A 115343-nucleotide genomic window follows, 5' to 3' on the forward strand; every position below is an offset into this window, starting at 1 on the left:
TGGCGGCAATTATCCTCGAGCCGATTCAGGGCGAAGGCGGTTTTAACGTCGCGCCAGCGGAGTTTATGCAGGCGCTGCGTACGCTGTGCGATACCCACGGCATCCTGCTGATTGCCGATGAAGTGCAGACCGGTTTTGCCCGCACCGGCAAGCTGTTTGCTATGCAGCATTACGATGTGAAGCCGGACCTGATGACGATGGCGAAAAGCCTTGCCGGCGGTTTCCCGCTGTCAGGCGTAGTGGGGCGCGCCGAGGTGATGGATGCGCCGGCGCCGGGCGGACTGGGCGGCACCTATGCCGGTAACCCGCTGGCGGTCGCCGCGGCTCATGCGGTCCTTGACGTCATTGAAGAAGAGCAGCTGTGTCAACGTGCGGAACAGCTTGGCAGCCACCTGAAAGAGGTGCTGAATCAGGCGCGCGAGTATTGTCCGGCGATTGTTGATGTTCGCGGCCAGGGCTCAATGGTTGCCGTGGAATTTAACGATCCGCAGACCGGCGCGCCGTCACCGGAGTTCACCCGCCACATTCAGCAAAAGGCTCAGGAAAATGGTCTGCTGCTGCTGAGCTGCGGCGTCTATGGCAACGTTATCCGTTTCCTGTATCCGTTAACTATCCCCGATGCGCAGTTTACAAAAGCGCTGGATATTCTGGCGCGCGTCCTGAAGGGATGATGTGCCCGACTCCTGTGCGGCGGCAGGGAAGCCAGATAAAACAGGATGCCGCACACGAGTTTTCATACTCAGCGTGAGTGGTTTATCACCCTGATATCACCTTTTTTTCGGCGGCGCCTGTCGCCGGAATAAAACGGAAAATATTATGTCTGAACATTCCACCTTTTCCTCGGTTCTCACGAGCCGGGAGCGTACCGCTGTACCTGCAAAATCCCTTAGCTTCGTGGAAGGGGTCTCGATGATCGTCGGCACCAATATCGGTGCCGGGGTTCTGTCTATCGCCTATGCGTCCAGCAAGGCCGGCTTTTTACCGCTGTTGTTCTGGCTGGTGGTGGTCGGCAGCCTGACGACGGTCACCATGCTGTATGTCGCAGAATCGACGCTGCGCACCCGTAAGCATTTACAGCTGAGCGGGCTGTCGCATCGCTATGTCGGGCGCTTCGGGGCGCTGATGATGTTCCTGTCGGTTTGCGTGAACAGCATCGGCGCGCTGACGGCCTATATGACCGGAAGCGGTAAGCTGCTGCATTCGCTGTTCGGTATCTCTCCGGCGCTGGGGAGCGCGCTCTTTTTTATCCCGGCGGCAGGCGTGCTTTATCTCGGGCTGAAGGCCATCGGGCGAGGTGAAAAATTCATCAGTATCGGCATGGTGGTCATGATCGCCGTGCTGGTGGCGGCGACGCTGCTCAAAGAGACGACCCAGGTCCGCTATCTGCTCGACGGCAACTGGCTGTATATGGTGCCGGTGTTCAACGTGGTCGCATTCTGTTTCTCGGCGCAGTATATCGTTCCGGAAATGGCCCGCGGGTTTGCGGATAAGCCGGAGAAATTGCCGAAAGCCATTATGGTGGGAATGGGGCTGACTTTCTGCCTGCTGGCGCTGGTCCCGCTGTCGGTGATCGCCCTGAGCGGGCTGGATAATATTTCCGACGTGGCGACGATCTCCTGGGGCAGGGCGCTCGGTGAGTGGGCCTTTTTCTCCGCTAACCTGTTTGCCCTGTGTGCGATGCTGACTTCTTACTGGGGTCTGGGGGGAAGTTTCCTGACGAATATTTTCGATCAGTTCCGCCTCGGCAACGATGAGCAACCGCGCAAGCGCCTGATGGTGCTGACTATCGTGGCCATCCCGCCATTTATTCTGGCATACAGCGGCATGGTGTCGTTTGTGAATGCACTCTATTTTGCCGGCGTCTTTAGCGGCGTGATTTTATCCATCATGCCGATTCTGATGCTCAAAGGCGCCCGGCAGCGCGGTGATATCACGCCAGGCTGGAGCTGTCCGCCGCTGATAACCCATCCGCTGATCCAGACCTTCATTGTGTTGCTTTACCTGTGTAGCGCCGTTTACGCGATAGCTTCCGCATTGGGCTACCTGCCCGCCGGTTGGTAATCTGGCGCCTGACTCCACCGCGTCCGGTTCATCCTGACGCGGTTTTTTATTTGTCACTTATCTGTTACATAACCCGCAATTTTGTCATTTCAAATTCTCCTGAATGGCGGTATGTTTAGCATAGTGTGCTGCAAAAGCGCAGGCGGCAGACCTAAAAGTAGATGTCATATGCTTTATTTATGACTTAAATTAGAATAATGCGCTAACAAACAACATCACAACAAATGCAAAAAACCATAATAATGGGGAGCCTCAGGATGAACATGAAGGGTAAAGCGCTACTGGCAGGATGTATCGCCTTAATTATGAGCAATGCCGCGCTGGCGGAAGATATCAAAATTGCCGTGGTTGGCGCGATGTCTGGCCCGGTGGCACAGTACGGTGACCAGGAGTTTACCGGTGCTGAGCAGGCGGTTGCCGATATTAACGCGAAGGGTGGGATCAAAGGCAATAAGCTGCAGATCGTGAAATATGATGATGCCTGCGACCCGAAACAGGCGGTGGCCGTCGCCAACAAGGTGGTTAACGATGGCATTAAGTACGTTATCGGCCATTTGTGCTCGTCCTCTACCCAGCCGGCGTCCGATATCTATGAAGACGAAGGCATTCTGATGATCACCCCGGCTGCGACAGCGCCGGAGCTGACCGCCCGCGGCTATAAAATGATTCTGCGTACCACCGGTCTCGATTCTGACCAGGGGCCGACGGCGGCGAAATACATTATTGAGAAGGTTAAACCTCAGCGCATCGCTATCGTGCATGACAAACAGCAATATGGTGAAGGTCTGGCGCGTGCGGTGCAGGATGGTCTGAAGAAGGGCGGCGCTAACGTGGTGTTCTTTGACGGCATCACCGCCGGGGAGAAAGATTTCTCTACCCTGGTTGCGCGCCTGAAGAAAGAAAACATCGACTTCGTCTATTACGGCGGCTACCACCCGGAAATGGGGCAGATTCTGCGTCAGTCCCGCGCGGCAGGTCTGAAAACGCAGTTTATGGGACCGGAGGGCGTCGCCAACGTCTCCCTGTCTAACATTGCCGGTCAGTCTGCGGAAGGCATGCTGGTCACGAAACCGAAGAACTATGACCAGGTCCCGGCGAACAAACCGATTGTTGACGCGATCAAAGCGAAGAAACAGGATCCGAGCGGCGCCTTCGTCTGGACAACCTACGCGGCAATTCAGTCGCTGCAGGCGGGCCTGAATCAGTCCGAAGACCCGGCGGCGATCGCGAAATACCTGAAGGCCAACTCTGTCGATACCGTTATGGGGCCGCTCTCCTGGGATCAGAAAGGCGACCTGAAAGGCTTCGAGTTCGGCGTGTTTACCTGGCATGCCGATGGCACGGCGACCGACGCCAAATAATTTAACCTTCGCCTTTCACGCTACAGGTGCGTTGGCTACGCTCCTCAACCCCGGTCGCTTACTCATGTAAGCTCCCGGGGATTTCACAGCTTGCCGCCTGCCTGTAGCGCGAAATTCTCGGTTAAATCAATGGCCGCTTTGTTGCCATGAAACGCGGGGATTCCCGGTTAAATCAATGGCCGCTTAGTTGCCATGAAAAACGGAGATCCCCGGTTAAATCAATGGCCGCTTAGTTGCCATGAAACGCGGGGATTCCCGGTTAAATCAATGGCCGCTTTGTTGCCATGAAACGCGGGGATTCCCGGTTAAATCAATGGCTGCTTTGTTGCCATGAAACGCGGGGATTCCCGGTTAAATCAATGGCTGCTTTGTTGCCATGAAAAACGGAGATTCCCGGTTAAATCAATGACCGCTTTGTTTTTAATGCTTTTCCCAACCGCCGTCCCGGGCGCTGAAGCCTAGCGCTTGCATAAACGCTGACATGACGCGGTGGTCTTCAATTCCGGTATCGGCCATCCGCCAGCGACCGATTTCTGGATTTCTTTGCAGCACTTCTTCCACCAGATACTGCCCGACGCCGCGCCGACGAGTGACTTCGCGTACGCACAGCGCGCTGAGCTCGCCTTCATTGCCACGTAGCGTGACGCGCACGGCACCCAGCAGACGCTCGTTAAAGCGGGCGGCGTAAATTCGGTGACGATCGTCCAGAGGGATATCGTCGGGATCCTGCGACGGCCAGATTTTCCCTAAGTCAATGCGATCCTGATCGCTGAAAAGTGGTAATCGAATAATGGTCAGTTTCATGCGCGACAAGTCCAGTCAAAACGGATGGGGCAGTGTACCCAAATTTGCTGTCGGAAGGGGCGCTGTTTTTTATCCATTCATTAGGGGATTCGTTCTTCTGGCGAGTGCAGATTAGAGCAATCCGTCATGGATCGAAAAATAAGCAGAATTTTAACCTAATGTGCAGCGTTTTATTCCGCCTTATGTATCGTTATTTTATGCTGTGAAGAGGACTTTTTTTTGTTTATCTTCGCTTTAATACAGAATATTATCTTTGCTTAATCGCCTGAAAAATAGAGATTTTAATCTCAATTCAGGCAAAAAACATCGCTAAACCATTAAAGATAATGGTAAAAGTAGCGTTGTTTAATAAAAGCACAGAATGCTTTTTAACCATAAAAATACAAAATATTTACACCACATCACGAACGGGGTTCTGAAGCATGAAAAGGAACGCAAAAACCATTATTGCGGGATTCGTTGCACTGACGATGTCTCACGCGGTCATGGCTAAGGATATTAAAGTTGCCGTGGTCGGTGCGATGTCCGGCCCGGTAGCTCAGTGGGGCGACATGGAGTTCAACGGCGCGCGGCAGGCCATTAAAGACATTAACGCGCAGGGCGGAATTAAAGGCGATAAGCTGGTTGGCGTTGAGTTCGACGATGCCTGCGACCCGAAACAGGCCGTGGCGGTAGCGAACAAAATTGTTAATGAAGGCATCAAGTACGTTATCGGCCATCTGTGTTCCTCTTCTACCCAGCCGGCGTCCGATATCTATGAAGATGAAGGTATTCTGATGATTTCTCCGGGCGCGACGAACCCGGAACTGACCCAACGCGGCTATCAGTACATCATGCGTACCGCTGGCCTGGACTCCGCACAAGGGCCGACCGCCGCCAAATACATCCTGGAAAAAGTGAAACCGCAGCGTATCGCCATCATCCATGACAAACAGCAGTATGGCGAAGGTCTGGCGCGATCCGTACAGGAGAGCCTGAAGAAAGGCAAGGCGAATATCGTCTTCTTTGATGGCATCACCGCCGGAGAGAAAGATTTCTCCGCGCTGCTGGCACGCCTGAAAAAAGAAAATATCGACTTCGTTTATTACGGCGGCTACTACCCTGAAATGGGGCAAATGCTGCGTCAGGCTCGCTCCGTGGGGCTGAAAACCGTCTTTATGGGACCCGAAGGTGTCGGCAACGCGTCGCTGTCAAATATTGCCGGCGCAGCCGCGGAAGGCATGCTGGTAACAATGCCGAAACGCTATGACCAGGATCCGGCGAACAGCGCTATCGTTGAGGCGCTGAAAACAGAGAAGAAAGATCCGAGCGGTCCGTATGTCTGGATCACCTATGCTGCCGTGCAGTCATTGGCGCAGGCGATGGACAGGAGCAGCAGCCAGGAGCCGCTGGACTTAATCAAAGATCTGAAAGCTCACGGGGCGAAAACCGTGATTGGGCCGCTGAATTGGGACGAAAAAGGCGATTTGAAGGGATTTGAGTTTGGTGTCTTCCAGTGGCATGCGGATGGATCATCCTCTGTCGCAAAATAAGATGCGTTATCCCACCGCCCGTGTGAAGCGGGCGGCATGAAAAAGGTTACCTTATGTCCGAGCAGTTTCTCTACTTTCTGCAGCAGATGTTTAACGGCGTCACGCTGGGCAGTACCTATGCGCTGATCGCCATCGGCTATACGATGGTGTACGGCATTATCGGCATGATTAACTTCGCCCATGGCGAGGTATACATGATTGGCAGCTACGTCTCCTTCATGATCATCGCCGCCCTCATGATGATGGGGATTGATACCAGCTGGCTGCTGGTGGCCGCCGGGTTTATCGGGGCGATTATTATCGCCAGCGCCTACGGCTGGAGCATTGAACGCGTGGCCTACCGACCGGTGCGCAGCTCCAAGCGCCTGATTGCGCTGATTTCCGCCATCGGGATGTCGATCTTCCTGCAAAACTACGTCAGCCTGACGGAAGGTTCGCGCGATATCGCGCTGCCGAGCCTGTTTAACGGCCAGTGGATTATCGGGAGCAGCGAAAACTTCGCCGCCACCGTCACCACGATGCAGCTGGTGATTTGGGTCGTGACTTTTGTTGCGATGCTGGCACTGACGCTGTTTATCCGCTATTCACGCATGGGCCGCGCCTGCCGCGCCTGTGCAGAAGACCTCAAAATGGCGAGCCTGCTCGGTATCAATACCGACCGGGTGATTGCGTTGACGTTTGTTATCGGCGCGGCAATGGCGGCGGTCGCGGGCGTACTGCTGGGCCAGTTCTACGGCGTTATCAACCCGTATATCGGCTTTATGGCCGGGATGAAAGCCTTTACCGCTGCGGTACTGGGCGGCATCGGCAGCATTCCTGGCGCGATGATCGGTGGCCTGATTCTGGGCATCGCCGAAGCGCTCTCGTCTGCCTACCTCAGTACGGAATATAAAGACGTCGTCTCCTTTGCCCTGTTGATTCTGGTGCTGTTGGTGATGCCTACCGGCATTCTGGGTCGTCCGGAGGTCGAGAAAGTATGAAACCGATGCATATTGCTATGTCGCTGCTGTCCGCGGCGATGTTCTTTGTCCTCGCCGGCGTGTTTATGGGTGTGCAGCTGGAGCTGGACGGCACCAAACTGGTGGTGGATACCGCAGCCGATATCCGTTGGCAGTGGATCTTCATCGGCACCGCGGTGGTCTTCTTCTTCCAGCTGATGCGTCCGCTGTTCCAGAAAACCCTGAAAAACGTCTCCGGGCCGAAGTTTATTATGCCGGCCATCGACGGTTCGACGGTCAAGCAGAAGCTGTTCCTGCTCGCACTGCTGGTTATCGCCGTGGCGTGGCCGTTTATGGTGTCGCGCGGGACGGTGGATATCGCCACGCTGACCATGATCTATATCATTCTCGGTCTCGGGCTTAACGTGGTGGTGGGGCTGTCCGGTCTGCTGGTGCTGGGTTATGGCGGCTTCTATGCCATCGGTGCCTACACCTTTGCGCTGCTGAACCACTATTACGGTCTTGGCTTCTGGACCTGTCTGCCGCTGGCAGGGCTGGTATCCGCAGCCGCGGGCTTCCTGCTGGGGTTCCCGGTACTGCGTCTGCGCGGCGACTATCTGGCGATCGTCACGCTTGGCTTCGGCGAAATCGTCCGTATTTTGCTGCTTAATAACACCGAAATCACCGGTGGCCCCAACGGCATCAGCCAGATTCCAAAACCGACGCTGTTTGGCCTTGAGTTTAGCCGCAGCGCCCGCGAAGGCGGCTGGGATACTTTCAGTAACTTCTTTGGCCTGAAGTACGACCCGGGCGATCGGGTGATTTTCCTCTACCTGGTGGCGCTGCTGCTGGTCGTGCTGTCGCTGTTTGTGATCAACCGCCTGCTGCGTATGCCGCTGGGACGCGCATGGGAAGCGTTGCGTGAAGACGAAATTGCCTGCCGCTCGCTGGGCCTTAGCCCTACGCGCATCAAGCTGACCGCCTTTACCATCAGCGCCGCGTTTGCCGGCTTTGCCGGTACGCTCTTCGCCGCGCGCCAGGGCTTTGTCAGTCCGGAATCCTTCACCTTTGCCGAGTCGGCTTTCGTGCTGGCGATTGTGGTTCTGGGTGGAATGGGCTCGCAGTTTGCGGTGATTCTCGCCGCGGTGCTGCTGGTGGTATCGCGCGAGCTGATGCGTGATTTCAACGAATACAGCATGCTGATGCTGGGTGGGTTGATGGTACTGATGATGATCTGGCGTCCGCAGGGTCTGCTGCCGATGACGCGTCCGCAGCTGAAGCTGAAAAAAGGTCAGGCGAAAGGAGAGCAGGCATGAGTCAGCCATTATTATCCGTCAGCGGCCTGATGATGCGCTTTGGCGGCCTGCTGGCGGTCAACAACGTGTCGCTGGAGCTGCACCCACAGGAGATCGTGTCGCTGATCGGTCCTAACGGCGCCGGGAAAACCACGGTCTTCAACTGCCTGACCGGTTTTTATAAGCCGACCGGCGGGACCATCATGTTGCGCGATCAGCACCTGGAAGGGTTGCCGGGTCAGCAAATCGCCCGGATGGGCGTTGTTCGTACCTTCCAGCACGTGCGTCTGTTCCGCGAAATGACGGTGATTGAAAACCTGCTGGTGGCGCAACATCAGCAGCTGAAAACCGGGGTCTTCTCCGGGTTGTTGAAAACCCCGGCCTTTCGTCGCGCGCAGAGCGAAGCCCTGGATCGTGCCGCTACCTGGCTTGAGCGTATCGGCCTGCTGGAACATGCGAACCGTCAGGCGAGCAATCTGGCCTACGGTGACCAGCGGCGTCTGGAGATTGCCCGCTGCATGGTCACCCAGCCGGAAATCCTGATGCTGGATGAACCCGCTGCGGGTCTGAACCCGAAAGAGACCAAAGAGCTGGACGAGCTGATCGCCGAGCTGCGCAGTCATCACAACACCACCATCCTGCTGATTGAGCACGATATGAAGCTGGTGATGGGCATTTCCGATCGTATTTATGTGGTAAACCAGGGCACGCCGCTGGCTAACGGTACGCCGGAAGAGATCCGCAATAACCCGGACGTGATCCGCGCATACCTTGGTGAGGCATAAGTATGGAAAAAGTGATGTTATCTTTTGACAACGTAAGCGCCCACTACGGCAAGATTCAGGCGCTGCATAACGTCAGTCTGCATATTAATCAGGGGGAAATCGTGACCCTGATTGGCGCCAACGGCGCGGGGAAAACCACGCTGCTGGGTACCCTGTGCGGCGACCCGCGCGCCAGCAGCGGGAAGGTGGTGTTTGACGGTAAGGATATTACCGACTGGCAGACCGCGAAAATCATGCGCGAAGCGGTGGCGATTGTCCCGGAAGGGCGGCGCGTCTTCTCGCGTATGACCGTTGAGGAGAATCTGGCGATGGGCGGTTTTTTTGCCGACCGTGACCAGTTCCAGACCCGCATCAAATGGGTCTATGAACTGTTCCCGCGCCTGCTTGAGCGCCGTATTCAACGTGCGGGCACCATGTCCGGCGGCGAGCAGCAGATGCTGGCGATTGGTCGGGCGCTGATGAGCCAGCCGCGCCTGCTGCTGCTTGATGAGCCCTCTCTGGGACTGGCGCCGATCATCATCCAGCAGATTTTCAACACCATCGAACAGCTGCGCGAGCAGGGGATGACCATCTTCCTTGTCGAGCAGAACGCCAACCAGGCGCTGAAACTGGCTGACCGCGGCTATGTGCTGGAAAACGGCCACGTCGTGCTGGAAGACACCGGCGATGCGCTGTTGGCTAACGAGGCGGTGCGTAGCGCCTATCTGGGCGGATAGTGAAGATAAAACGCCCGGCATCTGCCGGGCGTTTTACTTGGCTCCTACAGCTCCAGAGAGCGTTTCCACAGCATAAAATCATATTGTTCGAGCGCATCCGCTTTGGTACGCCAGCTTCCGCTGGCGGTGGCGATGATTTTCTCGAACAGGCCGTCAGCGATATCCGCCAGCGGCGTACCTTCGATAATCGGCCCGCAGTCATAATCGATAATATCCGGCATCTTTTTTGCCAGCGCGGTGTTGGTTGAAACTTTGAGAACCGGAACGATAGGGTTCCCTGTCGGCGTACCTAACCCGGTTGAGAAGATCACCACGTTGCACCCGGCCGCGACCAGGCCCGTTACCGCGTCCACATCGTTGCCCGGCGTGCAGACCAGCGAAAGGCCGCTTTCTCCCATCGGTTCGGCATAGTCGCATACCGCGCTAACCGGCGCTCTGCCGCCTTTTTTCGCCGCGCCGGCGGATTTTATCGCGTCAGTGATCAGCCCATCGGCAATGTTTCCCGGGCTGGGGTTATCGGCGATGGTGGTGCCGAAGAAGTTCGCGACATGCTCATAGTTTTTCATCAGCGACAGAAACTTCTCTTTCAGTTCGCGGGTCGCGCAACGTTGAACGATATCCCCTTCCGCGCCGCACAGCTCGGGGAATTCCGCCAGCCCCGACGCGCCGCCGAGGGCGACAAGGCGGTCTGACACTTCGCCCATCGCCGGGTTTGCGCTGATCCCCGAGAACCCGTCAGAAGCGCCGCACTTGACGCCGATTTTCAGATGGGAGAGCGGGACGTCCTGCCGCTCGGCGACGGGGGCTTCGCGGATCGCGTTATAGGTTTCGGTCAACGCATCCTGCATCATTTTTTCTTCGCTACTCCAGTCCTGCTGCCTGAAGTAAATAATCGGTTTGCTGAAGTTTGGGTTACGCTTCGCCAGCGCGGCGTTGAAATCAACAATTCGCGCTTTTTCACAGCCGAGAGCAAAAACCGTCACGCCAAGAACGTTGGGATGATCGGAATAGGCGGCCAGCACGTCGCACATCGTCATGCTGTCCGAGGTGGCGCCGCCGCAGCCGGAATTAACGGTAATACAGCGAATACCGTCAAGATGCGGAAAGGGCAGATGCCGGGTATCGTTTAAAGCCCCTGCCGATGTCACCTGGCGAGCAAAATTTTTCAGGCCGTTATTGGCGTAGCCAAGGGCGTCGTTCAACGCATCGGTGACGCGCTGAACGTTGCGGTTTTCACAGAATACCAGCGGAATGACCAGCCAGTAGTTCGCGGTGGCGACCCGGCCATCTTCACGCACGATTCCCTTAAACGTCCGCTTTTGCCAGGCGGAAACATCCGGCTGCTGCCAGTCATAGGGGGCGACATCGTCAAGCGTAACCGGGGCCGCGTAGTGTTTGATATTCTCCGTTGTGATGGCTTCGCCCCGGGTGATGGGGCGCGTCGCTTTACCGACCGGTACGCCGTACAGTGAAACGATATCGCCGGGCGCAATATCCTCGGTGGCAAATTTATGTTTGGCTTTGACATCGCTACGCAGAACGTAGGCCTCATCGTTCCAGTGAACCCGCTGTTCTTTGCGTAAGTCCTGCAGCGCAACGATTAAGTTATCAGTAGGGTCAATCTTTAAGATGGTCTGCATGTTATTTATCCTTTGTTATAGGCGCATCAGGACTTAGTGATGAGTGACCGCAACGCCGTTTGTCGCTTTTCTGCCGGCAAGAGCGGCAATAAGCAGCGCACAGCAGATGGTAATCAGCGACAGTGCGACCAGGCCCGCCGAATCGTTGCCGAAGAAGGTATCGACCTCAACGCGAATGAGCGGCGCCAGGAAGCTACAAAACGCGCCCATGGTGGTGCAAAAGCCGATACTGGCGGCCAGCGCCGAGCCTGACACAATCTGCGCCGGGAAAGTCCAGAAAATGGGTTGCACGGAGAGAAAGCCGATGGCTGACAGCGACAGCGCGGCAATGGCGAGCACCGGGCCGGACCAGGCAGAAACAAACAGCCCCAGCGCCGCAGCCAGCATACAGATGACCGAAATCAGTACCCGGCGAGCCGGCATTTTGTCCGCCAGACGCGGAATGTAATAGACGCCGACGGCGGAGCAGGCCCATGGAATGGCGGCGACCAGCGACTCTTTAAAGCCGAGCGTGGAACCCATTAGCGAGGCGACTTGCGAAGGCAGGAAGAACATCAGTCCGTACACGCTGATCTGGATGGTGCCGTAGATCAGCGCCAGGTGCCAGACTTTAAGGCTTTTCAGCGCGGTACCGACGCTGCTGGTTTCCGTCTGCCTCTGCTCCTGCTGTAGCTGGGCAGTCAGCGCCTTTTTCTCTTCTTCGTTCAGGAAGCGCGCTTTGGCCGGCGTATCGTCGAGCCAGAACCAGGCGAAGATCCCCATGATGACCGCCGGAATGCCTTCAATGAAGAACATCCAGAACCAGCCGGGTTTACCGAGGAAGCCGTGCATTTCCAGAAGCGCGCCGGAGATGGGCGAGCCTAAGGTCAGCGCCAGCGGTACGCCGAGTACGAAGATACCGACTACGGATGCGCGAACTTTATTGGGAAAGTAGATGGAGGCCAGCAGCAGAATACCGGGATAAAAACCGGCTTCGCCTAATCCCAGTAAAAAGCGCAGGACAATAAACTGGGTTTCCGTCTGTACCAGTCCGGTGAGGGCAGAGAGGACGCCCCACAGAACGGTGGTGATACTTAACCATTTTTGCGCGCCAATTTTATTCAGAATCAGGTTCGCAGGAATGCCAAACAGCGCATAGGCGGCGAAAAAGATCCCCGCCCCGAGGGCGAAGGCGGAATTGGAGAGCCCAATATCCACCTGCATCGCCTCTTTGGCGAATCCCACGTTCACCCTGTCGATAAAGGCGATGAAGTACAAAATAAACATCAGTGGCACCAGGCGCTTCCATGATTTGGTAATCGCGGAATTGAGGGCCGGATTGTCGTAAGCTGTGATGGTTTTCATAATACCTCCGCGTGGGGGTCAGGCATTAATTTCAATACCAGCGCGGGAAAGTATCCGCAGAATACTTTCGGTCTGGCAGGTGGCGAGCGAGCTAAACGGTGCCGTGCAGCGGTCGGACTGAATAATTCCGCGCAGCTGTAGCGCTTTTTTAAATGTTGGAATGAACGGATCGTTAACCGCGTAAATATCCATTAACCCATCCACTTTTTGCTGATACCGCGAAATTTTCTGCAAATCGTTATCGCTAAATGCCTGCATCCAGTCGCGGAATATTTCAGGGCAAATATTGGATAACCCGCCGATACATCCATCGCCCCCCGCCAGGACATTGTGCGCGAAGTTATTGTCATAACCGGCATAGACTTCAAAATACGGTAGTTCAGATTTTACCTGGCGAATCACCTGCGACGTATGATTGGTGTCCGGAATGGTGTCTTTAAGACCGACAATGTTTGGGAACTCTCTGGCGAGTCGTAAACAGACCTCTGGCGAGACGCAATAGCCGGTACGTTCCGGGAAGTTATAAATAAATATTTTGGCGGCGGTGCGGCGAGCTATCTGGCTATAAAATGTATAAATGCCTTCATCAGTCAGGCGGAAGTACCACGGGCTGATAATCATGACGCCATCCAGTCCGCACTCATCTGCATAGTTTGCCAGCTCTACGCACTCGTCAATATCCATGCGGCTGGTACCTGCATAGGCCTTTATTCCCTCGCGCGGGAACTCTGCCGCCATTTGAATGACCTGACGGGATGTTTTCATATCCAGCGAGAAAAACTCACCGGTACTACCCATGACGACAAATCCCGATACGCTGCTTTTAATGAAATCGTACAGGCGAAAGTTGCCTTCAGGATCCAGCCTGCCCTGCTCATCAAAAACCGTTATTGCCGGGGTGATGTAACGACTTTGCATATTAAACCTCTTTGTTGTTCGTATATACAAACAGCGTCTGTATTTGCGATTAAGCATAAGTAAACACGCCATCGACGTGAAGTCAAATGGCGCCAAAGTCGTGCGGATAATTGATTAACTCAATGAATAGATGGGGAATTATGCAGAATAGTCGGGCGCCACGGTGGATCATTAAATATCGGCATTGTGTGGGTAATCACAATTCCGAAGGCGCCGTTGGCAAATAAATCAGTAATTTTTAATATCAGGCAGCTTATTCAGCACGCTTTCGATACGACCCTTGGCCTCTTTTAGCGCATGAATAACCTGCTGCGTTTTTTCATCGCTGGCGCGGAAAGAAGGCAATGAGACGCTGATCGCCGCCAGAATAATGCCTTTCTGCTGCAGGGGGACGGCGAAGCAGATGGTATCGTCGTTGATTTCCCGATCGTCCATGGCATAACCGTTGGCGGCGACCATATCCAGCTGCTGACGAAGCTGGGCCATATTCGTTACGCTGCGGGCGGTAACGCAAGGAAAACCCTGCGGAAAGAGCTCCAGTATCTCTTCGTCACGATGTTTATGCAGCAGCGCCTTGCCCAGGGCGGAACAGATCGCCGGAAGGCGAGTTCCTACCTTAGAGACCAGCTGCACGGTTTGATCGCCCTGGACTTTATCAACATAAAGTACCCAGGCGTCATCCAGAATGCCGAGCTGGCAAACTTCGTTGCATTCATTGACCACCGCGTGCATTTCGCTATTGATCGTTTTCAGCCAGAACTCTTTTTCCACCGTTGAGCTGGCCAGAACCGCGCAGGAGATCCCCAGAGTGTAAATCCCGTTGCGAGCGTCGTGACTGATATATTTGCGATACTGCAGTGATTTGAGGATCGGGAAAATGGTTCCCTTGGCGATATCCGTTTTGAGCGATAGCTCGGAAAGCGTCATTCCATCCGCGTTGGCTAAGGTTTCCAGAATGAGCAAAACGCGCTCGGTAGGTTTATGAAGCGTCTTCATATTTTTTCCTTTTGACGGCTCGCCGTAGAGTGCTCTTTAACGCACTCTATTTAACTACAGATCCCCCTTTATCTGTAGTCTGCGCCGCCTCTCTTTTTCCCTTGCCATTTCCCTGCCACTTTTTTTTCACCGTTTCATCATGTTTTTGCCAATTTATTGTAATATTTTTGTAATGCAATAGTTATTTTTCTGTCATTCGAGCATGTCATGTTACCCCCGCGAACATAAAACGCGTGAAATCGCGCATCTGGAACAACAAGAGAGATAACCGATGATATCGTTACGACATACAGCTTTAGGACTGGCGCTCAGCCTGGCATGTGCCGGTCAGGCGCTGGCAGTGACCAATATTCCGTTCTGGCATTCCATGGAAGGGGAGTTGGGTAAAGAAGTTGATTCTCTGGCGCAACGTTTCAACGCGGCCAATCCGGATTATAAAATTACACCGGTGTACAAAGGTAACTATGAACAGAGCCTGAGTGCCGGCATTGCGGCATTCCGTACCGGTAATGCGCCGGCGATCCTTCAGGTTTATGAAGTAGGTACTGCGACGATGATGGCTTCGAAGGCCATTAAGCCGGTATATCAGGTGTTCAGCGATGCGGGTATTAAGTTTGATGAATCGCAGTTCGTCCCGACCGTTTCCGGTTACTACACCGATTCCAAAAGCGGCCATCTGCTCTCCCAGCCGTTTAACAGCTCCACACCGGTGCTGTACTACAACAAAGACGCCTTCAAAAAAGCCGGTTTAGACCCGGAGCAGCCGCCGAAAACCTGGCAGGAGCTGGCAGCCTATACCGATAAGCTGAAAGCCGCCGGGATGAAGTGCGGTTACGCCAGCGGCTGGCAGGGCTGGATTCAGATTGAAAACTTCAGCGCCTGGCATGGCCTGCCGGTGGCGACCAAAAACAACGGCTTTGACGGTACCGATGCGGTACTGGAGTTCAACAAGCCGGAGCAGGTCAAGCATATCGCCATGCTGGAAGCGATGAACAAGAAGGGCGATTTCAGCTACTTCGGGCGTAAAGATGAGTCCACCGAGAAGTTCTATAACGGGGACTGCGCGATAACCACCGCCTCTTCCGGTTCGCTGGCCGATATTCGCCAGTACGCGAAGTTCAACTACGGCGTGGGGATGATGCCGTACGACGCCGACGTGAAGGGCGCGCCGCAGAACGCCATTATCGGCGGGGCCAGCCTGTGGGTGATGCAGGGTAAAGATAAAGAGACTTACACCGGGGTGGCGAAATTCCTGGAATTCCTCGCTAAACCGGAAATCGCTGCGGAATGGCATCAGAAAACCGGCTACCTGCCGATTACCACCGCCGCTTATGACCTGACCCGCCAGCAGGGCTTCTACGATAAGAATCCAGGCGCGGATATTGCCACTCGTCAGATGTTGAACAAGCCACCGTTGCCGTTCACCAAAGGGCTGCGTCTGGGCAACATGCCGCAGATCCGCACCATTGTGGATGAGGAGCTGGAAAGCGTGTGGACCGGGAAGAAAACGCCACAACAGGCGCTGGATTCAGCGGTACAACGTGGTAACCAGCTGCTGCGCCGCTTCGAGCAAGCAACCAAATCGTAATCTGTAACTTGCCCGGTGGCGCTGCGCTTACCGGGCCTACGATGTGCCCTATGTAGGCCGGGTAAGGCGTAGCCGCCACCCGGCATTGTTCAGGAACCCAATCTCAATGTCATCATCCCGTCCGGTATTCCGCTCGCGCTGGCTGCCTTATGTGCTGGTCGCGCCGCAGCTGATTATCACCATTATTTTCTTTATCTGGCCCGCGGGCGAAGCGCTGTGGTACTCACTCCAGAGCGTCGATCCGTTTGGTCTTTCCAGCCAGTTCGTTGGCCTGGACAACTTCGTGACCCTGTTCCACGACCCGTACTATCTGGACTCGTTCTGGACCACCATTAAGTTCAGTAGCCTGGTGACCTTCAGCGGGCTGATGATTTCTCTGTTCTTTGCTGCGCTGGTGGATTATGTCGTGCGCGGCAGCCGCTTTTATCAAACCCTGATGCTGCTGCCCTATGCCGTGGCGCCAGCGGTGGCGGCGGTATTATGGATTTTCCTCTTTAACCCCGGCCGTGGACTGATAACCCATTTCCTCGGCGAGATGGGCTATGACTGGAACCATGCGCAGAACAGCGGCCAGGCAATGTTCCTGGTGGTCTTTGCCTCGGTATGGAAGCAGATCAGCTATAACTTTTTGTTTTTCTTCGCTGCATTGCAGTCGATCCCGCGCTCGCTGGTTGAGGCTGCCGCCATTGACGGCGCCGGGCCGATTCGCCGCTTCTTTAAACTGGCGCTGCCGTTGATTGCGCCGGTCAGCTTTTTCCTGCTGGTGGTCAACCTGGTCTACGCCTTCTTCGATACCTTCCCGGTGATCGATGCTGCCACCGCCGGCGGCCCGGTACAGGCGACCACTACGTTGATTTATAAGATCTATCGCGAAGGTTTCGCCGGGCTCGACCTGTCGGCGTCCGCCGCCCAGTCGGTGGTTCTGATGTTCCTGGTGATTGTGCTGACGGTCGTTCAGTTCCGCTACGTTGAAAGTAAGGTGCGCTACCAATGATTGAGAACCGTCGCGGGCTGACGATTTTCAGCCACACCATGCTGATTGCGGGGATCGCCGTCATCCTGTTCCCGCTGTATGTCGCGTTTGTTGCCGCGACGCTGGATAACAAAGCCGTTTTTGAGACGCCGATGACGCTGATTCCCGGCGGACATCTGCTGGAAAATATGGCGACCATCTGGACCCAGGGCGTTGGCGTGAACAGCGCGCCATTCTGGCTGATGATGCTCAACAGCTTCATCATGGCCTTCGGTATCACGGTCGGGAAAATCGTGGTCTCAATGCTCTCCGCGTTCGCCATCGTCTGGTTCCGCTTTCCGCTGCGTAACCTCTTCTTCTGGATGATTTTTATTACCCTGATGCTGCCGGTTGAGGTACGTATCTTTCCCACCGTGGAAGTGATCGCCAATCTGAAGATGCTCGACAGCTATGCCGGGTTGACGCTGCCGCTGATGGCCTCCGCGACCGCCACCTTCCTGTTCCGCCAGTTCTTTATGACCCTGCCGGACGAGCTGATCGAAGCGGCGCGTATCGACGGCGCCTCACCGATGCGCTTTTTCCGCGACATCGTGCTGCCGCTCTCGAAAACCAATCTCGCGGCCCTGTTTGTTATCACCTTTATCTACGGCTGGAACCAGTATCTGTGGCCGCTGTTGATTATTCAGGACGTGAATCTTGGCACCGCAGTGGCGGGTATCAAAGGCATGATCGCCACCGGAGAAGGCACCACCCAGTGGAACCAGGTGATGGCGGCGATGCTGCTGACGCTGATTCCCCCGGTTGTTATCGTTTTAGCCATGCAGCGTGCGTTTGTGCGTGGTTTAGTGGACAGTGAGAAGTAGGTTGTATCCCTTGATTGTTCGTGGCGTCGACGCTGAGCCGAAACCGCGTAATCAAGGTGGAGGATGATGGACATAGTGGGCCTATGTCCAAATCCGACAACGCAGAGTACGCGGTTTCGGCACGCGTCCCGAAGGGCTGGGGCCATTTTTGCCCGGTACCGCGTTACTCGCGTCTTATTTGGGCCCACCAAACTGCGACGCTTGCGCCTTGCCCCGAGCAAAAATAGCCGCCAGCGACGTTCATGAACAATCAAGGGATACAACCTTTTATGGCAGGTTTAAAACTACAGGCAGTAACCAAAAGCTGGGATGGCAAAACCCAGGTCATTCAACCGCTGACGCTGGACGTCGCGGACGGGGAATTTATCGTTATGGTCGGACCGTCCGGCTGCGGGAAATCAACGCTGCTGCGCATGGTTGCCGGGCTTGAACGCGTGACCAGCGGCGACATCTGGATTAACCGCCAGCGCGTCACCGAGATGGAGCCGAAGGATCGCGGGATCGCGATGGTGTTTCAGAACTACGCGCTTTATCCGCACATGAGCGTGGAAGAGAACATGGCCTGGGGGCTAAAAATACGCGGTATGGGCAAAGGCCTGATCGCCGAGCGGGTGCAGGAAGCGGCGCGTATTCTGGAGCTGGATGGCCTGCTCAAGCGCCGCCCGCGCGAGCTCTCCGGCGGCCAGCGCCAGCGCGTGGCGATGGGCCGCGCCATCGTGCGCGACCCGGCGGTATTTCTGTTTGATGAACCGCTATCGAATCTCGATGCCAAGCTGCGCGTCCAGATGCGTCTTGAACTTCAGCAGTTGCATCGTCGTCTGAAAACCACCTCGTTGTACGTCACGCATGACCAGGTGGAGGCGATGACGCTTGCCCAGCGGGTGATGGTGATGAACAAAGGCATTGCCGAACAAATTGGCACCCCCGTCGAGGTGTACGAGAAGCCGGCCAGCCGCTTTGTGGCGAGCTTTATTGGCAGCCCGGCGATGAACCTGCTAGACGGGCGCGTCAGCGAAGATGGTCATCGTTTTGAGCTGGAAGGCGGTCTGCGTTTACCGATGAATGGCGAGCATCGCCGCCATGCCGGGCGTAAGATGACGTTAGGTATCCGCCCGGAGCATTTTGCATTAAGCTCCCAGGCGGAAGGTGGCGTACCGCTGGTGATGGATACGCTGGAAATTTTAGGTGCCGATAACCTTGCCCACGGTCGCTGGGGCGAGCAGAAACTGGTGGTCAGGCTGCCGCATCAGCAGCGTCCGTCAGCAGGCAGCACGCTGTGGCTGCATCTGCCCGAGGATCATCTGCACCTCTTTGATGGTGAAACAGGACAACGCGCATGAGTCACTGGCCTTATCCTCACATCGTCGCCCATCGTGGCGGCGGGAAACTGGCGCCGGAAAACACCCTGGCGGCCATCGACGTCGGCGCCCGTTTCGGGCATACGATGATCGAGTTTGACGCCAAGCTGTCGAAAGACGGACAGATTTTTTTGCTGCATGATGACAATCTCGAGCGCACCAGCAACGGCTGGGGCGTCGCCGGCGAGCTGGCCTGGAGCGAACTGCTGAAAGCCGATGCCGGCAGCTGGTATAGCCATGAATTCAAAGGCGAGCCGCTGCCGCTGCTGGCCGAGGTTGCCGAACGCTGTCGTCAGCACGGCATGATGGCGAATATCGAGATTAAACCCACAACCGGCACCGGACCGCTCACCGGGAAAGCGGTGGCGCTGGCGGCCCGGGAGCTGTGGCAAGGTATGACGCCGCCGCTGCTCTCATCGTTCGACATTGACGCGCTGGAGGCGGCGCAGCAGGCGGTGCCTGAGCTGCCGCGCGGGTTGCTGCTGGATGAGTGGCGTGAGGACTGGCGCGAGCTGACCACGCGCCTGGCGTGCGTTTCGATCCACCTTAACCATCAACTGCTGGATGAGTCGCGAGTGGCCAGCCTGAAAGCCGCGGGTCTGCACATCCTCGTCTATACCGTCAACAAACCCCAGCGGGCGGCTGAGCTGTTGCGCTGGGGCGTGGACTGCATTTGTACCGATGCCATTGATGTCATCGGTCCTGACTTCCACGCCTGATCCTTCGGCAGACGGCCGTTATGGTGTCGTCTGCCGTTGCAACATCCCTCCGTTATTATTCGGCAACATCTGCTGGGACGAATTCAAATTACCGCTCTGGATGACCCGCTGCTGGTTGTTGTTGAGCTGCGTCTGGAGATGCTGCTGCTGGGCGCGCGTCTGGCTCTGCATATCCTGCTTCAGCATGCTCTGGTGCTGCTGCTGTTGCACCTGCATCTGATTTTGCATCCGCTGCTGGCTGGGGATGACGTACCCCGGCTGATTGGGATTATTGGTGGTGTTGAGTGGCTGCGCCAGGACGCTCAGCGGCAGCAGCGCCGCCAGAAATAATAGTGCTTTCATGGTTCTCTCCTCCCGTGCGTGGGATCACTTAAGTGTACCTCCTTTTCAGCATAACAATGATTTTTTAGGACTTATCAACCAGGCTTAAGCGGGGAAAAAAACACTTCAGGAGTAAGACAATGATAAACACGCGTTCCTGGCGTCAGGTGGTCATCGCTGCTTTGCTGGCCGGCGGAAGTTTTGCCGTCAGCGCAAATCCCACCCCGCCGCCCGTTTCTTATGGTGTCGAAGAAGATGTCTTTCACCCGGTTCGTGCCCGGGAGGGGATGGTGGCCTCGGTAGATGCGACGGCGACCCGCGTCGGGGTGGATATTCTGCGTCAGGGGGGCAACGCCGTCGATGCCGCGGTGGCCGTGGGCTATGCGCTGGCGGTTACGCATCCACAGGCCGGTAATATTGGCGGCGGCGGGTTTATGATGCTGCGTACCAAAGACGGTAAAACGACGGCGATTGATTTTCGCGAAATGGCGCCTGAGCAGGCCACCCGGGATATGTTCCTTGATGATCAGGGCAACCCGGATAGCAAAAAATCGCTCACTTCACATCTGGCTTCTGGTACGCCGGGCACCGTGGCAGGCTTCTCATTAGCGTTGGAAAAATACGGCACCATGCCGCTGAACAAGGTGATCCGTCCGGCGATTAAGCTGGCGGAAGAGGGCTTCACGGTGAACGATGCGTTGGCCGACGATCTGAAGACCTACGGGAGTGAAGTCATCCCCAGTCACCCGAACAGTAAAGCCATCTTCTGGAAAAACGGCGAGCCGTTGAAGAAAGGTGACAAGCTGGTGCAAAAACAGCTGGGCAAAAGCCTTGAGCTGATCGCGGAGCATGGCCCGGATGCGTTTTATAAAGGGGCGATTGCCGATCAGATTGCCGACGAAATGCACAAAAACGGCGGCCTGATCACCAAAGCCGACCTTGCCGGCTACAAGGCAGTCGAGCGTACGCCGATAAGCGGCGAATATCGCGGTTATCAGGTGTTTTCGATGCCACCGCCTTCGTCCGGGGGGATCCACATCGTACAGATCCTCAATATCCTCGAAAACTTCGACATGCATAAATATGGCTTCGGCAGTGCAGACGCCATGCAGGTGATGGCGGAAGCCGAAAAACATGCCTATGCCGACCGTTCGGAGTATCTCGGCGATCCGGACTTCGTCAAAGTGCCGTGGCAGGCGCTAACCAACAAAGCCTACGCCAAATCGATTGCTGAACAGATTGATATCAACAAAGCCAAACCTTCGAGCCAGATTCGTCCGGGCAAGCTGGCACCGTATGAAAGTAACCAGACCACCCATTTCTCGGTGGTGGATAAAGAGGGTAACGCGGTGGCGGTCACCTATACGCTGAATACTACCTTCGGGACCGGTATTGTGGCGGGTAGCTCCGGGATACTGATGAACAACCAGATGGATGACTTCTCGGCGAAACCGGGCGTTCCGAATGTCTACGGGCTGGTGGGCGGTGATGCCAACGCCGTCGGGCCGAAAAAGCGTCCGCTGTCGTCGATGTCGCCGACTATCGTGGTGAAGGAGGGGAAAACCTGGCTGGTGACCGGCAGTCCGGGCGGTAGCCGCATCATTACCACCGTACTGCAGATGGTGGTCAACACCATCGATTTCGGTATGAACGTGGCGGAAGCCACCAACGCGCCGCGCTTCCATCATCAGTGGCTGCCGGATGAGCTGCGGGTGGAGAAGGGGTTTAGCCCGGATACGCTGAAGCTGCTGGAGCAGAAAGGGCAGAAAGTGGCGCTGAAAGAGGCGATGGGAAGTACCCAGAGCATTATGGTCGGCCCGGACGGGACGCTGTATGGCGCGTCCGATCCGCGCTCGCCCGGTGATTTGACGGCGGGATACTGATTGATGTGCCGGGTAGCGGTTGACGCCTTACCCGGCCTACAGATGATGCAGAATCACGGGCCCGGCTGGCGTGGCGCCACCGGGCCATATTTAGCGGTTACTTGAGGCGCGCCATGAAATGCGCATCCACATACTCGCCGTTACGCAGGGCAAACTTCCGCGCGGTCCCTTCGACGACAAAACCGTGTTTGCGATAGACGGCAACGGCGGCGGCGTTATCGGCAAATACCGTCAATTCGATGCGCTCGACCCGCAGCCAGTTATCGCACAGGTTAATCATTTCGCGCATCAGCGCGCTGCCCACGCCACGCCCGTGGAACGCTGCGTCAACGCTCATTCCGAAGGTGGCAACGTGGCTCCGGCGAGGTCGCGGCTCGACGCTGAGCATCAGGTGACCGACGACGCCATTGTCAAGAGTGGCGACCAGATGGTGGCTGTGTGGCCTGGGCTGTAGACGTTCTTGCCACATTTCCATCGAGGGATGAGGAAGTTGTAGTGTGTCGTGATAGACCTCCGGGTGGGCCGTCAGCTGGCGTAAAGGTTCTGCATCGCGCGGTTCAGCGTGGCGTATCACTATGTCACTCATTTCTCTTCTCCTGTGCCGCGGCATCGCGGTCTTGATCCCCTTTATTGGCCTTTTAAACATCCCTGACTTTAAAAAATGCGTCAACGGCTAATTTTTGCAAAAAGAGGTAGACAAGTGCGAATGAGAATGATTATTATTGTCCTGCATTCAGGGAGACCCTTGCGGAAAGCCTGAAAGCACGACATTGCTCACATTGCTTCCAGTATTACTTTAGCCAGCCAGGTGCTGGCTTTTTTTTTGGCTTTTTTGCCGGACATTTCCACCATCCTGAATAGGTTAAGAGTTAAGTTCGTCGCCGGGGTGCGCTATGGTTAGCAGCAGAAACCTCAACAAAGGACGGCTTTATGACTCTGCACTGCGCGTTTATTGGGTTTGGCAAAAGCACCACCCGCTACCATCTTCCTTATGTTCTGCACCGCAAAGACCGCTGGCACGTCGCGCATATCTATCGCCGCAGCGCGAAGCCGCAGGAGCAGGCGCCGCAGTATTCTCATATTCATTTCACCAGCGATCTCGACGATGTGCTCAACGACCCGCAGGTAAAACTGGTGATTGTCTGTACTCATGCGGACAGCCATTTCGAATATGCAAAGCGGGCGCTGGAGGCCGGTAAAAATGTGCTGGTAGAAAAACCGTTTACCTCCACGCTAGCTGAGGCAAAGTCGCTCTTTGCGCTGGCGAAGAGCCGGGGGTTGACGGTGACGCCATACCAGAACCGCCGCTTTGATTCCTGTTTCCTGACGATGAAAAAGGTGATTGAGAGCGGCAAACTGGGCGAGATCGTGGAGGTTGAGAGCCATTTTGACCTCTATCGCCCGGTGGCAGAAACACAGCCCGGAGTGCCGCAGGATGGAACATTTTACGGTCTTGGTGTGCATACGCTGGATCAGCTCATCTCGCTGTTTGGCCGCCCGGACCACGTGGCTTATGACATCCGCAGCCTGCGCAACAAAGCCAATCCGGATGACACCTTTGAAGCCCAGCTGTTCTACGGCGACCTGAAGGCCATTGCCAAAACCAGCCACCTGGTGAAGCTGGCGTACCCGAGGTTTACCGTCCACGGGCATAAAGGCTCCTTTATCAAATATGGTATCGATCGGCAGGAAACCAGCCTGAAAGCCAATATTATGCCGGGTGAGCCAGGATTCGGCGCGGACGATACGTTTGGCCTGCTGGAGTACGTCAATGAGGCGGGTGAAACCGTGCGGGAAGAGATCCCAATTGAAACCGGCGACTATGGGCGGGTCTATGATGCGCTGTATGAAACCCTCGTTAACGGTCAGCCAAATTACGTCAAGGAATCTGACGTTCTCACGAATATGGAGATCCTCGGGCGCGGGTTTGAACAGCCCTCTCCGGCCACGATAACCTTAGATAAATAAGCCTTCCTGGCTCCTTTGTAGTCATTCATATTTTTTGAACAGAGGAGTCAATTTTCACCCTCTATGATCGTGAGCAGATTGAGTCCACACTGACTCTATCGAAAACATACGGGGGTGCAACATGATCTACTTACGCAAAGCTAATGAACGCGGTCACGCTAACCACGGCTGGCTGGATTCCTGGCATACTTTCTCTTTCGCTAACTATTATGACCCGAACTTTATGGGCTTCTCGGCGCTGCGGGTTATCAATGATGACGTGATTGATGCCGGTCAGGGCTTCGGTACCCATCCGCACAAAGATATGGAAATCCTGACCTACGTGCTGGAAGGGGCGGTTGAACACCAGGACAGCATGGGTAACAAAGAGCAGGTTCCGGCGGGCGAGTTCCAGATCATGAGCGCAGGTACCGGGGTTCGTCACTCCGAGTACAACCCAAGCGATACAGAAAAACTGCATCTGTACCAGATCTGGATTATGCCAGAAGAAAACGGCATCACTCCGCGCTACGAACAGCGTCGCTTTGATGCTCTGCAGGGCAAACAGCTGGTTCTGTCGCCGGATGCCCGTGACGGTTCACTGAAAGTGCACCAGGATATGGAACTGTACCGCTGGGCGCTGCTGAAAGATGAACAGTCGGTGCATCAGATTGCCGCGGAACGCCGCGTGTGGATCCAGGTGGTGAAAGGCGAGGTGACGATTAACGGTACCAAGGCGACCACCAGCGATGGCCTGGCGATTTGGGACGAGCAGGCGATTTCCGTACACGCCGACAGCGATAGCGAGATCCTGCTGTTCGATCTGCCGCCGGTCTGATTCAGTTCTGAAGATGTTTAAATAAATTGCGCAGCCTTCCCGGATGTTTGGGAAGGTTGCGCTTTGTCCGTGATAAACTGGGAAAATGTCTCCCCGTTATCACAGTCAGGACGATGAAAAAGAAAAGACCCGTACTGCAGGATGTAGCCGATCTTGTCGGCGTGACCAAAATGACGGTCAGTCGCTTTTTACGTAACCCGGAACAGGTTTCCGAGGCCCTGCGTGGCAAGATTGCCGCTGCTCTCGATGAACTGGGTTATATTCCCAATCGTGCGCCTGATATCCTCTCTAATGCCACCAGCCGCGCCATTGGTGTGCTGCTGCCCTCGTTGACCAACCAGGTCTTCTCGGAAGTGCTGCGTGGGATTGAAAGCGTCACCGATGCCTTCGGCTACCAGACGATGCTCGCGCACTACGGCTATAAGCCGGAAATGGAAGAAAAGCGTCTCGAATCCATGCTCTCATGGAACATTGATGGCCTGATTCTCACCGAACGTACCCATACCCCTCGCACGCTGAAAATGATCGAAGTTGCCGGTATCCCGGTGGTTGAGCTGATGGACAGTCAGTCGCCGTGCCTCGATATCGCCGTCGGTTTTGATAACTTTGATGCCGCACGCCAGATGACCGCCGCAATTATTGCCCGCGGCCATCGCCACGTGGCCTATCTGGGGGCGCGCCTTGATGAACGTACTATCATCAAGCAAAAGGGCTACGAACAGGCGATGCGCGATGCCGGCATGACGCCGTATAGCGTGATGGTTGAACAATCTTCGTCCTATTCGTCAGGGATAGAGCTGATGCGCCAGGCGCGTCGCGAATATCCGCAGCTCGATGGCATCTTCTGTACCAACGATGACCTTGCGGTCGGTGCCGCCTTTGAGTGTCAGCGCCTGGGATTGAAAATTCCGGACGATATGGCGATCGCCGGTTTCCACGGCCATGATATTGGTCAGGTGATGGAGCCCCGACTGGCCAGCGTGCTGACCCCGCGTGAGCGAATGGGACGCATTGGTGCCGAACGGCTGCTGGCCCGTATTCGGGGTGAAGTCGTGACGCCGAAGATGTTAGATTTAGGTTTCACATTGTCACCGGGCGGATCAATTTAGACTGACAAGTTTGAAGTAGATCACACATATTCATTCCTGGCACGAATGGTGATTGCTTATCGCTAAGTCCGGCATGACAATGTTACCGATAACAGTTACCCGTAACAATCAATCGGTATACGAGTCTTCACGCTGTATTCTTGCAGCCAGTACGGCTTCGTATATGTGTCCAGTGGGAGGAAGCTTTGAGCACGACTAACCATGATCACCACGTCTATGTCCTGATGGGCGTTTCCGGCAGTGGTAAATCCGCTGTCGCCAGCGAAGTGGCGCATCAGCTGCATGCCGCGTTTCTCGATGGTGACTTTCTGCATCCGCGTAGCAACATCAACAAGATGGCCTCCGGCGAGCCGTTAAACGACGATGATCGTACGCCGTGGCTGCAGGCGCTGAACGACGCCGCTTTTGCCATGCAGCGTACAAATAAAGTTTCGCTGATCGTCTGTTCCGCTCTGAAAAAGAGCTATCGCGATATTCTCCGCAAGGGCAACCCGAATCTCTCTTTCGTCTACCTGAAAGGCGATTTCGACCTGATTGAAAGCCGTCTGAAAGCGCGTAAAGGCCATTTCTTTAAAACCCAGATGCTGGTGACCCAGTTTGAAACGCTGCAGGAACCTGGCGCAGACGAAGGCGATGTCTTAATCGTCGATATTGATCAATCGCTGGAAGGCGTGGTCGCGAGCACCATTGAGGTGATCAACAAAGGCAGTAACTAGTGAGTACATTAACGCTTGTTTTAACAGCAGTAGGATCCGTTTTGCTGCTGCTGTTTTTAGTCATGAAGGCGCGTATGCATGCTTTCGTGGCTTTGATGGTGGTTTCTATTGGTGCCGGTCTCTTTTCCGGCATGCCGCTGGATAAAATTGCGGCGACGATGGAAAAAGGGATGGGCGGGACGCTGGGCTTCCTGGCGATCGTCGTGGCGCTTGGGGCGATGTTTGGCAAGATTCTTCATGAAACCGGCGCTGTCGATCAGATTGCCGTGAAGATGTTGAAATCTTTCGGCCACAGCCGCGCTCATTACGCGATTGGCCTCGCTGGTCTTATCTGCGCGCTGCCGCTGTTTTTCGAAGTGGCGATCGTGCTGCTGATCAGCGTGGCCTTCTCCATGGCGCGCCATACCGGCACCAACCTGGTGAAACTGGTTATCCCGCTGTTTGCTGGCGTGGCGGCCGCGGCGGCGTTCCTGCTACCCGGGCCGGCGCCGATGCTGCTGGCATCGCAAATGCATGCTGACTTTGGCTGGATGATCCTGATTGGTCTGTGCGCGGCGATTCCGGGAATGATTATCGCCGGGCCGCTGTGGGGCAACTTCATCAGCCGTTACGTTGAGCTGCATATTCCTGACGATATTAGCGAACCAAGCCTGGGTGAAGGCAAGATGCCGTCCTTTGCCTTTAGCCTGTCGCTGATTCTCCTGCCGCTGGTGCTGGTGGGGCTGAAAACAATCGCCGCGCGCTTTGTGCCGGTTGGCTCCAGCGCTTACGAATGGTTTGAGTTTATCGGCCATCCGTTCACCGCGATTCTGGTCGCGTGTCTGGTGGCTATCTATGGTCTGGCGGTACGTCAGGGGATGGCGAAAGATCGGGTGATGGAGATCTGCGGTCATGCGCTGCAGCCTGCGGGGATTATCCTGCTGGTTATCGGTGCCGGTGGCGTCTTCAAACAGGTGCTGGTTGACTCCGGCGTGGGCCCGGCGCTCGGTGAAGCGCTGACGGGCATGGGGCTGCCTATCGCCATTACCTGCTTCGTGCTGGCGGCCGCGGTGCGTATTATCCAGGGTTCTGCGACCGTCGCCTGTTTAACGGCGGTGGGGCTGGTCATGCCGGTCATCGAGCAGCTGAACTACAGCGGTGCGCAGATGGCGGCGCTCTCCATCTGTATCGCGGGTGGATCCATCGTGGTGAGCCACGTGAACGACGCCGGTTTCTGGCTGTTCGGGAAATTTACCGGCGCTACCGAAGCGCAGACGCTGAAAACCTGGACGATGATGGAAACTATCCTCGGCACCACCGGTGCCATCGTCGGTATGATCGCGTTTACGTTGTTAAGCTAAACGCCGCTGAGCGTGTCCGGCCGAGCGACGCGAGGCCGGGCAAATCGCCCATCCAATCCCGCAAAAAAACCTCTCTGCTGAGCGATGAGACGAAAGGATTACCTCTCGTAAGGCCGCATCAGACCTGGTTTTCTCCGCTTTCCCCACCGGCGCGATAGCGCTAGATTTCTGCGCAGATCCATAATCCAGATCAATAAAAAAGCGGCGGAAAATATTCCCTTCCTGCGGTTATTTCCCCGATAATCTTTGCGGTTTTTCTGGGTACCGATGTCGGCAGAAGCTGCGTTCAATAAGTTGCTTTTCTGATTGCTGCGCAATCATTGATTAATTTCACTTGCGACTTTAGCAGCATTTTGTAATGTGAGGGATGATCCAGCAGGAAACTGGCTAGGCACAAACAGCACACATCTCCCAGGAAATACGTTATGAAAAATGTTGGTTTTATCGGCTGGCGCGGAATGGTCGGCTCTGTACTCATGCAACGCATGGTTGAAGAGCGCGACTTCGACGCCATTCGCCCTGTTTTTTTCTCCACCTCTCAGCTGGGGCAGCCTGCTCCATCCTTTGGTGGTAGCACCGGCGGTACGCTGCAGGACGCGTTTGATCTGGACGCGCTGAAGGCGTTGGACATTATTGTGACCTGCCAGGGCGGGGATTATACCAACGACGTGTATCCGAAGCTGCGTGAGAGCGGCTGGCAAGGTTACTGGATTGACGCCGCCTCTTCGCTGCGCATGAAAGACGACGCCATCATTATTCTTGATCCGGTAAACCAGGATGTGATTACCGCCGGTCTGAATAATGGCGTGAAAACGTTTGTTGGCGGCAACTGTACCGTCAGCCTGATGCTGATGTCCCTCGGCGGCCTGTTTGCCCAGGATCTCGTGGAGTGGGTGAGCGTGGCCACTTACCAGGCGGCATCCGGTGGCGGGGCGCGTCACATGCGCGAACTGCTGACCCAGATGGGCCAGCTGCATAGCCACGTGGCGACAGAGCTGGCGAATCCGGCGTCCGCCATTCTGGATATCGAACGCAAAGTGACGGCGCTGACCCGCAGCGGCGACCTGGCGGTTGATAACTTTGGCGTGCCGCTGGCAGGCAGTTTGATCCCATGGATCGACAAACAGCTGGATAACGGCCAGAGCCGTGAAGAGTGGAAAGGACAGGCTGAGACCAACAAAATTCTCGCCACCTCGTCAGTGATTCCGGTTGATGGCCTGTGTGTACGCGTTGGCGCGCTGCGTTGCCACAGCCAGGCGTTTACCATCAAGCTGAAAAAAGATGTCTCTATCCCGACCGTTGAAGAACTGTTGGCCGCACACAACCCGTGGGCCAAAGTCGTACCGAACGATCGTGATATTACAATGCGTGAGCTGACCCCGGCTGCCGTCACCGGCACCCTGACCACGCCGGTGGGTCGTTTGCGTAAGCTGAATATGGGGCCGGAATATCTGTCGGCTTTCACCGTCGGTGACCAGCTCCTGTGGGGCGCTGCCGAGCCGCTGCGACGCATGCTGCGCCAGCTGGCTTGATAACGGGATGAACCAAAAGGGGGTGTTTTACACCTCCTTTTTTTTGCGTAATACAAGGAGTAAACGCGGATGTTAGATTTTTTCCAACGGAGGTAAGACAGCCTTGGCTATGCTTTAAGTAAGGAACGACAACGTTGCCTTACCTGAAGGTGGGACGGAGCAGAAGGATGCACAGTGTGCTGCACCGTTCAGGTCAAAAAAAGTCGCCAGATACAGGAAAGGGCGACACTTACAACAGGATGAAACCATGTCTAATCGTATCGATAGAGACGTGATTAATGCGCTTATTTCTGGCCATTTTGCGGATCCCTTTTCCGTACTTGGAATGCATCAAACCGATGCCGGTCTGGAAGTGCGCGCATTATTACCCGATGCCACCGATGTATGGGTTATTGAACCGAAAACCGGGCGCAAAGTCGGCAAACTCGAATGCCTCGACTCACGCGGATTCTTTAGCGGCGTACTGCCGCGCCGAAAAAATCCTTTTCGTTACCAGCTGGCCGTCACCTGGCACGGTCAGCAAAACCTGATTGACGACCCCTATCGCTTTGGTCCGCTGCTGCAGGATCTTGATGTCTGGCTGCTGTCAGAAGGCACTCATCTACGGCCTTATGAAACGCTGGGGGCACACGCCGACACGATGGACGGCGTCACCGGCACGCGCTTTTCCGTCTGGGCGCCGAACGCCCGTCGGGTTTCCGTTGTCGGACAGTTCAACTACTGGGATGGCCGCCGTCATCCGATGCGCCTGCGCAAAGAGTCCGGCATCTGGGAGCTGTTTGTGCCCGGCGCGCATAATGGCCAGCTGTATAAATTTGAACTGATTGACGCCCACGGCCATCTGCGCGTGAAGTCCGACCCTTATGCCTTTGAAGCGCAAATGCGCCCGGAAAGCGCGTCGCTTATCTGCGGCCTGCCGGAAAAGGTCGAACAGCCGCAGTCCCGTAAGCAGGCCAACCAGTTTGATGCGCCGATTTCGATCTATGAAGTCCATTTGGGCTCCTGGCGTCGCCATACCGATAACAACTTCTGGCTGAGCTACCGTGAACTGGCCGATCAGCTGGTGCCCTACGCGAAGTGGATGGGCTTCACCCATCTGGAGCTGCTGCCGGTAAACGAACATCCGTTCGACGGTAGCTGGGGCTATCAGCCGACCGGGTTGTACGCGCCGACCCGCCGTTTTGGTACCCGTGAAGACTTCCGCTACTTCCTGAATGCTGCCCATGCCGCGGGTCTGAACGTGATCCTAGACTGGGTGCCGGGCCACTTCCCGTCGGATGACTTTGCGCTGGCATCGTTCGACGGCACCGCGTTGTATGAACACAGCGACCCGCGAGAAGGTTATCACCAGGACTGGAATACGCTGATCTACAACTACGGTCGTCGGGAAGTCAGCAACTTCCTGGTCGGGAACGCGCTGTACTGGATTGAACGCTTCGGGATCGACGCCCTGCGCGTGGATGCGGTTGCATCAATGATCTACCGCGACTACAGCCGCAAAGAGGGGGAGTGGGTGCCCAATGAGTACGGCGGCCGGGAAAACCTCGAAGCGATTGAATTTCTGCGCAATACCAACCGTGTGCTCGGTGAACAGACGCCGGGAGCGGTCACGATGGCGGAGGAGTCTACCGACTTCGCCGGGGTTTCACGACCGTCTTCGACGGGCGGTCTTGGCTTCTGGTTCAAATGGAACCTCGGCTGGATGCATGACACCCTCGACTACATGAAGCTCGATCCCATCTATCGTCGTCATCATCACGACAAGATGACCTTCGGGATGCTCTACAACTACACCGAAAACTTCGTGCTGCCGCTGTCACACGATGAAGTGGTTCACGGCAAAAAATCGATTCTTGACCGGATGCCCGGCGATGCCTGGCAGAAGTTTGCCAACCTGCGCGCCTACTATGGCTGGATGTTTGCCTTCCCGGGGAAAAAACTGCTGTTTATGGGCAATGAATTTGCCCAGGGGCGGGAGTGGAACCACGACGGTAGCCTTGACTGGCATCTGCTGGAAGGCGGCGATAACTGGCATCACGGCGTCCAGCGCCTGGTACGCGATCTGAACCATACCTATCGCCACCATAAAGCGCTGCACGAGCTGGATTTTGACCCCTACGGCTTTGAATGGCTGGTGGTGGATGATCACGAACGTTCTGTCTTTATCTTTGTGCGCCGCGATAAAGCCGGCAATGAGATTATCGTTGCCAGCAACTTCACGCCGGTGCCGCGCTACGGCTATCGTTTCGGGATTAACCAGCCGGGGCGCTGGCGTGAAGAACTGAATACCGACTCGATGCACTACCACGGTAGCAACACCGGTAACGGCGGCATCGTGGAAAGCGAAGCCATCGCCAGCCACGGGCGTGAGCATTCTCTCTCGATTACGCTACCGCCGCTGGCGACCGTCTGGCTGGTACGGGAGGCAGAATGACGACACTGGCGGCCGGAAAACCTTCGCCGTTGGGTGCAAGCTATGACGGAAAGGGGGTGAATTTCACCCTCTTTTCCGCCCATGCCGAGCGGGTTGAACTCTGCGTATTTGATGCCCAGGGCAATGAGCAGCGGTTCGATTTACCCGCGCGCACGGGCAATATCTGGCACGGCTGGCTTGCTGCCGCCGGGCCGGGTCTGCTCTACGGCTACCGTGTGCATGGGCCGTGGGATCCGGCGCAGGGGCACCGCTTTAATCCGGCCAAGCTGCTGCTCGACCCGTGCTGTCATCGGGTTGAGGGCGTACTGCCCGATGATGAGCGTCTCCACGGCGGCGATCTTTCTCCCGATCGTCGTGACAGCGCGGCGATTGCGCCAAAGTCGCAGGTTGTGGATCTGCGTTACAACTGGCAGAACGATGCGCCGCCGGGAACCCCCTGGGGTGAAACGGTTATCTATGAGGCCCATGTTAAAGGGCTGACCTGGCTGCATCCCGGGCTGCCGGAGTCGATTCGCGGCACCTATAAAGCGCTGGGTCATCCGGTGATGATCGATTACTTCAGGACCCTCGGCATTACGGCGCTGGAGCTGATGCCGGTGGCGCAGTTCGCCAGCGAACCGCGCCTGCAGAGAATGGGATTAAGCAACTACTGGGGCTATAACCCAATGGCGATGTACGCGCTCGATCCGCGCTATGCCAGCGAGCCTGCGCGTGCGCTGGATGAGTTTCGCGATGCGGTAAAGGCGCTGCATGCGGCGGGGATCGAAGTGATCCTCGACGTGGTGCTGAACCACAGTGCTGAAATTGATCTGGAAGGACCGACCTTCTCTTTGCGCGGAATCGATAACCGTAACTATTATTGGATCAGAGAAGACGGGGATTACTACAACTGGACCGGCTGCGGAAATACGCTCAATCTCAGCCAGCCGGACGTGGTGGAGTATGCCCGCCAGTGTCTGCGGTTTTGGGTCGATGAGTGCCACGTCGATGGCTTTCGCTTTGATTTAGCCTCGGTGATGGGACGCACGCCGGAATTTCGCCAGGATGCGCCGCTGTTTGAAGCGATCCGTAACGATCCGCAGCTGGCGGCCGTGAAGCTGATTGCCGAACCCTGGGATATTGGCGCCGGCGGCTACCAGGTGGGAAACTTCCCGCCGCTTTTTGCCGAATGGAATGACCATTTTCGCGATGTCGCCAGGCGCTTCTGGTTACAACAAAGCATCTCATTGGGCGAGTTTGCCCGGCGTTTTGCCGCGTCCAGCGATCTCTTTCAGCGTAACGGTCGCCAGCCCGCGGCGGCGGTGAATCTGATCACCGCCCACGATGGCTTCACCCTGCGCGACTGCGTTTGTTTCAATCAGAAACATAATGAGGCGAATGGTGAAGAGAATCGCGATGGGACTAACAATAACTACAGCAGCAATCATGGTATAGAGGGAACAGGGGGCAGTCTTGATGTGCTTGAGCGGCGCCGGGACAGCGTTCATGCCCTGCTCTCGACGCTGCTGCTGGCACAGGGCACGCCGATGCTGCTGGCGGGTGACGAGCATGGTCATAGCCAGCACGGCAACAATAACGCGTATTGTCAGGACAACGCATTGACCTGGCTTGACTGGAACCAGGCAAATAGCGGGCTGACGGCATTTACCGCCGCGCTCATTCACCTGCGTCGATGCATACCGGCATTAACCAGTAACCGCTGGTGGCAGGAAGGGGACGGCAACGTTGTTTGGCTAAACCAGTATGCGCAACCGTTAACTGCCGATGAATGGCAGCACGGCACCGCGCGTCTGCAAATTTTGCTGTCTGGCCGTTGGTTAATGACGGTGAATGCCACCCCAGAGGTGGCGCATATGGAGTTACCTGAGGGGGAGTGGCACGCCGTTCCTCCTTTCGCCGGAGAGGATAATCCGGTCGTCATGGCTGTCTGGCATGGGCCCGCGCACGGAGTGTGCGTATTTCAAAGGTCGTAAGCCCTGAAGCTTCCGGTTGCACTCGCGGCCGCTACGCGGTGAGAGGGACAGGAAGGCTGGGATGTAAAAAGGAGTTAATCATGGTTAGGCTAGAAAAGAACGATCCGTTGATGCTGGCGCGTCAGCTCCCCATCAAAACCGTGGCGTTGATTCTTGCGGGTGGACGCGGTACCCGGCTTAAGGACTTAACTATTAAGCGTGCAAAACCGGCTGTCCATTTTGGCGGTAAGTTTCGCATAATTGATTTCGCATTATCTAACTGCATTAACTCAGGTATTCGCCGCATCGGCGTCATCACCCAGTATCAATCGCACACTCTGGTTCAACATATCCAACGCGGCTGGTCATTTTTTAGTGAAGAAATGAACGAGTTCGTGGATTTACTGCCCGCGCAACAGCGTGTGCATGGCGAAAACTGGTATCGCGGCACGGCTGATGCGGTGACGCAGAACCTCGATATCATTCGTCGCTACAAAGCGGAATATGTGGTGATCCTCGCCGGCGATCATATTTACAAGCAAGACTACTCGCGCATGTTGATCGATCACGTCGAAAAAGGGGCTCGCTGCACCGTGGCCTGTATGCCGGTGCCCATCGAAGAGGCATCCGCCTTTGGCGTGATGGCGGTTGATGAGAGCGACAAGATCATTGAGTTTGTCGAAAAGCCCGCCGTACCGCCCGCAATGCCGAGCGATGAGACCAAATCGCTGGCCAGCATGGGGATCTATGTCTTTGATGCGGATTATCTTTATGAACTGCTGACTGAAGATGATAACGACGAAAACTCCAGCCACGATTTCGGTAAAGATATTATTCCGAAGATCACTGAAGCTGGCATGGCTTATGCACATCCTTTCCCGCTCTCCTGCGTGCAGTCTGACCCGGATGCGGAACCGTACTGGCGCGATGTGGGTACGCTTGAAGCCTACTGGAAAGCGAACCTTGACCTGGCTTCGGTGACGCCGGAGCTGGATATGTACGATCAGAACTGGCCGATTCGCACCCATATGGAGTCTCTGCCGCCCGCGAAGTTCGTTCAGGACCGCTCTGGTAGTCACGGTATGACGTTGAACTCGCTGGTTTCCGGCGGCTGTATTATCTCCGGCTCCGTGGTGGTGCAATCGGTGCTGTTCCCGCGCGTGCGCGTGAATTCATTCTGTAATATTGATTCGGCAGTCTTATTGCCAGAAGTGTGGGTGGGGCGCTCATGCCGCCTGCGCCGCTGCGTAATCGATCGTGCCTGCGTGATTCCTGAGGGCATGGTGATCGGCGAACACGCGGAAGAAGATGCGCGTCGGTTCTACCGTTCAGAGGAAGGTATCGTGCTGGTGACGCGTGATATGTTGCGGAAGTTGGGGCATAAACAGGAGCGATAATGCAGGTCTTACATGTATGTTCAGAGATGTTCCCGCTGTTAAAAACCGGCGGTCTGGCGGATGTAATCGGCGCGCTGCCTGCGGCGCAAATCGCTGAGGGTATCGATACGCGCGTGCTGCTGCCGGCGTTCCCGGACATTCGCCGTGGCGTCACCGATGCGCAGGTGGTGACGCGCCGGGATACTTTTGCCGGACGCATGACGCTGCTGTTTGGTCACTATAACGGCGTGGGGATCTATTTGATTGATGCCCCGCATCTCTACGACCGCCCAGGGAGCCCTTACCACGACACCAACCAACATGCTTACACCGACAACGTGCTGCGTTTTGCGCTGCTGGGGTGGGTAGGCAGCGAGATGGCCTGCGGACTGGACCCTTTCTGGCGTCCTGATGTCGTGCATGCTCACGACTGGCATGCAGGCCTGACTCCTGCCTATCTGGCCGCGCGTGGACGACCGGCGAAATCGGTCTTTACGGTACACAATCTGGCCTATCAGGGGATGTTCTACTCCTGGCACATGAATGAGATCGAACTGCCGTGGTCGTTCTATAACATGCATGGTCTGGAGTTCAACGGCCAGATCTCGTTCCTCAAGTCCGGGCTCTATTACGCCGATCATATTACGGCGGTCAGCCCGACCTACGCGCGTGAAATAACCGAACCGCAATTTGCCTACGGCATGGAAGGGCTGCTGCGTCAGCGCCAGCACGAGGGGCGGCTATCGGGGATCCTGAACGGTGTGGATGCGGGTATCTGGAACCCGGAGAGCGACCTGCTGCTGGCGTCGCGTTATGACCGCGATCGCCTTGAAGACAAAGCGGAGAACAAGCGCCAGCTGCAAATTGCGATGGGGCTGAAAGTCGACGACAAAGCCCCGCTGTTCGCCGTGGTCAGCCGTCTGACCAGCCAGAAAGGGCTGGATTTAGTTCTCGAAGCGCTGCCGGGCCTGCTTGAGCAGGGTGGGCAGCTGGCGCTGCTTGGCGCAGGGGACCCGGTACTGCAGGAAGGTTTTCTGGCTGCGGCCGCCGAGCATCCGGGCAAAGTTGGCGTGCAGATTGGTTATCACGAGGCCTTTTCACACCGCATTATGGGGGGCGCCGACGTGATTCTGGTTCCCAGCCGTTTCGAGCCCTGTGGCTTAACCCAGTTGTATGGCCTGAAGTACGGCACGCTGCCGCTGGTGCGGCGTACCGGTGGTCTGGCGGATACCGTGACCGACAGTTCGCTGGAAAATCTGGCCGATGGCGTAGCCAGCGGTTTTGTCTTTGAAGACAGCAATGCACTATCGCTGCTGCGGGCAATTCGGCGCGCGTTCGTGCTGTGGTCGCGCCCGTCGCTCTGGCGTTACGTTCAGCGTCAGGCGATGAATATGGATTTTAGCTGGCAGGTCGCGGCGCACTCTTATCGCGAACTTTATCAACGCTTGCTGTAACCACAGGAGTCATTGCGATGAATGTACCCTTTAGCTATGCATCACCCACGCTGAGCGTTGAGGCGTTAAAGCACTCTATTGCCTATAAGCTGATGTTTATCATTGGTAAAGATCCGGCTATCGCCAATAAGCATGAGTGGCTCAACGCCACGCTGTTTGCCGTCCGCGACCGTATGGTGGAGCGCTGGCTGCGCTCTAATCGTGCTCAGCTTTCTCAGGAAGTACGCCAGGTTTATTACCTGTCGATGGAGTTTCTGATTGGCCGTACGCTTTCTAACGCCTTGCTGTCGTTGGGCATCTACGAAGATGTGAACAGCGCGCTGGAAGAGATGGGGCTGAACCTTGAAGAGCTGATTGACGAAGAGAATGACCCGGGGCTGGGTAATGGCGGTCTTGGGCGCCTGGCCGCCTGTTTCCTCGATTCGCTGGCGGCCCTGGGCCTGCCTGGCCGTGGTTACGGTATCCGCTATGACTACGGGATGTTTAAGCAAAACATCGTTGACGGCCGGCAGAAAGAGTCGCCGGATTACTGGCTCGAGTACGGCAACCCGTGGGAATTTGAACGGCATAATACGCGTTACAAAGTGCGCTTCGGCGGACGCATTCAGCAGGAAGGTAAACAGTCGCGCTGGGTTGAAACCGAAGAGATCCTGGCGGAAGCCTACGATCAGATTATCCCGGGTTTTGATACCGATGCGACCAACACGCTCCGTCTGTGGAGCGCCCAGGCCAGCAGCGAGATTAACCTCGGTAAATTTAATCAGGGTGATTACTTCGCGGCGGTGGAAGATAAAAACCATTCCGAAAACGTCTCCCGGGTACTGTATCCGGACGACTCGACCTACTCCGGGCGCGAGCTGCGCCTGCGTCAGGAATATTTCCTCGTCTCCGCGACGGTACAGGATATTCTCAACCGCCATTATCAGCTGCATAAAACCTTTGCTAACCTGGCAGACAAAATTGCGATTCACCTTAACGACACCCATCCGGTGCTGTCGATTCCGGAGCTGATGCGCCTGCTGATTGATGAGCATAAGTTCGGTTGGGATGAGGCGTTTGAAGTCACCTGCCAGGTGTTCTCCTACACCAACCATACGTTGATGAGTGAAGCGCTCGAGACCTGGCCTGTCGATATGCTGGGGAAAATTCTGCCGCGCCATTTGCAGATTATTTTCGAGATCAATGACTACTTCCTGAAGACGCTGCAGGAGCAGTATCCCAATGATACGGCGCTGCTAAGTCGCACGTCGATTATTGACGAATCCAACGGCCGCCGGGTGCGCATGGCGTGGCTGGCGGTGGTGATTAGTCATAAGGTGAACGGCGTTTCCGAACTGCACTCCCGGCTGATGGTGGAGTCGTTGTTTGCCGACTTCGCGAAGATTTTCCCGATGCGCTTTATTAACGTCACCAACGGCGTGACGCCGCGTCGCTGGCTGGCGCTGGCGAATCCGCCGTTGTCGAAGGTGCTGGACGAGAACATCGGTCGTACCTGGCGTACCGACCTCAGCCAACTGCAGGAGCTGGAGCAGCATATTGACTATCCGACGGTCAATCAGGCCGTACGTCAGGCGAAGCTGGAGAACAAGCAGCGTCTGGCAAACGTGATTGCTCATCAGCTGAATGTGGTGGTGAACCCGAAAGCGCTGTTCGACGTGCAAATCAAACGTATCCACGAGTACAAGCGTCAGCTGATGAATGTCCTGCACGTGATTACCCGCTACAACCGTATTAAGGCCGATCCTGACGCCGTATGGGTACCGCGCGTGAATATCTTTGCCGGGAAAGCCGCCTCGGCTTATTACATGGCCAAGCACATTATTCATCTCATTAACGATGTGGCGGCGGTGGTGAACAACGATCCGCAGATTGGCGATAAGCTAAAAGTGGTGTTTGTCCCGAACTACAGCGTTAGCCTTGCGCAGCTGATTATTCCGGCGGCGGATCTTTCAGAGCAGATCTCGCTGGCAGGTACGGAAGCTTCCGGAACCAGTAATATGAAATTTGCGCTTAACGGCGCTTTGACCATCGGTACCCTGGACGGCGCGAACGTCGAAATGCTGGAGCACGTGGGCGAGGATAATATTTTTATCTTCGGTAATACCGCAGAACAGGTGGAGGCGCTACGTCGTAACGGCTATAAGCCGCGGGAATTTTACGAACAGGATCCGGAGCTGCATCAGGCGCTGACGCAAATCGGTACCGGGCTGTTCAGCCCGTCGGAGCCGGGTCGCTATCGCGATCTGCTGGATTCGCTGATCAACTTTGGTGACCATTATCAGGTGCTGGCGGATTACCGTAGCTATGTGGATTGCCAGGATAAGGTGGATGAGCTGTATCGTCATCCGGAAGAGTGGGCGATGAAAGCGATGCATAATATCGCCAACATGGGCTATTTCTCTTCTGACCGTACGATTCAGGAATACGCCGACCATATCTGGCATATCGACCCGGTACGGCTGTAGCCGGTTACGCAGTGAAAACGGGGCCGCTGGCCCCGTTTTTTATGCACTATCCCGACAAACTCCGCGCCAGCGCGGGTCGTGCGGGCTTAAGAAGCCAGCGAAAGCTCAGACTTTCCCACGTGCTGCGCCAGCCATTCGCCGATCCGCGCCTGCTGCGAGTCATTCAGCCACATTCCCTGTTTCGTCCGGCGCCAGATGGCATCCTCAAGCGTGCGTACCCACTCATGCTCCACCAGGTATTTGAGCTCGGCTTCATAGAACTCATGGCCAAAATCCTCACCCAGATCCGCTATCGATGCCGCCTCTGCGAGGATCAGCTCGCTGTTGCTGCCATAGGTGCGGGCATAGTGACGCGCCATCGATTCGCTGATAAATGAGAACCGGCGGCGCAGCCTGGCCGCGTAATCGTCGCGGTCGCCGTCGATATCCCCGCCGGGCAGCACGGCCGTTTTGGTCCAGGCCGGGCCGATGCCCTTGTAGTAGGGCGTCAGTTTTTCCAGCGCGTGCTCGGCCAGCTTGCGATAGGTTGTCAGCTTGCCGCCAAATACCGACAGCAGCGGCGCCTGGCCCTGTTCGTCATGGATATCCAGGGTGTAGTCGCGGGTAATCGCCTGCGGCGAGTCCGATTCATCGTCGCACAGCGGACGGACGCCGGAGTAGGTCCAGACGATATCGTCGCGGGACAGCGTCTTTTTGAAGTGCGCGTTATAGGCGTTCAGCAAATAGTTGATCTCGTTGTCATCGATCGCCACTTTCTGCGGGTCGCCATTGTACTCAACGTCGGTGGTACCGATTATCGAGAACTCATCCATCCACGGGATCACGAACACAATCCGTTTGTCTTCGTTTTGCAGAATGTAGGCCTGTTTCTGGGTGTGCACACGCGGCACCACAATGTGGCTGCCTTTAATCAGGCGAATGCCGTACGGTGAGCGCAGATGCATCCCTTCGTCAAAGAAGTGTTTGACCCACGGGCCGGTCGCATTGACCAGGCCACGGGCCTGCCAGGTGAATTTCTCGCCGGTATCGATATCTTCCGCCTCGACAATCCACAGGCCGTTTTCGCGTTTTGCCGAAATTGCCCGGGTACGAGTCCGGACCTCGCCACCTTTGCGTACCACCATCTGCGCGTTAGCCAGTACCAGACGCGCATCGTCTACCCAACAGTCGGAATATTCGAAACCGCGCACGATTTCAGGTTTTAATACCGATTCTGCGCCAAATCGCAAGCCGGTCGAACCGGGTAAGCTGGTGCGTTTCCCGAGGTGATCGTACATAAACAGACCGATACGGATCATCCAGGCCGGGCGCAGGTGCGGGCGATGCGGCAGGCGAAAGCGCATGGGAAAAGCGAGATGCGGCGCCATTTTTAACAGCACTTCGCGTTCGGCCAGCGCTTCGCTGACCAGGCGGAATTCATAGTGTTCAAGGTAGCGCAGCCCGCCGTGAATCAGCTTCGAACTGGCGCTGGAAGTGGCGCAGGCGAGATCGCGCGCTTCCAGCATCAGTACGGATAAACCACGCCCGGCGGCGTCTGCCGCGATACCGGCACCGTTGATGCCTCCCCCTATCACAATCAGATCTTTGGTTTCCACGTTCGCTACCTCTGGCACTTTCGTTTAAGCTCAAAAATGTTCGTTATCGCTCAATATAGCAAACAAACGCGCCATTGGTAACATCAAAAAAACATTTCAGAGTGATGCGTGTAACATATTGGCGTTTATTTCCCGTCTGACGGTAAACTAGGCAGTAGAATCATGGCCGGCTATCTGCCAGCAATATTATTCCGCTATATAGAGAAAGAGCACATGGACCACTTTGAATGTATCAATGTTGAAGAAGCGCACCAGAAACTGCATCAGGCAAAGGCGGTGCTGGTGGATATCCGCGATCCGCAGAGTTTTGCGATGGGGCATACGCCGGGTGCGTTTCATCTGACCAACGATACGCTGGGCGCGTTTATGCGCGATAATGACGTTGATACCGCGGTGATGGTGATGTGCTACCACGGCAATAGCAGTAAAGGCGCCGCGCAGTATCTGCTACAGCAGGGCTATGACAAGGTTTACAGCGTGGATGGTGGGTTCGATGCGTGGCATCGTCATTTCCCGGCGGAAGTGGAACATGGCGCGCTTTAAACGTTAGCACGCCATTCCGTTATTCCCGTCCTGTTTCAGATGGCATGGCTGCGGATGCGTTGTTCAGGGACGCCCAGGGCGCGCCACTCCTGCAACTCGTATATACTAGCCCCCTTTGTGTGGAATAAGCGATCCGCCGTATGTTAATGATTACCTCTTTTGCTAACCCGCGTGTGGCCCAGGCGTTTGTCGACTACATGGCTACGCAGGGCATTATCCTGACCATTCAGCAGCATGATCAGAGCGATGTCTGGCTGGCCGATGAGAGTCAGGCCGGGCGGGTGCAGGCTGAACTGGCTCGCTTCCTGGAAAACCCCGCCGATCCACGCTATCTGGCGGCCAGCTGGCAATCCGGACAGACCAACAGCGGTTTGCGCTACCAGCGTTTCCCTTTCTTTGCCACTCTGCGTCACAACGCCGGGCCGTTTACCTGGGCCATTTTGCTTGTCTGCATCCTGGTCTTTGTGCTGCAAAACATCATCGGCGATCGGCCGATCATGCTGCTGCTGGCCTGGCCTTATGACCCGTCGCTGAAATTTGAAGTCTGGCGCTACTTTAGCCATGCTTTCATGCACTTCTCGCTGATGCATATCCTGTTTAACCTGCTATGGTGGTGGTACCTCGGCGGTGCGGTGGAAAAACGCATCGGCACCGGCAAACTGGTGGTCATTACCGTTATTAGCGCCTTGTTAAGCGGGTTTATTCAGCACCAGTTTAGCGGCCCCTGGTTTGGTGGGCTATCCGGCGTCGTCTATGCGCTGATGGGCTATGTCTGGCTGCGTGGAGAGCGGGATCCGCAAAGCGGCGTCTATTTGCAGCGTGGCTTGATACTCTTCTCTTTAGTGTGGTTAATTGCTGGATGGTTTGATGTTTTTGGCATGTCGATTGCGAACGGTGCGCATGTGGCAGGTCTCCTGACCGGGCTGGCGATGGCGTTGGTCGATACGCAACATGTGCGAAAGCGAACATAGGGCCGCCGACTTATCCGGCTCTCTGCAACGACAGCGCCTTTATGCGAGTCTTATATTCCCAGGGATATTTCATGAAACAAACACAACGTCATGACGCCATTATCGAGCTGGTAAAAAAACAGGGATATGTCAGTACGGAAGAGCTGGTTGAGCAGTTTGCCGTCAGCCCACAGACCATTCGTCGTGACCTGAACGACCTTGCCGAACAAAAGATGATCCTGCGCCACCACGGTGGCGCAGCGCTGCCTTCCAGTTCGGTAAATACCTCCTGGCACGACAGGAAGGCCACCCAGACGCAGGAAAAAGAGCGTATTGCCCGCAAGGTGGCCAGCCAAATCCCCGATGGCGCGACGTTGTTCATCGATATCGGCACCACGCCGGAAGCGGTGGCGCATGCGCTGCTGGAGCATAACGATCTGCGCATTGTCACCAACAACCTTAATGTGGCCACCACGCTGATGGTGAAAGAGGATTTCCGCATTATTCTGGCGGGCGGCGAGCTGCGCAGTCGGGATGGCGGCATTATCGGCGAAGCGACGCTGGACTTTATCTCCCAGTTTCGTCTTGATTTCGGCATTCTCGGTATCAGCGGCGTAGACAGCGACGGTTCGCTGCTGGAGTTTGATTACCATGAAGTGCGCACCAAACGCGCGATCATTGAAAACTCTCGCCACGTGATGCTGGTGGTGGATCACTCGAAATTTGGGCGCAATGCGATGGTGAATATGGGCAGCATCAGCATGGTCGATGCGGTCTACACCGATGTGATGCCGCCGGCAGGGGTACTGAAAGTTATTACGGACAACAACCTTCAGCTGGAACTGTGCTAAACGGCGTTAAACGCCGTAGCCCATCATTTTAAGCAACCGCTGGGCGTGCTGTACCGCATCCTGGCGGTGTGCGACTCCCAGCTTCTGATACAGATTACGAATGTGGGTTTTAATGGTCGTGGCCGCCACGTCCAGCTCACCGGCAATCTGTTCGTTGCTGTAGCCGGAATAGATCAGCCCCAGTACCTGCCATTCACGCTGGGTCAGCGGGCTGGTGCGAATCAGTTCCGGGACTTCCGGGTGACTCAGCAGCCGTTCGACAAAGCCCTCATCAAAGTGGGCAAACTTATGGCGATGGTGCTGGTTGATATCGCGCAGGATGCGCTGGGCGCGGTGCTGTTCCAGCTCCGGCAGCGTATTGAGCTGAATCAGCTGGCGCAGCTGCTGCGCCATGGCTTCGCCTTCAATCACAAAGTGGTTGATAAACCCGGTGCGGTTGGCGAGCGCGAGCGCCTCCAGCAGGACTTTCTGCGCCTCGCTTTTCCGTCCTGCCTGCCAGTAAAGCTGGTTGAGCAACAGCAGGTTGCGGTTAATATCGCTCATCAGACGCAGCGAGCGGGCATTGTCGTTGAGCTCTTCCAGCACCATTTCCGCCGAGTCAAAATCACCCAGCAGAATTTGCGCCCTGGCGATGTTGCGCCACTGGCTTTGCAGGAAGTGGTTATTGGCGAATTCGGGTTTCGGCGTCTGGCGCAGCCAGTTGGCGGCCGCGGCTTTATCACCGACCATCTGCCAGTAGATCACCCGGACTTTATCGGCATTCGAAACCCAGTCGCTATGATAGTGACCGTTGCCGAGCAGGTTTTCCAGGCGGTTGAGGTGGCTGCGGGCGTTATCCAGATCGCCGCGTGCCAGCGAGCACTGCACCATCAGAGCCAGACACTGCAGCTGCTGCTGCGGTTGATAGCTTGACAGGACATCCATGCCATTACGTGCGGACGCTTCCGCCTCATCCAGCCGCGCCCAGGCCCACAGCAGCTGTGAGCGAATACGCAGCAGGAATTCATGCATCGGCAGCTGCTCGAGATGCTGCTCGCGGATAAGCTGGAAAGCTTTCTCCTGCACTTCCCAGGCGGCCTGCAGGAAGCCCTGGGCAAAGAGAATCTCGCTTTGCTGGATCATGCTCCACAGCGCGTAATGCCAGATGTCGTGGCGGCGGGCCATCTGCTCCGTCTGTTGCATCACCGCCAGAGATTTACTTAACTGGCCTTTACAATGCAGCACTTCGCCATGCACCGATGTAGCCACAATTCGGCTGTAGTAGCTGGCCAACGGCAGCTCTTCTAACGCGACCATGGACAGACGCTCGGCCTCTTCCTGATCGCCGGCATTAATGGCCACCTGTGCACGCAGGGCGTTGAAATCGCCATGCATCGCGGTATCCATTTTCATGTCCATCTCCTGCTCGGCGCGCGCCAGCAGGGTGTTGACTTCGCTGTAACGGTGCTGGCTTTGCATCAGCCAGGCCTGCAGCAGGAGCAGACGCGGATTTTCCAGCAGGTTTGACCACGGCAGCGCCGCCAGCGACTGTTCGAGCAGCCCCAGTTCGCTGTGGTTGAACATGCCCCAGGCGTGATTCAGTAAAATATCGCGCAGCATTTTCGCATCGCCGGCCGCCAGCGCATGATGAATGGCTTCGCTGGGGAAGCCCAGCGCCATCCAGCCTTCGGCGGCAGAGCGGTGAATTTCAGGTAATTCGGTTGCCAGCTCCCACTGGCAGCGCTGGCGCAGGAAATTGCCAAACAGGGGGTGATAGCGGAACCATTCGCCGGAGTCGTCCATCCGCTGCATGAACAGGCCCTGACGTTCAATCTCTTCCAGCTGCATTTGCCCGTTTTCTTCCCCGGTCACGCGAACGATGAGCGCATCGTTCATTGAACGCAGCAGCGAGCTTTTCAGCAAAACATTACGCGTTCGCGCGTCGACATTATCCAGTACCTCATCCACCAGATAATCGGAGAGATGGCTGGCATTTATACCGGCAAGACGACGGGCGGAGTGGTGGGCGGAAGAGTTATTCTGGCGGGCGGAAAGAGCAATAAGCTGAAGCGCCGTGGCCCAGCCGGCGACGTCGTCGCACAGCCTGCTGCTGTCTTCAGCCTCAATCGGCGAAGCCAGGCGACAGTCGAAAAAGAGTTTTGCTTCCTGATGGGTAAACGCCAGCTGCTGGCTGCCGATTTCCAGCAGCTGATCGCGCACGCGCAGGTTGGCAATACCGAGCTGCGGCAGGTTGCGCGAGAGCACCACCAGGGTCATATTCTCCGGCTGATGGCGGAGGAAGAAGCGCATCGCATCGTGAATCACCGGATTGTTGATCAGATGATAATCATCAATCACCAGATACAGCGGGCGCTGCCAGTCGGCAAGCTCAATAAACAGCTGCGCAAAAAGCGAGGGCAGGCTGGCATACTGGCGTTTCTGCACCATGTTTTCGCTGGCCACGCAGTGGCCGCCGGTAGCCTGCTGAACAGAGGCGATCAGATAACTGGCAAAACGCTCCTGTTGGTTATCGCCTTCATCCAGCGAAAACCAGCCAAGTTCATTTTTCCCCGCCGCCCATTGAGAGATGAGCGTTGTCTTGCCGTACCCAGCGGGGCTGGTGACCAACACGAGACGGTAATTGTTCGCGCCGGAAAGTTTAGCCAGCAATCGCTCGCGAACCACGGTGTGTTCAAGGCGGACTGGGCGACTTAATTTAGACGGAATCAACATAGTTAATCATTTCGCTGTGCAAGAGAGGATTTGCGATTTTTTTTGCGCTTCGTAATTAATGACTATTAAGGTCGGCGATAATGAAAATTATTGCAAGTTATGTCCGAATTTTATGCTCTTGAATTTGCACCAGGTCACAAATTCCCAATTAAAACCCTGCGGTTGTAAAACCGGTACCAGCGTGCGTGATTACTGGGTTTTCCCTTGTTCACTGGTCTAAAAAATGGCTTTCACTCCATTTTTTTGTAGTTGTATGTTTTTATTAAGTTAATTTCAGGACAATCTTATAAATAATCGTTTTGGCGTATTTGTGTCATGAGGCAGAGTTATTTTTACACAATGCTTATTTTTATTTCGTGATAATTGCGGAATGGTGTTTTATCCAACGCTTTGTCTCGGCCTGTAACAAATATTCTTCTGATGGTGATGAACAATATAGTGTTTCTGGGTGGTGAATTTTCCAGCATGTTTCTGGCGGAGAGCTACCGTTATAGTGGCCACGATCACACTTTTCGCTCATCCCTGCTGCTCCTCCCTGTCTAATCCCCATCGGGATGAGGACGTTGCTTCAGGAGGTCGGCACACTAACGCCAACGTTTTAGTAAAGGACCCGGATTTCTTATGTCACAGACTTCTTTTAATAAAGATCAGTTTCAGGCTGCACTGACCCGTCAGTGGCAGCATTTTGGCTTACAGTCCGCTTCTGAGATGACCCAGCGTCAGTGGTGGCACGCCGTAAGCGGTGCGCTTGCCGAGCTGTTGGCCGCTCAACCGGTGGCGAAACCCGCCAAAGGGCAGCGTCACGTCAACTATATCTCTATGGAGTTTTTGATCGGTCGTCTGACCGGCAACAACCTGTTGAATCTGGGTTGGTATCAAGGGGTGAGCGATGAGCTGAAGGCTCATGACATTTACCTGACCGATCTGCTGGAAGAAGAGATTGATCCGGGCCTCGGCAACGGCGGTCTGGGCCGTCTGGCGGCATGTTTCCTCGACTCCATGGCGACCGTTGGCCAGTCGGCAACCGGCTATGGCCTGAATTATCAGTATGGTCTGTTCCGTCAGTCTTTCGCAGATGGCCAGCAGGTTGAAGCGCCGGATGACTGGGGGCGTAGCCGTTACCCGTGGTTCCGTCATAACGAACAGCTGGATGTGCAGGTTGGGATCGGCGGTAAGGTCAGCAAAAGCGGCGCCTGGGAACCGGCGTTCGTGATTACCGGCCAGGCCTGGGATCTGCCGGTGCTGGGGTATCGTAATAACGTCGCGCAGCCGCTGCGTCTGTGGCAGGCGACCCATGCTCATCCATTTAATCTGACCAAATTTAACGATGGCGATTTCCTGCGCGCAGAGCAGCAGGGTATCGACGCGGAAAAACTGACTAAAGTGCTTTACCCGAACGATAACCATCAGGCAGGGAAAAAGCTGCGCTTAATGCAGCAATACTTCCAGTGCGCCTGTTCGGTTGCCGATATTCTGCGTCGCCACCATCTGGCGGGTCGTAAGCTGGCAGAACTGGCGGATTACGAAGTGATCCAGCTCAACGATACCCACCCGACCATCGCCATTCCTGAACTGCTGCGCGTGCTGATCGATGAGCACCAGCTGAGCTGGGATGACGCCTGGGCCATTACCAGCAAAACCTTCGCCTACACCAACCATACGCTGATGCCTGAAGCGCTGGAGTGCTGGGACGAGAAGCTGGTTAAAGCCCTGCTGCCGCGTCATATGCAGATCATCAAAGAGATTAACGACAGATTTAAGAAGCTGGTCGAGAAAACCTGGCCTGGCGATAAGCAGGTGTGGGCAAAACTGGCGGTGGTGCATGATAAACAGGTTCGCATGGCGAACATGTGTGTGGTCAGCGGCTTTGCGGTCAACGGCGTTGCCGCGTTGCACTCCGACCTGGTGGTGAAAGATCTGTTCCCGGAATATCACCAGCTGTGGCCGAATAAGTTCCACAACGTGACCAACGGCATTACGCCGCGTCGCTGGATTAAACAGTGCAACCCGGAACTGGCTGCGCTGCTGGATAAGACGCTGAAGAAAGAGTGGGCTAACGATCTCGACCAGCTGATCCATCTGGAGAAATATGCTGACGATGCGGCGTTCCGCCAGACCTACCGTGAGATTAAGCTGGCTAACAAAGTTCGCCTGGCTGAGTTTGTTAAGACGCGTACCGGTATCGAGATCAACCCGCAGGCGATTTTCGATATCCAGATTAAGCGTCTGCACGAGTACAAGCGTCAGCATCTCAATCTGCTGAACATTCTGGCGCAGTACAAAGAGATTCGCGAAAACCCGCAGGCGGACCGCGTACCGCGCGTGTTCCTGTTCGGGGCGAAAGCCGCACCGGGCTACTACCTGGCGAAGAATATTATTTTTGCTATCAACAAGGTGGCGCAGGCGGTGAATAACGATCCGCTGGTGGGCGACAAGCTGAAAGTGGTCTTCCTGCCGGATTACTGCGTCTCTGCGGCGGAAATGCTGATTCCAGCGGCGGATGTCTCTGAACAGATCTCCACGGCGGGGAAAGAAGCCTCCGGTACCGGCAACATGAAGCTGGCGCTGAACGGCGCATTGACCGTCGGGACCCTGGACGGTGCGAACGTTGAAATCGCCGAACAGGTCGGCGAAGAGAATATCTTTATCTTCGGTAATACCGTTGAAGAAGTTAAGGCGCTGAAAGCGAAAGGTTATGACCCGCTGAAATGGCGTAAAAAGGACAAGCTGCTGGATGCGGTCCTGAAAGAGCTGGAAAGCGGCAAGTATAGCGATGGCGACAAGCATGCTTTCGACCAGATGCTGCACAGCCTGCTGAAAGGCGGCGACCCGTACCTGGTGCTGGCTGACTTCGAAGCGTATGTTGCTGCGCAGAAGCAGGTGGATGAGTTGTACCGCGATCAGGAAGCCTGGACTCGTGCGACGATTCTGAATACCGCGCGCTGCGGCATGTTCAGCTCCGACCGCTCAATTCGCGACTATCAACAACGTATCTGGCAGGCAAAACGCTAAGGACAGGCCTATGGAGACTAAACGCCTTGATAACGCCGCGCTGGCGGCGGGAATAAGTCCCGACTACATCAATGCGCACGGTAAGCCGCAGTCGATTGCTGCGGCGACTAAACAACGTCTGCTGGATGCGATGCATCGTACAACAACCGCCACGAAAGTGGCGGTTGACCCGCTGCCGCCGGTGCAGGTTTTCACACACGGCAAGAAAATGTCGCTGCCGGTAGCCGGCCGTGGGGAATTCCAGTGGATCCTCACCACCGAAGAGGGGAAACAGTATCAAGGCAAAGTGCGTGGAGGAGAGCCCCTCCCGCTGCCGGCCAAACTGCCGGAAGGCTATCATTCGCTGACCCTGACTCAGGATGGCGAACGCTGGCATTGTCGGGCGATTGTGACGCCGGTGCGTTGCTATGAACCACAGGCCCTGAAAGAGGGGCAAAAACTGTGGGGCGCCTGCGTACAGCTTTATACGCTGCGCTCGGAGAAAAACTGGGGAATCGGCGATTTTGGTGATTTACGCGCGATGCTGCCGGAGATTTCCCGGCGCGGCGGCGCGTTTATCGGTCTTAACCCGATTCATGCGCTCTATCCGGCAAACCCGGAGAGCGCCAGCCCTTACAGCCCATCCTCACGCCGCTGGCTGAACGTTATCTATATTGACGTTAACGCGGTCGATGATTTTCGTCTGAACAAAGAGGCGCAGGCCTGGTGGCAATCACCGGAGACGCAGCGGGCATTACAAGCCGCGCGTCAAACCGAGGATGTGGATTATACCGCGGTGACCGCGTTGAAAATGACCGCGCTGCGCATGGCCTGGAAGCGATTTTCCACCCGTCACGATGAGGCGATGGCGGAGTTCCGTCAGTTCGTGCTTCGTGAAGGCGAAAGCCTGTACTGGCAGGCGGCGTATGATGCCCTGCACGCCTGGCACGTACAGCAAGATCCGCTCCGCTGGGGCTGGCCTGCCTGGCCAAAAGCGTATCAGGATATCAGCAGCCCGGAAGTGAAAGCATTCTGCACCGAGCAGGCCGACGAGGTGAGTTTCTACCTCTGGCTGCAGTGGCTGGCGTATTGCCAGTTCGCCGAATGCTGGCACACCAGCCAGCACGACGCGATGCCGATTGGTCTGTACCGCGATCTGGCGGTGGGCGTGGCGGAAGGCGGTTCGGAAACCTGGTGCGACCGCGAGCTGTATTGTCTGAAAGCCTCCGTCGGGGCGCCGCCGGACATTCTTGGCCCGCTGGGGCAAAACTGGGGTCTGCCGCCGATGGATCCGCATATCATCGTCGCCCGTGCCTATGAGCCGTTTATCGAGCTGCTGCGTGCCAACATGCAAAACTGCGGTGCATTGCGCATCGACCACGTGATGTCGGTTCTGCGTCTGTGGTGGATTCCGTATGGTGAAACCGCTGACCACGGCGCCTATGTGCAGTACCCGGTCGACGATCTGCTGTCGATTATGGCGCTGGAGAGTCAGCGTCATCGCTGTATGGTGATTGGCGAAGATCTGGGTACCGTCCCGGTGGAGATTGTCGGCAAGCTGCGTAAGAGCGGCGTCTATTCCTACAAAGTGCTCTATTTCGAAAATGACCATGAGAAGACGTTCCGCGCGCCGCAGACGTATCCGGAACAATCAATGGCGGTGGCGACAACGCATGACCTGCCAACGCTGCGCGGTTACTGGGAAAGCGGAGACCTGACGCTGGGTAAATCGTTAGGTCTGTATCCTGATGAAGTGGTTCTGCGTGGCCTGTATCAGGATCGTGAACGGGCGAAACAGGGGCTGCTGGATGCGCTGCATCAATATGGCTGCCTGCCAAAACGCGCCGGGCATAATGCCTCGCTGATGGCGATGACGTCGACCCTCAATCGCGGGATGCAGCGTTACATTGCGGACAGCAACAGCGCATTGTTGGGGTTACAGCCGGAAGACTGGCTGGAAATGGCGACCCCGGTCAATATCCCGGGCACCAGCAGCGAATATCCGAACTGGCGGCGTAAGCTCTCCACGACCCTTGAGCAGATGTTTGCCGATGAGCGGGTGAATAAGCTGATTAAGGATCTGGATAAGCGGCGCAAAGCGGTCGCTAAGAAGAAATAGTGTCGCCGTTTCCCCGGTGACGCCGGGGAAACGCTGTGAAAAAAGCCAATAAAAAGGCCGGGTCGCGTATGCGGACCCGGCCTTTTTTATGCTGACGCCTGGCTTACACCACCATCCCCAGCAGCAGACAGCCAACCAGGCCGCAGACTGAGATAATGGTTTCCAGCACCGACCACGACCGGATGGTCTCGCCGATGGTGAGGTTGAAGTATTCCTTAAACAGCCAGAATCCCGGATCGTTCACGTGAGAGAAGATAACGCTGCCGGAACCAACCGCAATGACCATCAGTTCCGGGCTGACGCCGGTGGTGGCAATCAGCGGTGCGGCAATCCCGCCGGCGGTGATGGCGGCAACGGTCGCAGAACCGAGCGCAATACGCAGTACCGCCGCGATAGACCAGGCCATAAACAGCGGGGACATGTTGGATTCATGCATGATAGAGGCGATGTATTTATCCATGCCGCTATCCACCAGCACCTGTTTGAAGGCGCCACCGCCGCCGATGATCAACAGCATCATAGCGATAATTTTGATCGAAGAGGTCAGCGTGTCGTTGATCTGCTCCATGGAACGTCCACGGTTCAGGCCGAAGGTGAACAGGGCGATGAGAACCGCAATCAGGGTCGCCATTACCGGGTCGCCGAAGAACTCGGCAACCGGCAGGAAGGCGTGGCCTTTCGGCAGGATCATCTCGGCAACGGCGCGCATCGCCATCAGGATCACCGGTACCAGTGAGGTCCAGACGCTGACGCCAAAGCCCGGCATCTCTTCTTCGGTGAAGGTTTTCGGGTTGTGCAGACCTTCCGGAATCGGTTTATCGATGCCTTTCAGGAAGCGAGCGAAAACCGGACCGGCAAGGATAACCGTCGGAATAGCCAGAATCGTACCGTACAGCAGGGTCTTACCCATATCAGCATGGAAGATTGTGGCAATCGCCGTTGGGCCCGGGTGCGGAGGCAGGAAACCGTGAGTCACGGAGAGCGCGGCTGCCATCGGAACGCCGACGTACAGCAGCGGGATGCGGGCAGACGCGGCAATGGTGAACACCAGCGGCAGCATCAGGACGAAGCCCACTTCGTAGAACAGCGCGAACCCGACGGTAAAACCGGTCAGCACGACGGCCCACTGGATGTGCTTTTTACCGAACTTAGCGATTAAGGTTGTGGCAATGCGCTGAGCGCCGCCGCAATCCGCCAGCAGCTTACCGAGCATAGCGCCAAAGCCCATGATCAGCGCGAGGCTGCCGAGGGTTCCCCCAACGCCGTTTTTAATGGATACGATGACTTTATCCAGAGGCATGCCTTGCATAAGTCCGACGGCGAGTGCCACCAGAACCAGAGCGATGAAGCCGTTCATTTTGAAACGGATCATCAGCAGTAACAGCAGGGCAACCCCGATAGCAACGATGACTAATGGCATAATTTACCTGGCCTTACATTTGTTATGGGTAACGTCAAATTTCAATCTTTTTCGTTTGCTCTGCCTGAGCCGGCAAACGGTATGGCGCCATAAAATCGACTATCACTCCTGTAGGAAAGGATAGCTGGCTATTTTTATAGCAGCGGTGCCTGAAAGAGATGATACGGGTAACATAGGCGGGTTGAGAATCACCCGCCGGGGTAAAATTTTAAATATGAGACTTAAGTCATACTCTTTCCCGGGTTTTTACCGGGTGGCTCAGGGGGAAATGTTGTGCGGTAACATTGACAGGGGCGGCCCGGCCGGGCAAATGCCGCCGGGCTTAACATCGGGAAGAGGGGCGTACTTAGTAGTAAGAGTGCTCGCCGCGCTGGTGTTCGGTCAGATCGCGCACGCCTTTCAGCTCAGGGAATTCGTTTAGCAGCTGTTTCTCGATCCCTTCTTTCAGGGTCACATCGACCATTGAACAGCCGTTACAACCGCCGCCGAACTGCAGGATGGCCAGACCGTCTTCGGTGATTTCCATCAGCGTGACGCGTCCGCCGTGGCCGGCCAGCTGTGGGTTAATCTGGGATTGCAGCATGTATTCAACGCGTTCCATCAGCGGAGCATCGTCGGAAACTTTGCGCATTTTGGCATTCGGTGCTTTCAGCGTCAGCTGAGAGCCAAGCTGATCGGTGACGAAGTCAATTTCAGCGTCTTCCAGATACGGCGCGCTGAGTTCGTCGACATACGCAGTCAGTTGCTCAAACTTCAGCGCCGTGTCGGTGTCTTCCACCGCATCCGGTGGGCAGTAGGATACGCCGCACTCAGCGTTTGGGGTGCCGGGATTAATCACAAATACGCGAATTTGTGTCCCTTCTTCCTGATTTACCAGCAATTTGGCAAAGTGCGCTTGTGCAGCATCGGAAATACGGATCATAGCGTTGGCCTAATAGTTGACTATTTTACTTGGTTATAATACGCCCATCAGCAGGGGTCTACAAGGTACGGCATATACACCATACCTGAACCGTCGCGGCGCCGTTTTGCAAAAGCAGGCGGGATATTTCAGCGACGGTGCTTCCGGTTGTGACGACATCATCCACAATGGCGATATGGAGGCCGCGCACCGATATTTCAAGCTGAAAGGCATTTTTCAGGTTCTGTTTACGCAAGCGTGCGGAGAGATGGTGCTGGGTCGCAGTGCGTCGGTTGCGCCGCAAAGCGTCATGGTGCCAGGCGCACTGCAGCCAGTGCGCCAACGGTCGGCATAGCAGGTCGCTTTGATTGAAGCCTCGCCGCCATTGACGTCGCTGCCACAGCGGGACGCTGACGAGACGGTCTGGCCGGGGAAATCCTTCCCTCTGGCGAACGCGTAACAGCAGCAGACGCGCCAGCGCTGGCGCCAGCTCCGGTCGACGGGAAAACTTAAGCTGATGTATCAAACCGCTCAGCGGTGGCCGGTAATCATTGACCGTCACCAGCCGTTGCCACGGCGGAGGATCCCGCAGGCAGCGGCCGCAGGAGACTCTGCTGACCGCTGCAGGCAGCCCGCACCGTGGGCAAAGCGAATGGGCAAACGCCAGAGAGGTGGCGCAGCGGGAGCAGATTCCCCAGCGGGCGATCGCCACCGGCATTTGGCATAGCCAGCATAAGCTGTGTGCTGTTAGCATATTTCACCTCGTAATGGTGGAAAGAGAACAGTAACTGATGAACGACATCTGGTGGCAAACCGTGGGGGAAGGAAATTGTCATCTTGTGCTCCTGCACGGATGGGGGCTGAATGCCAGGGTATGGGATTGCGTGACGCCGGAACTGGCCTCGCACTTTACCCTGCATCTGGTTGACCTGCCGGGCTATGGTCGTAGCAGCGGCTTTGGCGCCCTGTCGCTGGAGGAGATGGCGCAGCAGGTACTGAGCCAGGCCCCGGAGCAGGCTATCTGGTTGGGCTGGAGCCTGGGTGGGTTGGTGGCCAGTCAGATTGCCGTGCAACATCCCGGGCGCGTACAGGCGCTGGTCACCGTGGCCTCTTCGCCCTGTTTTGGCGCCGATGGCGACTGGCCCGGGATCAAAGCGGAGGTGCTGAGTGGGTTTCAGCAGCAGCTGAGCCAAGATTTCCAGCGCACCGTGGAGCGGTTTCTGGCGCTGCAAACGATGGGGACGGAAAGCGCTCGTCAGGATGCCCGGGCGTTGAAAAGTACCGTGCTGTCGTTGCCGATGCCATCCTCAGAAGCGTTGAACGGCGGGCTGGAGATCCTTAAAACGGCCGATTTACGCCAGCCGCTGGCCGCATTCACACAGCCATTCCTGCGGCTGTATGGCCGACTGGATGGCCTGGTGCCGCGCAAAATTGTTCCGGTTCTGGATGCATTATGGCCGCAGAGTGAATCCATGGTCTTTGAAAAAGCGGCCCATGCCCCGTTCATCTCGCACCCGCAGGCGTTCTGTGAGCCACTGGTGGCGTTGAAAAATCGCCTGCGCAATTATTTTTAGCAGGCTGTGGCAAAAATCCCGACCATAGCAATACTTAGGTTGTCACGGGGAGTATGCGTTTCTGTCGCCGCCGTGGCCTATAAAAACAACCTTATGGAGAGTTGAGGCTATGAAACTTATTACGGGTATTGTTGCATCTCTGGTGATTGGGTCCCTGTCTTTTGGCGCGTTTGCAGCGAAAGAGATTCAAAAAGATGAAGTGGCGTCAATGAAGCTGACGAAAATCGGCAGCATTACGACCTCAAAAACAACGTCACCGATGGATGCAAAGCGCGATCTGTCGAAGAAGGCGGATGAGCTGGGCGGCAAGTACTTTGTGGTGATTGCCGGTTCGAAAAACGAGAAAACCGTTCACGCAAACGCCGACGTCTACAAATAAGCAAAAGCGGGTCTCAGGACCCGCTTTGGTTTTATTGCTCATAGGCTTATTGCCCAGCGGTATCAGCGCAGCGCCCACCACTCTTGCAAGCAGGCTTTTCCCTCAGGGCAACTTTTGCAGCTGCCGGACAAACAGCCGTTCGCGTCTTCCGTTATGCGCACGGCTTTCCCCATGGCTTCCAGACGACTCAGCATGGCATCGACCAGCGGCTGCGGAGCATGCAGGCGAGCGCTGAGCTGTGTCGCCTGCATACGCCCCTGCAGGGCCAGCATATCGCGTACTTCAATCAACGACGCCATGATAACTCCTTAGTGACAATCACCTGCCGGACTCTGGCAGCAGGATGACGGCGTTTTACGCGTCGCCAGCAGGGAGACATCAACCCGACTGCGTGCCCGGCGCAACAGAGCAAAGACTATGATGTTAAACAGCACCACCGCCAGGATACACACCAGACTGTAGCGCGGATGCTGGCTGAAACTCACGGTCTGGTAGTACAGCGTAGAGAGCGAGTAGGCGATGTTCAGTCCCCATAAGATGGAGAATGACATCCAGCCGCGGCTGGATTCGCGAGCGATAGCCCCCATCACCGAGATGCACGGAATATAGAGCAGAACGAAAATCAGGTAGCTGTAGGCGGCCGCCGCGCTGCCGAATTTGCTGCCCATGACCCCCATGGCGCCGGTTTCCATTTCACCATCGCCTTTGCTGGCTTCGATAGGGTTAGCCAGAACGCTCAGGCTGAAGGTATCTTTCAGGCTCTGCCAGGTTTCGTCCAGCGCGGCCAGCAGTTCGTCGCCGAGGTGGAACTCCTGCGGATTAAACGCTTCATTCTGAATATCTTCGGCGGTGTAGAGCGTGTTCAGCGTCCCGACGACCACCTCTTTCGCCATTGCGCCGGTAAACAGTCCGACGGTGGCCTGCCAGTTATCTTCATGCACGCCAATAGGTTTAAAAATCGGCGTGATAATACGACTGACGGAGGCCAGCGCCGAATCGTTAATGTTGTCCACCAGCTTACCGTTAAGCGAGAAGCTGTTCAGGGCGCTAAGGAAGATACTGACGATGACGATAACTTTACCCGCGCGCAGCACAAAGCCTTTCAGCCGTTGCCAGGTCTGGATGACCAGACTTTTGATATGCGGGACGTGGTAGACCGGTAGCTCCATTACGAACGGCGATGCTTCGCCGCGCATAATGGTGTGTTTGAGCATCAGGCCGGTCAGGATAGCCATCACGATCCCGAGCAGATACAGCGAGAAGACCGCCAGCGCGCCATTCTGACCAAAGAACGCGGCGGCGAACACGGCGAAGATCGCCAGGCGCGCGCCGCAGGACATAAACGGCGCCATCATGATGGTCATCAGGCGTTCGCGCGGTGCATCCAGCGTGCGCGCCCCCATCACCGACGGCACGTTGCAGCCGAAGCCGACAATCAGCGGCACGAAAGATTTCCCCGGTAGCCCCAGCGCCTGCATCAAGCGGTCCATGACGAATGCCGCTCGCGCCATATAGCCGGAATCCTCAAGGAAGGAGAGGAACAGATACATCATGCCGATTTGCGGCACCAGCGGCAGCACGGTGTTGATACCGCCGCCCAGCCCCTGGGCAAGGAAAACGGTTAGCCAGTCCGGGAAATGCAGGGTATAGCCCAGCCACTGAATGCCGTGAATAAAGATAGCCACGGACCCGGCGTCAAAGATGGGTTGTAACGCGCCGCCGATGTTGATCGCCAGCAGGAACATCAGGTACATGACAAATAAGAAGATGGGCAGCCCCAGCACGCGGCTGAGGATGATTTTGTCCATCGCGGTGGTGAAACGACTCGGTTCAGCGGTGAGCGTGTTGCTGACGGCGTCGCAGATGGCGGCAATGCTCTGATAGCGAGCATCCGCGATGTGCAGCGCCGGATCGGCAATTTCCGCACTCAGATTCGCCAGGGCATCGTCGAGCTTATGCGCAGCGTTTCCGGCGTACTCGCGGCTGTAAATATCGCCTTCCAGCATCTGCAGACCCAGCCAGCAACGCTGACGTTGCGGAATTTCTGGCGCCATTTCCTGAGCCAGCTTTTCGGCTTCACGCAGCAGCGGCTGCGGGTAGTGCACCAGCTCAAGCGACGTATTTTGCTGGTGGCGGTCGACGGCCATTTTTAAGGCTTCGATACCGCGTCCGCGAGTCGAGACCAGCGGGATCACCGGGCAACCCAGGCGGGCTGCCAGCGCGTCAACGTCGATCCGGATTTTTTGCTTTTCGGCAATATCCAGCATATTCAACGCAACGATGCAGGGGATGCCCAGCTCCAGCAGCTGCAGCGTCAGATAGAGGTTGCGTTCCAGGTTTGAGGCGTCGACCACGTTAATCAGCATGTCGGCATCGCCGCTGAGGATATAGTGACAGGCGATCTGCTCATCTAAAGAGGTCTGTGAAGAGATCGTCGTCAGCGAATAGGTGCCGGGCAAGTCTACCAGCGTGACCTGGTGGTCGGTGGTGGTAAAGGCTCCTTCTTTGCGTTCGACGGTGACCCCGGCCCAGTTGCCGACGCGCTGACGAGCGCCGGTAAGCTGATTAAATAATGTTGTTTTGCCGGAGTTCGGATTACCAATTAAACCAAGAGTTAACTTTTTCATATTTCAGACTCTGAGTATCGGGTCAGGTGTTATTGTGCAACCGCTTCCAGTTCTATTAAATCGAGATCTTTTTTGCGTAATACCAGACTTACACGTCGGGTTTCGATATGCACGGGATCGCCGAGCGGCGCGACGCGGACCACATTAAAAGAGGAACCTGGCAGCATGCCAAGAGACAATAGTTTCTGACGATAAGCCGGACTAATATCACGAGAGAAACCCGTGATTTTCCACGCACTATCAGGAGTGAATTGCATAGGGCCTACCTGTAATCGCTAACTGAACGAGAGTTTACCGTGTGCGGTCATCGCACAGTACCGGGGAGCATAGTCAACGGAGAAGAAGATATATTTACTATGAATGATGATAATGATAATGGTTTTTATCATCAATACATAAATGGTTTAATAATCGACATTTGCCGGAAATATGCTGTTTTTTTGATATGACGCAAGGTCTGCACTGTAGCGCTAAATAAGGGTAATATTTATTTTGTCATTTAATGTTTAATTAAGGTTTCATTGGTTAACAAAATGAAACCTTAATAAATAACTTATTTACTCGCCTTTATTAGCCAGAGCTAATCGGTTTCCGGAGTATACCAACATGGGGTCAGAGAATAAGGCGGAGAAAGCGGCCCCTGCAATGAGGGGCCGGGAAAGGGTTAGCGTTTTTTACCCATGGCTGCTGCCAGCGCGTCCATCATGGCGCTGTTGCCAGCGGACTGCGCCTCACGGCCGCGCGGCTTCGCCGCTTTTGCCGCCGGGCGGTTGCCCTGCGCACGATCGCTCCCGCCGCCGCGCCGGGTGTTGCTCTCGCCCGGCTGCTCGTCAAGACGCATGGTCAGTGCGATGCGTTTACGCTGCAGGTCGACCTCCATCACTTTAACCTGCACGATATCGCCAGCTTTGACGACGGTATGCGGATCGTCGACGAATTTATTCGACAGCGACGAAATATGCACCAGGCCATCCTGGTGAACGCCGATATCGACAAAGGCGCCAAAGTTGGTGACGTTGGTAACCGCACCTTCCAGTACCATGCCAGGCAGCAGGTCGTTCATGGTTTCCACGCCATCGGCGAACTTCGCAGTTTTAAACTCCGGACGCGGGTCGCGGCCGGGTTTTTCCAGCTCTTTGATAATGTCGGTGACGGTTGGCACACCGAATTTCTCATCGGTGAAGTCGGCCGCTTTCAGATTGCGTAATTCGCTGCTGTTGCCCATCAGATCGCTTAACGCCTGCCGGGTGGCGGCCAGAATGCGCTCGACGATAGGATATGCTTCCGGGTGAACGGTGGAGGCATCCAGCGGGTTGTCGCCGTGGTTGATGCGCAGGAACCCGGCGCACTGCTCGAAGGCTTTGGGACCGAGGCGGCTGACTTTCAGCAGCTGCTGACGGTTCTGGAACTGGCCGTTTTCATCACGCCAGGCGACGATGTTCTGCGCCATCATCCGCGTCAGGCCCGCCACGCGGGTAAGCAGCGGCACGGAAGCGGTGTTCAGATCCACGCCGACGGCGTTAACACAGTCTTCGACCACCGCATCCAGCTTGCGCGCCAGCTGTGACTGGCTGACGTCGTGCTGGTACTGGCCCACGCCGATGGACTTCGGATCGATTTTAACCAGCTCGGCCAGCGGATCCTGCAGACGACGGGCAATTGAAACGGCGCCGCGCAGAGAAACATCGAGGTCCGGGAACTCCAGGGCCGCCAGTTCGGAAGCTGAGTAGACGGAAGCCCCGGCTTCGCTGACGATCACTTTCTGCGCGGTGACTTTCGGGAACTGTTGCTGCACATCGAGGAAGAAGCGCTCGGTTTCGCGGGAGGCGGTGCCGTTGCCGATAGCGACCAGTTCAACGTTGTGCTTTTCACACAGCGCGGCGACGACAGATGCCGCTTTGGCGGCCTGTCCGGTGTGCGGATAGATGGTGTCTGTGGCGACCAGTTTACCGGTGCCATCTACCACGGCGACTTTCACGCCGGTACGCAGGCCTGGGTCGAGGCCCATGGTGGCGCGCAACCCGGCGGGGGCGGCCATCAGCAGATCGTGCAGGTTACGGGCAAACACGTTGATGGCTTCATCTTCCGCGCGTTCGCGCACGGTGCCCATCAGCTCGGTTTCCAGGTGCATCAGCACCTTAATGCGCCATGTCCAGCTGACAACCCCTTTGCGCCAGCTGTCGGCTGCGGCATTGTTCAAGCGTAAACCGAGATGGTCGATAATAATCTGTTCGCAGTGGCTCTCTTTCGGCGGCTCGTCAAACTGCGGGTCGGCATTCAGGGCCAGCTGCAGGATGCCTTCATTACGGCCGCGGAACATCGCCAGCGCGCGGTGCGAAGGGACGGTAGCGATAGGCTCATGGTGATCGAAGTAGTCGCGGAATTTTGCCCCTTCCTCTTCTTTGCCGCCCACTACCGTGGCAACCAGGTGCGCATTCTTCCACAGGTAGTCACGCACCTTCGCCAGCAGCGCGGCGTCTTCAGCAAAGCGCTCCATCAGGATATAACGCGCGCCATCCAGTGCGGCTTTGGTATCGGCGACGCCTTTATCGGCATCGACAAACTTCGCCGCTTCTGTTTCCGGATCGTGGGACGGTTCGTTCCATAGCAGATCCGCCAGCGGCTCCAGCCCGGCTTCAATGGCGATTTGCCCGCGGGTGCGGCGTTTCGGTTTATATGGCAGGTAAAGGTCTTCGAGCTCGGTTTTGCTCAGCGTGGTGGTAATCGCCTTTTCCAGCGCATCGGTCAGCTTACCCTGTTCGCCGATCGATTTGAGGATCGATTGACGGCGGTCTTCCAGTTCACGCAGATAACCAAGGCGGGTTTCCAGATTACGCAGCTGCGTGTCATCCAGACCGCCGGTGACTTCTTTACGATAGCGTGCGATAAACGGCACGGTGTTCCCTTCATCAAGCAGGCGAACGGCAGCTTCTACCTGTTCAGACCTGGCCTGAAGTTCACCCGCAATAATGCGGCAGAGCGAATCATTCATCATGTCTATTTCATCTTGTGGATCGAAAATCAGGGGGATAGTTATACGGACTGGCACGGCAAAATGCCAGTCGTGGCACGAGGCTCTCAGATTGTTCCGGACGCGCTATTTCACATATTCGATATTGTTGACGTACCAGCTGGCTTCGCCGGCGGGCGTGTTGACCACCGCCAGGTCGCCGACCTCTTTTTTCAGCAGCGCGCGAGCCATCGGCGAGTCGATAGAGATGTAGTCTTTACGTCCGAAAATCTCATCGTAACCGACGATGCGAAAGCGCTTGGTGTCGCCATCATCGTTTTCGATTTCAACCCACGCGCCGAAAAACACCTTGCCCTCCTGCTGCGGGGAGTAATCGACGATTTTCAGATTTTCCAGACATTTGGTGAGATAGCGTACCCGGCGGTCGATTTCACGCAGCCGTTTTTTGTTGTACTGGTAATCGGCATTTTCGCTACGATCGCCAAGGCTGGCCGCCCAGGTCACTTTTTTGGTGACCTCAGGGCGTTCTTCACGCCACAAATAGTCCATTTCTTTTTTAAGTTTTTCATACCCTTCACGGGTGATCAGCGGCGTTTTCATTTATCGTTCTACCTTCTGATTGTCGGACACTGTACGCGGCGGTGTGCGGTTGCGCACAATTCGTAGTGCGTAATAATACCGACAGGATAAATAATGTGTCTTATGATTAAATGTATACTTAAGCTGCTGTTAAATATGCTTTGTAACAATTTAGCCTGGAATATATACCAGATTTAGCTGGTCGGCGACCCGGGCTTTTTTGAGAATACGCACTGACAATTGCAGTGAACCTTTGGGAGTATAAACAATGCAAGAGAATTATAAGATTCTGGTTGTCGACGACGACATGCGCCTGCGTGCGCTGCTCGAACGTTATCTGACCGAGCAAGGCTTCCAGGTTCGAAGCGTCGCCAACGCTGAACAAATGGATCGTCTGTTGACTCGTGAGTCCTTCCACCTGATGGTGCTGGATTTGATGCTGCCGGGCGAAGATGGTCTCTCCATTTGTCGTCGTCTGCGTAGCCAAAGCAACCCGATGCCGATCATTATGGTTACGGCGAAAGGGGAAGAGGTTGACCGTATTGTGGGCCTCGAAATCGGTGCGGACGACTATATTCCAAAACCGTTCAACCCGCGTGAGCTGCTGGCCCGTATCCGCGCCGTGCTGCGTCGCCAGGCGAATGAGCTGCCGGGTGCGCCGTCACAGGAAGAGGCGGTCATCGCCTTTGGTAAATTCAAGCTGAATCTCGGCACCCGCGAGATGTTCCGTGAAGATGAACCGATGCCGCTGACCAGCGGTGAATTTGCGGTACTGAAAGCGCTGGTTAGCCATCCGCGTGAGCCGCTCTCCCGCGATAAACTGATGAACCTTGCTCGCGGTCGCGAATATTCCGCGATGGAGCGTTCCATCGATGTACAAATTTCCCGTCTGCGCCGCATGGTCGAAGAGGATCCGGCCCATCCGCGTTACATCCAGACCGTGTGGGGGCTAGGCTACGTCTTCGTACCGGACGGCTCTAAGGCATGAAACGCGTGCGTTTTTCGCCGCGAAGCTCGTTTGCTCGCACCCTGTTATTGATTGTCACCTTGCTGTTTGTCAGCCTGGTGACGACCTATCTGGTGGTGCTGAATTTTGCGATTCTACCGAGCCTCCAGCAGTTTAATAAGGTGCTGGCATACGAAGTGCGTATGCTGATGACCGATAAACTGCAGCTGGAGGATGGCACCCAGCTGGTGGTGCCGCCGGCGTTTCGTCGCGAAATTTATCGCGAACTGGGCATTTCGCTCTATTCCAATGAAGCGGCGGAAGACGCAGGCCTGCGCTGGGCGCAGCACTATGAGTTTTTAAGTCAGCAGATGGCGCACCAGCTCGGAGGGCCAACCGAAGTGCGGGTCGAGGTCAACAAAAGCTCCCCCGTGGTGTGGTTGAAAACCTGGCTGTCGCCGAATATCTGGGTGCGCGTACCGCTGACGGAAATCCACCAGGGCGACTTCTCGCCGCTGTTCCGCTATACCCTGGCGATTATGCTGCTGGCGATCGGCGGCGCCTGGCTGTTTATCCGTATTCAAAACCGGCCGCTGGTCGATCTTGAGCATGCGGCGCTGCAGGTCGGGCGAGGCATCATTCCGCCGCCGCTGCGGGAGTACGGTGCATCCGAAGTGCGTTCGGTCACCCGGGCCTTTAACCACATGGCCGCAGGCGTAAAACAGCTGGCAGACGATCGTACGCTGTTAATGGCCGGCGTCAGCCACGATCTGCGTACGCCGCTGACGCGTATTCGCCTGGCGACGGAGATGATGGGGGAAGAAGACGGTTACCTTGCCGAGTCGATCAACAAAGACATTGAAGAGTGTAACGCCATCATCGAGCAGTTTATTGATTACCTGCGCACGGGCCAGGAGATGCCGATGGAGCTGGCGGATCTTAACTCGGTGCTCGGTGAAGTTATCGCGGCGGAAAGCGGTTACGAACGTGAAATCGCGACGGACCTGCAGGCCGGCGAGATCCCGCTGCGCATTCATCCGCTCTCTATCAAGCGCGCGCTGGCCAATATGGTGGTTAACGCCGCGCGTTATGGCAACGGCTGGATTAAGGTCAGCAGCGGTAGCGAAGCCAGCAGCGCCTGGTTCCAGGTCGAGGATGATGGCCCGGGGATTAAGCCAGAACAACGCGAGCATCTGTTCCAGCCGTTTGTGCGTGGCGATAGCGCCCGCAGCACCAGCGGTACCGGGCTGGGGCTGGCGATTGTGCAGCGTATTATCGATAACCATAACGGTCGTCTGGAGATTGGCTCCAGCGAGCGGGGCGGGCTGTTGATTCGCGCCTGGCTGCCGGTTCCGGTTCAACGTGCGCTAACGCCGACGAAACAGAGCAAAGAGAGTTAAGCGGCCGCTCGCGGCAGTCTGAATCGCGCGGGTCGGCGCGAGAGCATAAAAAAGCCGGGCATTGCCCGGCTTATTCTTTATAAATACACGGTTAGCGCTTCGGACCGGCAGCGACCAGCGCGGCGCCCGCTGGCGTATCGGTGTACTTCTCGAAGTTCTCTACGAACAGCTTCGCCAGCTGCTCGGCTTTCTCCTGCCACTGCTCTGGCGAACCGTAGGTGTTACGCGGGTCGAGGATGTGCGTATCGACACCTGGCAGCGAGGTTGGGATCTGCAAATCGAACATCGGCAGCGTGAAGGTTTCCGCATTGTCCAGCGACCCGTCGAGAATGGCATCGATAATGGCGCGGGTATCTTTAATCGAGATACGTTTGCCGGTGCCGTTCCAGCCGGTGTTGACCAGATAAGCCTGCGCACCGGATGCCTGCATGCGCTTCACCAGAACCTCCGCATACTGCGTCGGGTGCAGCGACAGGAACGCGGCACCGAAGCAGGCGGAGAAGGTTGGCGTCGGTTCAGTGACGCCACGTTCGGTACCGGCCAGCTTAGCGGTAAAGCCAGAGAGGAAGTGATACTGGGTCTGGTCTGCCGTCAGGCGCGATACCGGCGGCAGTACGCCGAATGCATCCGCCGTCAGGAAGATAACTTTGGTGGCATGGCCCGCTTTCGAGATCGGCTTAACGATGTTCTCGATATGATCGATCGGGTAGGAGACACGGGTGTTCTCGGTTTTCGACCCATCGTCGAAATCAATCGTGCCGTCCGCGCGAACCACCACGTTTTCCAGCAGCGCATCACGACGAATCGCGTGATAGATATCTGGCTCTGCGGCTTCGGAGAGTTTGATGGTCTTGGCATAGCAGCCGCCTTCGAAGTTGAAGACGCCATCGTCATCCCAGCCGTGCTCGTCATCGCCGATCAGACGGCGTTTCGGATCGGTGGAAAGGGTGGTTTTGCCGGTGCCGGAGAGGCCAAAGAAGACCGCCACGTCGCCTTTCTCGCCCACGTTAGCGGAACAGTGCATTGATGCGATCCCCTGCAGCGGCAGCAGGTAGTTCATGATAGAGAACATCCCTTTCTTCATTTCGCCGCCGTACCAGGTACCACCAATCAGCTGGATCCGCTCGGTCAGGTTGAAGGCAACGAAGTTTTCAGAGTTGAGTCCCTGCTCCTTCCACTGCGGGTTGGTGCATTTGGCGCCGTTCATCACGATGAAATCCGGCTTAAAGTTGGCCAGTTCTTCATCGGATGGGCGAATAAACATGTTCTTGACGAAGTGTGCCTGCCAGGCCACTTCGGTAATGAAGCGTACGCTCAGACGCGTGTCGGCATTGGCGCCGCAGAACGCATCAACGATGAACAGACGCTTGCCGGAAAGCTGATGAGTGACCAGATCTTTCAGGTGCTGCCAGGTTTCCTGCGAGAGCGGTTTGTTGTCGTTTTTACCGTTGCCTTTATCAGACCACCACACGGTATCGCGGGTTGTATCGTCACGAACGATATATTTATCTTTCGGCGAACGACCGGTAAAGATACCGGTATCGACGGCGATCGCGCCCAGATTGGTGAGTACGCCGCGCTCATACCCTTCCAGAGTGGGATCGAGTTCTTCTTGATACAACGTATCGTAACTAGGGTTGTGGACGATATCCTGGACGTCATTGATACCATAAGCCTTGAGATCCTGCGGGGTTAAACCATTATTAACGCGCATGTCACTGCTCCTTAGCCAATAATATATACTGCTTTAAATTGTAGGGGTTCTTTCGGGGTATAGACCGCGACCAGGCTCATAGATTTACGTATCTCGACAAACGCCTTACTTACGAAAAACACGGTGACTCCTGTCACGAAACATGCGTGATTATCTCAGGAAATTGGCCGTTGGTGGGGATAGATGTTTCTTATTGGTTAAAAAGTAATTAAAAAAACTGCTGAATTGTGAATGTAATCGCTTTCTTGAAAGAAAATTACGTAACTCTTTCAGTGAAAATCGATTCATCACGCGAGGAAATAGTTGACGGCAGGCGCGGCGAAGGCAGAAAACCTCCGCCGCGAGCTCTGGTGGGCAGGATTATCAGTGAACCTGCGGGTCGGCCGGAGAGGCATTATTGCGAATCTCGGCGATATCCATGGCGTTGAACAGGTAATGATTGCCGCAGTAATCGCAGTGCATATCAATTTCACCTTCGTCAGCGAGAATGCTGTCGATCTCTTCATCCGGCAGCGTTTTCAGCGCCCCGGCGCAGCGTTCGCGGGAACAGGTACACTTAAATTCCACATTCTGCGGATCGTACACGGTCACTTCTTCTTCGTGATACAGACGCCACAGGACGTCAGTCGCTGAGAGGGTGAACAGTTCCTCGGCTTTGATGGTCTCAGTGAGCGTAGCCAGATGGTCGAAATCATTGGCCTGGGTCTCTTGTGCCGGCATCACCTGAAGCAGCATGCCGCCCGCCATCGGTTTCCCTTCATGTTCGCCGGTGCGAATGATAAGGCGCGTCGGCAACTGTTCTGAGCGCTGGAAATAATCTTCCAGGCAAGCCGCCAGGGTGTCGCCTTCCAGACCGACCACGCCCTGATAGCGCTCGCCTTCATCCGGAGAGATGGTGATGACCAGATACCCGTTACCGACCAGCGTTTTCAGGTCCGCATCTTCCGGAATGTCGCCCTGAGTCCGCGCGACGCCGCGCAGCTGCTGCTGATTCGTCCCGTTGATTACCGCCAGAGACAGAGGACCATCGCCCTGCAGCTGCACGGTGATATCGCCGGCAAACTTCAGCGTCGCGGTCAGCAGGCTGGTGGCAACGAGCAGCTCTGCCAGCACGGTTTTGACCGGCTGCGGGTAGCTGTGGTTCGCCAGAATCTGTTCCAGGGTTTCCGAAACGGTAACCAGTTCACCGCGTACGGCATAGTTTTCAAACAGATAACGATGTAATTGATCGTGTTGAGTCATAATGGTCTCTCTTGCTGGCAACAGCGGTGCCTACAGGTATAGGCGGTTACTCACTGTCGCCGTGTTTAAATCTCATCAGGTCGCGGCGTTCTTTCTTGTCCGGACGTCTGTCGGGATGCGGCATGGTCAGCGCGTTCATTTTGCGCGCCAGCGCCATTTTCTCGCGTTTTTCGATGCTCTCTGCCGTCTCTTCATACAAGGCGGCGGCTTCACTGGCAGGTCGGCGCTGTTCGGTTATCCCTTTGACCAGCAGAATACGTTCGTCGTTGCCCTGGCGTAGCGTCAGAGTGGCGCCCGGCTCAACGATTTTACCCGGCTTGCTGCGCTGTCCGTTGTAATGCACCTTGCCGCCTTCAATCATCTCGCGCGCCAGCGCACGGGTTTTATAAATGCGGGCTGCCCAAAGCCATTTGTCCAGCCTGACGGCTTCGACGGGCTTCTCTTTCATGGCCTCTCCTTTGAAGTCAGCGAAGGGATCAGGCGCCGGTAGTCGTTCAATCCCGGATGTCGGGCATAGCTTTTTTCCGCCAGTCCGGAATCCGGATTCGTGACGCCCAGGCAGTAGCGAACACCAAACTGAGCCGCGGCATCGAGAATCGCCTCGCTATCGTCAACAAAGAGCGTTTTGCGCGCATCGAAGCCGGTTTCTTCCGCCACCGCACGCCACAGACGCTGATCTTCTTTCGGATAACCAAATGTGTGGGTAGAAAGCAATAAATCAAGGTGTGCGTCGAGACCGGTATGTTCAAGCTTTACCGCCAGATTGTGCGGATGGGCGTTGGTCAGCAGGATGCGCCGCTTGCCGCTGGCCTTGAGCGCATCAAGGAACGGGACGGTATCTTCACGCAGGGCTGCTCTTGGCCCCTGCTCGCTGGTCATCGCACGAATATCCAAATTCAGGCGCTCGCTCCAGTAGTCCAGACAGTACCAGTTTAGCGTATGCTGCACCGCGTGATACTCCTGGTGCATCGCCTCTTTGGCCTCCTGCAGGTTGAGCCCGCGTGCCGCTCCCCAGGTTTCCGGCACCAGTTTTTGCCAAAAATAGTTGTCGAAGGCGAGGTCGAGCAGCGTGCCATCCATATCCAGCAGAACGGTATCAACCTCCTGCCAGGCGATATCAAAATGCATGGTGAGTCTCCAGCGAGGGGAAATGCGCGACAGGGTATCACACCCCGCTGCGCAGGGAATTACTCTTGATGTTCCGGCGAGGGGATGAGTACCGGATTCAGGCAGCTTTCGTAGTATTTCTGAATATCTTCCATTCGCTGGCGATGACGCTGGTAGCGACGAATCGTCAGGATCCCGTGCCACGACATGCAGCCCAGCATGGTCAGCAGAAGCAGCGTCGTCCCCAGATAGCGCCACAGACCTGAACGGTCTGGAATACGATGCAGGTTGATGTGCTGCGTGCCATTGGCATCGGTATAGAGATTGGTCACAATCCCCTCGGCGTGGAACGGCGTATGCATCAGCATTCTGGCCAGACGCTGCAGTTCGCCCCACTGTTCATGCGCCGGATAGTCATACAAGCTGGTGGTCGGCCACGGCTGATTGACCAGATCGCTGCCTTCATCACTGACAATCAGGAAACCGCCGGGAGCCGGACTGTTAAGGGCCTGCGCTGCGCGTGAGGTTTCGCGAATGACAAACGGTGCCGTTGAGGTGGTGACCAGATTTTCCAGCGACTCAGCGCTAACCGGGCGCAGCAGAACGTTGACGCCATCCAGCTTGCCCGAGTTGGCGCGTTTGGTCAGCGCTTCCCAGTTACGCGTATTGCCCAGGTTAACCAGCGCGTTTTTCAAACGGGTACAGTCATCTTTTGCCGCACACAGGTTGTTGGTTTTTATGACGATATCGCCAAAATCATCCAGCAGCACCATGCCTGATTTCTGAATCGCCGAGCGCAGCGCGGGGCTGACGTGCGAGTCATCGTCCGGATCGGGATGTAGCTGGCGCTGCACGGATTGCATCAGCGCCGTGGCTTTGCCGACGACGTCGGACTCCGGAAGCGGTAGGGGAGGCGCGTCATTCCAGATGATCTGCGAGCAATCAAACGGCATAAACGGCGAGTTCTCTTTCGCCGTCCAGCTATCCGGCGAGTGGATATTGCAGGTTCCGGTACCTTTCAATCGCAGCGTATCGCCGAGGCGAACCTGCGACTTCTCCAGCTGGGCAACGGTAGTCGCTTCAATGGTTTGCGCCCCTTTCAGCCATGAAAGCGTAAACTTAAACGGCATATTCAGCGGGACGCTGGCCCACAGCATCACCACCACCAGCAGTGCGCCGATAGCGATAATGGCGCTACGCAGCCAGTACTGAAGCGGGAAGTTTTTCACTTCATCGTGCAACGACAGGAAGCGCCCCTGACGCACGACGTGACGGCTGAGATAGATATCGATATCCGTCTGCTGGCCGAGATCCTGGGCAATCCAGGGTTGCCAGTGGCGCGGATAGATCAGATCGATAATACCCAGGGAGATATTATTGATATGCTCCTGGTCATTTTCGCCAAACAGACCCCAGCGTTTGGGCATCCCGCGCAGGCAGTGGATCTCCCGGAGCGCCGCTTTACGCGGCGGCGCGTAGATACCCCACAGGCCCGCAGCCAGGAACAGTAGTCCACCGAGCAGTAGCCACGGGGTAAAAACATAGGGGCTTATCAGGCTGAAGTAAAACAGCAGGAACGAGGTGACGATAAAGATCGCTTCACGCAGCCCATCCGGCCGACTCAGCGCGTATTCCTCTGCCGTTTCCTGGCGAATGCTCAACAGCTCGATCTGCTCGCTCTCTTCCCCGCGGATTGACGCCTGGGTTGACGACGCCCGTTCGAGGGCATAACTGCGGCTCTCCTGCGGGTAGTCGCTGAGCGCATGGCCATTGAGGGCAATGACCAGCGGCAGGCTGTCGGTGGGTATCAGCTCAACGCTATTTTCGTCATTGATATACTGCTCCCAGAAAGGCGGCAGATGCACCTCCACCGAGTCGAGGAAGTAGCGCCATTTGTTCGGGTCATCGGTGGTAATGCCATAGCGCGTAATGGCACGGGTCACCGTGAAAACAGTATCGCTCTGTTGGGTGAGAGACAGTACGGCAGGGGCAACGCTTGCCCCCGATGCCGGCATTTGTCGGGCGTGGTTGAGACCTTCAAGGTACTTTTCCACCGCGCGGCGTTCTTGCTCAGAAAGCTTGCGGGTGACGGCATCGCTAAAGGCATGCAGGAGAGGGAGGCGGCGACGTCTGGCATGCGATCGATACCACCACCCGATAAGCAATGCGCAGATTAGCAGAGCTGTGAAAGAAATCAGAAAGGTGCCCATGCCCATCCCATCGTAGTTATTCTTTTCTTACAGGTGTCTTTAGTTGCTTAACACTTTGCGTGAACCTGCAGTGTGCTCTCGGCAGATATCGTATGTATACGGGAAAATTTATTGTGCGATACAGCAGCATACAAGCTTATCAAAATCGTTAAAATCCAGGAATCAGTAAATTCTCAAAAACATTTCAACCTATTGACTTTTTTATCTTTCTGATTCTCTCGTTTTGCGAGTGCAGGTTGCAACTATGTAAATAAGTGGCGAATTGAATTGCCGAAACCGTGCTGCGTATCGCACAATGACTTCTGGAATCACAGCATAGATCGATAACAATGAGCAAATCATTACAAAAACCCACCATTCTCAATGTTGAAACAGTAGCGCGCTCGCGTCTTTTTAACGTTGAAAGCGTGGACCTGGAATTCAGCAACGGCGTGCGTCGCGTTTATGAACGCATGCGCCCTTCGACGCGTGAAGCCGTGATGATTGTACCGATTGTCGATGACCATCTCATTCTGATTCGTGAATATGCCGTTGGCACCGAATCTTATGAGCTTGGTTTTTCTAAAGGGCTGATTGATCCAGGTGAAACCGTCATGGAAGCCGCTAACCGTGAACTGAAAGAAGAGGTCGGTTTCGGCGCCAATAAGCTGACGTTCCTGAAAAAACTGAGCATGGCACCCTCCTATTTCTCCAGCAAGATGAATATCCTGGTGGCTGAAGATCTGTACCCGGAATCGCTGCCTGGCGATGAGCCGGAACCTTTACCGCAGGTGCGCTGGCCGCTGTCGCAGCTAATGGCGCTGTTGGATGATGAAGATTTTAACGAAGCGCGCAACGTCAGCGCCCTGTTTTTGGTCCGCGAATGGCTGAAGGCTCAGGGACGCCTGTAGACCGCCCGGCGTCTTGCCAAATATCCGGCCTGTCACCATGGCCTGCAGAGAGAAGCAGAAAAAAAGCGCCCGCAGGCGCTTTTTTTGTCAGAACAGTTCGTGGGTTTCACCGCCACCATCGGTGATCGTGGTCCCCACTTCATGCACCGCCTGATGGGTCGGCTGTGTGCCATCAATGAAGTATTCGGCGCGGCTGTTACCGCCGCTCGCCAGCTGACCGGTGCTGCGGTCGATATTGACCGTTACCACGCCAGGCGGCGGGGTTAATGGCTCTTCAGGTACGCCTTCCAGCACGCGTTTCATAAAGTCATCCCAGGCTGGCTGGGCGCTTTTGGCTCCCCCCTCATAGCCGGAAATCTGATCTTTAATCGCGCCGGATGCGGTAGTCCGCCCCAGATCGCGGCGGTGATCGTCAAAACCAATCCATACCGACGTCACGACGCCCGGGCCGTAGCCGGAGAACCACGCATCTTTTGAGCTGTTGGTGGTCCCCGTTTTACCGCCGATATCGTGGCGCTGCAGATCGCGCCCGGCGCGCCAGCCGGTACCCATCCAGCCCGGTTCGCCGAAGATGTTACTGTTCAGGGCGCTTTTAATCAGGAATGACAATGGCGTGCTAATCACATGCGGCGCATATTCCTGGGCGCCGGATTGGGCAACCAGCGCCTGGTTGACCTGTTCAAGCTCTGGCTGCGGCGGCACCGCGGAGTTCTGCGGTGTTGTCGAGGTCGCGACATCTTCGACATCCTTATTTTCCAGCACGTCGGATTTCGGCGTATCGCCGTAAATGACCGGCAGGTTGCACTGCGGACAGGCAACTTTAGGCCGCTCCTCAAAGATCACGCCGCCCTGATCGGTCTCGATTTTGCTGATAAAGAATGGCGTAACCAGGAAGCCGCCGTTGGCCATCACCGAATAACCGCGCGCAACCTGCAGCGGCGTAAAGGATGCGGACCCCAGCGCCAGCGACTCGGTATGCACGATATTCCCCGCCGGGAAACCGAAACGCTGTAGATACTCCGCCGCGTAATCCACGCCCATGGCACGCATGGCGCGAACCATCACGACGTTCTTCGACTGCCCCAGTCCCTGACGCAAGCGAATCGGGCCGGCGTACTGCGGCGGGGAGTTTTTCGGCTGCCAGTCGGAACCGGCACCGGCGTCCCAACGGGAAATCGGCACATCGTTAAGCATACTGGCCAGCGTCAGGCCTTTATCCATTGCCGCGGTGTAGAGGAACGGCTTAATGTTCGAGCCTACCTGGCGCAGGGCCTGGGTCGCGCGGTTGAATTTACTTTGATTGAAGTCGAACCCGCCGACCAGGGCGATAATGGCGCCGTTCTGCGGGTTAATGGAAACCAGCGCCGAGTTCACATCCGGTACCTGCGACAACCACCAGCGGTCGCCGACCTGACGGACCCAAATTTGCTGCCCGGACTGCAGGACATCGGTGACCTTGCGCGGAGTCGCTCCTTGCTGGGTATCGGAGATAAAGCGACGCGCCCAGCGGACGCCCTCCATGTTCAGCGTGACCGACGTTCCATTACTTAATAGCGCGACCGCTTCCTGGGGATTTGCCGAGGTAATCACCGCCGGAGCAAGCGGCCCGTAGCCGGGCAGGCTTTTCAGCGATGCGATGATTTTCGCCTGATCCCAGGGCGTTTCGCCCACTTTCCACAGCACGTTGGCCGGGCCGCGGTAGCCATGGCGCATATCGTAATCGAGCACGTTATTGCGGACGGCTTGCTGAGCGGACTGCTGGTTTTTCCGCGTGATAGTGGTGTAAACGCGGTAGCCATCTTCATATGCCTGCTCGCCATAGCGGTTGACCATCTCCTGGCGGACCATTTCACTGAGATAAGGCGCCGAGAAAGCGATTTCCGGTGCGTGGTAGCGGGCGTCAATGGCTTCGTTGCGCGCCTGATCGTATTGCGTCTGCGTGATATAGCCTTCGCTCAGCATACGTGCCAGAACAACGTTACGACGCGCGGTCGCGCGGTCCATGGAATAGAGCGGGTTAAATGTCGATGGTGCTTTAGGCAGGCCGGCGATAACGGCCATTTCGCTCAGGCTAAGCTGGTCGATAGATTTACCAAAGTAAACCTGCGCCGCCGCGCCGACGCCATAGGCGCGGTAGCCGAGATAGATTTTATTCAGGTACAGCTCAAGGATTTCGTCTTTATTCAGCAACTGCTCGATGCGAATCGCCAGGAAGGCCTCTTTGATCTTACGCATCAGCGTCTTCTCCGGGCTCAGGAAGAAGTTACGCGCTAACTGCTGGGTGATGGTACTGGCGCCCTGTGAGGCATGGCCTGAGAACATGGCGACGCTGGCTGCACGGAAAATACCGACCGGATCGACGCCGTGATGTTCATAGAAACGACTATCTTCGGTGGCAATAAACGCTTTGATCAGCTCGGGCGGCATTTGCTGCAGCGTGACGGGAATACGGCGTTTCTCGCCATACTGCGCAATAAGCTCGCCATCCGCGCTATAGACCTGCATCGGGATCTGCAAACGCACATCCTTCAGGGTCGCGACGTCAGGGAGTTGCGGCTCAATATATTTATAGAGGCCAAAAACCGAGCCTGCTCCCAGCAGTACGCAACAGACTGCAAGGATCAATAGATACTTTACGAACTTCACCGGAGATTTCCCATTAAGTTTAATTTGGGCAGTTTATAAACAAACGCGCGGTAGTATAAAGGCAAGCCTGGTGCATTGATAGAGTCGAGCCGTAATGGCGGACAAGGAGATCGTAAGCATGGCTTTCAGCAACTGGCGAATCGGGATGCATATTCAACAGGACGCAATAGTGCTGGTCGCACTGCGCTACGCGCGTTCCCGCTGGGCGTTATGCCGCTGGTGGGATATCGAACTGGCGCCCGGCATCGTGCGCCATGGCATGGTGGTTGACGTGGCTGCGCTGGCTGAACGGTTGCAGAACTGGCGGCGGGAACTGCCTTTGCAACATCAGGTCAGCATTGCGTTTCCGGCCAGCCGAACGTTACAAAAGCAGCTGCCGCGTCCGCAGCTGTCTCTGCGCGATAAGGAGCGGGCAACCTGGATAGCCAGCGTGATGGCGCAACAGCTGGAGATGCCGGCCGCCTCGCTATGTGTCGATTATTCCGCCGCGCCGGCAAAGAACGAATGGCGGGTGACGGCAGCACAACGCCTGGATATCGACGTTCTGCGTCAGCTCGCCGCCCGCCTGAAGCTGAGCATCGCAGGCATTGTACCGGATGCCTGCGCGCTGGCAGCATTCCTCCCCTGGCTGCCGTCTGGCTCGCAAGGCCTCGCGTGGCGCAACGATCCTCATTGGCTGTGGGCAACGCGGGAAGGCTGGGGCAGTTTACCGTGCGCTGAAGCCTCTTCGTTTTCACAGCTCTCCCGGTTGATCGATGCCAAATCACTCCAGCGCTGCGCCACGCGTTCTGGCGATGAGACCTCTTTTGACCCCTGGCGCGTGATTCATCGCCTGCAGCCACCGCTGCCGGACTGTGGAGAGCGCTATGCCGTGGCGATTGGGCTGGCGTTAGGAGGGCGGCAACGATGACGACGGCGGTGAATTTTTTGCCCTGGCGTGAAGCGCGTCGCCGCCAGCGGCTGCGTATCGTGCTGTTGTACGCGGTGGGATTTCTACTGATCTTGCTGACGATTGCTCAGGTTAAGCGGGCTGAGCGTCACGCGGTTGAGGCGCTGACTGCGGTGAGAGCCGCGGCTGAAAACCAGCTCTGGTCCGCACTCCGGCAGCGCGAAAGCATGATGCTGGAGCGACAGCAGCAAGGACAGCGGCTGCGCCTGAGACAGCAAAAAAGGGCATTAACCGAGGCCTGGCAGTCCCGGTTATGGGCAATCGCCGCGCAGCTACCGGAGCAGGCCTGGTTAACCCGGCTGGAGTATCAGCGCGATACCTTGATGTTGAGCGGTCTGGCGCTGAATCTTAAGGCCGTGGCGGGGCTGGAAAAAGCGCTGAGCGCGGTTGCCGGATTCAAACCGGCCAGAGCCGATGAAACGCGCCGCGGTGAGCAGGGGCGCTGGCAGTTTCGCTTTTCCCTGAGCGGAGAGCACGCTGATGCAGGCACTCATTGAACGTGGAATGACGGCATTTTTTTCTCTGCGCGGTGGGCGGCTCGCGCTGCCGATTGTTCTGGGGCTGATCGCGGTGATTTTTTCCCGGCTCTCAGCTTCGCCTCCACCGGCAGAAACCGACGGACATCTCCATCTGCGCCAGCAGTGGCTTCGGTTAATACCGCTGCAGACTACCTTGCAAAATGCCTTCCCGGATGAACAAAAGCGTGCGCTGTTCTCCCCGATTACGCTGCCGGTATCAGGCGCCATGCTGGTGAGCTGGCGCCCGTCGGGGCGCGGCGGCGAGCTGCTGCTGGAGGTCCGCTGGCAGGCGGTCCCGCCGCTGTTTTCCTGGCTGGCGGAGTGCGGAATGCGTGTAACGGGCTTTTCACTGCGTCCGGAAAAAAAGACGCTCCTGATGACGCTACAGCTGGAGGCCGAAGATGTGGGGTAAGGGTTGGCGTTTTCTGTGGCTGCTTCCGCTGCCGCTATCCTTGCTGGCCGGCGATCGCGATCCGTTTCTGCCTCCGGAGGATCGCTGCCAGACGGCACAGCTGGCGCAATGGCGCTATGGCGGCGCGGTCGGTCATCGGCACTATTGGGTGGGTTATTTACTGGATCATCGTAACCAATGGCGCCGGGTGCGAAAAGAGAACGCTTTGCCGGGAGGCTGGCGAATCCATTTGCTGACGGCGGAGCGAGTTGCAATAACAACAGGGCCTGGATGCGAACCTGCGTATTGGGAATGGCTGCGGGAAAAAGGAACAAAATATGATGCGATGGATAAGCCTGCTGTTTCTGCTGTTGCCAGCAATAGCGACGGCAAAAAATGAGAAACTCGTGTCGCTGGTGGTGGACGATGTGCCGGTTGCCCAGGTACTGCAAACGCTGGCCGAGATGCAGCAAAAAAATCTGGTTGTGGCGCCTGACGTCAGCGGTACGGTGTCGCTTCATCTGAAGAACGTTCCCTGGCAGCAGGCATTGCGCGCGGTGATTGATAGCGCCGGGCTGATGTATAACCAACAGGGCACGGTACTGCATGTGCATACGCTGGTCTGGCAAAATGCGCGGCAGGCGCAACAAGAGGCGGCGCGCGCGAAGCAATTGCAGAACCTGCCTTTGCAAAGGCATAGCGTGATGCTGCAGCATGCTGATGCGAGCGAGCTGGCGAAGTCCGGGGATAAATTGCTCAGCGCCCGGGGTAGCCTGACGGTGGATAAACGCACCAATCGACTGTTCATTCACGACGATGCCGCGCATCTGTCGGCATTGACCGCGTGGGCCCAGGAGATGGATCTGCCGGTCGGTCAGGTCGAGCTGGCGGCGCATATTGTCTCGATGAGCGAAACCAGCCTGCGTGAACTGGGGGTGAAATGGAGCATGGCCGAAGCCAGCAGCATGCCGGGTTCCGGTAAGCTGACGACCTTAAGCAGCCATCAGGCGCTGAACAATGCCAGCAATCGCGTGGGGTTTAATATCGGCCGCCTGAGCGGGCGCTTGCTGGAGCTGGAGCTTTCGGCGCTGGAGCAAAAACAGCAGGTGGAAATCATCGCCAGCCCGCGCTTGCTGGCTTCTCATATGCAGTCTGCCAGCATTAAGCAGGGGAGTGAAATTCCCTATCAGGTCTCGCGCGGGGAAAGCGGTGCAACATCGATTGAGTTCAAAGAGGCGGTACTGGGAATGGAGGTCACGCCAACGGTTCTGCAACAGAATCGTGTGCGCCTGAAACTACGCATTACGGAGAATACGCCAGGTCAGGTTCTGAAGCAGGAAAATGGCGAAGCGTTGGCTATCGATAAACAGGAAATTGAGACCCAGGTTGAAGTGAAAAGCGGCGAAACGCTGGCTCTGGGCGGAATCTTTTCGCAAAAAAAGAAATCTGCCCGCGACAGTATTCCGCTACTGGGCGACATTCCGCTGCTCGGCCAGCTGTTTCGTCGCGACGGCAAAGATAACGAACGGCGTGAACTGGTTGTCTTCATTACCCCACGAATTCTGGCAGTGCATTAAGCGGTTTTTCTTGCTAAACACGTTTCAGGTGTTTGACGTGAGGACGGATTTAGCATACAAGGGGTACCGATTTGAGAGTCGGGTTCGGCATCAATCCTCCCTTTTTGTCCGGTGATTTATCCACAAGATCATTCAGGATGCGTCGAGGCGGTAAGCTGGTTTACCCCCAGAAACATAGATAACTATGCACCTGGAGGCGGATGAGTGCAGCCGACGGCGAGGTAGTTTGAATAATGACGAGTATATTCAGTTGCCAAACCTGCCTGAGTATTGAGATAATTTTTAGTCTGACTCTCGCTCTATTGCATATGAGGTTTCAGTTCATGTCCTGCTGCGCTGGGTATTCGCGAAGCGGGTTTACCATTAACGAATAGTCTTAGTAGTACCGAAAAAATGGCAGAGAAACGCAATATCTTTCTGGTTGGGCCTATGGGTGCCGGCAAAAGCACTATTGGGCGCCAGTTAGCCCAACAGCTCAATATGGAATTTTACGATTCTGATCAAGAGATTGAGAAACGCACTGGCGCAGATGTGGGCTGGGTTTTCGATGTCGAAGGTGAAGACGGCTTCCGCGACCGTGAAGAAAAGATCATCAATGAGTTGACGGAAAAACAGGGAATTGTGCTGGCGACTGGCGGCGGCTCTGTGAAATCCCGTGAAACGCGTAACCGTCTCTCCGCCCGCGGCGTGGTGGTGTACCTGGAAACAACGATCGAAAAGCAGCTTGCCCGTACGCAGCGCGATAAAAAGCGTCCTCTCTTACAAGTTGAAGCGCCGCCTCGCGAAGTTCTTGAAGCGTTGGCCGACGAACGCAACCCACTGTATGAAGAGATTGCTGACGTCACTATCCGTACCGACGATCAGAGCGCAAAAGTAGTGGCAAACCAGATTATTCATATGCTGGAAAGCAATTGATTCTGGCTTAATAAAGAGCGTCAGAGTAAAAAGCAACTGAGGTGGACGTCGCGTTATGGAGAGGCTTACTGTAACCCTCGGGGAACGTAGTTACCCGATTACCATCGCGGCTGGTTTGTTTAACGATCCAGCTTCCTTCCAGCCACTGAAATCAGGCGACCAGGTTATGCTGGTCACCAATGAAACGCTGGCGCCGCTTTATCTGGATAACGTTCGCTCTGTACTGGAGCAGGCGGGGGTTAACGTAGATAGCGTCATTCTACCCGACGGCGAGCAGTACAAAAGCCTGACGGTGATGGACTCGGTCTTTACCGCTTTACTGCAAAAACCGCACGGCCGTGATACCACTCTGGTGGCGCTCGGCGGCGGCGTGGTCGGTGATTTAACCGGCTTTGCCGCGGCTAGCTATCAGCGCGGCGTGCGTTTTATCCAGGTTCCAACCACCCTGCTGTCGCAGGTGGACTCTTCGGTCGGTGGCAAGACGGCCGTCAATCACCCTCTTGGTAAAAACATGATTGGTGCCTTCTGGCAGCCGGTTTCCGTGGTCGTCGATCTCAACTGTCTTAAGACGTTGCCGGCCCGTGAACTCTCTTCCGGACTGGCCGAAGTGATCAAATACGGCATTATTCTCGACGGTGAATTCTTCAGCTGGCTGGAAAGCAATATCGATGCGCTGATGGCGCTTGATGAGAAGGCGATGGCGTACTGTATTCGTCGTTGCTGTGAGCTGAAAGCCGAAGTTGTTGCGGCCGACGAGCGCGAAACCGGGTTACGTGCTTTACTCAATCTTGGACATACTTTTGGTCATGCTATCGAAGCCGAAATGGGCTACGGTAACTGGCTACACGGTGAAGCCGTTGCTGCCGGTATGGTGATGGCTGCGCATACGTCCGAGCGATTAGGGCAGTTCAGCGCACAGGATACACAGCGTATCGTGACGCTGCTGCAGCGTGCGGGCTTGCCGGTACGTGGGCCGCAGGAGATGACTGCGCAGGCGTATCTGCCCCACATGATGCGTGATAAAAAGGTGCTGGCAGGCGAAATGCGGCTGGTGCTACCGCTGGCAATAGGGAAAAGCGAAGTTCGCGGCGGAGTGTCGCATGATGTTGTTCTTGGCGCGATTGCTGATACTCAGCTAGCGCAACAATAAGAAGGTCTAGCCGCGTCCGCGCGGCGTTATCATTTCAGGTGACATGCAATAGTCGTGAGCATAAGCCTTTTAGTGGGGTGTTAAATGGATGAATTAAAACCAGAAGATGATCTGAAAGCCGATCGCAGCGATCGTCGTACTGGTCGTTCCCGTCAATCTTCCGAGCGCGATAGCGATCCGCAGATCAATTTTGATGATGTCGATCTTGATGCGGACGACAGCCGTCCGACGCGCGCCAGCAAAGCACGCCGTGAGCGCGATGAAGAAGAGTATGAAGCGGACGTAGAGTCTGAAGAAGACGAAGAGTCGGAAGAGCAGCAGGTTGAGCGTCGTCCGCGCAAGCGTAAGAAAGCGCCCGCGAAGCCAGCCTCCCGCCAGTATATTATGATGGGGGTGGGGATTCTCGTGCTGCTGCTGCTGATCGTTGGCATTGGCTCTGCACTGAAATCGCCATCCTCTTCCAGTGAACAAACCGCGTCAGGCGAAAAGAGCATTAACCTGTCAGGCGATCAGTCTGACAATGGACAGTCTGGCAATGGCCAGCCTGTCGCTCAGGACCAGACCACGGCAAACAACCCGCAGCAGGATGTTTCTCTGCCGCCGATCGCCTCTAATCCGACTCAGGGCCAGACTAGCGCTGAGCCGCAGGGACAGCAGCGTGTTGAGGTGCAGGGCGACCTGAATAATGCCTTGACTCAGCAGCAGGGCCAGATTGACAGCGCCGTAGCGAACTCTACGCTGCCGACTGAACCGGCGACCGTTGCTCCTGTCCGTAATGGCGCCGCCCCGCGTCAGGCAACAACTGAACGTCAGACTGCCGCCGCTCCGCGTCCGGTAGAGCGTAAGCATACGGTGATTGAGCCGAAACCAGTGGCGAAAGCGCCGGTTGAAGCGAAACCTGTTCAGCCGAAGCGTGTTGAAAGCACCGCTGCGGCTGCGCCGGTGAAAGCGCCTGTCGCTCAGCCGAGCAAACCTGTTGCCACCGCACAGACGACGAAGCCGGCTCCGACGACCACGACAACGACAACGACAACCGCGACCGCACCAGCGGCTACCGCTGCGGCGACGGCGGCTCCGGCTGCAACTGCCGGGGGTAAAACTGCGGGTGATGTCAGCTCGATGAAAGCGGCGCCGTCGGGTAACTACACTCTGCAACTCAGCAGCTCCTCCAACTACAACAACCTGAATAGCTGGGCGAAGAAAGAGAAGCTGGATAAATATGTCGTCTACGAGACCACGCGTAACGGTCAGCCATGGTATGTACTGGTCAGCGGTATCTACGCTTCGAAAGATGAAGCGAAGCGTGCTGTAGCCACTCTGCCAGCGGATGTGCAGGCGAAAAACCCGTGGGCGAAACCGCTGCATCAGGTTCAGGCCGATCTGAAGTAAGTGCGGTGTAGTCTTAAGCGCAGGGTGCTGTCGGAGCTTTCTCCACAGCCGGAGAATGTGGTAATTAGTTAGGCAGCATGAAAAAGAATCGCGCTTTTCTGAAATGGGCAGGGGGTAAATACCCCCTGCTTGACGATATAAAGAAACACTTGCCGCAAGGCGATTGTCTGATTGAGCCCTTTGTTGGCGCAGGGTCGGTATTTCTTAATACCGACTTTTCTCGTTATATTCTGGCGGACATCAACAGCGACCTGATCGGTCTTTACAACATCGTTAAATTGCGGACGGATGAGTACGTTGCGGCGGCGCGTGAAATGTTTACGCCCGAGAATAACGCGGCAGAGCAGTACTATCAGTTCCGTACTGAATTCAACCAAAGTCAGGATCCGCTGCGTCGTGCGGTGCTGTTCCTGTATCTGAATCGCCATGGCTACAATGGCCTGTGTCGCTATAATCTGCGCGGCGAATTTAACGTACCGTTCGGCCGTTATAAGAAGCCCTACTTCCCGGAAGCTGAGCTGTATCATTTTGCCCAGAAGGCGCAGAATGCGTACTTCTACTGTGAGTCGTATGCCGACAGTATGGCGCGCGCGGACGGTTCTTCGGTGGTCTATTGCGATCCGCCGTATGCGCCGTTATCGTCTACCGCCAATTTTACGGCCTATCATACGAACAGCTTTAACGCCGAGCAGCAGGCCCATCTGGCGCAGCTGGCGGAGAACCTGCTGGAGCAGCGGGTTCCGGTTCTGATTTCCAACCACGATACGGCGCTCACGCGCGAATGGTATCGTCAGGCTAAACTGCATGTCGTCAAAGTTCGACGCAGTATCAGCAGCAACGGTGGTACACGAAAGAAGGTGGACGAGCTTCTGGCTCTTTACCGTCCGCCCAAGACTAAATAATTTCAAGGAGATGCGGATGAAGCAGTATTTGATTGCCCCTTCGATTCTGTCGGCTGATTTTGCCCGCCTGGGCGAGGATACCGCCAAAGCGCTGGCTGCAGGTGCGGACGTTGTGCACTTTGACGTGATGGACAACCACTACGTGCCGAATCTGACCATCGGCCCTATGGTGTTGAAAGCGCTACGCAACTATGGCATCACCGCCCCGATCGACGTGCACCTGATGGTGAAACCGGTCGACCGCATCATTCCTGATTTCGCCGCGGCGGGCGCCAGCATCATCACCTTCCACCCGGAAGCCTCTGAGCACGTCGATCGCAGCCTGCAGCTGATCAAAGAACATGGCTGTAAAGCCGGTCTGGTGTTTAACCCGGCCACGCCGCTGAGCTACCTTGATTATGTGATGGATAAGCTGGACGTTATCCTGCTGATGTCCGTTAACCCGGGGTTCGGCGGTCAGTCCTTCATCCCCCAGACTCTGGATAAACTGCGCGAAGTGCGTCAGCGCATCGATGCGTCGGGTTATGATATTCGTCTGGAAGTCGACGGCGGCGTGAAGGTCAGTAATATTGCGGATATTGCGGCGGCAGGCGCAGATATGTTTGTTGCCGGTTCGGCGATTTTCGATCGTCCGGACTACAAGGAGGTTATCGATCAAATGCGTAGTGAATTAGCAAAGGTTAGTCATGGATAAATTACACTCTGTTCGCGGTGTCGCCTTTGACCTTGACGGCACGCTGGTCGATAGCGCGCCGGGTTTGACGGCGGCGGTTGATAGCGCGCTCTATGCGCTGGAGCTACCGATGGCCGGCGAGGCGCGCGTCGTAACCTGGATCGGCAACGGTGCGGATGTTCTGATGGAGCGGGCCCTGAGCTGGGCGCGTCAGGAACGCGCAACCCAGCGTGCTGCGATGGGGAAACCCTCCGTCGATCATGACGATATTCCACAGGCAGAGCAGCTGATGGTGCTGCGTAAGCTGTTCGATCGCTACTATGCTGAAGCGGCGGAAGAAGGCAGTTTTCTGTTCCCGGCGGTGGCTGATACGCTTGGCGCACTGCATGCGAAAGGCCTGCCGCTGGCGCTGGTGACCAACAAGCCGACGCCGTTCGTTGCGCCAATTCTGGACGCGTTGGATATCGCGAAGTATTTTACGGTCGTCATCGGCGGCGATGATGTGAAGAATAAAAAACCCCATCCGGATCCCCTGCTGCTTGTGGCGCAGAAGCTGGGCCTGGCGCCTGCTGAGCTGCTGTTCGTTGGTGATTCACGTAATGATATCCAGGCGGCTAAAGCCGCGGGCTGCCGCTCCATCGGGCTGACCTACGGATATAACTACGGCGAGTCGATCGCGCTCAGCGAACCGGACTACATCTTTGACCAGTTTAATGAACTCTTGCCCGCTCTTGGGCTACCGTATAGTGAAACTCAGGAATTGAAAAATGACTAAGCCCATCGTTTTTAGTGGCGCACAGCCCTCAGGTGAATTGACCATTGGCAACTATATGGGTGCGCTGCGTCAATGGGTGAGCATGCAGGATGATTATCACTGCATCTACTGCATCGTAGATTTGCATGCCATCACCGCGCGTCAGGATCCTGAGAAACTGCGTAAAGCGACGCTGGATACTCTGGCGCTTTACCTGGCATGCGGTATCGACCCGGAGAAAAGCACCATCTTCGTTCAGTCGCACGTGCCGGAGCACGCGCAGCTGGGCTGGGCGCTGAACTGCTACACCTATTTCGGTGAACTGAGCCGTATGACCCAGTTCAAAGACAAATCCGCGCGCTATTCGGAAAACATTAACGCCGGTCTGTTTGACTATCCGGTGCTGATGGCGGCGGACATTCTGCTGTATCAGACCAACCAGGTTCCGGTTGGCGAAGATCAGAAACAGCACCTGGAGCTGAGCCGCGATATCGCGCAGCGCTTCAACGCCCTTTACGGCGAGGTGTTTAAAGTGCCTGAGCCGTTTATTCCTGCCTCCGGCGCTCGCGTGATGTCCCTGCTTGAACCGACAAAGAAAATGTCCAAGTCAGACGACAACCGCAATAACGTGATCGGCCTGCTGGAAGACCCGAAATCGGTGGTGAAGAAGATTAAGCGTGCAATGACCGACGGTGACGAGCCGCCTGTTGTTCGCTATGACCAGCAGAATAAAGCCGGTGTTTCCAACCTGCTGGATATCCTCTCGGGCGTCACCGGGCAGAGTATTCCGCAGCTGGAGCAACATTTCGAAGGCAAAATGTATGGTCACCTGAAAGGCGAAGTGGCTGATGCGGTGTCCGGTATGCTGCTGGAACTGCAGGAGCGCTATAACCGCTTCCGTAACGACGAAGCGTTCCTCAATCAGGTGATGAGAGACGGGGCGGAAAAAGCCAGCGCTCGCGCGTCGCAAACGCTGAAAGCGGTCTATGAAGCCATTGGTTTTGTGGCTAAGCCGTAAGCGATAGCCGGGAGAGAAACAGAAAAGGGCGGGTCAATCCCGCCCTTTTGTATTTTCAGCATATGCGACGTTTGCCGGTCAGTTTCTCGGGGTCCGCGAGCCGAACCCGAAACGTCAGTATCAGTGATGGGAGAACCAGTTCAGCTTGTCGCGCAGGCTGACCACGCGGCCCACGATAATCAGCGCCGGGCTGGCCATCTGCTGCGCCAGAACATCCAGCCGATCTAAGGTGCCGGCGACGACTCTTTGGCTGACCGCCGTGCCGTTCTCAACGATAGCCGCGGGCATATCCGCCGCCATGCCGTGAGCAATCAGGTTCTCCCGGATAGCAGAGGCCTGGTTCAGCCCCATATAAAACACCAGCGTCTGCTTCTCTACCGCCAGGTTTTCCCAATCCAGCTCGCCGCCTGTCTTCAGATGGCCGGTGATCAGGCGGACGCCCTGGGCGAAATCGCGATGGGTTAACGGGATACCTGAATAGGCGGAACAGCCTGAAGCCGCGGTAATTCCTGGTACCACCGAGAAGGGGATCCCGGCGTTGCACAGGGTTTCCAGCTCTTCGCCGCCGCGGCCAAAAATAAAGGGATCGCCACCTTTCAGGCGCACCACGCGACGTCCGTTCTGCGCCTCGCGCAGCAGGATCTGGTTAATCTCTTCCTGCGGCACGCAGTGATAGCCCGCGCGTTTACCGACGAAAATCCGATCGGCGTCGCGACGTACCAGATTCATAATGTCGTCAGAGACCAGGCGGTCATACACCACGACGTCCGCCTGCTGGATCTGCTGGAGCCCTTTGAGAGTCAGCAGCCCGGCATCGCCGGGACCGGCGCCGACCAACACCACTTCGCCACGGTGATCCAGCGGCTCTGTTAACAGTTGCTCGGTAGTATCGGCAACGGCCTGGCGGTCTTCATTGGCCAGCGATTGCGCCAGACGGTCGTTGATGAACAGCTTTTCCCAGAAACGTCGACGTTCGCCGACCGTCGCAAACTGTTTTTTCACCCGCGACCGCAGCTGGCCGGCATAGTGGGCCAGCTGGCCTAAGTGGAGCGGCAGAATCGACTCCAGCTTTTCCCGCAGCAGCCGCGCCAGCACCGGTGAGGTACCGCCAGAGGAGACCGCGACCATCAGCGGCGAGCGGTCAATGATCGACGGCATAATAAAGCTGGCCTGCTGCGGCGCATCGACCACGTTACAGAATATCCGCCGTGCCTCTGCCGCGTCGCTGACCTGCTGATTGACATCCTCATCGTCGGTGGCGGCGATGGCCAGCCAGCAGGTGTCGAGAAGCGTCGGGGTGAACGGCGCTTGCACCAGGGTCAGCATCTGTGAATCGGCCCACACATGGAACTGCGGCGAGAACCCCAGCGCGTTGACCGTGACTCTGGCGCCGGCATCGAGCAGCAGGCGCGCCTTGCGTTCGGCAACATCACCGCCGCCGACCAGTAAGCAGTCGCGGCCGCGCAGCTGACAAAAAATAGGTAAGTGATCCACGGAACATCCTCGCAGCAAGCAGTGGGAGAGGGGTAAGCGGTCGTAGCATAGCAGCAGAGGGTTGGTACAATATACGATTTTTCGGGCGCCTACCGCTTAGTTGGCATAAGAAGAAAATATGGTTCCCGCCGGAGCGCGGCGGGAACCTCAGGGCATCATGCCTTCAGCTGAACGTTGCCGTCTTTCACGCGCGCATCGAAATGCGCAATGGAGTGGCTTGCATCTTCCATGCACAGGCCGTCGCGCAGACGGAAGCGCTGTTTCTTCAATGGGCTGGCGACCCACAGCTCACCCTCATGCTCGGCAATGATGCCTCGCGACAGCACGCTGGCATTGAAGAACGGGTCGATATTGCTGATCGCATAGACCCGATCGTCATGGTAAGGCCGGAACAGGGCGACCTGCTGCTGGCCCAGCAGCGCACAGACGCCGGTTGCAGGCAGAATATCGTCAATCTTGCAGATGTTTACCCACTGGCTCATGCGTTCTCCTCCACCAGAGTGACCGGGATACGCTCATACGGCGTCGCCGGACGGTGCTGCTCGCGTTCCGGTACGACCTGGACATTCGGGTCGCGCTGGTTGCTGTTGATAAAGTGTTTGAAGCGGGTTTGTGCCGCCGGATTGTTGACCGTCTCGGTCCACTCACAGGCGACAGCGGCACGCAGACGCGCCAGCTCTTCTTCCAGGTGGGCGTTCAGGCCCAGCTTGTCGTCGATAATGACGCTACGCAGGTAGTCGATGCCGCCTTCCATGTTGTCTAACCACGGCGCGGTACGCGTCAGCTTATCGGCGGTACGGATATAGAACATCATAAAGCGATCGAGATAGCTGAGCAGCGTTTCGCGGTCGAGATCGGCAGCCAGCAGGTCGGCGTGACGCGGCTTCATCCCGCCGTTGCCGCAGACATATAAATTCCAGCCCTTCTCGGTGGCGATAATCCCCACATCCTTACCCTGCGCCTCCGCACATTCACGGGTACAGCCGGAGACGCCAAACTTCATTTTATGCGGCGTACGGATGCCTTTGTAGCGATTTTCCAGCTCGACGCCGAAGCCCACGCTGTCGCCGACGCCGTAGCGGCACCAGGTGCTGCCGACGCAGGTTTTCGCCATACGCAGCGCTTTGGCATACGCGTGGCCGGTTTCGAAGCCCGCTTCAATCAGCTGACGCCAGATTTCAGGCAGGTCGTCTTTTTGCGCGCCGAACAGGCCGATACGCTGGGAACCGGTGATTTTGGTGTAGAGATTATATTCGCGCGCGATGCGCCCTACGGCCACCAGACCTTCCGGCGTAATTTCGCCGCCGGCGGAGCGCGGGATAACCGAATAGGTCCCGTCTTTCTGGATATTGGCGAGGAAGTTATCGTTCGTATCCTGCAGCGGCGTATGCTGAGGCTTGAGAATGTACTCATTCCAGCAGGAGGCCAACAGAGAGCCAACGGTCGGCTTACACACTTCGCAGCCGTAGCCTTTTCCGTGTTTCGCCAGCAGCTCTTCGAAGGTTTTAATCCCTTCTACGCGAATCAGGTGGAACAGCTCCTGGCGGGAGTAGGCAAAGTGTTCGCACAGATTGTGGTTCACTTCGATCCCCTGTTTCGCCAGCTCCGCGTTCAGCACCTGGGTCACCAGCGGAATACAGCCGCCGCAGCCGGTACCGGCTTTGGTTTCTGCTTTCAGCGCGGCGACGGTATGGCAGCCTTTGTTGATGGCGGAAATCAGCATCCCTTTAGTCACGTCGAAGCAGGAGCAGATTTGCGCGCTGTCCGGCAGTTTATCGACGCCGATTGACGGCTTACCGCTGCCGGCGTGTGCCGGCAGAATCAGCGAGTCCGGGTTTTCCGGCAGTTCAATACCGTTGAGCACCAGCTGCAGCAGATTGCCGTAATCGCTGGTGTCTCCGACCAGCACCGCGCCAAGCAGGGTTTTATTGTCTTCGCTGACGATCAGTCGTTTATAGACTTCTTTGCTTTCATCAAGATAGACGTAGCTGCGGGCGCCAGGCGTGCGGCCATGCGCATCGCCGATGCCGCCCACGTCAACGCCAAGCAGCTTCAGTTTGGCGCTGAGATCGGCCCCGATAAAGCGGTTGTCGTTGCCGAGGAGATGGTCGACGGTCACCTGGGCCATTTTATAACCCGGCGCCACCAGACCGTAGACGCGGTTGTTCCAGCTGGCGCATTCGCCGATAGCATAGATATCCGGATCGGAGGTCTGGCAGGTGTCATTGACCACGATACCGCCACGCTGCGCCACGGCCAGACCGCATTGGGTCGCCAGCTTATCGCGTGGACGAATACCGGTTGAGAAGACGATAAAATCAACCTGCAGCTCGCTGCCATCGGCGAACTGCATGGTTTTTCTGGCCTCGCTGCCCTGCTGGACAATCTCTTTGGTGTTTTTGCTGGTATGGACCTTCACGCCCATACTTTCGATTTTACGCTTCAGCTGCTCGCCGCCCATATTATCCAGCTGTTCGGCCATCAGCATGGGGGCAAATTCGATGACGTGGGTTTCCACGCCGAGGTTTTTCAGCGCGCCGGCGGCTTCGAGGCCCAGCAGGCCGCCGCCGACGACGGCGCCGCGTTTGCTGCGACGCGCGCAGGATTCAATCGCGTTCAGATCTTCAATGGTGCGGTACACAAAGCAGTCCTGAGTGTCCGCGCCTTTGATTGGCGGGATCCACGGATAGGAACCCGTCGCCATCACCAGCTTGTCGTAAAATACGGTGCGTCCCGCGCTGGAGTGAATCACTTTCTCCTGGCGGTTAATGGTAATAGCGCGTTCACCGATCAGGACTTTAACGCCATGTTTCTCGTAAAAACCTTCACGGACCAGCGAGAGCTCTTCGGCGGTGTGATGGGAGAAGTAAGACGACAGGTGGACGCGGTCGTAAGCGATACGGGGTTCTTCACAGAACACGGTAATGTCGAACTGTCCGGCAGGCGCCTTATCAAGAAGCTCTTCGATAAAGCGATGGCCAACCATGCCGTTACCGATAATAGCGATTCTGACTTTGCTCATTTTTGCCTCGATTTCTTTTCTATTACCGCCTACCTTAACGATTCAGCCAGTACACTTATTGATACAAATCAAGATCGCCCGCGCCTACCACTTAATGGGTATGCTTATGATTTTCCTGGATTTTTATAAGTTATGGAAAACTCAGGCTTTTCCTTATTGTTGCTTTTGTGTACAAAATGGATGCGGGGGAATGTTTATGGGTTGGGCGAAAAAACGGCATATTCACGGGAGTCATCAAGATGACAGCAGTTCCGCTTTGGTTGATTGAGAACGTACGTTTGCCCGATCGCGAAGGGCTATGGCAGATCGCGATAGATAAAGGCTGTTTTGGCGATATCACCCCGATGGGCGATGCGCGCAGCGAAAGTTATGAAGTGCTCAATGCCCGCGGTGGGCTCGCGATCCCGCCATTTATTGAACCGCATATTCATCTCGATACCACCCAAACTGCCGGCGAGCCAAACTGGAACCAGTCCGGGACGCTGTTTGAGGGGATTGAGCGCTGGGCAGAACGTAAGGCGCTATTGAGTCACGAAGATGTGAAGGCCCGGGCGTGGAAGACGCTGAAATGGCAAATCGCCAACGGGATTCAGTTTGTCCGCACGCACGTTGACGTGTCTGACCCGACGTTGACGGCATTAAAGGCGATGCTGGAGGTGAAACAGGAGGTAGCGCCATGGGTAGATTTGCAGATAGTCGCCTTCCCCCAGGAGGGGATCTTATCCTACCCCAATGGTGAGGCCTTGCTGGAGGAGGCCCTGCGGCTCGGGGCCGATGTGGTCGGCGCCATTCCGCACTTTGAGTTTACCCGCGAGTATGGCGTGGAATCGCTGCATATCGCGTTCCGTCTGGCGCAGCAGTATCAACGCCCGCTGGATATTCACTGCGATGAAATTGACGACGAGCAGTCGCGGTTTGTCGAAACGGTGGCGGCTCTGGCGTTGAAAGAGGGCATTGGCCCACGGGTTACGGCCAGCCATACCACCGCGATGCACTCCTATAACGGCGCCTATACTTCGCGGTTGTTTCGGTTACTAAAGCTCTCGGGAATCAACTTTGTTGCTAACCCGCTGGTCAATATTCATCTCCAGGGGCGTTTTGACGATTATCCAAAGCGCCGTGGCATCACCCGAGTGAAGGAGCTGATGGCGGCGGGTATTAACGTTTGTTTCGGTCACGATGATGTTTTCGACCCGTGGTACCCGCTGGGCACCGGCAATATGCTGCAGGTGCTGCATATGGGGTTACATGTCTGTCAACTGATGGGCTATCAGCAGATCAACGATGGGCTGAAGCTGATTACCGACAACAGCGCCCGCACCTTTGGTCTGCACGATTACGGTATTGTGCCGGGCTATCCCGCGAATCTGGTTATTCTGCCGGCGGAGAATGGCTTTGAAGCGGTTCGCTGTCAGGTACCGGTTCGCTGGTCGATTCGTCAGGGACGGGTGATTGCCACAACGCAACTGGCGCAGACCTGGATCCAGACCGACAGAGGAGGAGAGGAGCTGTTCTTTAGTCGAAACAGCCCCTTCACTGAAGCAAAGGGGCCAACAAAGGCTTAGTGGGAGGCCGCAGCCGCGTTGTGCTGGCGGTGGCGGGAGACGAAGCCAAGGATTAAGCACATCACAAAGACCACGGCGTAGAGGCCGTTAGCGGTGTGCAGCGCTGCCAGCGGGCCGCTGGCAGCCACAATCGGACCGGTCACCACGAAGGTCAGCATTGTGCCGATGGTGCCGCAGGTAAGTACAAAGTTCACCAGTTTCGGCGACGCGACTTTGGTTTGTAGCGAACCCAGCGTAATAAGCGAGGTGTAAATCGCGCTGGAGAAGAAGCCGAGGGTCAGAATAAACCACGGCATATGCTCCGGTGAACCGTTGATGAACAGGTACATCAGCACGGTGGCGAGACCAGCCAGTACGGTCAGGATGCGCTGCAGGTCGAAGAAGCGCAGGATGAAGCTGAACGACCACATACCAATCATGTACGACATCCAGAAATCACTCACCAGCTTACCGCCATCGGCCAGGCTCATGCCCAGGGTCTTGGCATACTCCGGTACCCAGGAGATAAAGCCCAGCTGACCGAGGATGTAGCACAGCGCCGCAATTGCGAGGAACAGCACGCCGATGCCCCATTTTTCTTTCACGACCGGCTGGTTATCCTGCTGTGCTTTTTTGCCAAGAACCGGGAACTCACAGCCGAAGGTCAGAATAAAAATGGCAACGTAGACCAGCCCAATGCAGGCATAAACCCAGTACCACTCGATACTGCGGGCCAACAGGAATGCGGCGACCATCGGGAAGATCATCCCCGCCATGCTGAAGAAGGAGTCGGTAAACAGCAAACGCGCGCCACGCTGGCGGCCTTCATACATATGGGTGATCAGGAAGGTCCCGATCGACATGGTGATCCCGCTGACCAGCCCCAGAACGAACATGGACGCGGAGAACAGAGCCAGGCTGTGGCTAAACATCAGCCCGGCAACGGCCAGGACCATCAGAATGAAGCCAAAACGCAGCTGGGTTTTCAGCGGCACAATTTCCATCAGCCAGGCGTTCAGGAAGATAGAGATCAGGATACCGGCGTTGAGGAAAGTAAAGGTGTTGCTCATACTGGAGACGGGCAAATGGAAATAATCGGCGATATTTCCCATCACCATTCCGGTGACGATCACCAGCGCGCCGGTGAGGGCGTAGGAAAAGAAGCTGATCCATGTGAGCTTGATACGATTGCTGTTAGTCATGACTGGCCTGTGAATAGAAATGTAAAGCGCATTGACTGCGCCAGGGCGGACAGATTTTATTCATTCGAGTGATGTAAGCAAACGTTTATTATGCAATGAAATGCTTTTTGCATGGATTAGTGTGATTTGGATCGCCTTTATTTATCGCGCTGGTCAATGCGTGCGCCGTAACAACTATTTCAGCTACGTAAAATTAGGTAAAAGGCTGGCCCAGGATGCAAAGGCTCTTTAGAATCAAAGCACTTGCTTTTTATTCTGCTCCGTTAAGGAATTCCCATGCTCAAATCAACTCTGGCGGCGGTGGTTGCCGTTTTCGCCATTTCAGCTTTCTCTCCGGCAATGGCAGCGAAGGGCGATCCTCATGTACTGCTGACGACGTCTGCGGGCAATATTGAGCTGGAGTTAAATAGCCAGAAAGCACCGATTTCCGTGGATAACTTCCTGAAGTATGTGAACAGCGGCTTCTATAACAATACGACCTTCCATCGCGTGATTCCGGGCTTCATGGTGCAGGGCGGCGGCTTTAACGAACAGATGCAGCAGAAGCAGCCGAACCCGCCGATTAAAAACGAAGCCGATAACGGTCTGCGCAATACCCGCGGTACTATCGCAATGGCGCGTACCGCCGATCAGGACAGCGCTACCAGCCAGTTCTTCATTAACATTGCGGACAACGCCTTCCTTGACCACGGGCAGCGTGATTTTGGCTATGCGGTCTTCGGCAAAGTGGTGAAAGGCATGGACGTGGCGGATAAGATTTCCCAGGTTCAGACGCACAACGTCGGACCGTACCAGAATGTACCGTCCAAACCTGTCGTTATCCTCTCAGCAAAAGTCCTGCCGTAAGCCTTTCTGTGCGCGGGTAACATTGCCCGCGCCTCGTCGGCCTCTCTGCGTAACCTGAAATTGCTGCTTATACTTGTGGCAAACAGGGGACGATAAGGGAGGCGACCATGCGTTCACTCACCGATAAGCAAAAAGCCCAGCTCTGGGAACAGACCCGCAATGTGAATTTTCAGGCCAGCCGTCGCCTGGAGGGGGCAGCGATCCCGCTGGTGACGCTGACTGCCGAGCAAGCGCTGGCGCGTCTTGCCGAGATCAGGAGGCGCCATGAGCAGTAAATATGGCGACGATCGCGACCCTTACCTCTACCCTGCGCTCAATGTGATGCGTAACCGTCTCGGTATTCGTCAGGCGCAGCGGCTGGAGCAAACGGCCTGGGAAATCACCTCCCTGCGTGCGGCGACGCTGCCGCTGGGACCGCGCGGCCGCGGGCTACCCTACCTCTGTTTCATTCATCATCAGCTCTATCAGGATATCTTCGACTGGGCGGGGCAATTCAGAGAAGTCGATATCTATCAGGGGGATACTCCTTTCTGCCATTTTGCGTGGATTGAGAAAGAGGGCAATGCGCTGATGCGGGCGCTGGAGGAAGAGGGCTACCTCAGCGGAATCAGCCGCGCGACGTTCGTCACGCGTCTGAGTTGGTACTACGGGGAAATCAACGTCCTGCACCCGTTTCGCGTCGGTAGCGGCCTGGTTCAGCGAATTTTCTTTGAACAGTTGGCTCTTCACGCCGGGTTTGTGCTCGACTGGCGGGATATCGACCCCGATAGCTGGAGCCAGGCTAACCAGCTGGGGGCGATGGGCGATCCCGAACCCCTTGAGCGGATCTTTCGCAAAGTGGTAAGCGAAGCGTGAGAATCTGAGTAGAATAGCCCGGTTTTATTCTTTCCGGAGCCGCTATGATCCTGCTTATCGACAACTATGATTCTTTCACCTGGAACTTGTACCAGTACTTCTGTGAACTGGGGGCGGAAGTGCTGGTCAGGCGCAATGATGAGCTGGCGCTTGAGGAGATCGCGGCGTTGATGCCGGAGAAAATCGTGATCTCTCCCGGGCCCTGTACGCCAAATGAGTCAGGCATTTCGCTGGCGGTGATTGCTCGTTATGCCGGTCAGGTTCCGCTGCTGGGCGTTTGTCTTGGCCATCAGGCCATCGCCCAGGTCTTTGGGGCCACTATCGTGCGAGCGGCGAAAGTGATGCACGGCAAAACTTCTCCCATCTATCATAACGGGCAGGGGGTCTTTCAGGGGCTGAATAATCCGCTGACCGTTACTCGCTACCACTCTCTGCTGATTGATCCCGCGACGCTTCCTGAATGCTTTGAGGTGACGGCCCGCAGTGAAAGCGGAGAGATTATGGCGATTCGCCATCGGGAGTGGGATCTCGAAGGGGTACAGTTCCACCCGGAAAGTATTCTCAGCGAGCAGGGACATCAACTGCTGGCAAACTTCCTCAATCGATGATTTGTAGTTGCCATTGACTGATTTTTTATGCATATTTTGTGATTAGATTATCACAATAATGACCGCATAACGAAGAAGGATGGCATGACATGGCAACTGAGCAACCGGTAATTACCCGCGCCACATTCGATGAAGTTATTCTGCCGATTTATGCACCGGCAGAATTCATCCCGGTCAAAGGTAAAGGTAGCCGCGTATGGGATCAGCAGGGCAAAGAGTACGTTGATTTCGCGGGCGGGATTGCGGTGACGGCGTTAGGTCATTGTCATCCGGCTCTGGTCGCGGCGCTGCATGAGCAGGGCGAAACCTTGTGGCATACCAGCAATGTCTTTACCAACGAGCCGGCGCTGCGTCTGGGTCGTAAGCTGGTGGAGGCCACCTTCGCCGAACGCGTGGTGTTCATGAACTCTGGCACCGAAGCGAACGAAACGGCGTTCAAGCTGGCGCGCCACTACACCATTACCCGTCACAGCCCGTATAAGACCAAAATCATCGCCTTCCATAATGCTTTCCACGGCCGTTCGCTGTTCACGGTATCGGTGGGCGGGCAGCCAAAATATTCTGATGGCTTCGGCCCGAAACCGGCGGACATTATCCACGTGCCGTTTAACGATCTGCATGCGGTTAAGGCCGTTATGGACGATCATACCTGCGCGGTGGTTGTGGAGCCGATTCAAGGAGAAGGCGGCGTGATGGCGGCGACGCCGGCGTTCCTGAAAGGACTGCGCGAACTCTGCGATGAGCATCAGGCGCTGCTGGTATTTGATGAAGTTCAGTGCGGCATGGGGCGTACCGGTTCGCTGTTTGCATATATGCACTATGGCGTGACGCCGGACATTCTTACCAGCGCCAAAGCGCTGGGCGGTGGCTTCCCGATCAGCGCCGTACTGACCACCAACGATATTGCCAGCGCATTCCACGCCGGTTCCCACGGTTCGACCTACGGCGGTAACCCGCTGGCCTGCGCCGTGGCCGGGGCGGCATTTGACCTGATTAATACCCCGGAGGTGCTGGAGGGCGTGAAGGCGAAGCGCGAGCTGTTTGTGCAGCATCTCCAGCAAATTGACGCGCAGTTTGACCTGTTCAGCGACATCCGCGGTATGGGGCTGTTGATTGGCGCGGAGCTTAAGCCGCAGTATAAGGGCCGGGCTCGTGATTTTCTCTATGCCGCGGCAGATGCCGGCGTGATGGTGCTGAATGCCGGGCCGGATGTGATGCGCTTTGTCCCTTCGCTGGTCATCGACGAGCAGGATATTGCCGAAGGCATGGCCCGCTTTGCCCAGGCGGTAAAGCAGGTTCTTAACGCTTAATCGCGCGTAGCCAGATGCCGTGATGCGGGCGCTGACGCCATGCCACCGAGGAGATGGTGTGCATGGTGTTCAGATGGTCGAGGATCCGCTGCAGATGTTGCTCCATCGTACTTAACGGCCCCCGGCTCACCTCCACATCCTGCGACTCCATAATATTGACATCGCCAGCGCTGCCGGGACCATCGGAATCCAGCCGCTGCTGGCAACGCTGGAGCGCAATCTCACAAGATTCCAGATAGCGTCGGGCCAGCTCCGGCGTCAGCATCGTATGCTCGCGGGCCAGGGTGGTCATCGCGTTGATATGCTCAACAATAAACTGGCTGTGGGTGACCCACAGTTTCATGTCGTCAAGATAGTGTGTGTTAAAACCGGGTTCCTGCATGGCCTGATTCAGCGAGTTATACAGCGAGTTATGCGCCTGATTGACGCGCATCCGGCGATAGGCCAGCGCCGGAGCCTGATGATCGTCGCTAAGAATCAGCCTGATCGCTTCCTGATCGGCTTCCAGCGCGTCGTGAGCGTTCTTACGCAGTAGCCCGCTTTGCCATTGCGGCCATAGCCAGACCATGCCGCCAAAGGCGATAAGGCAGCCGATAAGCGTATCGATAAGCCTGGCGACAATATACTGCTCGCCGTTGAGCGTCAGAAGCTGCAGGGTATACACCGCCGTCACGGTAAAGCCAACCATCGCCCAGCCATAATGCTTGCGGATAATCAGGTAGCTCAGCAGCGTGACGAGCAGCATCGCGGAGAGCGTATAACCCTCCGGGACATGGAAGTGCAACGCCAGTCCGGCGATGGCCAGACCGGCAAGCGTACCTGCCGCCCGATGGACGATACGTACCCGCGTCGCGCCGTAGCCGTTTTGGGTTACAAAAAGCACCGTCATCAGGATCCAGTAAGGCTTGGGAAGGTTCAGGGCACTTCCCATCAGGCTCGCGGCCGTTAACATCACGCAGATACGCGCAGCGTTACGTAACGCCGGTGATTTTAACGAGAGATAGTTTTTTAGCGCGGGCAGCAGCGGCAGACGGCGCTCTTTATCCGCCATCAGGTTGCGAGCGTACAGCGGGCGCTGGGTACGCAGCACCCGGGCTATTCGGCTGAAGTGCCAGGCGCAGAACTGCCCTACCGGGTTGTCCGGATGCTGCCAGGCAATTTTCTCCAGCGCGCCGATCTGCTTATCCATGTTAAAGCGCCGCGGATAGCGGTGGTACAGGATGTCATCGGCCAGCACCCGCAGGCGAGCGGCAACGGTTTGCGCGTTCCAGCGGATCACCGCCTCGGCATGGCTGCGTTCTACCAGTTTTTGTACTTCTTCGGGTTGGTGCAGGCTGACGGAGATATGTTCCTGCAAATCCAGCGCCATCTGAAACGCCCGCAGCAGGCGCTTGTGGTCATTGCGCTGGTTCGCCGCCAGCATATGCATCTGCTGGTAGCATTGGGTGATCAGGTCCACCACCTTCTGCTGGCGCGTGAGCAGCGGCGGCAGTGAAGTGGTGGGATCGATATGCTGGGTCAGCAGGCTGTATTTGGCTTCGCAGTAGTTAGCCAGCTCGCGATAGAGCAGGCTCAGCGATTCGCGCAGCGGCTGCTCGCGCCATAGCCAAAACCAGAACCAGTTAAACAGACCGTACCACAGCGTCCCGAGGGCGTAGATCAGCAGTGGCTCCCAGACGGGCATGTTTCCGGCAAGGCTCAGGGTAAAGATCGCGGCAATCAACGAAGCGGGCAGAAGCCTGGCGTGCAGAGAGCTGATCTCCGCCGTCACGCCGAGCAGCAGCGCCAGGCCGCTGAGAATCAAAGGTAGCGGGATCGCCTGCTGAAGCAGAAGCTGGACGACCAGACTGCAGCCGGCGAACAGCGAACCGCCAATAATCAAGCGTTTAAAAAAACGTTTGTGCGGCGTATCCAGACCGGCGACGTTACAGCAGGCGGGCACCAGCGAGAACAGCAGACCTTGCTGTAAATGACCGAGGAGGAGGCCGATTGCGACAGGCAAACACAACACCAGCGTTTGCCGCAGTGCATAGTTGACTTCCGGGTGATAAATCAGCCTGCGCCACATAGAGGGAAAACAAAAACGGCGTATTGCGCAAGCAATACGCCGTTTTATCGACTTAACGCGTACCGTATACGACGATAGTTTTACCGTGTGCGGAGATCAGGTTCTGATCTTCCAGCATCTTCAGGATACGGCCAACGGTTTCGCGGGAACAGCCAACGATCTGACCAATTTCCTGACGGGTAATTTTAATTTGCATACCATCAGGGTGGGTCATCGCATCCGGCTGTTTTGCCAGGTTCAACAGCGTCTGAGCGATGCGCCCGGTGACGTCGAGGAAGGCAAGGTTACCCACTTTTTCTGAGGTCACCTGCAGACGGCGAGCCATCTGCGACGACAAGCGCATCAGGATATCCGGGTTAACCTGAATGAGCTGACGGAATTTTTTGTAGGAGATTTCGGCCACTTCACATGCGGTTTTCGCACGTACCCAGGCGCTACGCTCCTGGCCTTCTTCAAACAAGCCTAATTCACCGATGAAATCGCCCTGGTTGAGGTAAGAGAGGATCATCTCTTTACCTTCTTCATCCTTGATGAGCACAGCCACAGAGCCTTTGACGATGTAGTACAACGTTTCTGCTTTTTCACCCTGGTGGATCAGCGTGCTTTTAGATGGGTACTTATGAATGTGGCAATGAGACAAGAACCATTCGAGGGTAGGGTCTGTTTGCGGTTTGCCAAGCACCATGCGCGGTTATCCTCTGTTATAAGCTATCTCCGGGTGCCGACACTACACGGCATCCGGGCATGCAATCGTATTGTTTCCCTATGCCTGGGAAACGGGCTGGTGATTTTTCTTCAGCCTGTAATGTGAACTCCTCTGCATACATGCAGTACATCAATGTAATACTGTAGCATCCCGACTGTTTTAGCATAGCTTTTGCCGCATGTCTCCTGGTGTCTCGCTTCAGCATGATGCAGGTCGCCTTCCGTTGCGAGAATTGTTATGTACGCGTAATCTGTCAGGAAAATTGCAACCTTGGAGTTAAATTTTATGCAAGCTCGTGTGAAATGGGTTGAAGGGTTAACCTTCATCGGAGAGTCGGCTTCAGGTCACCAGATTCTGATGGACGGCAACTCCGGAGATAAAGCGCCAAGCCCAATGGAGATGGTGCTGATGGCGGCGGGCGGATGCAGCGCGATCGATGTCGTGTCTATTTTGCAGAAAGGTCGTCACAACGTGACTAACTGTGAAGTCAAGCTGACGTCTGAACGTCGGGAAGAGGCGCCGCGTCTGTTTACCCATATCAACATGCATTTTATTGTCACCGGCAAGGAGCTGAAAGATGCGGCCGTCTCCCGTGCGGTGGATCTGTCGGCGGAGAAATACTGCTCGGTGGCGCTGATGCTGCAAAAAGCGGTGAACATCACCCACTCGTTTGAGGTGGTAGAGGCGTAATGCCAGATACCCGGTGGCGCGATGCTTACCGGGTTGACACCGTCTTGCAGGCCGGCGCAAGCGTAGCGCCGGCCGCGAATTTAAATTGCTTTACCTTCCATCAAGCGTTCCACCAGCGGCGTCATGATGAGCTCCATCGCCAGCCCCATTTTCCCGCCAGGCACCACCAGCGTATTGATATGCGAGATAAACGAGCCCTGTAGCATCGCCAGCAGCCAGGGAAAATCGATATCCGGTAGGTTGCGGAAGTGGATCACCACAAAGCTTTCATCCAATGACGGAATGCCCTTCGCCGCAAACGGGTTGGAGGTGTCGACAGTGGGGACGCGCTGGAAGTTGATATGGGTGCGCGAAAACTGCGGTGTGATGAAGTTGATATAGTCTTCCATTGAACGGACCACGGAATCCATCACCGCTTCACGGGAGTGACCTCGTTCACTGGTATCGCGGATGAGCTTCTGAATCCATTCCAGGTTGACGATAGGCACCACGCCAACCAGCAGGTCGACATTCTGCGCGACGTTATACTGCGGCGTGACAACCCCGCCGTGCAGCCCTTCATAAAACAGGACATCGGTCGGTTCCGGTAGCGGTTGCCACGGTGTGAATGTGCCCGGTACCTGATTCCACGGCACCGCCTCATCATAGGTATGCAAATACTTGCGCGACTGGCCGCTACCGTTACGCCCGTACTCAAGGAAGGTGTTTTCCAGCAGGCCGAAGTCGTTGGCTTCCGGGCCGAAGTAGCTGATGTGTTTCCCCTGATCGCGCGCTTTGCGGATCGCCATGTCCATTTCCGGGCGGGTATAGCGATGGAAGCTGTCGCCTTCTACCTCCGCGGCACGCAGATTTAGCTGGGCGAAAATTTTACGAAAGGCGAGGCTGGTGGTCGTGGTTCCCGCGCCGCTGGAGCCCGTGACGGCAATCACCGGATGTTTGGCAGACATAACAACTCCCAGATTAAACGATGTGTGGCGCCGCCTTAGCCGTGAAACTGCTTGCGGGGCATGATGTTGACCGTCTCGTGCAGTTCTGACCACACCAGCACGGCTTCTCCGCTTTTCAATTGCTGTTTGACGTCGGCGACTTTATCCGCCAGCGAGCGTTCATGTTCACCATAATCGGTGCCCTCACGCAACACAAAGCTTTCGATCAGGTTATCCAGCGTTTCGGGATCCAGATCGTGCCAGGGAATAATCATTTTTGTGCTCCCAACCAACGGGTTAACCAGTCCGGGATACGCTTTTCCAGCCACATTTCCGGTTTGCGCAGCGTGCCGCCGACGAATCCGACGTGTCCGCCATTTTCGGTCAGCTGATACTCGACGTTTACCGGGAGCTGCTCTTGCGGCGGAATGGAGTGGTGGTCCATAAAAGGATCGTCCTTCGCATGAATGATCAGCGTCGGTTTCGTAATGTCGCTGAGGCGCGGCATGGCGCTGCACTGGCGATAGTAGTCCAGCGCATCGGCGAATCCGTGAATCCTGGCGGTGATCATATCGTCAAACTCGCGGATGCGGCGCATACCTTTGAGCTGGCGGAGATCAACCGGTAGCGAGCCGGGATAGGCTTTCAGCTTACGCGCGGCGTTGGCCTTTAACAGATTGAGCAGATAACGCTGATAGACCCGGGAAAAGCCCTTGTCCATATGATAGCTGCAGGCTTCGAGCATGAACGGGGCTGAGACAATAACCGCGGCATCAAGCGGGACATTATCACCTTCTTCGGCCAGCAGGCAGCCCAGCATATTCCCGCCCAGCGAATAGCCGACGGCAGCGGTCGGCACCGCACCCCATTCGCGTTGTAGCCAGTGCAGGAACCAGCGGCCATCTTCGGTTTCACCCGAATGATAGATGCGGTTATTGCGGTTGGGTTCGCCGCTACAGCCGCGGAAATGCATCACCACGCCCAGCCAGCCGCGCTGCATGGCTGCATGGATAAGGCCATGAGCATAGGGGCTGTGCAGGCTACCCTCCAGCCCGTGGAACACCACCAGTCGCGGTTTGTGTTGCGCCCCGGCGGGGTCTTCGCTCCACGCCAGATCGACAAAATCACCGTCCGGGAGCTCAAGTCGCTGCCAGTGCGGCGTGAATCCCAGCTTACGGCGAATCAGGCGCGGCAGCATGGTCTGCAGATGACGATTGCCCACGCCGCGCATAGGGTGAAACTCACGCGAGTCGTTTTCGGGGGGCGTCATTTCTGTGGGGGTGATTTCAACCATAGCACCAGAGCAGTTAATCATCTTATAAAACAGTATACCGCGCATGAAGTGCGCAGGTTATCCAATATGTGGTCTTGCGGCCTGTGCTATAGGTTACACGAAATTGAAGCCGGATGAGGACTGCTCTTGCGGGATAAAGATGGCCCGCTGCCCGGGAAGGCTGGAAGGGGAAACAGCCACCGCCAGGAGCGAATGGCTGTGGGGCTGGCTTAAAACATGCTGTTGCCGCTGGCGGTTTTTTCCGGAACCGTCTGAATAACATCCCAGTGCTCAACGATCTTGTTCTGCGCATCGAGGCGGAAAATATCGATAATCGCCCGGGTGACGCCCGGCTCGCGGCCGGTGGACGCAACGTGCAGAACGACATAGTCGCCGTCGACAATCACGCGTTTAATCTCGCTGTGAGAGTCGGGGAATTTCTCTTTCAGAAAGGCGATGAATTGACGAAAGCCTTCGGGCCCATCCTTCGCACCAGGATTATGCTGGATATACTCGTTTCCGAGGTAGGTTTTTGCGGCATCAAAGTCTTTATCGTTCAACGCTTTATTATAAAAAGCGATGACGTTTTCTTTGTTTTTCAATTCGCTCGCGCTGTAGGCGGCAAAAGCGGAGTGGGTCAGGGCACAAAGCAGTGAGAGGGAGATAAGCGTTTTTTTTACCATGGCAATGCCTCTTCGCAGATGAGTGTTGCGGTTTATAGCAGGGGCATATAACGGCGCGTTCCCATAACTCAGCGCCACTGCGTTTATACTCCCTGCCCTATCATAACCCGTTTTAACCTTCCTGTAGCATCTGTTCCAGCTGCTCTTGTGCATCCAGCCAGGCCATTTCACACTCTTCGAGACCGGATTTGGCACTGGCCTGTTGCTGCAGACAGCTGGTCAGCTCTGCTTTGCGGGAGGCATCATACAGCCCGCTGTCGCCGAGCTTCTCTTCCGCCTGGGCGAGCTGCGCGTTGAGCTTATCCATCTCTTTTTCGAGGCGGCTAATCTCTTTACGCAGCGGCTGAGTGAGCGTCCGTAATTCCGCTTCCCGACGTTTCTGGTCTTTGCGGGCCTGTGCGCTGTTACCGCTCTCTTTCGCAACGTCAGACGACGAGCTCTCCTGTTTCTGCGAGTCGCTGAGCCACTGCTGATAATCTTCCAGGTCGCCATCGAACTGCTCGACTTTGCCGTCATGCACCAGATAGAGATCGTCGGTGGTGGAACGGATCAGGTGGCGATCGTGCGAGACCACCACCAACGCGCCTTCGAAATCAATCAGCGCTTCGGTCAGGGCCTGACGCATATCGAGATCGAGGTGGTTCGTCGGTTCATCGAGCAGCAGAAGGTTAGGTCGCTGCCAGACGATCAACGCCAGCACCAGGCGGGCTTTTTCACCACCGGAGAAACGCTGCGTCTCTTCGTTGACCTTATCGCTCTGGAAACCAAATCCGCCGAGATAGTCGCGCAGTTTCTGCTCTGTCTCCTGAGGTGCCAGGCGTGCCAGATGCTGTAACGGGGATTCGTCAGCGCGCAGAAACTCCAGCTGATGCTGAGCGAAGTAGCCGAGCTTAATACCTTTAGCGAGGCCAATCTCGCCATGCAGCGGCTGGAGTTCGCCGGCCAGCAGCTTGATCAGCGTCGACTTGCCGGCGCCGTTTCGCCCTAACAGGCCAATGCGTGAACCGGGCACCAGGTTTAGTTTGATAGAGTCCAGAATCACCCGTTCGCCGTAGCCGGCGCTGACTTTTTCCATTTTCAGCAGCGGGTTTGGCAGGCTTTCCGGCGCGCGGAAACTAAAGTGGAACGGGTTATCGACGTGAGCCGGTGCGATAAGCTCCATGCGTTCCAGCATTTTAATGCGGCTCTGGGCCTGCTTGGCCTTGGTGGCCTTGGCGCGAAAGCGGTCGATATAGCTTTGCAGATGGGCGACGCGCAGCTGCTGGCTTTCATACATCGACTGCTGCTGTGACAGGCGGGTTGCGCGCTGCACTTCAAACGAGCTGTAGTTGCCGGTGTATTCGAACATCGTTTGCTGTTCGATATGAATAATTTTATCGACGATCGGATCCAGGAAGTCACGATCGTGAGAAATCAGAATCAGCGTGCCGGTGTAGCCTTTCAGCCATTTTTCCAGCCAGATGACCGCATCGAGATCGAGGTGGTTAGTCGGTTCATCGAGCAGCAGCAGATCGGAACGACAAATCAGCGCCTGCGCGAGGTTCAGGCGCATACGCCAACCGCCGGAAAAGTCGCTGACCGGGCTTTCAAGCTGTTCATTACTGAATCCCAGCCCGTGCAGCAGACTGGCGGCGCGCGAACGGATGGTCCAGGCATCGATGGCATCCAGTTTGCCGTGCACCGTCGCGATGGCGTGGCCGTCATTGCGCTCGTTGGCCAGTTTTAAATCGGCTTCGAGCTGGCGATATTCGCGATCGCCATCAATAACATAATCAATGGCTGGCTGCGGCAGCGCAGGGGTTTCCTGATTAACCCACGCCAGCTGCCAGTTACCCGGAAAGGTCATACTGCCGCCGTCGGCGCTAATCTCGTTTTTCAAAAGCGACAGCAGCGTGGATTTGCCGCAGCCGTTTTTGCCCACCAGGCCGACCTTCTGGCCAGGATTGATGGTGGCGGTGGCGTTGTCCAGGAGGACCCGTACGCCGCGACGAATTTGTAACGAGGAGAAAACAATCATAAGGCGCCGTATGTTCTGACTATGTTAGTTTGTCATTATGATAATGTAATGTGGTAGCAAATTGCTCCACCGGGCCGCAATGGTAGCCCAAAACGAAGACGATACACAAAGTCATTCTGGTTGCGTCGGGACGCAGCCGTTGTGCAGGCCACCAGAAGACGTTCGGGAGGGGAATGATGTCTCAGACAGCGAAGGTTTTGCTGCTGTATGCCCACCCAGAATCCCAGGATTCCGTGGCCAACCGGGTTTTACTTGAACCGGCTTTACAGTTGCCAAATGTCACCGTGCACGATCTCTATGCACACTACCCAGATTTTTTTATCGATATTACCCACGAGCAGGAGCTGTTGCGCCAGCATGAGGTGATTGTTTTCCAGCATCCGCTCTATACGTGGAGCTGCCCGGCATTGCTGAAGGAGTGGCTGGACAGAGTGCTGACCCGCGGCTTTGCCAGCGGCGCCGGAGGGAACCAGCTTGCGGGAAAGTACTGGCGTAGCGTGATTACCACCGGTGAGCCCGAGAGCGCCTACCGACGCGATGCCAATCGCTATCCCATGAACGACATCCTGCGCCCATTTGAACTGACTGCCGGCATGTGCCGGATGCACTGGATGAGCCCGATTATTGTCTACTGGGCTCGCCGACAATCGCCTGCCGATCTGAAAAATCACGCGCGTGCTTATCGCGACTGGCTGGCTAATCCCATCGCGGCAGGAGGCATAAATGGAGGGCGCTGATCTGCTTTTAGCGGGAGTCCTGTTTCTGTTTTCTGCCGTGGTGGCGGTGCCGTTGGCCGCCCGGCTCGGCATCGGCGCGGTATTAGGCTATCTGCTGGCCGGCATTGCGATTGGCCCCTGGGGACTGGGTTTTATTAGCGATGTTGATGAGATTTTGCACTTCTCCGAACTGGGCGTCGTGTTCCTGATGTTCATCATCGGGCTGGAGTTGAATCCGTCTAAGCTCTGGCGCCTGCGCAGCTCCATTTTTGGCGTCGGGGCGGCGCAGGTTGTGCTCAGCGCGGGTATTCTTGGCGGATTACTCATTGTGACCGGGTTTTCCTGGCAGGCGGCGGTGGTCGGCGGTATTGGTCTGGCGATGTCGTCTACGGCAATGGCGCTGCAGTTGATGCGTGAGAAAGGAATGAGTCGCAGCGAGTCCGGACAGCTGGGGTTTTCGGTGCTGCTGTTTCAGGATCTGGCGGTGATCCCCGCGCTGGCTCTGGTACCGCTGCTGGCCGGTTCCGGTGATGACCATCTTAACTGGGTGACCGTCGGGCTGAAGGTTCTGGCCTTCGCCGGGATGCTTATTGGCGGCCGTTTTCTGCTGCGACCTGTTTTTCGGTTTATCGCCGGCTCCGGGGTGCGAGAAGTATTTACCGCCGCAACGCTGCTGCTGGTACTGGGTTCGGCCCTGTTTATGGATGCGCTCGGTCTGTCTATGGCGCTCGGTACTTTTATCGCCGGCGTTCTGCTGGCTGAAAGCGAGTATCGCCATGAGCTGGAGATCGCCATCGAGCCGTTTAAAGGGCTCTTGCTTGGGTTGTTCTTTATTTCCGTCGGCATGGCATTGAATCTGGGCGTGCTCTATACCCACTTACTGTGGGTGGCGGCAAGCGTTGCCGTGCTGGTGGCGGTAAAAAGTCTCGTGTTGTACGGCCTGGCGCGGGTATACGGGGTGCGTAGCTCGGAACGGATGCAGTTTGCGGGAGTGCTGAGCCAGGGGGGCGAGTTTGCGTTTGTGCTGTTCTCACTGCCGGCATCGCTGCGACTGTTCGAAAACGATCAGATGGCGCTGCTGCTGGTCACGGTCACGCTATCGATGATGACAACGCCGCTGTTGATGACGCTTATCGATCAAATTCTCTCCCGGCGCTTTAACCAACCGGAAGAAGAGGATGAAGCGCCGTGGGTTGAGGACGATAAACCGCAGGTGATTATTGTCGGCTTTGGCCGCTTCGGGCAGGTTATTGGTCGTTTGCTGATGGCCAATAAAATGCGGATTACCGTGCTGGAGCGCGATATCAGTGCGGTTAACCTGATGCGTAAATATGGCTATAAAGTCTATTTTGGCGATGCGACGCAGCTGGAGCTTCTGCGCTCGGCGGGGGCGGAGGATGCGCAGTCGATTGTTATCACTTGTAACGAGCCGGAAGATACCATGAAGCTGGTGGAGATGTGTCAGCAACACTTTCCGCATCTGAATATTCTGGCGCGCGCCCGGGGGCGTGTTGAGGCGCATGAATTGCTGCAGGCCGGCGTGAAGCAGTTCTCGCGTGAAACGTTTTCCAGCGCGCTGGAGTTGGGGCGCAAAGCATTGATTACCCTGGGCATGCACCCGCATCAGGCGCAGCGCGCGCAGCTGCACTTCCGTCGTCTGGATATGCGAATGCTGCGTGAGTTAATGCCCGTGAATACTGATACGCTGCAGATATCACGCGTGCGGGAGGCTCGCCGGGAGCTGGAAGAGATTTTCCAGCGCGAGATGCAGAAAGAGAGCAGGCAGCTTGACGGTTGGGATGAGTTTGAATAAGGGTCAAATAATGATGGCAGTGCGTAAACGTTTTATTGCCGGCGCAAAATGTCCGGCGTGTCAGGCGCAGGATTCTCTGGCAATGTGGCGTGAGAATAATGTCGATATTGTTGAGTGTGTTAAGTGTGGCCACCAGATGCGTGAGGCGGATAAAGAGGCGCAGGAGCACGTCCGTAAAGATGAACAAGTGATTGGCATTTTTCATCCGGACTAGCGTTATCTGTCGCCTTTTTTTAAGCTAGAGGGTACACGGCTGCAGAATTCCGCTACAATCTGCGCCACTATTCTTCCCATGCTCAGGAGATATCATGAAAGTAGCAAAAGACCTGGTGGTCAGCCTGGCCTATCAGGTACGTACAGAAGACGGTGTGTTGGTTGATGAGTCTCCGGTAAGCGCGCCGCTGGACTACCTGCATGGTCACGGCTCCCTGATTTCCGGCCTGGAAAATGCGCTGGATGGCCATGAAGTGGGCGACAAATTTGACGTAGAAGTCGGCGCGAACGATGCGTACGGCCAGTACGACGAAAATTTGGTTCAGCGTGTTCCTAAAGACGTCTTCATGGGCGTTGATGAACTGCAGGTTGGCATGCGTTTCCTGGCGGAAACCGACCAGGGTCCAGTGCCGGTTGAAATCACCGAAGTGGACGACGAGCACGTCGTGGTTGATGGTAACCACATGCTGGCTGGCCAGAATCTGAAGTTCAACGTTGAAGTTGTTGCGATTCGCGAAGCGACTGCAGAAGAGCTGGAGCACGGTCACGTGCACGGTGCCCACGGCCACGATCATGACCACGATCATGAAGGTTGCTGCGGCGGCCACGGCCACGATCACGACCACGGTCATGAACATGGCAAAGGTGGTTGTGGTAACGGCGGCTGCGGTTGCCACTAATACCCATCGTCTTTCAGGCCGCAGGCGCGTTGGCCTGGCTTTCAAACCCCGGTGACATCGTTCTCTATGCTGCCGGGAGTTCTCAAGCCTGCCGCCATTCTGCGACTCGACATTCTTAGGGTATTCAATCCGGTAGACATAGTGCTGCCGGAGATAGTCAAGCGGGGAAACCCGCTTTTTTTACGCCTCAATAATGTGGCGGGGGCGTTTCTTCTGCCTGTGATGCGATGTGCGATGATTGGGTCGCTTTCAGTTTTTCAACCATCAAGCGCATATGTTCACGCATCTTCGCCATTTCGATCTCATGGGCGGTGACGGTCTTGTTGAGGTCTTCAATGGTGATTTCCTGAAACGCCAGCCGGCTTTCCAGCTCCGCCAGGCGAGTCTCCAGTGTACTGTCGTGCATGAGTAACCTCTTCTGTCTTATCTCGCGAGCGGATTCTACTCAACTTTCACCCTTCGCGCAGCAACCTCGCGTAAGACAGGAAACTTATTTATACAAAAATAGTCTCAAAACTGGCGATATTCAGGAAGGTCTGTATGTAGATTTGCTCTGCAACGTTCTATAGTACCTTTTTTGCTTTTTACGATAACCCTGGGGTGAGATGCCCCGGCCCTGGAGAAATGGATGAAATCACTGTTTAAAGTAACGCTGCTGGCGACCACGATGGCTGTCGCCCTGAATGCACCGCTGACCTTTGCGGCTGATACTGCCGCGAAGACGGCACCTGCAACGGATAGCAAAGCGGCATTTAAAAATGACGATCAAAAATCTGCTTATGCGCTGGGTGCTTCACTGGGACGTTACATGGAAAACTCCCTGAAAGAACAAGAAAAACTGGGTATCAAGCTGGATAAAGATCAGCTGATCGCCGGTGTTCAGGATGCGTTTGCGAATAAAAGCAAACTGTCCGATCAAGAAATCGAGCAGACTCTGCAAACCTTCGAAACCCGCGTAAAAACTGCTGCTCAGCAGAAAATGGAAAAAGACGCGACTGAAAACGATGCTAAAGGCAAAGCCTATCGCGACACCTTCGCAAAAGAGAAGGGCGTAAAAACCTCTAAATCTGGCCTGCTGTACAAAGTTGAGAAAGAAGGGACCGGCGACGCACCGAAAGACAGTGACACTGTTGTCGTGAACTACAAAGGTACGCTGATTGACGGTAAAGAGTTCGATAACTCCTACACCCGCGGTGAGCCGCTCTCCTTCCGTCTGGACGGCGTTATCCCGGGCTGGACCGAAGGCCTGAAAAATATCAAGAAAGGCGGCAAAATCAAGCTGGTCATCCCACCGGATCTGGCTTACGGCAAAACTGGCGTCCCGGGTATTCCGGCTAACTCCACGCTGGTCTTCGACGTAGAACTGCTGGATATCAAACCGGCACCGAAAGCCGATGCCAAGCCTGAAGCGGCGGCGGATGCCAAAGCTGACGCACAAAGCGCAGACGCGAAGAAGTAATCTGGTCTAAGCCGCCGCCGTTAAAGGCGGCGGCTTTTTTATTTGGGGCAGATATAATTAAAACTGGAAAGTGCCTCAAGCGCTGTATTACTTTAGTTAGCTTAATAATGATGATGAGCCTGCCCTGACAAGCTACACCTCATCTTTCAAGCTGCCTCTGCATTGGCTGCATCCGCTTATTCCGGTTACGCACTGGAGTCAGCCCTGAGACGTGATAAGAGACATGTTTGCCTCTTACCTCGCCAGCTTACGGCTGGTCAAATTCGTTGTGACGAATGTCTCGGACGTGCACCCCTCAGCGCACCTTGAACGGTTTTGTGTAAAAAATGACAGGCTCCTGAAAAGGAGTGCTTTTTTTCATGTCCAGGTCGCTTTTAACCAACGAAACCAGTGAGCTTGACCTGCTGGATCAACGTCCTTTCGACCAGACCGACTTCGATATCCTCAAATCCTATGAAGCGGTTGTGGACGGGTTAGCGATGCTCATTGGTTCCCATTGTGAGATCGTGCTGCATTCTTTACAGGATCTGAAATGCTCCGCCATCCGCATCGCCAACGGTGAGCATACCGGGCGCCAAATCGGCTCGCCGATAACCGATCTTGCGCTGCGCATGCTGCATGATATGACGGGGGCCGATAGCAGCGTATCCAAGTGCTACTTTACGCGGGCTAAGAGCGGAGTCCTGATGAAGTCCGTCACGATCGCCATTCGCAACCGTGAGCATCGGGTCATCGGTCTGCTGTGCATCAACATGAACCTTGATGTGCCGTTCTCACAGATAATGAGCACCTTTATTCCGCCGGAAACGCCGGAGGTGAACTCTCAGGTTAACTTTGCCTCGTCAGTCGATGATTTGGTCGCTCAAACTCTTGAGTTCACTATCGAAGAAGTGAATGCCGATCGTAATGTTTCCAACAATGCTAAAAATCGCCAGATTGTCCTGAATCTCTACGAGAAAGGGATCTTTGATATCAAAGATGCCATCAACCAGGTTGCCGATCGGCTGAATATTTCCAAACATACTGTCTATCTCTATATTCGTCAGTTCAAGAGCGGCGATTTCCAGGGGCTGGATAAGTAATGCGTTTTGCCATTACGGTAACGGGGCCAGCCTACGGTACGCAGCAGGCCAGCAGCGCCTGGCAGTTTGCCCAGGCCGTTTTGCAAGAGGGTCATGATCTGGTCTGTGTCTTCTTCTATCGTGAAGGTGTCTACAACGCAAACCAGCTGACGGCGCCCGCCAGCGATGAATTTGATCTGGTACGCGCGTGGCAGCGGCTGCATGACGATCATGCTGTCGCGCTGCACATCTGCGTGGCGGCAGCCCTGCGTCGCGGTGTCACCGATGAACAAGAAGCTCAGCAGCTGGGGTTACCGGGTCATAATCTGCAGCCCGGATTTACGCTGAGCGGCCTGGGCGCGCTGGCGGAAGCCTCATTAACCTGCGATCGGATGGTGCAGTTCTGATGAAACGCGTTGCTTTTGTTTTTTCTTCTGCCCCGCATGGTTCTGCTTCGGGTCGGGAAGGTCTGGATGCGCTGCTGGCGACCTCCGCGCTGAGCGATGAGATCGGCGTATTCTTTGTCGGCGACGGCGTCTTTCAGCTGCTGCCCGGGCAACAACCGTCGGCGGTACTTGCCCGCGATTACATCGCGACCTTTAAACTCTTGCCGCTGTACGATATTGACGCGTGCTGGATATGTGCAGCGTCTGCCCGCGAACGCGGCCTGAATGCCGGGACGGCGTGGGTGGTGGATGCCGAGTGGCTTGAGCCCGAAGCGCTGCGCGCCCGACTCGATGATTTCAACGTGATTTTACGTTTCTGAGGCCCGAATGCTCCACACACTCAGCTCGTCCCCGTGGCACACCGATCTCCGCGCGATGCTACGCCTGGTAAAGGATGGCGACGATCTCCTGCTGCTTTCTGATGGCGTGATTGCGGCCATCGCCGGCGGACCTTTCCTTGAAATCCTGCGCTCTGCCCCCATAACCATTCATGCTCTGCAAGACGATATCGATGCCCGCGGGCTGGCTGGTCAAATTGCGGACAGTGTCGTCAGGGTTGGCTATACTGATTTCGTCAGAATGTCGGTCAAACATCCTGGACAGTTGTCCTGGTAATGGCGGGATCGTTGTATATTTCTTGACACCTTTTCGGCACCGCCCTAAAATTCTGCGTCCTCATATTATATGAGGCGATTTATTACGTGTTTACGAAGCAAAAGCTAAAACCAGGAGCTATTTAATGGCAACAATTAACCAGCTGGTACGCAAACCACGCGCACGCAAAGTTGCAAAGAGCAACGTGCCTGCACTGGAAGCCTGCCCGCAGAAACGTGGCGTATGTACTCGCGTATATACTACCACTCCTAAAAAACCGAACTCCGCACTGCGTAAAGTTTGCCGTGTTCGTCTGACTAACGGTTTCGAAGTCACCTCCTACATCGGCGGTGAAGGTCACAACCTGCAGGAACACTCCGTGATCCTGATCCGTGGCGGTCGTGTTAAAGACCTTCCGGGTGTTCGTTACCACACCGTTCGTGGTGCGCTTGACTGCTCCGGCGTTAAAGACCGTAAGCAAGCTCGCTCCAAGTATGGCGTGAAGCGTCCTAAGGCTTAATGGTTCTCCGTTAAGTAAGGCCAAACGTTTTATATTAATGTCAAACTAAACTCTTTGAGTTTTGGACAATCCTGAATTAACAACGGAGTATTTCCATGCCACGTCGTCGCGTCATTGGTCAGCGTAAAATCCTTCCAGATCCTAAGTTCGGATCAGAACTGCTGGCAAAATTTGTAAACATCCTGATGGTAGATGGTAAAAAATCTACTGCAGAAGCTATCGTATACAGCGCGCTGGAGACCCTGGCTCAGCGCTCTGGTAAAAATGAACTGGAAGCTTTCGAAGTCGCTCTGGACAACGTCCGTCCGACCGTCGAAGTTAAGTCCCGCCGCGTAGGTGGTTCTACTTACCAGGTTCCAGTTGAAGTCCGTCCGGTTCGTCGTAATGCCCTGGCAATGCGTTGGATCGTAGAAGCTGCTCGTAAACGTGGTGATAAATCCATGGCTCTGCGTCTGGCGAACGAACTTTCTGACGCTGCAGACAACAAAGGTACTGCAGTTAAGAAACGTGAAGACGTTCACCGCATGGCAGAAGCCAACAAGGCGTTCGCTCACTACCGTTGGTAATCCCTTCGGAGTCATAGTCACCAGGCGGGCGCTTCAGGTAAGTCGCCCGTGCTGGATAACTTAACTGAACGCCTAAAGAAATAAACGAGGAATCAAATGGCTCGTACAACACCCATCGCACGCTACCGTAACATCGGTATCAGTGCGCACATCGACGCCGGTAAAACCACTACTACCGAACGTATTCTGTTCTACACCGGTGTAAACCACAAAATCGGTGAAGTTCATGACGGCGCAGCAACCATGGACTGGATGGAGCAGGAGCAGGAGCGTGGTATCACTATCACCTCCGCAGCGACTACTGCATTCTGGTCTGGTATGGCTAAGCAGTATGAACCGCATCGCGTTAACATCATCGACACCCCGGGGCACGTTGACTTCACTATCGAAGTAGAACGTTCCATGCGTGTGCTTGATGGTGCGGTAATGGTTTACTGCGCAGTTGGTGGTGTTCAGCCGCAGTCTGAAACCGTATGGCGTCAGGCAAACAAATATAAAGTTCCGCGCATTGCGTTCGTTAACAAAATGGACCGCATGGGTGCGAACTTCCTGAAAGTTGTTGGTCAGATCAAAACCCGTCTGGGCGCGAACCCGGTTCCGCTGCAGCTGGCAATTGGTGCTGAAGAAGGTTTCACCGGTGTTGTTGACCTGGTGAAAATGAAAGCCATCAACTGGAACGAAGAAGACGCAGGCGTAACCTTCACCTATGAAGATATCCCGGCTGACATGCAGGATCTGGCTGAAGAATGGCACCAGAACCTGATCGAGTCCGCTGCAGAAGCGTCAGAAGAGCTGATGGAGAAATACCTGGGTGGTGAAGAACTGACTGAAGAAGAGATCAAAAAAGCTCTGCGTCAGCGTGTTCTGAACAACGAAATCATCCTGGTAACCTGTGGTTCTGCGTTCAAGAACAAAGGTGTTCAGGCGATGCTGGATGCGGTAATTGATTACCTGCCATCCCCGGTTGATGTACCTGCGATCAACGGTATTCTGGACGACGGTAAAGATACCCCGGCTGAGCGTCACGCTAGCGATGAAGAGCCGTTTGCTGCTCTGGCATTTAAAATCGCTACCGACCCGTTCGTGGGTAACCTGACCTTCTTCCGCGTTTACTCCGGTGTGGTTAACTCTGGTGATACCATCCTGAACTCCGTGAAATCTGCACGTGAGCGTTTCGGTCGTATCGTACAGATGCACGCTAACAAACGTGAAGAGATCAAAGAAGTTCGCGCGGGCGACATCGCTGCTGCTATCGGTCTGAAAGACGTGACTACTGGTGACACCCTGTGTAACCCGGATCACCCGATCATTCTGGAGCGTATGGAATTCCCTGAGCCGGTAATCTCCATCGCTGTTGAACCGAAAACCAAAGCTGACCAGGAAAAAATGGGTCTGGCTCTGGGTCGTCTGGCGAAAGAAGACCCGTCATTCCGCGTATGGACTGACGAAGAATCTAACCAGACCATTATCGCCGGTATGGGTGAGCTGCACCTCGACATCATCGTTGACCGTATGAAGCGTGAATTCAACGTTGAAGCGAACGTCGGTAAACCTCAGGTTGCTTACCGCGAAGCGATTCGTGCGAAAGTTACCGATATCGAAGGTAAACATGCCAAGCAGTCTGGTGGTCGCGGTCAGTATGGTCATGTTGTTATCGACATGTACCCGCTGGAGCCGGGCTCAAATCCGAAAGGATACGAGTTCATCAACGACATCAAAGGTGGTGTAATTCCTGGCGAATACATCCCGGCCGTTGATAAAGGCATCCAGGAACAGCTGAAAGCTGGTCCGCTGGCAGGTTACCCGGTAGTTGATCTCGGCGTGCGTCTGCACTTCGGTTCTTACCATGACGTTGACTCCTCTGAACTGGCGTTTAAACTGGCCGCTTCTATTGCCTTCAAAGATGGCTTTAAGAAAGCGAAACCAGTTCTGCTTGAGCCGATCATGAAGGTTGAAGTAGAAACTCCGGAAGAGAACACTGGTGACGTCATCGGTGACCTTAGCCGTCGTCGTGGTATGCTGCGTGGTCAAGAATCCAACGTTACTGGCGTTGTGATTCACGCTGAAGTTCCGCTGTCTGAAATGTTCGGATATGCAACTCAGCTGCGTTCTCTGACCAAAGGTCGTGCTTCTTACTCCATGGAGTTCCTGAAGTATGATGACGCGCCGAACAACGTTGCTCAGGCCGTAATTGAAGCCCGTGGTAAATAAGCCGTAGGGTTAAAACCAAAATCCCGTGCTCTCTCCTGAAGGGGAGAGCGCTATAGTAAGGAATATAGCCGTGTCTAAAGAAAAATTTGAACGTACAAAACCGCACGTTAACGTCGGTACTATCGGCCACGTTGACCATGGTAAAACTACTCTGACCGCTGCAATCACTACCGTTCTGGCTAAAACCTACGGTGGTTCTGCTCGTGCATTCGACCAGATCGATAACGCGCCGGAAGAAAAAGCTCGTGGTATCACCATCAACACTTCTCACGTTGAATATGACACCCCGACTCGCCACTACGCACACGTAGACTGCCCGGGCCACGCCGACTATGTTAAAAACATGATCACCGGTGCTGCTCAGATGGATGGCGCGATCCTGGTTGTTGCTGCGACTGACGGCCCGATGCCGCAGACTCGTGAGCACATCCTGCTGGGTCGTCAGGTAGGCGTTCCGTACATCATCGTGTTCCTGAACAAATGCGACATGGTTGATGACGAAGAGCTGCTGGAACTGGTTGAAATGGAAGTCCGTGAGCTGCTGTCTCAGTACGACTTCCCGGGCGACGACACGCCGATCGTTCGTGGTTCCGCTCTGAAAGCGCTGGAAGGCGAAGCAGACTGGGAAGCGAAAATCATCGAACTGGCTGGCTACCTGGATTCTTACATCCCGGAACCAGAGCGTGCGATTGACAAGCCGTTCCTGCTGCCGATCGAAGACGTATTCTCCATCTCCGGTCGTGGTACCGTTGTTACCGGTCGTGTAGAGCGCGGTATCATCAAAGTGGGCGAAGAAGTTGAAATCGTTGGTATCAAAGAGACTGCGAAGTCTACCTGTACTGGCGTTGAAATGTTCCGCAAACTGCTGGACGAAGGCCGTGCTGGTGAGAACGTTGGTGTTCTGCTGCGTGGTATCAAACGTGAAGAAATCGAACGTGGTCAGGTACTGGCTAAGCCGGGCTCTATCAAGCCGCACACCAAGTTCGAATCTGAAGTGTACATTCTGTCCAAAGACGAAGGCGGCCGTCATACTCCGTTCTTCAAAGGCTACCGTCCGCAGTTCTACTTCCGTACAACTGACGTGACTGGCACCATCGAACTGCCGGAAGGCGTAGAGATGGTCATGCCGGGCGACAACATCAAAATGGTTGTTACCCTGATTCACCCGATCGCGATGGACGACGGTCTGCGTTTCGCAATCCGTGAAGGCGGCCGTACCGTTGGCGCGGGCGTTGTAGCTAAAGTTCTGGGCTAATTATTAGTTCTGAATGAAAAAGGGCGCTTCGGCGCCCTTTTTGCTGCTCGTCATCTGGCGTCGAGCAAAATCATGTTTGTATGAAAAAAGAACATCTCTTTGAGTATTTAATCAACGCACTATTGTAATTATAACTATTCTCATTTACACTTTTGAGCATAAATTGAACGGGAGTCGGTATGTACGTTTGTTTGTGTAATGGTGTAAACGATAAAAAAATTCGTCAGGCCGTTCGTCAATTTCATCCACAGTCTTTTCAGCAATTGCGCAAATTCATTCCTGTTGGAAATCAATGCGGTAAATGTGTCCGTGCCGCCCGTGAGATTATGGAAGATGAATTAACCCGCATGCCGGAATACCAGGAGAGCGCTTAAGAGCTCAGGCTTTTCTTTGACATCTTTATAGCCCGAACTACGCTTCAATAAGTGGAAGCGGAGGGACTATATAATGAAAGGTGATGTCAAAATCATAAGTTATCTCAATAAATTGTTGGGAAATGAGCTTGTCGCAATAAATCAGTACTTTCTTCACGCCAGAATGTTCAAGAACTGGGGCCTGATGCGCCTCAATGATGTTGAATATCATGAATCCATCGATGAAATGAAACACGCCGATAAGTACATCGAGCGCATTCTCTTCCTTGAAGGTATCCCCAATCTGCAGGATCTTGGCAAGCTGGGCATCGGTGAAGATGTCGAAGAGAT

General features: G+C 55.7%; 104 protein-coding genes (2 of these 104 cut by a window edge). 69 read left to right on the forward strand and 35 right to left on the reverse strand.

Annotated elements, in window-relative coordinates:
* The 3 genes from Q1L34_RS01560 to livJ all read left to right on the forward strand — a co-directional run.
* A protein-coding gene (locus Q1L34_RS01560) for a 4-aminobutyrate--2-oxoglutarate transaminase (protein ID WP_004868558.1) crosses the window boundary here: on the forward strand, positions 1 to 671 show its 3' portion. The gene continues 595 nt to the left of window position 1, outside the view; 671 of the gene's 1266 nt are visible here — the last part of the coding sequence; the start codon falls outside the window, past its left edge; it ends in the stop codon at positions 669 to 671.
* Positions 672 to 816: 145 nt separating this feature from the next.
* Positions 817 to 2061 (forward strand): aromatic amino acid transport family protein, encoded by a 1245-nt coding sequence (locus Q1L34_RS01565; protein WP_004868557.1) that lies wholly within the window; start codon positions 817 to 819, stop codon positions 2059 to 2061.
* 257 nt (positions 2062 to 2318) lie between these two features.
* Positions 2319 to 3422 carry a branched chain amino acid ABC transporter substrate-binding protein LivJ gene (livJ, locus tag Q1L34_RS01570; RefSeq protein ID WP_015585591.1) on the forward strand — a complete coding sequence of 368 codons (1104 nt, stop codon included), beginning with the start codon at positions 2319 to 2321 and terminating at the stop codon, positions 3420 to 3422.
* Between the two features lie 420 nt (positions 3423 to 3842).
* Here the strand turns inward: livJ and panM are convergent, their stop codons facing one another.
* A complete protein-coding gene (gene panM / locus Q1L34_RS01575) occupies positions 3843 to 4226 on the reverse strand; it encodes an aspartate 1-decarboxylase autocleavage activator PanM (RefSeq protein WP_004868553.1) in 384 nt (127 codons plus the stop codon).
* Positions 4227 to 4648: 422 nt separating this feature from the next.
* On the opposite strand from panM, the gene livK reads away from it, so the two are divergent.
* Genes livK through livF form a run of 5 tightly spaced genes read left to right on the forward strand, consistent with a single transcriptional unit; the run spans position 4649 to position 9492 of the window.
* The gene (gene livK, locus Q1L34_RS01580) at positions 4649 to 5758 is read left to right on the forward strand and encodes a high-affinity branched-chain amino acid ABC transporter substrate-binding protein LivK (protein WP_004868551.1); all 1110 of its coding nucleotides are present in this window, start codon (positions 4649 to 4651) and stop codon (positions 5756 to 5758) included.
* Between the two features lie 53 nt (positions 5759 to 5811).
* Positions 5812 to 6738: a high-affinity branched-chain amino acid ABC transporter permease LivH gene (gene livH / locus Q1L34_RS01585; RefSeq protein ID WP_004868550.1), complete on the forward strand. Its 927-nt coding sequence runs from the start codon at positions 5812 to 5814 to the stop codon at positions 6736 to 6738.
* Entirely contained in the window at positions 6735 to 8012 is a 1278-nt protein-coding gene (gene livM / locus Q1L34_RS01590) for a branched chain amino acid ABC transporter permease LivM (RefSeq protein WP_004868547.1), read from the forward strand. The genes livH and livM overlap by 4 nt, the downstream gene beginning before the upstream one ends.
* Positions 8009 to 8776 carry a high-affinity branched-chain amino acid ABC transporter ATP-binding protein LivG gene (gene livG / locus Q1L34_RS01595; RefSeq protein ID WP_004868546.1) on the forward strand — a complete coding sequence of 256 codons (768 nt, stop codon included), beginning with the start codon at positions 8009 to 8011 and terminating at the stop codon, positions 8774 to 8776. Before livM ends, livG begins: the two co-directional genes overlap by 4 nt.
* 2 nt (positions 8777 to 8778) lie before the next feature.
* On the forward strand, positions 8779 to 9492 hold the full coding sequence (livF, locus tag Q1L34_RS01600) for a high-affinity branched-chain amino acid ABC transporter ATP-binding protein LivF (protein WP_004868545.1): 714 nt from the start codon (positions 8779 to 8781) through the stop codon (positions 9490 to 9492).
* Positions 9493 to 9536: 44 nt separating this feature from the next.
* On the opposite strand, the gene Q1L34_RS01605 is transcribed toward livF, so the two are convergent.
* The 4 genes from Q1L34_RS01605 to Q1L34_RS01620 all read right to left on the reverse strand — a co-directional run bounded on the left by Q1L34_RS01605 (position 9537) and on the right by Q1L34_RS01620 (position 14390).
* The gene (locus Q1L34_RS01605) at positions 9537 to 11132 is read right to left on the reverse strand and encodes a UxaA family hydrolase (RefSeq protein ID WP_064359881.1); all 1596 of its coding nucleotides are present in this window, start codon (positions 11130 to 11132) and stop codon (positions 9537 to 9539) included.
* Between the two features lie 33 nt (positions 11133 to 11165).
* The gene (locus tag Q1L34_RS01610; protein ID WP_015585594.1) at positions 11166 to 12476 is read right to left on the reverse strand and encodes an MFS transporter; all 1311 of its coding nucleotides are present in this window, start codon (positions 12474 to 12476) and stop codon (positions 11166 to 11168) included.
* Between the two features lie 18 nt (positions 12477 to 12494).
* Entirely contained in the window at positions 12495 to 13394 is a 900-nt protein-coding gene (locus tag Q1L34_RS01615; RefSeq protein ID WP_015585595.1) for a dihydrodipicolinate synthase family protein, read from the reverse strand.
* A 228-nt stretch (positions 13395 to 13622) separates the two neighbouring features.
* Entirely contained in the window at positions 13623 to 14390 is a 768-nt protein-coding gene (locus tag Q1L34_RS01620) for an IclR family transcriptional regulator (protein WP_327204344.1), read from the reverse strand.
* A gap of 271 nt (positions 14391 to 14661) precedes the next feature.
* On the opposite strand from Q1L34_RS01620, the gene ugpB reads away from it, so the two are divergent.
* From ugpB to ugpQ, 5 genes are all read left to right on the forward strand, one after another.
* A complete protein-coding gene (gene ugpB, locus Q1L34_RS01625; protein WP_004868544.1) occupies positions 14662 to 15978 on the forward strand; it encodes a sn-glycerol-3-phosphate ABC transporter substrate-binding protein UgpB in 1317 nt (438 codons plus the stop codon).
* 106 nt (positions 15979 to 16084) lie between these two features.
* Positions 16085 to 16972, forward strand: coding sequence for a sn-glycerol-3-phosphate ABC transporter permease UgpA (gene ugpA / locus Q1L34_RS01630; RefSeq protein ID WP_004868543.1), 888 nt, complete (start codon positions 16085 to 16087; stop codon positions 16970 to 16972).
* A complete protein-coding gene (ugpE, locus tag Q1L34_RS01635; RefSeq protein ID WP_004868542.1) occupies positions 16969 to 17814 on the forward strand; it encodes a sn-glycerol-3-phosphate ABC transporter permease UgpE in 846 nt (281 codons plus the stop codon). The genes ugpA and ugpE overlap by 4 nt, the downstream gene beginning before the upstream one ends.
* Before the next feature lie 269 nt (positions 17815 to 18083).
* Positions 18084 to 19154, forward strand: a complete 1071-nt coding sequence (locus tag Q1L34_RS01640) for a sn-glycerol-3-phosphate import ATP-binding protein UgpC (RefSeq protein ID WP_004868541.1) — start codon at positions 18084 to 18086, stop codon at positions 19152 to 19154.
* Positions 19151 to 19891 (forward strand): glycerophosphodiester phosphodiesterase, encoded by a 741-nt coding sequence (gene ugpQ, locus Q1L34_RS01645; RefSeq protein WP_004868540.1) that lies wholly within the window; start codon positions 19151 to 19153, stop codon positions 19889 to 19891. The genes Q1L34_RS01640 and ugpQ overlap by 4 nt, the downstream gene beginning before the upstream one ends.
* 18 nt (positions 19892 to 19909) lie before the next feature.
* Here ugpQ and Q1L34_RS01650 read toward each other — a convergent pair whose 3' ends face one another.
* The gene (locus tag Q1L34_RS01650) at positions 19910 to 20233 is read right to left on the reverse strand and encodes a DUF2756 family protein (protein ID WP_004868539.1); all 324 of its coding nucleotides are present in this window, start codon (positions 20231 to 20233) and stop codon (positions 19910 to 19912) included.
* Positions 20234 to 20352: 119 nt separating this feature from the next.
* Here Q1L34_RS01650 and ggt point away from each other — a divergent pair, with 119 nt between their 5' ends.
* Entirely contained in the window at positions 20353 to 22095 is a 1743-nt protein-coding gene (gene ggt / locus Q1L34_RS01655) for a gamma-glutamyltransferase (protein WP_004868538.1), read from the forward strand.
* Positions 22096 to 22192: 97 nt separating this feature from the next.
* On the opposite strand, the gene yhhY is transcribed toward ggt, so the two are convergent.
* Entirely contained in the window at positions 22193 to 22669 is a 477-nt protein-coding gene (gene yhhY, locus Q1L34_RS01660) for an N-acetyltransferase (RefSeq protein WP_160873408.1), read from the reverse strand.
* 356 nt (positions 22670 to 23025) lie between these two features.
* Between yhhY and Q1L34_RS01665 the strand changes: the two genes are divergently transcribed.
* From Q1L34_RS01665 to glgP, 11 genes are all read left to right on the forward strand, one after another.
* The gene (locus Q1L34_RS01665; RefSeq protein ID WP_004868536.1) at positions 23026 to 24063 is read left to right on the forward strand and encodes an oxidoreductase; all 1038 of its coding nucleotides are present in this window, start codon (positions 23026 to 23028) and stop codon (positions 24061 to 24063) included.
* A 121-nt stretch (positions 24064 to 24184) separates the two neighbouring features.
* Positions 24185 to 24880 (forward strand): quercetin 2,3-dioxygenase, encoded by a 696-nt coding sequence (gene yhhW / locus Q1L34_RS01670; RefSeq protein WP_004868535.1) that lies wholly within the window; start codon positions 24185 to 24187, stop codon positions 24878 to 24880.
* 113 nt (positions 24881 to 24993) lie between these two features.
* Positions 24994 to 25989: a gluconate operon transcriptional repressor GntR gene (gene gntR / locus Q1L34_RS01675; RefSeq protein ID WP_004868533.1), complete on the forward strand. Its 996-nt coding sequence runs from the start codon at positions 24994 to 24996 to the stop codon at positions 25987 to 25989.
* A 185-nt stretch (positions 25990 to 26174) separates the two neighbouring features.
* A complete protein-coding gene (gntK, locus tag Q1L34_RS01680; protein WP_004868532.1) occupies positions 26175 to 26705 on the forward strand; it encodes a gluconokinase in 531 nt (176 codons plus the stop codon).
* Entirely contained in the window at positions 26705 to 28045 is a 1341-nt protein-coding gene (gene gntU / locus Q1L34_RS01685) for a gluconate transporter (protein ID WP_015585601.1), read from the forward strand. The genes gntK and gntU overlap by 1 nt, the downstream gene beginning before the upstream one ends.
* Before the next feature lie 425 nt (positions 28046 to 28470).
* Positions 28471 to 29577 carry an aspartate-semialdehyde dehydrogenase gene (gene asd / locus Q1L34_RS01690; RefSeq protein WP_004868528.1) on the forward strand — a complete coding sequence of 369 codons (1107 nt, stop codon included), beginning with the start codon at positions 28471 to 28473 and terminating at the stop codon, positions 29575 to 29577.
* Between the two features lie 247 nt (positions 29578 to 29824).
* The gene (gene glgB, locus Q1L34_RS01695; protein ID WP_015585602.1) at positions 29825 to 32011 is read left to right on the forward strand and encodes a 1,4-alpha-glucan branching enzyme; all 2187 of its coding nucleotides are present in this window, start codon (positions 29825 to 29827) and stop codon (positions 32009 to 32011) included.
* On the forward strand, positions 32008 to 33984 hold the full coding sequence (gene glgX / locus Q1L34_RS01700; protein ID WP_015585603.1) for a glycogen debranching protein GlgX: 1977 nt from the start codon (positions 32008 to 32010) through the stop codon (positions 33982 to 33984). The genes glgB and glgX overlap by 4 nt, the downstream gene beginning before the upstream one ends.
* Positions 33985 to 34064: 80 nt before the next feature.
* A complete protein-coding gene (glgC, locus tag Q1L34_RS01705; RefSeq protein ID WP_004868522.1) occupies positions 34065 to 35360 on the forward strand; it encodes a glucose-1-phosphate adenylyltransferase in 1296 nt (431 codons plus the stop codon).
* Positions 35360 to 36793: a glycogen synthase GlgA gene (gene glgA / locus Q1L34_RS01710; RefSeq protein WP_004868519.1), complete on the forward strand. Its 1434-nt coding sequence runs from the start codon at positions 35360 to 35362 to the stop codon at positions 36791 to 36793. Before glgC ends, glgA begins: the two co-directional genes overlap by 1 nt.
* 17 nt (positions 36794 to 36810) lie before the next feature.
* The gene (gene glgP / locus Q1L34_RS01715; RefSeq protein ID WP_004868517.1) at positions 36811 to 39258 is read left to right on the forward strand and encodes a glycogen phosphorylase; all 2448 of its coding nucleotides are present in this window, start codon (positions 36811 to 36813) and stop codon (positions 39256 to 39258) included.
* 86 nt (positions 39259 to 39344) lie between these two features.
* On the opposite strand, the gene glpD is transcribed toward glgP, so the two are convergent.
* Positions 39345 to 40853: a glycerol-3-phosphate dehydrogenase gene (glpD, locus tag Q1L34_RS01720; RefSeq protein WP_004868514.1), complete on the reverse strand. Its 1509-nt coding sequence runs from the start codon at positions 40851 to 40853 to the stop codon at positions 39345 to 39347.
* 213 nt (positions 40854 to 41066) lie between these two features.
* On the opposite strand from glpD, the gene glpE reads away from it, so the two are divergent.
* The 3 genes from glpE (at position 41067) to Q1L34_RS01735 (ending at position 43197) form a co-directional block, all read left to right on the forward strand.
* Complete coding sequence (gene glpE / locus Q1L34_RS01725; RefSeq protein WP_015585604.1) at positions 41067 to 41396, forward strand: thiosulfate sulfurtransferase GlpE; 330 nt, start codon at positions 41067 to 41069, stop codon at positions 41394 to 41396.
* A 140-nt stretch (positions 41397 to 41536) separates the two neighbouring features.
* The gene (gene glpG, locus Q1L34_RS01730) at positions 41537 to 42367 is read left to right on the forward strand and encodes a rhomboid family intramembrane serine protease GlpG (protein WP_004868509.1); all 831 of its coding nucleotides are present in this window, start codon (positions 41537 to 41539) and stop codon (positions 42365 to 42367) included.
* A 71-nt stretch (positions 42368 to 42438) separates the two neighbouring features.
* Complete coding sequence (locus Q1L34_RS01735) at positions 42439 to 43197, forward strand: DeoR/GlpR family transcriptional regulator (protein WP_004868507.1); 759 nt, start codon at positions 42439 to 42441, stop codon at positions 43195 to 43197.
* A 6-nt stretch (positions 43198 to 43203) separates the two neighbouring features.
* Here the strand turns inward: Q1L34_RS01735 and malT are convergent, their stop codons facing one another.
* Positions 43204 to 45909, reverse strand: a complete 2706-nt coding sequence (gene malT, locus Q1L34_RS01740; RefSeq protein WP_004868506.1) for an HTH-type transcriptional regulator MalT — start codon at positions 45907 to 45909, stop codon at positions 43204 to 43206.
* Between the two features lie 621 nt (positions 45910 to 46530).
* Between malT and malP the strand changes: the two genes are divergently transcribed.
* Both malP and malQ read left to right on the forward strand, forming a co-directional pair.
* Positions 46531 to 48921 (forward strand): maltodextrin phosphorylase, encoded by a 2391-nt coding sequence (gene malP / locus Q1L34_RS01745; protein WP_064359878.1) that lies wholly within the window; start codon positions 46531 to 46533, stop codon positions 48919 to 48921.
* A 10-nt stretch (positions 48922 to 48931) separates the two neighbouring features.
* Positions 48932 to 51019, forward strand: a complete 2088-nt coding sequence (malQ, locus tag Q1L34_RS01750) for a 4-alpha-glucanotransferase (protein WP_064359877.1) — start codon at positions 48932 to 48934, stop codon at positions 51017 to 51019.
* 103 nt (positions 51020 to 51122) lie between these two features.
* Here malQ and gntT read toward each other — a convergent pair whose 3' ends face one another.
* The 3 genes from gntT to gntX all read right to left on the reverse strand — a co-directional run bounded on the left by gntT (position 51123) and on the right by gntX (position 54094).
* Entirely contained in the window at positions 51123 to 52439 is a 1317-nt protein-coding gene (gntT, locus tag Q1L34_RS01755; protein WP_015585607.1) for a gluconate transporter, read from the reverse strand.
* Positions 52440 to 52785: 346 nt separating this feature from the next.
* The gene (nfuA, locus tag Q1L34_RS01760; RefSeq protein ID WP_004868496.1) at positions 52786 to 53361 is read right to left on the reverse strand and encodes a Fe-S biogenesis protein NfuA; all 576 of its coding nucleotides are present in this window, start codon (positions 53359 to 53361) and stop codon (positions 52786 to 52788) included.
* A gap of 58 nt (positions 53362 to 53419) precedes the next feature.
* Positions 53420 to 54094, reverse strand: coding sequence for a DNA utilization protein GntX (gene gntX, locus Q1L34_RS01765; RefSeq protein ID WP_004868494.1), 675 nt, complete (start codon positions 54092 to 54094; stop codon positions 53420 to 53422).
* A gap of 37 nt (positions 54095 to 54131) precedes the next feature.
* Here gntX and bioH point away from each other — a divergent pair, with 37 nt between their 5' ends.
* Positions 54132 to 54914, forward strand: a complete 783-nt coding sequence (bioH, locus tag Q1L34_RS01770; protein WP_004868492.1) for a pimeloyl-ACP methyl ester esterase BioH — start codon at positions 54132 to 54134, stop codon at positions 54912 to 54914.
* 109 nt (positions 54915 to 55023) lie between these two features.
* Positions 55024 to 55293: a YdgH/BhsA/McbA-like domain containing protein gene (locus Q1L34_RS01775; protein WP_004868491.1), complete on the forward strand. Its 270-nt coding sequence runs from the start codon at positions 55024 to 55026 to the stop codon at positions 55291 to 55293.
* 62 nt (positions 55294 to 55355) lie between these two features.
* Here the strand turns inward: Q1L34_RS01775 and feoC are convergent, their stop codons facing one another.
* The 5 genes from feoC to greB all read right to left on the reverse strand — a co-directional run bounded on the left by feoC (position 55356) and on the right by greB (position 61491).
* Positions 55356 to 55592 (reverse strand): [Fe-S]-dependent transcriptional repressor FeoC, encoded by a 237-nt coding sequence (feoC, locus tag Q1L34_RS01780; protein ID WP_015585608.1) that lies wholly within the window; start codon positions 55590 to 55592, stop codon positions 55356 to 55358.
* A 9-nt stretch (positions 55593 to 55601) separates the two neighbouring features.
* On the reverse strand, positions 55602 to 57920 hold the full coding sequence (feoB, locus tag Q1L34_RS01785) for a Fe(2+) transporter permease subunit FeoB (protein WP_004868487.1): 2319 nt from the start codon (positions 57918 to 57920) through the stop codon (positions 55602 to 55604).
* 29 nt (positions 57921 to 57949) lie between these two features.
* Positions 57950 to 58177, reverse strand: coding sequence for a ferrous iron transporter A (feoA, locus tag Q1L34_RS01790; RefSeq protein WP_004868486.1), 228 nt, complete (start codon positions 58175 to 58177; stop codon positions 57950 to 57952).
* Positions 58178 to 58584: 407 nt separating this feature from the next.
* Positions 58585 to 60915: a Tex family protein gene (locus tag Q1L34_RS01795; protein ID WP_272822152.1), complete on the reverse strand. Its 2331-nt coding sequence runs from the start codon at positions 60913 to 60915 to the stop codon at positions 58585 to 58587.
* 102 nt (positions 60916 to 61017) lie between these two features.
* Positions 61018 to 61491, reverse strand: coding sequence for a transcription elongation factor GreB (greB, locus tag Q1L34_RS01800; RefSeq protein ID WP_004868482.1), 474 nt, complete (start codon positions 61489 to 61491; stop codon positions 61018 to 61020).
* 247 nt (positions 61492 to 61738) lie between these two features.
* Between greB and ompR the strand changes: the two genes are divergently transcribed.
* Both ompR and envZ read left to right on the forward strand, forming a co-directional pair.
* On the forward strand, positions 61739 to 62458 hold the full coding sequence (ompR, locus tag Q1L34_RS01805; protein WP_001157751.1) for an osmolarity response regulator transcription factor OmpR: 720 nt from the start codon (positions 61739 to 61741) through the stop codon (positions 62456 to 62458).
* Complete coding sequence (envZ, locus tag Q1L34_RS01810) at positions 62455 to 63816, forward strand: two-component system sensor histidine kinase EnvZ (RefSeq protein ID WP_004868479.1); 1362 nt, start codon at positions 62455 to 62457, stop codon at positions 63814 to 63816. Before ompR ends, envZ begins: the two co-directional genes overlap by 4 nt.
* Before the next feature lie 91 nt (positions 63817 to 63907).
* Here envZ and pckA read toward each other — a convergent pair whose 3' ends face one another.
* The 5 genes from pckA to Q1L34_RS01835 form a co-directional block, all read right to left on the reverse strand.
* Positions 63908 to 65530: a phosphoenolpyruvate carboxykinase (ATP) gene (pckA, locus tag Q1L34_RS01815; protein ID WP_004868477.1), complete on the reverse strand. Its 1623-nt coding sequence runs from the start codon at positions 65528 to 65530 to the stop codon at positions 63908 to 63910.
* A 363-nt stretch (positions 65531 to 65893) separates the two neighbouring features.
* Entirely contained in the window at positions 65894 to 66772 is an 879-nt protein-coding gene (hslO, locus tag Q1L34_RS01820) for an Hsp33 family molecular chaperone HslO (protein WP_004868474.1), read from the reverse strand.
* Positions 66773 to 66818: 46 nt separating this feature from the next.
* Positions 66819 to 67220 (reverse strand): ribosome-associated heat shock protein Hsp15, encoded by a 402-nt coding sequence (gene hslR / locus Q1L34_RS01825; RefSeq protein ID WP_071359816.1) that lies wholly within the window; start codon positions 67218 to 67220, stop codon positions 66819 to 66821.
* A complete protein-coding gene (gene yrfG / locus Q1L34_RS01830; protein WP_071359815.1) occupies positions 67217 to 67900 on the reverse strand; it encodes a GMP/IMP nucleotidase in 684 nt (227 codons plus the stop codon). Before yrfG ends, hslR begins: the two co-directional genes overlap by 4 nt.
* Positions 67901 to 67959: 59 nt before the next feature.
* Positions 67960 to 70089 (reverse strand): intracellular growth attenuator family protein, encoded by a 2130-nt coding sequence (locus tag Q1L34_RS01835; RefSeq protein WP_044347753.1) that lies wholly within the window; start codon positions 70087 to 70089, stop codon positions 67960 to 67962.
* 329 nt (positions 70090 to 70418) lie between these two features.
* Between Q1L34_RS01835 and nudE the strand changes: the two genes are divergently transcribed.
* A complete protein-coding gene (gene nudE / locus Q1L34_RS01840; protein WP_004868466.1) occupies positions 70419 to 70979 on the forward strand; it encodes an ADP compounds hydrolase NudE in 561 nt (186 codons plus the stop codon).
* 87 nt (positions 70980 to 71066) lie between these two features.
* Here the strand turns inward: nudE and mrcA are convergent, their stop codons facing one another.
* Positions 71067 to 73625, reverse strand: a complete 2559-nt coding sequence (gene mrcA / locus Q1L34_RS01845) for a peptidoglycan glycosyltransferase/peptidoglycan DD-transpeptidase MrcA (protein WP_071359813.1) — start codon at positions 73623 to 73625, stop codon at positions 71067 to 71069.
* Between the two features lie 118 nt (positions 73626 to 73743).
* Here mrcA and Q1L34_RS01850 point away from each other — a divergent pair, with 118 nt between their 5' ends.
* From Q1L34_RS01850 to trpS, 12 genes are all read left to right on the forward strand, one after another.
* Entirely contained in the window at positions 73744 to 74535 is a 792-nt protein-coding gene (locus Q1L34_RS01850) for a type IV pilus biogenesis protein PilM (RefSeq protein ID WP_004868463.1), read from the forward strand.
* Entirely contained in the window at positions 74532 to 75071 is a 540-nt protein-coding gene (locus Q1L34_RS01855; RefSeq protein ID WP_015585614.1) for a PilN domain-containing protein, read from the forward strand. The genes Q1L34_RS01850 and Q1L34_RS01855 overlap by 4 nt, the downstream gene beginning before the upstream one ends.
* Positions 75055 to 75504: a HofO family protein gene (locus tag Q1L34_RS01860; protein ID WP_071359812.1), complete on the forward strand. Its 450-nt coding sequence runs from the start codon at positions 75055 to 75057 to the stop codon at positions 75502 to 75504. The genes Q1L34_RS01855 and Q1L34_RS01860 overlap by 17 nt, the downstream gene beginning before the upstream one ends.
* Positions 75494 to 75883, forward strand: a complete 390-nt coding sequence (locus tag Q1L34_RS01865) for a HofP DNA utilization family protein (RefSeq protein WP_044347757.1) — start codon at positions 75494 to 75496, stop codon at positions 75881 to 75883. Before Q1L34_RS01860 ends, Q1L34_RS01865 begins: the two co-directional genes overlap by 11 nt.
* Complete coding sequence (gene hofQ / locus Q1L34_RS01870; RefSeq protein ID WP_015585617.1) at positions 75822 to 77060, forward strand: DNA uptake porin HofQ; 1239 nt, start codon at positions 75822 to 75824, stop codon at positions 77058 to 77060. Before Q1L34_RS01865 ends, hofQ begins: the two co-directional genes overlap by 62 nt.
* 393 nt (positions 77061 to 77453) lie before the next feature.
* Entirely contained in the window at positions 77454 to 77975 is a 522-nt protein-coding gene (gene aroK / locus Q1L34_RS01875; RefSeq protein WP_004868452.1) for a shikimate kinase AroK, read from the forward strand.
* Positions 77976 to 78030: 55 nt separating this feature from the next.
* Complete coding sequence (gene aroB, locus Q1L34_RS01880; protein ID WP_004868451.1) at positions 78031 to 79125, forward strand: 3-dehydroquinate synthase; 1095 nt, start codon at positions 78031 to 78033, stop codon at positions 79123 to 79125.
* A gap of 84 nt (positions 79126 to 79209) precedes the next feature.
* On the forward strand, positions 79210 to 80514 hold the full coding sequence (damX, locus tag Q1L34_RS01885) for a cell division protein DamX (RefSeq protein WP_071359811.1): 1305 nt from the start codon (positions 79210 to 79212) through the stop codon (positions 80512 to 80514).
* Between the two features lie 77 nt (positions 80515 to 80591).
* The gene (dam, locus tag Q1L34_RS01890) at positions 80592 to 81416 is read left to right on the forward strand and encodes an adenine-specific DNA-methyltransferase (RefSeq protein WP_004868446.1); all 825 of its coding nucleotides are present in this window, start codon (positions 80592 to 80594) and stop codon (positions 81414 to 81416) included.
* A 16-nt stretch (positions 81417 to 81432) separates the two neighbouring features.
* Positions 81433 to 82110, forward strand: a complete 678-nt coding sequence (gene rpe / locus Q1L34_RS01895; protein WP_004868444.1) for a ribulose-phosphate 3-epimerase — start codon at positions 81433 to 81435, stop codon at positions 82108 to 82110.
* Entirely contained in the window at positions 82103 to 82864 is a 762-nt protein-coding gene (gene gph, locus Q1L34_RS01900; protein ID WP_004868442.1) for a phosphoglycolate phosphatase, read from the forward strand. Before rpe ends, gph begins: the two co-directional genes overlap by 8 nt.
* Positions 82857 to 83861 (forward strand): tryptophan--tRNA ligase, encoded by a 1005-nt coding sequence (gene trpS / locus Q1L34_RS01905; protein ID WP_015585618.1) that lies wholly within the window; start codon positions 82857 to 82859, stop codon positions 83859 to 83861. Before gph ends, trpS begins: the two co-directional genes overlap by 8 nt.
* A 120-nt stretch (positions 83862 to 83981) precedes the next feature.
* Here the strand turns inward: trpS and cysG are convergent, their stop codons facing one another.
* The 3 genes from cysG to nirB all read right to left on the reverse strand — a co-directional run bounded on the left by cysG (position 83982) and on the right by nirB (position 88377).
* Complete coding sequence (gene cysG, locus Q1L34_RS01910; protein ID WP_004868439.1) at positions 83982 to 85355, reverse strand: siroheme synthase CysG; 1374 nt, start codon at positions 85353 to 85355, stop codon at positions 83982 to 83984.
* A 155-nt stretch (positions 85356 to 85510) separates the two neighbouring features.
* Positions 85511 to 85837 (reverse strand): nitrite reductase small subunit NirD, encoded by a 327-nt coding sequence (gene nirD / locus Q1L34_RS01915; protein ID WP_004868437.1) that lies wholly within the window; start codon positions 85835 to 85837, stop codon positions 85511 to 85513.
* Positions 85834 to 88377 (reverse strand): nitrite reductase large subunit NirB, encoded by a 2544-nt coding sequence (gene nirB, locus Q1L34_RS01920; RefSeq protein WP_004868435.1) that lies wholly within the window; start codon positions 88375 to 88377, stop codon positions 85834 to 85836. Before nirB ends, nirD begins: the two co-directional genes overlap by 4 nt.
* A gap of 239 nt (positions 88378 to 88616) precedes the next feature.
* Here nirB and Q1L34_RS01925 point away from each other — a divergent pair, with 239 nt between their 5' ends.
* Entirely contained in the window at positions 88617 to 89942 is a 1326-nt protein-coding gene (locus tag Q1L34_RS01925; protein ID WP_004868433.1) for a cytosine deaminase, read from the forward strand.
* Here the strand turns inward: Q1L34_RS01925 and tsgA are convergent.
* A complete protein-coding gene (gene tsgA, locus Q1L34_RS01930) occupies positions 89939 to 91123 on the reverse strand; it encodes an MFS transporter TsgA (protein WP_004868431.1) in 1185 nt (394 codons plus the stop codon). The genes Q1L34_RS01925 and tsgA overlap by 4 nt on opposite strands.
* Positions 91124 to 91399: 276 nt before the next feature.
* On the opposite strand from tsgA, the gene ppiA reads away from it, so the two are divergent.
* The 5 genes from ppiA to argD all read left to right on the forward strand — a co-directional run bounded on the left by ppiA (position 91400) and on the right by argD (position 94742).
* Complete coding sequence (ppiA, locus tag Q1L34_RS01935) at positions 91400 to 91969, forward strand: peptidylprolyl isomerase A (protein ID WP_004868429.1); 570 nt, start codon at positions 91400 to 91402, stop codon at positions 91967 to 91969.
* 107 nt (positions 91970 to 92076) lie between these two features.
* The gene (locus Q1L34_RS01940) at positions 92077 to 92244 is read left to right on the forward strand and encodes a YhfG family protein (protein ID WP_071359808.1); all 168 of its coding nucleotides are present in this window, start codon (positions 92077 to 92079) and stop codon (positions 92242 to 92244) included.
* Positions 92234 to 92824, forward strand: coding sequence for a putative adenosine monophosphate-protein transferase Fic (locus tag Q1L34_RS01945; protein ID WP_004868424.1), 591 nt, complete (start codon positions 92234 to 92236; stop codon positions 92822 to 92824). The genes Q1L34_RS01940 and Q1L34_RS01945 overlap by 11 nt, the downstream gene beginning before the upstream one ends.
* Before the next feature lie 44 nt (positions 92825 to 92868).
* Complete coding sequence (gene pabA, locus Q1L34_RS01950) at positions 92869 to 93432, forward strand: aminodeoxychorismate synthase component 2 (protein ID WP_182952162.1); 564 nt, start codon at positions 92869 to 92871, stop codon at positions 93430 to 93432.
* Between the two features lie 89 nt (positions 93433 to 93521).
* Positions 93522 to 94742, forward strand: coding sequence for a bifunctional acetylornithine/succinyldiaminopimelate transaminase (argD, locus tag Q1L34_RS01955; RefSeq protein WP_004868421.1), 1221 nt, complete (start codon positions 93522 to 93524; stop codon positions 94740 to 94742).
* Here argD and Q1L34_RS01960 read toward each other — a convergent pair.
* Together Q1L34_RS01960 and crp are read right to left on the reverse strand one after the other, a co-directional pair.
* On the reverse strand, positions 94732 to 96810 hold the full coding sequence (locus tag Q1L34_RS01960; protein ID WP_065907156.1) for a YccS/YhfK family putative transporter: 2079 nt from the start codon (positions 96808 to 96810) through the stop codon (positions 94732 to 94734). The two genes, argD and Q1L34_RS01960, sit on opposite strands and share 11 nt — an antisense overlap.
* 52 nt (positions 96811 to 96862) lie before the next feature.
* The gene (gene crp, locus Q1L34_RS01965) at positions 96863 to 97495 is read right to left on the reverse strand and encodes a cAMP-activated global transcriptional regulator CRP (RefSeq protein ID WP_000242758.1); all 633 of its coding nucleotides are present in this window, start codon (positions 97493 to 97495) and stop codon (positions 96863 to 96865) included.
* Between the two features lie 306 nt (positions 97496 to 97801).
* Between crp and Q1L34_RS01970 the strand changes: the two genes are divergently transcribed.
* The gene (locus Q1L34_RS01970) at positions 97802 to 98206 is read left to right on the forward strand and encodes an OsmC family protein (protein WP_004868418.1); all 405 of its coding nucleotides are present in this window, start codon (positions 97802 to 97804) and stop codon (positions 98204 to 98206) included.
* 80 nt (positions 98207 to 98286) lie between these two features.
* Here Q1L34_RS01970 and Q1L34_RS01975 read toward each other — a convergent pair whose 3' ends face one another.
* The 5 genes from Q1L34_RS01975 to Q1L34_RS01995 form a co-directional block, all read right to left on the reverse strand.
* Positions 98287 to 99153, reverse strand: coding sequence for a phosphoribulokinase (locus Q1L34_RS01975; RefSeq protein ID WP_004868415.1), 867 nt, complete (start codon positions 99151 to 99153; stop codon positions 98287 to 98289).
* Positions 99154 to 99188: 35 nt separating this feature from the next.
* Positions 99189 to 99407, reverse strand: coding sequence for a YheU family protein (locus tag Q1L34_RS01980; RefSeq protein ID WP_004868412.1), 219 nt, complete (start codon positions 99405 to 99407; stop codon positions 99189 to 99191).
* On the reverse strand, positions 99404 to 100363 hold the full coding sequence (locus Q1L34_RS01985) for a hydrolase (RefSeq protein WP_472387569.1): 960 nt from the start codon (positions 100361 to 100363) through the stop codon (positions 99404 to 99406). Before Q1L34_RS01985 ends, Q1L34_RS01980 begins: the two co-directional genes overlap by 4 nt.
* 272 nt (positions 100364 to 100635) lie before the next feature.
* Positions 100636 to 101088 (reverse strand): nuclear transport factor 2 family protein, encoded by a 453-nt coding sequence (locus Q1L34_RS01990; protein ID WP_004868408.1) that lies wholly within the window; start codon positions 101086 to 101088, stop codon positions 100636 to 100638.
* A gap of 112 nt (positions 101089 to 101200) precedes the next feature.
* Positions 101201 to 103105 (reverse strand): ABC transporter ATP-binding protein, encoded by a 1905-nt coding sequence (locus Q1L34_RS01995; protein WP_004868406.1) that lies wholly within the window; start codon positions 103103 to 103105, stop codon positions 101201 to 101203.
* Between the two features lie 173 nt (positions 103106 to 103278).
* Between Q1L34_RS01995 and kefG the strand changes: the two genes are divergently transcribed.
* From kefG to slyD, 4 genes are all read left to right on the forward strand, one after another.
* Positions 103279 to 103842 (forward strand): glutathione-regulated potassium-efflux system ancillary protein KefG, encoded by a 564-nt coding sequence (kefG, locus tag Q1L34_RS02000; protein ID WP_032718310.1) that lies wholly within the window; start codon positions 103279 to 103281, stop codon positions 103840 to 103842.
* Positions 103829 to 105634, forward strand: coding sequence for a glutathione-regulated potassium-efflux system protein KefB (kefB, locus tag Q1L34_RS02005; RefSeq protein ID WP_044347772.1), 1806 nt, complete (start codon positions 103829 to 103831; stop codon positions 105632 to 105634). Before kefG ends, kefB begins: the two co-directional genes overlap by 14 nt.
* A gap of 13 nt (positions 105635 to 105647) precedes the next feature.
* Entirely contained in the window at positions 105648 to 105848 is a 201-nt protein-coding gene (locus tag Q1L34_RS02010; protein ID WP_015585624.1) for a YheV family putative zinc ribbon protein, read from the forward strand.
* A 94-nt stretch (positions 105849 to 105942) separates the two neighbouring features.
* Complete coding sequence (gene slyD, locus Q1L34_RS02015; protein WP_004868397.1) at positions 105943 to 106527, forward strand: peptidylprolyl isomerase; 585 nt, start codon at positions 105943 to 105945, stop codon at positions 106525 to 106527.
* A gap of 187 nt (positions 106528 to 106714) precedes the next feature.
* On the opposite strand, the gene Q1L34_RS02020 is transcribed toward slyD, so the two are convergent.
* Positions 106715 to 106933: a protein SlyX gene (locus Q1L34_RS02020; protein ID WP_004868395.1), complete on the reverse strand. Its 219-nt coding sequence runs from the start codon at positions 106931 to 106933 to the stop codon at positions 106715 to 106717.
* A gap of 222 nt (positions 106934 to 107155) precedes the next feature.
* On the opposite strand from Q1L34_RS02020, the gene fkpA reads away from it, so the two are divergent.
* The 11 genes from fkpA to bfr form a co-directional block, all read left to right on the forward strand.
* On the forward strand, positions 107156 to 107986 hold the full coding sequence (fkpA, locus tag Q1L34_RS02025; RefSeq protein ID WP_015585625.1) for an FKBP-type peptidyl-prolyl cis-trans isomerase: 831 nt from the start codon (positions 107156 to 107158) through the stop codon (positions 107984 to 107986).
* 359 nt (positions 107987 to 108345) lie between these two features.
* Complete coding sequence (locus tag Q1L34_RS02030) at positions 108346 to 109068, forward strand: helix-turn-helix transcriptional regulator (protein ID WP_004868391.1); 723 nt, start codon at positions 108346 to 108348, stop codon at positions 109066 to 109068.
* The gene (gene tusD / locus Q1L34_RS02035) at positions 109068 to 109454 is read left to right on the forward strand and encodes a sulfurtransferase complex subunit TusD (protein WP_015585626.1); all 387 of its coding nucleotides are present in this window, start codon (positions 109068 to 109070) and stop codon (positions 109452 to 109454) included. Before Q1L34_RS02030 ends, tusD begins: the two co-directional genes overlap by 1 nt.
* Positions 109454 to 109813, forward strand: coding sequence for a sulfurtransferase complex subunit TusC (tusC, locus tag Q1L34_RS02040; protein WP_004868388.1), 360 nt, complete (start codon positions 109454 to 109456; stop codon positions 109811 to 109813). The genes tusD and tusC overlap by 1 nt, the downstream gene beginning before the upstream one ends.
* A gap of 7 nt (positions 109814 to 109820) precedes the next feature.
* Positions 109821 to 110108, forward strand: coding sequence for a sulfurtransferase complex subunit TusB (tusB, locus tag Q1L34_RS02045; protein ID WP_004868385.1), 288 nt, complete (start codon positions 109821 to 109823; stop codon positions 110106 to 110108).
* 124 nt (positions 110109 to 110232) lie between these two features.
* Positions 110233 to 110607 carry a 30S ribosomal protein S12 gene (rpsL, locus tag Q1L34_RS02050; protein WP_002920115.1) on the forward strand — a complete coding sequence of 125 codons (375 nt, stop codon included), beginning with the start codon at positions 110233 to 110235 and terminating at the stop codon, positions 110605 to 110607.
* Between the two features lie 95 nt (positions 110608 to 110702).
* Entirely contained in the window at positions 110703 to 111173 is a 471-nt protein-coding gene (gene rpsG, locus Q1L34_RS02055) for a 30S ribosomal protein S7 (protein WP_004106370.1), read from the forward strand.
* 96 nt (positions 111174 to 111269) lie between these two features.
* Entirely contained in the window at positions 111270 to 113384 is a 2115-nt protein-coding gene (gene fusA / locus Q1L34_RS02060) for an elongation factor G (protein WP_004868382.1), read from the forward strand.
* Between the two features lie 70 nt (positions 113385 to 113454).
* Complete coding sequence (gene tuf / locus Q1L34_RS02065) at positions 113455 to 114639, forward strand: elongation factor Tu (RefSeq protein ID WP_004118409.1); 1185 nt, start codon at positions 113455 to 113457, stop codon at positions 114637 to 114639.
* 179 nt (positions 114640 to 114818) lie between these two features.
* Positions 114819 to 115013: a bacterioferritin-associated ferredoxin gene (gene bfd / locus Q1L34_RS02070; RefSeq protein WP_004868381.1), complete on the forward strand. Its 195-nt coding sequence runs from the start codon at positions 114819 to 114821 to the stop codon at positions 115011 to 115013.
* A 73-nt stretch (positions 115014 to 115086) separates the two neighbouring features.
* Positions 115087 to 115343: the 5' portion of a bacterioferritin gene (bfr, locus tag Q1L34_RS02075; protein ID WP_015585627.1), read on the forward strand. The gene runs 220 nt beyond the window's last position; only the first 257 of its 477 coding nucleotides appear in the window; the start codon lies at positions 115087 to 115089; its stop codon lies off the right edge, out of view.

Origin of the sequence: Klebsiella ornithinolytica, assembly GCF_030505655.1 — a bacterium.
Taxonomy (GTDB): Bacteria; Pseudomonadota; Gammaproteobacteria; order Enterobacterales; family Enterobacteriaceae; genus Klebsiella; species Klebsiella ornithinolytica.

Bases quoted from the DNA above. Each gene is read 5' to 3' on its own strand.
- aroB (WP_004868451.1), top strand. From the start codon at position 78,031: ATGGAGAGGCTTACTGTAACCCTCGGGGAACGTAGTTACCCGATTACC.
- Q1L34_RS01865 (WP_044347757.1), top strand. From the start codon at position 75,494: ATGTGGGGTAAGGGTTGGCGTTTTCTGTGGCTGCTTCCGCTGCCGCTA.
- tusB (WP_004868385.1), top strand. From the start codon at position 109,821: ATGCTCCACACACTCAGCTCGTCCCCGTGGCACACCGATCTCCGCGCG.
- gph (WP_004868442.1), top strand. From the start codon at position 82,103: ATGGATAAATTACACTCTGTTCGCGGTGTCGCCTTTGACCTTGACGGC.
- malP (WP_064359878.1), top strand. From the start codon at position 46,531: ATGTCACAGACTTCTTTTAATAAAGATCAGTTTCAGGCTGCACTGACC.
- Q1L34_RS01665 (WP_004868536.1), top strand. From the start codon at position 23,026: ATGACTCTGCACTGCGCGTTTATTGGGTTTGGCAAAAGCACCACCCGC.
- Q1L34_RS01975 (WP_004868415.1), bottom strand. From the start codon at position 99,153: ATGTCTGCCAAACATCCGGTGATTGCCGTCACGGGCTCCAGCGGCGCG.
- ggt (WP_004868538.1), top strand. From the start codon at position 20,353: ATGATAAACACGCGTTCCTGGCGTCAGGTGGTCATCGCTGCTTTGCTG.
- gntX (WP_004868494.1), bottom strand. From the start codon at position 54,094: ATGCTAACAGCACACAGCTTATGCTGGCTATGCCAAATGCCGGTGGCG.
- nudE (WP_004868466.1), top strand. From the start codon at position 70,419: ATGAGCAAATCATTACAAAAACCCACCATTCTCAATGTTGAAACAGTA.
- feoC (WP_015585608.1), bottom strand. From the start codon at position 55,592: ATGGCGTCGTTGATTGAAGTACGCGATATGCTGGCCCTGCAGGGGCGT.
- glgP (WP_004868517.1), top strand. From the start codon at position 36,811: ATGAATGTACCCTTTAGCTATGCATCACCCACGCTGAGCGTTGAGGCG.
- Q1L34_RS01605 (WP_064359881.1), bottom strand. From the start codon at position 11,132: ATGCAGACCATCTTAAAGATTGACCCTACTGATAACTTAATCGTTGCG.
- Q1L34_RS01995 (WP_004868406.1), bottom strand. From the start codon at position 103,105: ATGATTGTTTTCTCCTCGTTACAAATTCGTCGCGGCGTACGGGTCCTC.
- livH (WP_004868550.1), top strand. From the start codon at position 5,812: ATGTCCGAGCAGTTTCTCTACTTTCTGCAGCAGATGTTTAACGGCGTC.
- glgA (WP_004868519.1), top strand. From the start codon at position 35,360: ATGCAGGTCTTACATGTATGTTCAGAGATGTTCCCGCTGTTAAAAACC.
- gntT (WP_015585607.1), bottom strand. From the start codon at position 52,439: ATGCCATTAGTCATCGTTGCTATCGGGGTTGCCCTGCTGTTACTGCTG.
- livM (WP_004868547.1), top strand. From the start codon at position 6,735: ATGAAACCGATGCATATTGCTATGTCGCTGCTGTCCGCGGCGATGTTC.
- feoB (WP_004868487.1), bottom strand. From the start codon at position 57,920: ATGAAAAAGTTAACTCTTGGTTTAATTGGTAATCCGAACTCCGGCAAA.
- glpE (WP_015585604.1), top strand. From the start codon at position 41,067: ATGGACCACTTTGAATGTATCAATGTTGAAGAAGCGCACCAGAAACTG.
- greB (WP_004868482.1), bottom strand. From the start codon at position 61,491: ATGAAAACGCCGCTGATCACCCGTGAAGGGTATGAAAAACTTAAAAAA.
- livF (WP_004868545.1), top strand. From the start codon at position 8,779: ATGGAAAAAGTGATGTTATCTTTTGACAACGTAAGCGCCCACTACGGC.
- ppiA (WP_004868429.1), top strand. From the start codon at position 91,400: ATGCTCAAATCAACTCTGGCGGCGGTGGTTGCCGTTTTCGCCATTTCA.
- rpe (WP_004868444.1), top strand. From the start codon at position 81,433: ATGAAGCAGTATTTGATTGCCCCTTCGATTCTGTCGGCTGATTTTGCC.
- nfuA (WP_004868496.1), bottom strand. From the start codon at position 53,361: ATGATCCGTATTTCCGATGCTGCACAAGCGCACTTTGCCAAATTGCTG.
- dam (WP_004868446.1), top strand. From the start codon at position 80,592: ATGAAAAAGAATCGCGCTTTTCTGAAATGGGCAGGGGGTAAATACCCC.
- Q1L34_RS02030 (WP_004868391.1), top strand. From the start codon at position 108,346: ATGTCCAGGTCGCTTTTAACCAACGAAACCAGTGAGCTTGACCTGCTG.
- gntR (WP_004868533.1), top strand. From the start codon at position 24,994: ATGAAAAAGAAAAGACCCGTACTGCAGGATGTAGCCGATCTTGTCGGC.
- ompR (WP_001157751.1), top strand. From the start codon at position 61,739: ATGCAAGAGAATTATAAGATTCTGGTTGTCGACGACGACATGCGCCTG.
- ugpB (WP_004868544.1), top strand. From the start codon at position 14,662: ATGATATCGTTACGACATACAGCTTTAGGACTGGCGCTCAGCCTGGCA.
- glgC (WP_004868522.1), top strand. From the start codon at position 34,065: ATGGTTAGGCTAGAAAAGAACGATCCGTTGATGCTGGCGCGTCAGCTC.
- yhhW (WP_004868535.1), top strand. From the start codon at position 24,185: ATGATCTACTTACGCAAAGCTAATGAACGCGGTCACGCTAACCACGGC.
- Q1L34_RS01620 (WP_327204344.1), bottom strand. From the start codon at position 14,390: ATGAAGACGCTTCATAAACCTACCGAGCGCGTTTTGCTCATTCTGGAA.
- panM (WP_004868553.1), bottom strand. From the start codon at position 4,226: ATGAAACTGACCATTATTCGATTACCACTTTTCAGCGATCAGGATCGC.
- Q1L34_RS01835 (WP_044347753.1), bottom strand. From the start codon at position 70,089: ATGGGCACCTTTCTGATTTCTTTCACAGCTCTGCTAATCTGCGCATTG.
- Q1L34_RS01615 (WP_015585595.1), bottom strand. From the start codon at position 13,394: ATGCAAAGTCGTTACATCACCCCGGCAATAACGGTTTTTGATGAGCAG.
- Q1L34_RS01945 (WP_004868424.1), top strand. From the start codon at position 92,234: ATGAGCAGTAAATATGGCGACGATCGCGACCCTTACCTCTACCCTGCG.
- Q1L34_RS01640 (WP_004868541.1), top strand. From the start codon at position 18,084: ATGGCAGGTTTAAAACTACAGGCAGTAACCAAAAGCTGGGATGGCAAA.
- Q1L34_RS01610 (WP_015585594.1), bottom strand. From the start codon at position 12,476: ATGAAAACCATCACAGCTTACGACAATCCGGCCCTCAATTCCGCGATT.
- trpS (WP_015585618.1), top strand. From the start codon at position 82,857: ATGACTAAGCCCATCGTTTTTAGTGGCGCACAGCCCTCAGGTGAATTG.
- Q1L34_RS01565 (WP_004868557.1), top strand. From the start codon at position 817: ATGTCTGAACATTCCACCTTTTCCTCGGTTCTCACGAGCCGGGAGCGT.
- glpG (WP_004868509.1), top strand. From the start codon at position 41,537: ATGTTAATGATTACCTCTTTTGCTAACCCGCGTGTGGCCCAGGCGTTT.
- ugpQ (WP_004868540.1), top strand. From the start codon at position 19,151: ATGAGTCACTGGCCTTATCCTCACATCGTCGCCCATCGTGGCGGCGGG.
- Q1L34_RS01990 (WP_004868408.1), bottom strand. From the start codon at position 101,088: ATGGTAAAAAAAACGCTTATCTCCCTCTCACTGCTTTGTGCCCTGACC.
- bioH (WP_004868492.1), top strand. From the start codon at position 54,132: ATGAACGACATCTGGTGGCAAACCGTGGGGGAAGGAAATTGTCATCTT.
- damX (WP_071359811.1), top strand. From the start codon at position 79,210: ATGGATGAATTAAAACCAGAAGATGATCTGAAAGCCGATCGCAGCGAT.
- Q1L34_RS01795 (WP_272822152.1), bottom strand. From the start codon at position 60,915: ATGATGAATGATTCGCTCTGCCGCATTATTGCGGGTGAACTTCAGGCC.
- ugpA (WP_004868543.1), top strand. From the start codon at position 16,085: ATGTCATCATCCCGTCCGGTATTCCGCTCGCGCTGGCTGCCTTATGTG.
- envZ (WP_004868479.1), top strand. From the start codon at position 62,455: ATGAAACGCGTGCGTTTTTCGCCGCGAAGCTCGTTTGCTCGCACCCTG.
- Q1L34_RS01650 (WP_004868539.1), bottom strand. From the start codon at position 20,233: ATGAAAGCACTATTATTTCTGGCGGCGCTGCTGCCGCTGAGCGTCCTG.
- kefG (WP_032718310.1), top strand. From the start codon at position 103,279: ATGATGTCTCAGACAGCGAAGGTTTTGCTGCTGTATGCCCACCCAGAA.
- hofQ (WP_015585617.1), top strand. From the start codon at position 75,822: ATGATGCGATGGATAAGCCTGCTGTTTCTGCTGTTGCCAGCAATAGCG.
- rpsG (WP_004106370.1), top strand. From the start codon at position 110,703: ATGCCACGTCGTCGCGTCATTGGTCAGCGTAAAATCCTTCCAGATCCT.
- Q1L34_RS02010 (WP_015585624.1), top strand. From the start codon at position 105,648: ATGGCAGTGCGTAAACGTTTTATTGCCGGCGCAAAATGTCCGGCGTGT.
- Q1L34_RS01775 (WP_004868491.1), top strand. From the start codon at position 55,024: ATGAAACTTATTACGGGTATTGTTGCATCTCTGGTGATTGGGTCCCTG.
- hslO (WP_004868474.1), bottom strand. From the start codon at position 66,772: ATGACTCAACACGATCAATTACATCGTTATCTGTTTGAAAACTATGCC.
- tsgA (WP_004868431.1), bottom strand. From the start codon at position 91,123: ATGACTAACAGCAATCGTATCAAGCTCACATGGATCAGCTTCTTTTCC.
- Q1L34_RS01960 (WP_065907156.1), bottom strand. From the start codon at position 96,810: ATGTGGCGCAGGCTGATTTATCACCCGGAAGTCAACTATGCACTGCGG.
- hslR (WP_071359816.1), bottom strand. From the start codon at position 67,220: ATGAAAGAGAAGCCCGTCGAAGCCGTCAGGCTGGACAAATGGCTTTGG.
- nirB (WP_004868435.1), bottom strand. From the start codon at position 88,377: ATGAGCAAAGTCAGAATCGCTATTATCGGTAACGGCATGGTTGGCCAT.
- Q1L34_RS01850 (WP_004868463.1), top strand. From the start codon at position 73,744: ATGGCTTTCAGCAACTGGCGAATCGGGATGCATATTCAACAGGACGCA.
- Q1L34_RS01970 (WP_004868418.1), top strand. From the start codon at position 97,802: ATGCAAGCTCGTGTGAAATGGGTTGAAGGGTTAACCTTCATCGGAGAG.
- bfd (WP_004868381.1), top strand. From the start codon at position 114,819: ATGTACGTTTGTTTGTGTAATGGTGTAAACGATAAAAAAATTCGTCAG.
- nirD (WP_004868437.1), bottom strand. From the start codon at position 85,837: ATGAGCCAGTGGGTAAACATCTGCAAGATTGACGATATTCTGCCTGCA.
- feoA (WP_004868486.1), bottom strand. From the start codon at position 58,177: ATGCAATTCACTCCTGATAGTGCGTGGAAAATCACGGGTTTCTCTCGT.
- fusA (WP_004868382.1), top strand. From the start codon at position 111,270: ATGGCTCGTACAACACCCATCGCACGCTACCGTAACATCGGTATCAGT.
- pckA (WP_004868477.1), bottom strand. From the start codon at position 65,530: ATGCGCGTTAATAATGGTTTAACCCCGCAGGATCTCAAGGCTTATGGT.
- crp (WP_000242758.1), bottom strand. From the start codon at position 97,495: ATGGTGCTTGGCAAACCGCAAACAGACCCTACCCTCGAATGGTTCTTG.
- yrfG (WP_071359815.1), bottom strand. From the start codon at position 67,900: ATGCATTTTGATATCGCCTGGCAGGAGGTTGATACCGTTCTGCTGGAT.
- argD (WP_004868421.1), top strand. From the start codon at position 93,522: ATGGCAACTGAGCAACCGGTAATTACCCGCGCCACATTCGATGAAGTT.
- glgB (WP_015585602.1), top strand. From the start codon at position 29,825: ATGTCTAATCGTATCGATAGAGACGTGATTAATGCGCTTATTTCTGGC.
- tusD (WP_015585626.1), top strand. From the start codon at position 109,068: ATGCGTTTTGCCATTACGGTAACGGGGCCAGCCTACGGTACGCAGCAG.
- fkpA (WP_015585625.1), top strand. From the start codon at position 107,156: ATGAAATCACTGTTTAAAGTAACGCTGCTGGCGACCACGATGGCTGTC.
- Q1L34_RS01735 (WP_004868507.1), top strand. From the start codon at position 42,439: ATGAAACAAACACAACGTCATGACGCCATTATCGAGCTGGTAAAAAAA.
- aroK (WP_004868452.1), top strand. From the start codon at position 77,454: ATGGCAGAGAAACGCAATATCTTTCTGGTTGGGCCTATGGGTGCCGGC.
- rpsL (WP_002920115.1), top strand. From the start codon at position 110,233: ATGGCAACAATTAACCAGCTGGTACGCAAACCACGCGCACGCAAAGTT.
- Q1L34_RS01940 (WP_071359808.1), top strand. From the start codon at position 92,077: ATGCGTTCACTCACCGATAAGCAAAAAGCCCAGCTCTGGGAACAGACC.
- glgX (WP_015585603.1), top strand. From the start codon at position 32,008: ATGACGACACTGGCGGCCGGAAAACCTTCGCCGTTGGGTGCAAGCTAT.
- Q1L34_RS02020 (WP_004868395.1), bottom strand. From the start codon at position 106,933: ATGCACGACAGTACACTGGAGACTCGCCTGGCGGAGCTGGAAAGCCGG.
- Q1L34_RS01925 (WP_004868433.1), top strand. From the start codon at position 88,617: ATGACAGCAGTTCCGCTTTGGTTGATTGAGAACGTACGTTTGCCCGAT.
- pabA (WP_182952162.1), top strand. From the start codon at position 92,869: ATGATCCTGCTTATCGACAACTATGATTCTTTCACCTGGAACTTGTAC.
- Q1L34_RS01855 (WP_015585614.1), top strand. From the start codon at position 74,532: ATGACGACGGCGGTGAATTTTTTGCCCTGGCGTGAAGCGCGTCGCCGC.
- livG (WP_004868546.1), top strand. From the start codon at position 8,009: ATGAGTCAGCCATTATTATCCGTCAGCGGCCTGATGATGCGCTTTGGC.
- slyD (WP_004868397.1), top strand. From the start codon at position 105,943: ATGAAAGTAGCAAAAGACCTGGTGGTCAGCCTGGCCTATCAGGTACGT.
- Q1L34_RS01980 (WP_004868412.1), bottom strand. From the start codon at position 99,407: ATGATTATTCCCTGGCACGATCTGGATCCCGAAACGCTGGATAACCTG.
- Q1L34_RS01985 (WP_472387569.1), bottom strand. From the start codon at position 100,363: ATGCGCGGCGTGGGCAATCGTCATCTGCAGACCATGCTGCCGCGCCTG.
- livJ (WP_015585591.1), top strand. From the start codon at position 2,319: ATGAACATGAAGGGTAAAGCGCTACTGGCAGGATGTATCGCCTTAATT.
- ugpE (WP_004868542.1), top strand. From the start codon at position 16,969: ATGATTGAGAACCGTCGCGGGCTGACGATTTTCAGCCACACCATGCTG.
- malT (WP_004868506.1), bottom strand. From the start codon at position 45,909: ATGTTGATTCCGTCTAAATTAAGTCGCCCAGTCCGCCTTGAACACACC.
- kefB (WP_044347772.1), top strand. From the start codon at position 103,829: ATGGAGGGCGCTGATCTGCTTTTAGCGGGAGTCCTGTTTCTGTTTTCT.
- livK (WP_004868551.1), top strand. From the start codon at position 4,649: ATGAAAAGGAACGCAAAAACCATTATTGCGGGATTCGTTGCACTGACG.
- tusC (WP_004868388.1), top strand. From the start codon at position 109,454: ATGAAACGCGTTGCTTTTGTTTTTTCTTCTGCCCCGCATGGTTCTGCT.
- malQ (WP_064359877.1), top strand. From the start codon at position 48,932: ATGGAGACTAAACGCCTTGATAACGCCGCGCTGGCGGCGGGAATAAGT.
- asd (WP_004868528.1), top strand. From the start codon at position 28,471: ATGAAAAATGTTGGTTTTATCGGCTGGCGCGGAATGGTCGGCTCTGTA.
- Q1L34_RS01860 (WP_071359812.1), top strand. From the start codon at position 75,055: ATGCAGGCACTCATTGAACGTGGAATGACGGCATTTTTTTCTCTGCGC.